At 36.2% G+C, this 115,343-nt stretch carries 98 protein-coding genes, 5 pseudogenes and 1 riboswitch (1 of these 104 running past the window's edge); of the genes and pseudogenes, 6 read left to right on the forward strand and 97 right to left on the reverse strand.

Annotated features, from left to right (window positions below; genetic code table 11):
* Positions 1-98: 98 nt before the first annotated feature.
* From FH036_RS07455 to FH036_RS07470, 4 genes are read right to left on the reverse strand one after another with little or no spacing between them, the layout of a single operon-like run.
* The gene (locus FH036_RS07455; protein WP_001035067.1) at positions 99-1,163 is read right to left on the reverse strand and encodes an undecaprenyldiphospho-muramoylpentapeptide beta-N-acetylglucosaminyltransferase; all 1,065 of its coding nucleotides are present in this window, start codon (positions 1,161-1,163) and stop codon (positions 99-101) included.
* 49 nt (positions 1,164-1,212) lie between these two features.
* Positions 1,213-1,533 carry a DUF6572 domain-containing protein gene (locus FH036_RS07460; protein WP_044791616.1) on the reverse strand — a complete coding sequence of 107 codons (321 nt, stop codon included), beginning with the start codon at positions 1,531-1,533 and terminating at the stop codon, positions 1,213-1,215.
* A 25-nt stretch (positions 1,534-1,558) separates the two neighbouring features.
* Positions 1,559-2,470, reverse strand: coding sequence for an SDR family oxidoreductase (locus FH036_RS07465; RefSeq protein ID WP_000739106.1), 912 nt, complete (start codon positions 2,468-2,470; stop codon positions 1,559-1,561).
* Positions 2,467-3,453, reverse strand: coding sequence for a UDP-N-acetylglucosamine 4,6-dehydratase family protein (locus FH036_RS07470; protein WP_000932606.1), 987 nt, complete (start codon positions 3,451-3,453; stop codon positions 2,467-2,469). The genes FH036_RS07465 and FH036_RS07470 overlap by 4 nt, the downstream gene beginning before the upstream one ends.
* A 291-nt stretch (positions 3,454-3,744) precedes the next feature.
* On the opposite strand from FH036_RS07470, the gene FH036_RS07475 reads away from it, so the two are divergent.
* Positions 3,745-4,923, forward strand: a complete 1,179-nt coding sequence (locus tag FH036_RS07475) for a DUF2515 domain-containing protein (RefSeq protein ID WP_044791614.1) — start codon at positions 3,745-3,747, stop codon at positions 4,921-4,923.
* Positions 4,829-5,299, forward strand: a complete 471-nt coding sequence (locus FH036_RS07480; protein ID WP_044791612.1) for a CBO0543 family protein — start codon at positions 4,829-4,831, stop codon at positions 5,297-5,299. The genes FH036_RS07475 and FH036_RS07480 overlap by 95 nt, the downstream gene beginning before the upstream one ends.
* 26 nt (positions 5,300-5,325) lie before the next feature.
* On the opposite strand, the gene FH036_RS07485 is transcribed toward FH036_RS07480, so the two are convergent.
* From FH036_RS07485 to FH036_RS07525, 9 genes and pseudogenes are all read right to left on the reverse strand, one after another.
* Positions 5,326-6,186 (reverse strand): PhzF family phenazine biosynthesis protein, encoded by an 861-nt coding sequence (locus tag FH036_RS07485; protein ID WP_044791610.1) that lies wholly within the window; start codon positions 6,184-6,186, stop codon positions 5,326-5,328.
* A 164-nt stretch (positions 6,187-6,350) separates the two neighbouring features.
* A complete protein-coding gene (locus FH036_RS07490; RefSeq protein ID WP_044791608.1) occupies positions 6,351-6,776 on the reverse strand; it encodes a YfmQ family protein in 426 nt (141 codons plus the stop codon).
* Between the two features lie 21 nt (positions 6,777-6,797).
* Positions 6,798-7,469, reverse strand: coding sequence for an LrgB family protein (locus FH036_RS07495; protein WP_000242954.1), 672 nt, complete (start codon positions 7,467-7,469; stop codon positions 6,798-6,800).
* 23 nt (positions 7,470-7,492) lie between these two features.
* Positions 7,493-7,849 carry a CidA/LrgA family holin-like protein gene (locus FH036_RS07500; RefSeq protein ID WP_000878383.1) on the reverse strand — a complete coding sequence of 119 codons (357 nt, stop codon included), beginning with the start codon at positions 7,847-7,849 and terminating at the stop codon, positions 7,493-7,495.
* Between the two features lie 33 nt (positions 7,850-7,882).
* The gene (pdxR, locus tag FH036_RS07505; RefSeq protein ID WP_000454974.1) at positions 7,883-9,316 is read right to left on the reverse strand and encodes a MocR-like pyridoxine biosynthesis transcription factor PdxR; all 1,434 of its coding nucleotides are present in this window, start codon (positions 9,314-9,316) and stop codon (positions 7,883-7,885) included.
* A 186-nt stretch (positions 9,317-9,502) separates the two neighbouring features.
* Entirely contained in the window at positions 9,503-9,694 is a 192-nt protein-coding gene (locus FH036_RS07510; RefSeq protein ID WP_044791606.1) for a hypothetical protein, read from the reverse strand.
* A gap of 213 nt (positions 9,695-9,907) precedes the next feature.
* Positions 9,908-10,003: pseudogene (locus FH036_RS07515) on the reverse strand (GntR family transcriptional regulator); the annotation flags it as partial.
* A gap of 48 nt (positions 10,004-10,051) precedes the next feature.
* Positions 10,052-11,041, reverse strand: coding sequence for a phosphatidylinositol diacylglycerol-lyase (gene plcA, locus FH036_RS07520; protein ID WP_139895597.1), 990 nt, complete (start codon positions 11,039-11,041; stop codon positions 10,052-10,054).
* 175 nt (positions 11,042-11,216) lie between these two features.
* Complete coding sequence (locus FH036_RS07525; protein WP_139895598.1) at positions 11,217-13,058, reverse strand: S8 family peptidase; 1,842 nt, start codon at positions 13,056-13,058, stop codon at positions 11,217-11,219.
* A 294-nt stretch (positions 13,059-13,352) separates the two neighbouring features.
* Here FH036_RS07525 and FH036_RS07530 point away from each other — a divergent pair, with 294 nt between their 5' ends.
* The 3 genes from FH036_RS07530 (at position 13,353) to FH036_RS07545 (ending at position 18,138) form a co-directional block, all read left to right on the forward strand.
* Positions 13,353-14,150: a cell wall hydrolase gene (locus FH036_RS07530; RefSeq protein WP_139895599.1), complete on the forward strand. Its 798-nt coding sequence runs from the start codon at positions 13,353-13,355 to the stop codon at positions 14,148-14,150.
* A 265-nt stretch (positions 14,151-14,415) separates the two neighbouring features.
* Positions 14,416-15,753, forward strand: a complete 1,338-nt coding sequence (locus FH036_RS07535; protein WP_139895600.1) for an NAD(P)/FAD-dependent oxidoreductase — start codon at positions 14,416-14,418, stop codon at positions 15,751-15,753.
* 465 nt (positions 15,754-16,218) lie between these two features.
* Positions 16,219-18,138, forward strand: coding sequence for an LTA synthase family protein (locus tag FH036_RS07545; RefSeq protein WP_139895601.1), 1,920 nt, complete (start codon positions 16,219-16,221; stop codon positions 18,136-18,138).
* A gap of 99 nt (positions 18,139-18,237) precedes the next feature.
* Here FH036_RS07545 and FH036_RS07550 read toward each other — a convergent pair whose 3' ends face one another.
* A complete protein-coding gene (locus FH036_RS07550; RefSeq protein WP_139895602.1) occupies positions 18,238-21,051 on the reverse strand; it encodes a dynamin family protein in 2,814 nt (937 codons plus the stop codon).
* Between the two features lie 550 nt (positions 21,052-21,601).
* Between FH036_RS07550 and FH036_RS07555 the strand changes: the two genes are divergently transcribed.
* Positions 21,602-21,787 (forward strand): hypothetical protein, encoded by a 186-nt coding sequence (locus tag FH036_RS07555; RefSeq protein ID WP_000461128.1) that lies wholly within the window; start codon positions 21,602-21,604, stop codon positions 21,785-21,787.
* A 389-nt stretch (positions 21,788-22,176) separates the two neighbouring features.
* Here the strand turns inward: FH036_RS07555 and FH036_RS07560 are convergent, their stop codons facing one another.
* The 83 genes and pseudogenes from FH036_RS07560 to smc form a co-directional block, all read right to left on the reverse strand.
* Positions 22,177-23,163: a choloylglycine hydrolase family protein gene (locus FH036_RS07560; RefSeq protein WP_070806745.1), complete on the reverse strand. Its 987-nt coding sequence runs from the start codon at positions 23,161-23,163 to the stop codon at positions 22,177-22,179.
* A 265-nt stretch (positions 23,164-23,428) separates the two neighbouring features.
* On the reverse strand, positions 23,429-25,372 hold the full coding sequence (mutL, locus tag FH036_RS07565; protein WP_139895603.1) for a DNA mismatch repair endonuclease MutL: 1,944 nt from the start codon (positions 25,370-25,372) through the stop codon (positions 23,429-23,431).
* An 8-nt stretch (positions 25,373-25,380) separates the two neighbouring features.
* Positions 25,381-28,059 carry a DNA mismatch repair protein MutS gene (gene mutS, locus FH036_RS07570; RefSeq protein WP_000196007.1) on the reverse strand — a complete coding sequence of 893 codons (2,679 nt, stop codon included), beginning with the start codon at positions 28,057-28,059 and terminating at the stop codon, positions 25,381-25,383.
* Between the two features lie 181 nt (positions 28,060-28,240).
* Positions 28,241-28,783 carry an outer spore coat protein CotE gene (cotE, locus tag FH036_RS07575; RefSeq protein WP_044791594.1) on the reverse strand — a complete coding sequence of 181 codons (543 nt, stop codon included), beginning with the start codon at positions 28,781-28,783 and terminating at the stop codon, positions 28,241-28,243.
* 125 nt (positions 28,784-28,908) lie between these two features.
* Entirely contained in the window at positions 28,909-29,340 is a 432-nt protein-coding gene (locus FH036_RS07580; protein ID WP_000870462.1) for a YlbF/YmcA family competence regulator, read from the reverse strand.
* A gap of 3 nt (positions 29,341-29,343) precedes the next feature.
* Entirely contained in the window at positions 29,344-30,873 is a 1,530-nt protein-coding gene (miaB, locus tag FH036_RS07585; RefSeq protein ID WP_001005403.1) for a tRNA (N6-isopentenyl adenosine(37)-C2)-methylthiotransferase MiaB, read from the reverse strand.
* A 427-nt stretch (positions 30,874-31,300) separates the two neighbouring features.
* Positions 31,301-32,167 carry a 2-oxoacid:ferredoxin oxidoreductase subunit beta gene (locus FH036_RS07590; protein ID WP_000190154.1) on the reverse strand — a complete coding sequence of 289 codons (867 nt, stop codon included), beginning with the start codon at positions 32,165-32,167 and terminating at the stop codon, positions 31,301-31,303.
* Entirely contained in the window at positions 32,154-33,911 is a 1,758-nt protein-coding gene (locus FH036_RS07595) for a 2-oxoacid:acceptor oxidoreductase subunit alpha (protein ID WP_000625425.1), read from the reverse strand. The genes FH036_RS07590 and FH036_RS07595 overlap by 14 nt, the downstream gene beginning before the upstream one ends.
* A gap of 227 nt (positions 33,912-34,138) precedes the next feature.
* The gene (locus FH036_RS07600; protein WP_139895604.1) at positions 34,139-35,062 is read right to left on the reverse strand and encodes a dipeptidase; all 924 of its coding nucleotides are present in this window, start codon (positions 35,060-35,062) and stop codon (positions 34,139-34,141) included.
* 58 nt (positions 35,063-35,120) lie between these two features.
* The gene (gene spoVS / locus FH036_RS07605) at positions 35,121-35,381 is read right to left on the reverse strand and encodes a stage V sporulation protein SpoVS (RefSeq protein ID WP_000404341.1); all 261 of its coding nucleotides are present in this window, start codon (positions 35,379-35,381) and stop codon (positions 35,121-35,123) included.
* A 148-nt stretch (positions 35,382-35,529) separates the two neighbouring features.
* Positions 35,530-36,324: a TIGR00282 family metallophosphoesterase gene (locus FH036_RS07610; protein ID WP_001221095.1), complete on the reverse strand. Its 795-nt coding sequence runs from the start codon at positions 36,322-36,324 to the stop codon at positions 35,530-35,532.
* 164 nt (positions 36,325-36,488) lie between these two features.
* On the reverse strand, positions 36,489-38,051 hold the full coding sequence (rny, locus tag FH036_RS07615) for a ribonuclease Y (RefSeq protein ID WP_000099774.1): 1,563 nt from the start codon (positions 38,049-38,051) through the stop codon (positions 36,489-36,491).
* Positions 38,052-38,536: 485 nt separating this feature from the next.
* Positions 38,537-38,962, reverse strand: a pseudogene (locus FH036_RS07620) (recombinase RecA family protein); the annotation flags it as partial.
* 327 nt (positions 38,963-39,289) lie between these two features.
* A pseudogene (gene recA / locus FH036_RS07625) lies at positions 39,290-39,898 on the reverse strand (recombinase RecA); the annotation flags it as partial.
* A 143-nt stretch (positions 39,899-40,041) separates the two neighbouring features.
* Complete coding sequence (gene cinA, locus FH036_RS07630; RefSeq protein WP_000990725.1) at positions 40,042-41,280, reverse strand: competence/damage-inducible protein CinA; 1,239 nt, start codon at positions 41,278-41,280, stop codon at positions 40,042-40,044.
* Positions 41,281-41,300: 20 nt separating this feature from the next.
* Positions 41,301-41,879 carry a CDP-diacylglycerol--glycerol-3-phosphate 3-phosphatidyltransferase gene (gene pgsA / locus FH036_RS07635; RefSeq protein ID WP_001052964.1) on the reverse strand — a complete coding sequence of 193 codons (579 nt, stop codon included), beginning with the start codon at positions 41,877-41,879 and terminating at the stop codon, positions 41,301-41,303.
* 63 nt (positions 41,880-41,942) lie between these two features.
* Entirely contained in the window at positions 41,943-42,854 is a 912-nt protein-coding gene (locus tag FH036_RS07640) for a helix-turn-helix domain-containing protein (RefSeq protein WP_044791590.1), read from the reverse strand.
* A gap of 21 nt (positions 42,855-42,875) precedes the next feature.
* A complete protein-coding gene (locus FH036_RS07645; protein WP_000574107.1) occupies positions 42,876-43,661 on the reverse strand; it encodes a DUF3388 domain-containing protein in 786 nt (261 codons plus the stop codon).
* Positions 43,662-43,800: 139 nt separating this feature from the next.
* Positions 43,801-44,049: a DUF3243 domain-containing protein gene (locus FH036_RS07650; RefSeq protein WP_000114454.1), complete on the reverse strand. Its 249-nt coding sequence runs from the start codon at positions 44,047-44,049 to the stop codon at positions 43,801-43,803.
* A gap of 75 nt (positions 44,050-44,124) precedes the next feature.
* Positions 44,125-44,838, reverse strand: coding sequence for an elongation factor P 5-aminopentanone reductase (ymfI, locus tag FH036_RS07655; protein WP_000759622.1), 714 nt, complete (start codon positions 44,836-44,838; stop codon positions 44,125-44,127).
* A gap of 103 nt (positions 44,839-44,941) precedes the next feature.
* Positions 44,942-46,228 (reverse strand): EF-P 5-aminopentanol modification-associated protein YfmH, encoded by a 1,287-nt coding sequence (yfmH, locus tag FH036_RS07660; RefSeq protein WP_044791589.1) that lies wholly within the window; start codon positions 46,226-46,228, stop codon positions 44,942-44,944.
* A complete protein-coding gene (yfmF, locus tag FH036_RS07665) occupies positions 46,229-47,503 on the reverse strand; it encodes an EF-P 5-aminopentanol modification-associated protein YfmF (protein WP_044791588.1) in 1,275 nt (424 codons plus the stop codon). It abuts the gene before it with no gap.
* A gap of 198 nt (positions 47,504-47,701) precedes the next feature.
* On the reverse strand, positions 47,702-48,661 hold the full coding sequence (locus FH036_RS07670) for an ABC transporter permease (RefSeq protein WP_000008842.1): 960 nt from the start codon (positions 48,659-48,661) through the stop codon (positions 47,702-47,704).
* The gene (locus FH036_RS07675) at positions 48,662-49,720 is read right to left on the reverse strand and encodes an ABC transporter permease (RefSeq protein ID WP_001074499.1); all 1,059 of its coding nucleotides are present in this window, start codon (positions 49,718-49,720) and stop codon (positions 48,662-48,664) included.
* Positions 49,713-51,245, reverse strand: a complete 1,533-nt coding sequence (locus tag FH036_RS07680; RefSeq protein ID WP_000456919.1) for an ABC transporter ATP-binding protein — start codon at positions 51,243-51,245, stop codon at positions 49,713-49,715. The genes FH036_RS07675 and FH036_RS07680 overlap by 8 nt, the downstream gene beginning before the upstream one ends.
* A 108-nt stretch (positions 51,246-51,353) precedes the next feature.
* Positions 51,354-52,421 (reverse strand): BMP family lipoprotein, encoded by a 1,068-nt coding sequence (locus FH036_RS07685; RefSeq protein WP_044791587.1) that lies wholly within the window; start codon positions 52,419-52,421, stop codon positions 51,354-51,356.
* 90 nt (positions 52,422-52,511) lie between these two features.
* Positions 52,512-53,237: a GntR family transcriptional regulator gene (locus FH036_RS07690; protein ID WP_000114176.1), complete on the reverse strand. Its 726-nt coding sequence runs from the start codon at positions 53,235-53,237 to the stop codon at positions 52,512-52,514.
* A 233-nt stretch (positions 53,238-53,470) separates the two neighbouring features.
* A riboswitch (purine riboswitch) is annotated at positions 53,471-53,572 on the reverse strand.
* 202 nt (positions 53,573-53,774) lie between these two features.
* Positions 53,775-56,156: a DNA translocase FtsK gene (locus tag FH036_RS07700; RefSeq protein WP_139895605.1), complete on the reverse strand. Its 2,382-nt coding sequence runs from the start codon at positions 56,154-56,156 to the stop codon at positions 53,775-53,777.
* A gap of 211 nt (positions 56,157-56,367) precedes the next feature.
* On the reverse strand, positions 56,368-56,571 hold the full coding sequence (locus FH036_RS07705) for a YlzJ-like family protein (RefSeq protein WP_044791586.1): 204 nt from the start codon (positions 56,569-56,571) through the stop codon (positions 56,368-56,370).
* The gene (gene tepA / locus FH036_RS07710) at positions 56,568-57,317 is read right to left on the reverse strand and encodes a translocation-enhancing protein TepA (protein ID WP_000139814.1); all 750 of its coding nucleotides are present in this window, start codon (positions 57,315-57,317) and stop codon (positions 56,568-56,570) included. The genes FH036_RS07705 and tepA overlap by 4 nt, the downstream gene beginning before the upstream one ends.
* 102 nt (positions 57,318-57,419) lie before the next feature.
* A complete protein-coding gene (locus FH036_RS07715; protein ID WP_000823085.1) occupies positions 57,420-59,090 on the reverse strand; it encodes a ribonuclease J in 1,671 nt (556 codons plus the stop codon).
* A gap of 767 nt (positions 59,091-59,857) precedes the next feature.
* Complete coding sequence (gene dapA / locus FH036_RS07725) at positions 59,858-60,736, reverse strand: 4-hydroxy-tetrahydrodipicolinate synthase (RefSeq protein ID WP_000564761.1); 879 nt, start codon at positions 60,734-60,736, stop codon at positions 59,858-59,860.
* Positions 60,737-60,747: 11 nt separating this feature from the next.
* Positions 60,748-61,980: an aspartate kinase gene (dapG, locus tag FH036_RS07730; RefSeq protein ID WP_000692473.1), complete on the reverse strand. Its 1,233-nt coding sequence runs from the start codon at positions 61,978-61,980 to the stop codon at positions 60,748-60,750.
* Between the two features lie 23 nt (positions 61,981-62,003).
* The gene (asd, locus tag FH036_RS07735) at positions 62,004-63,050 is read right to left on the reverse strand and encodes an aspartate-semialdehyde dehydrogenase (protein WP_000414848.1); all 1,047 of its coding nucleotides are present in this window, start codon (positions 63,048-63,050) and stop codon (positions 62,004-62,006) included.
* 150 nt (positions 63,051-63,200) lie between these two features.
* Positions 63,201-63,800 (reverse strand): dipicolinate synthase subunit B, encoded by a 600-nt coding sequence (gene dpaB, locus FH036_RS07740; RefSeq protein WP_001049480.1) that lies wholly within the window; start codon positions 63,798-63,800, stop codon positions 63,201-63,203.
* Positions 63,797-64,699: a dipicolinic acid synthetase subunit A gene (gene dpaA / locus FH036_RS07745; protein ID WP_000954733.1), complete on the reverse strand. Its 903-nt coding sequence runs from the start codon at positions 64,697-64,699 to the stop codon at positions 63,797-63,799. Before dpaA ends, dpaB begins: the two co-directional genes overlap by 4 nt.
* A gap of 238 nt (positions 64,700-64,937) precedes the next feature.
* Positions 64,938-65,189 carry a YlmC/YmxH family sporulation protein gene (locus FH036_RS07750; RefSeq protein WP_001239750.1) on the reverse strand — a complete coding sequence of 84 codons (252 nt, stop codon included), beginning with the start codon at positions 65,187-65,189 and terminating at the stop codon, positions 64,938-64,940.
* A 126-nt stretch (positions 65,190-65,315) separates the two neighbouring features.
* Positions 65,316-66,557 (reverse strand): M16 family metallopeptidase, encoded by a 1,242-nt coding sequence (locus FH036_RS07755; protein WP_000592994.1) that lies wholly within the window; start codon positions 66,555-66,557, stop codon positions 65,316-65,318.
* Between the two features lie 86 nt (positions 66,558-66,643).
* Positions 66,644-67,543 carry a polysaccharide deacetylase family protein gene (locus FH036_RS07760; protein WP_000857421.1) on the reverse strand — a complete coding sequence of 300 codons (900 nt, stop codon included), beginning with the start codon at positions 67,541-67,543 and terminating at the stop codon, positions 66,644-66,646.
* A 152-nt stretch (positions 67,544-67,695) separates the two neighbouring features.
* The gene (gene pnp, locus FH036_RS07765) at positions 67,696-69,834 is read right to left on the reverse strand and encodes a polyribonucleotide nucleotidyltransferase (RefSeq protein WP_000076746.1); all 2,139 of its coding nucleotides are present in this window, start codon (positions 69,832-69,834) and stop codon (positions 67,696-67,698) included.
* 160 nt (positions 69,835-69,994) lie between these two features.
* On the reverse strand, positions 69,995-70,264 hold the full coding sequence (gene rpsO, locus FH036_RS07770) for a 30S ribosomal protein S15 (protein WP_001229392.1): 270 nt from the start codon (positions 70,262-70,264) through the stop codon (positions 69,995-69,997).
* Positions 70,265-70,364: 100 nt separating this feature from the next.
* Entirely contained in the window at positions 70,365-71,336 is a 972-nt protein-coding gene (ribF, locus tag FH036_RS07775) for a bifunctional riboflavin kinase/FAD synthetase (RefSeq protein WP_000766720.1), read from the reverse strand.
* A gap of 43 nt (positions 71,337-71,379) precedes the next feature.
* On the reverse strand, positions 71,380-72,303 hold the full coding sequence (gene truB / locus FH036_RS07780; RefSeq protein WP_000399340.1) for a tRNA pseudouridine(55) synthase TruB: 924 nt from the start codon (positions 72,301-72,303) through the stop codon (positions 71,380-71,382).
* Between the two features lie 86 nt (positions 72,304-72,389).
* Entirely contained in the window at positions 72,390-72,746 is a 357-nt protein-coding gene (gene rbfA, locus FH036_RS07785) for a 30S ribosome-binding factor RbfA (RefSeq protein WP_000776445.1), read from the reverse strand.
* Positions 72,747-72,761: 15 nt separating this feature from the next.
* Positions 72,762-73,043, reverse strand: coding sequence for a DUF503 domain-containing protein (locus tag FH036_RS07790; protein WP_000582364.1), 282 nt, complete (start codon positions 73,041-73,043; stop codon positions 72,762-72,764).
* Positions 73,040-75,100 carry a translation initiation factor IF-2 gene (infB, locus tag FH036_RS07795; protein WP_000036341.1) on the reverse strand — a complete coding sequence of 687 codons (2,061 nt, stop codon included), beginning with the start codon at positions 75,098-75,100 and terminating at the stop codon, positions 73,040-73,042. Before infB ends, FH036_RS07790 begins: the two co-directional genes overlap by 4 nt.
* A 4-nt stretch (positions 75,101-75,104) precedes the next feature.
* On the reverse strand, positions 75,105-75,416 hold the full coding sequence (locus FH036_RS07800) for a YlxQ family RNA-binding protein (protein ID WP_001286523.1): 312 nt from the start codon (positions 75,414-75,416) through the stop codon (positions 75,105-75,107).
* Complete coding sequence (rnpM, locus tag FH036_RS07805; RefSeq protein WP_000071128.1) at positions 75,417-75,689, reverse strand: RNase P modulator RnpM; 273 nt, start codon at positions 75,687-75,689, stop codon at positions 75,417-75,419. It abuts the gene before it with no gap.
* Between the two features lie 11 nt (positions 75,690-75,700).
* Positions 75,701-76,807, reverse strand: coding sequence for a transcription termination factor NusA (gene nusA / locus FH036_RS07810; RefSeq protein ID WP_000102609.1), 1,107 nt, complete (start codon positions 76,805-76,807; stop codon positions 75,701-75,703).
* 17 nt (positions 76,808-76,824) lie between these two features.
* On the reverse strand, positions 76,825-77,295 hold the full coding sequence (gene rimP / locus FH036_RS07815) for a ribosome maturation factor RimP (protein WP_000359097.1): 471 nt from the start codon (positions 77,293-77,295) through the stop codon (positions 76,825-76,827).
* 332 nt (positions 77,296-77,627) lie between these two features.
* A pseudogene (locus tag FH036_RS07820) lies at positions 77,628-79,043 on the reverse strand (PolC-type DNA polymerase III); the annotation flags it as partial.
* Between the two features lie 97 nt (positions 79,044-79,140).
* Entirely contained in the window at positions 79,141-80,967 is a 1,827-nt protein-coding gene (ltrA, locus tag FH036_RS07825) for a group II intron reverse transcriptase/maturase (RefSeq protein ID WP_000774442.1), read from the reverse strand.
* 739 nt (positions 80,968-81,706) lie between these two features.
* Positions 81,707-84,604: pseudogene (locus FH036_RS07835) on the reverse strand (PolC-type DNA polymerase III); the annotation flags it as partial.
* A gap of 124 nt (positions 84,605-84,728) precedes the next feature.
* Positions 84,729-86,429 (reverse strand): proline--tRNA ligase, encoded by a 1,701-nt coding sequence (locus FH036_RS07840; RefSeq protein ID WP_139895606.1) that lies wholly within the window; start codon positions 86,427-86,429, stop codon positions 84,729-84,731.
* Between the two features lie 109 nt (positions 86,430-86,538).
* A complete protein-coding gene (gene rseP / locus FH036_RS07845; RefSeq protein ID WP_001090239.1) occupies positions 86,539-87,795 on the reverse strand; it encodes an RIP metalloprotease RseP in 1,257 nt (418 codons plus the stop codon).
* 16 nt (positions 87,796-87,811) lie between these two features.
* On the reverse strand, positions 87,812-88,954 hold the full coding sequence (gene dxr, locus FH036_RS07850; protein WP_000790359.1) for a 1-deoxy-D-xylulose-5-phosphate reductoisomerase: 1,143 nt from the start codon (positions 88,952-88,954) through the stop codon (positions 87,812-87,814).
* A gap of 23 nt (positions 88,955-88,977) precedes the next feature.
* A complete protein-coding gene (cdsA, locus tag FH036_RS07855) occupies positions 88,978-89,769 on the reverse strand; it encodes a phosphatidate cytidylyltransferase (protein WP_044791580.1) in 792 nt (263 codons plus the stop codon).
* A 17-nt stretch (positions 89,770-89,786) separates the two neighbouring features.
* Positions 89,787-90,563, reverse strand: coding sequence for an undecaprenyl pyrophosphate synthase (gene uppS / locus FH036_RS07860; RefSeq protein ID WP_000971300.1), 777 nt, complete (start codon positions 90,561-90,563; stop codon positions 89,787-89,789).
* Between the two features lie 85 nt (positions 90,564-90,648).
* On the reverse strand, positions 90,649-91,206 hold the full coding sequence (gene frr, locus FH036_RS07865; protein WP_000531500.1) for a ribosome recycling factor: 558 nt from the start codon (positions 91,204-91,206) through the stop codon (positions 90,649-90,651).
* Positions 91,207-91,208: 2 nt separating this feature from the next.
* Positions 91,209-91,931 (reverse strand): UMP kinase, encoded by a 723-nt coding sequence (gene pyrH, locus FH036_RS07870; protein WP_000042663.1) that lies wholly within the window; start codon positions 91,929-91,931, stop codon positions 91,209-91,211.
* Between the two features lie 66 nt (positions 91,932-91,997).
* Complete coding sequence (gene tsf, locus FH036_RS07875) at positions 91,998-92,885, reverse strand: translation elongation factor Ts (RefSeq protein WP_001018580.1); 888 nt, start codon at positions 92,883-92,885, stop codon at positions 91,998-92,000.
* Positions 92,886-92,988: 103 nt separating this feature from the next.
* Positions 92,989-93,690 (reverse strand): 30S ribosomal protein S2, encoded by a 702-nt coding sequence (gene rpsB, locus FH036_RS07880; protein ID WP_000111483.1) that lies wholly within the window; start codon positions 93,688-93,690, stop codon positions 92,989-92,991.
* A 348-nt stretch (positions 93,691-94,038) separates the two neighbouring features.
* The gene (codY, locus tag FH036_RS07885) at positions 94,039-94,818 is read right to left on the reverse strand and encodes a GTP-sensing pleiotropic transcriptional regulator CodY (protein WP_000421288.1); all 780 of its coding nucleotides are present in this window, start codon (positions 94,816-94,818) and stop codon (positions 94,039-94,041) included.
* 77 nt (positions 94,819-94,895) lie between these two features.
* The gene (gene hslU / locus FH036_RS07890; protein ID WP_000550081.1) at positions 94,896-96,287 is read right to left on the reverse strand and encodes an ATP-dependent protease ATPase subunit HslU; all 1,392 of its coding nucleotides are present in this window, start codon (positions 96,285-96,287) and stop codon (positions 94,896-94,898) included.
* A gap of 22 nt (positions 96,288-96,309) precedes the next feature.
* Positions 96,310-96,852 (reverse strand): ATP-dependent protease proteolytic subunit HslV, encoded by a 543-nt coding sequence (hslV, locus tag FH036_RS07895; protein WP_000526271.1) that lies wholly within the window; start codon positions 96,850-96,852, stop codon positions 96,310-96,312.
* Positions 96,853-96,894: 42 nt separating this feature from the next.
* Positions 96,895-97,794 (reverse strand): tyrosine recombinase XerC, encoded by a 900-nt coding sequence (xerC, locus tag FH036_RS07900; RefSeq protein ID WP_001101228.1) that lies wholly within the window; start codon positions 97,792-97,794, stop codon positions 96,895-96,897.
* 65 nt (positions 97,795-97,859) lie between these two features.
* Entirely contained in the window at positions 97,860-99,164 is a 1,305-nt protein-coding gene (trmFO, locus tag FH036_RS07905; protein WP_002028254.1) for an FADH(2)-oxidizing methylenetetrahydrofolate--tRNA-(uracil(54)-C(5))-methyltransferase TrmFO, read from the reverse strand.
* Between the two features lie 50 nt (positions 99,165-99,214).
* Positions 99,215-101,293 (reverse strand): type I DNA topoisomerase, encoded by a 2,079-nt coding sequence (gene topA, locus FH036_RS07910; protein WP_001286973.1) that lies wholly within the window; start codon positions 101,291-101,293, stop codon positions 99,215-99,217.
* A 144-nt stretch (positions 101,294-101,437) separates the two neighbouring features.
* On the reverse strand, positions 101,438-102,307 hold the full coding sequence (dprA, locus tag FH036_RS07915) for a DNA-processing protein DprA (RefSeq protein ID WP_061131599.1): 870 nt from the start codon (positions 102,305-102,307) through the stop codon (positions 101,438-101,440).
* A gap of 87 nt (positions 102,308-102,394) precedes the next feature.
* Entirely contained in the window at positions 102,395-103,297 is a 903-nt protein-coding gene (sucD, locus tag FH036_RS07920; protein WP_000115178.1) for a succinate--CoA ligase subunit alpha, read from the reverse strand.
* 19 nt (positions 103,298-103,316) lie between these two features.
* Positions 103,317-104,477: an ADP-forming succinate--CoA ligase subunit beta gene (gene sucC, locus FH036_RS07925; RefSeq protein WP_001020785.1), complete on the reverse strand. Its 1,161-nt coding sequence runs from the start codon at positions 104,475-104,477 to the stop codon at positions 103,317-103,319.
* A 193-nt stretch (positions 104,478-104,670) separates the two neighbouring features.
* A complete protein-coding gene (gene rnhB / locus FH036_RS07930; RefSeq protein WP_001174718.1) occupies positions 104,671-105,444 on the reverse strand; it encodes a ribonuclease HII in 774 nt (257 codons plus the stop codon).
* Positions 105,445-105,495: 51 nt separating this feature from the next.
* Positions 105,496-106,386, reverse strand: a complete 891-nt coding sequence (ylqF, locus tag FH036_RS07935; protein WP_000236700.1) for a ribosome biogenesis GTPase YlqF — start codon at positions 106,384-106,386, stop codon at positions 105,496-105,498.
* A 20-nt stretch (positions 106,387-106,406) separates the two neighbouring features.
* Positions 106,407-106,958 carry a signal peptidase I gene (gene lepB, locus FH036_RS07940; protein ID WP_000711860.1) on the reverse strand — a complete coding sequence of 184 codons (552 nt, stop codon included), beginning with the start codon at positions 106,956-106,958 and terminating at the stop codon, positions 106,407-106,409.
* Between the two features lie 101 nt (positions 106,959-107,059).
* Positions 107,060-107,404: a 50S ribosomal protein L19 gene (gene rplS / locus FH036_RS07945; protein ID WP_001186516.1), complete on the reverse strand. Its 345-nt coding sequence runs from the start codon at positions 107,402-107,404 to the stop codon at positions 107,060-107,062.
* Between the two features lie 146 nt (positions 107,405-107,550).
* A complete protein-coding gene (gene trmD / locus FH036_RS07950; RefSeq protein ID WP_000686892.1) occupies positions 107,551-108,285 on the reverse strand; it encodes a tRNA (guanosine(37)-N1)-methyltransferase TrmD in 735 nt (244 codons plus the stop codon).
* Complete coding sequence (rimM, locus tag FH036_RS07955; protein ID WP_000170268.1) at positions 108,285-108,800, reverse strand: ribosome maturation factor RimM; 516 nt, start codon at positions 108,798-108,800, stop codon at positions 108,285-108,287. Before rimM ends, trmD begins: the two co-directional genes overlap by 1 nt.
* Positions 108,801-108,920: 120 nt before the next feature.
* Positions 108,921-109,148 carry a KH domain-containing protein gene (locus tag FH036_RS07960; protein ID WP_000737403.1) on the reverse strand — a complete coding sequence of 76 codons (228 nt, stop codon included), beginning with the start codon at positions 109,146-109,148 and terminating at the stop codon, positions 108,921-108,923.
* Between the two features lie 14 nt (positions 109,149-109,162).
* Positions 109,163-109,435, reverse strand: a complete 273-nt coding sequence (gene rpsP / locus FH036_RS07965) for a 30S ribosomal protein S16 (RefSeq protein ID WP_000268750.1) — start codon at positions 109,433-109,435, stop codon at positions 109,163-109,165.
* Positions 109,436-109,535: 100 nt separating this feature from the next.
* Positions 109,536-110,885: a signal recognition particle protein gene (gene ffh / locus FH036_RS07970; protein ID WP_000863461.1), complete on the reverse strand. Its 1,350-nt coding sequence runs from the start codon at positions 110,883-110,885 to the stop codon at positions 109,536-109,538.
* A 12-nt stretch (positions 110,886-110,897) separates the two neighbouring features.
* Positions 110,898-111,230, reverse strand: a complete 333-nt coding sequence (locus FH036_RS07975; RefSeq protein WP_000891062.1) for a putative DNA-binding protein — start codon at positions 111,228-111,230, stop codon at positions 110,898-110,900.
* Positions 111,231-111,363: 133 nt separating this feature from the next.
* Entirely contained in the window at positions 111,364-112,353 is a 990-nt protein-coding gene (gene ftsY, locus FH036_RS07980; protein WP_000007646.1) for a signal recognition particle-docking protein FtsY, read from the reverse strand.
* A 15-nt stretch (positions 112,354-112,368) separates the two neighbouring features.
* On the reverse strand, positions 112,369-115,343 hold the 3' portion of the coding sequence (gene smc / locus FH036_RS07985; protein WP_044791574.1) for a chromosome segregation protein SMC. Its footprint extends 595 nt past the window's final position; only the last 2,975 of its 3,570 coding nucleotides appear in the window; the start codon falls outside the window, past its right edge — the gene reads right to left on this strand; it ends in the stop codon at positions 112,369-112,371.

Consider the following 115,343-nt stretch of genomic DNA (forward strand, 5'->3'; position numbering starts at 1 on the left):
GATTCTTTTTTATATTTTCTGTAAAGAAAGAGGTTGCCCAAAAGTAGCTATTCAGCTACTTTTGGGACAACCTCTTTTGTTTTTTATTTACATTTCTATTACTTCACTACTTCATTTATTATATCTATTAATTGATGAATCCCCTCATTATTAGTTTTCTTATATCCATTCATGTTTTGAATATATCTCTCCTTATTTGTATACAACTTATTTACTGCATGTATAAATGTATTCGTACTTACTCTGTCTTGGAGTATAACTTCCGCATATCCTTGCCGAGAAAAATATTCAGCATTTAAAACTTGATCTCCCCTACTGGAACTGTTAGTTAACGGGATAAGCAACATCGGTTTCTTCAAAAATAACAATTCAGAAATAGCAGTAGAACCCGCTCTGGAAACTACAACACTCGCCATATTTAGTATGTGCGGCAATTCTTCCCCTATATATTCGAATTGCATATAACCTTCCATGCCAACAGATGAATCTACCTTCCCTTTACCGCACATATGAACAATATTAAAATTTAACAACAATGTTTCCAAACTTTTTCTTACCATATCATTTATCCATTGAGCGCCTTGACTCCCACCCATAATTAACAATACCGGTTTATCTTGCTTAAATTTACAATAGCTTCTTCCCCGCAATACGTTGCCTCTCTCAATTTCTTCCCTTACAATTGGTCCTACATAAACCTTCTTCTCATTACTTACATTTTCTCCTGTCTGAGGAAATGTTGTACATAGTTTTGTAGTAAAAGGTAATGCTATTTTATTTGCTAATCCTAACGTACTATCTGGTTCACGTATTATTACGGGTACTTTATTCATCCATGCTCCTATTACTACAGGAACAGAAACAAATCCTCCTGCCGAAAAAATAACATCTGGTTTTATTCGTTTCATTAATTTATAGCTTTGAATGCAACCTTTTATTATTTTAAAAGGATCTTTAAAGTTCTCCAAATCCCAATATCTCCTAAGCTTTCCTGTTGAAACAATATTGTATTTAACATTTTGAACTAATAGTTTTTCAATTCCATTTTGAGATCCAATATACTCAACTCCCCATCCTTTTTCCATAAATTTAGGAATCAATACTATATTAATCATTACGTGTCCGGCTGTACCGCCCCCAGTAAAGAGAATCTTTTTATTCATAATTTATATCCGCCTTTATGATTAAAAAATCTTATTTTATACTAATCTATTACATGTAAGTAACCTTAGCATTATATATATAAACCTTTAACTCAAATCCTATATCTTGCAAAAAATCTTTCATGAGGTCATAAAAATCATTTCCATACTCACTACATTCATACTGAGCAAAAACTCGGATTACAGGCCTAGTTCCTGCATCTATTACTGGATTTTTTCGATCACCCTTTTTCCCTTCCACATAGGCTCGACATTTATTTATCGCCTCATAGATACGCAAAGCATGCTCTTCTTCATTCTTCCAGTCCAGCGTATCAACAATTAAAAGAAATAGTGTATTTTGATTATTTATTGTTTCATAGCCATTCATATATTTCTTACACCCTTTTTGTTTTTCATTGCATGCAGATGTCACTACACTTCTCATACTCAAGTACATCTTTTAATGATTGATGGAATTGAATTTCTGGGATCCAACCTAACCTTTTTATTTCCTCTATTACTAAACTATCATTTGAATCACTCCCACTTTTTTCTGTTTCCTCTATGAAAAAATTCAGCTGAGTTAATTCTTTATATTGTTCTAGTACCTCTAATAAAGATCGTTTCACTCCTGATCCGATATTATACTGTTTTCCATTTATTCCATCTCGTAATAACACATGATACGCTTTAACCGCATCACGTACATCTAGAAAATCCCTACTATCTTTCAAACTGTTTACTTCAATAATGGCTTTACTTCTACCTGATTCTATATCTATCATTTTTTTTGCGAGAATCGAACAAATGCCATTTGATACTCCTGGACCAATTAAGTTTGAGGGCTTTGCAATGATAATATTTGAACCCATTAATTCGCCCCAAGCCTCTGCAATAATGACTTGCATCGTTTTACTTAAACTATATGGATTTGAAATTTTTATTTCGTTTATACTATCTGCTTGCAAAGCAGATCCTATAACTAATGTTCTACAATGCGAGGCTTCTTGCTTAATTGCTTCTAATAAATATAACGTCCCTATTACATTAATTTCTACATATTCAAGAGCAGCTGTCCAAGACTCTATGACTGAATTCCTACCGGCTAAATGTAATACATAATCTGGCTTTATTTGTTTCATTACCTTCATTACTTCGCTCTTATTCGTTAAATTACAAGTAATACCATTTTCATTTTTTTCTCTATGTGTACGATTTTGAAACATAGGAATTACATGAAAGCCCTGTTCTAAAAAATATTGGCAAGCATGGCGTCCTGTAAAACCATTTGCACCAGTTATTAAAAGGCTCGCATTTTTTTTCATCGTAAAAATCCTCCTTTTAATAGCATTTGTTTCACTTCATGTTTTGCAAGTAAGTCTTGTTGTGAACTAAAACTCTTCACATCCACAAGCGGAAAACTAGCATAATATTCTTGAAGCCCTTCTATAGGAATAGTAGGTAGTACCACAAAATAATTTTGATCAAAACTTATACTCGTTTTACTCTCTACCTCAGATAAAAGCATTTCACTTAATTTTTCACCCGGCCTGATCCCTACCTCTTTTAACTTCACATTTTCTTTTTTCGAATCTTCAATTAACACTTCTGCTAAATCTGTTATTTTACATGCCGGCATTTTCATAACAAAGATCTCCCCGCCTCTGCCTTGATATACGGCTTTAAATAACAATCCAACAGCATCTTCAATTGTTAAGAAAAATCTAGTCATATTCGCATCGGTAATCCCTACTTGTGAAGATTTTTTAATTTGTTTTTTAAAAAGCGGTACCACACTTCCACTCGTCCCTAAAACATTTCCACCACGAACACAAATAAATTTTGTTTTCTTCGTTTGTACATTCGCATGAACCATTAACTTTTCACCAATTGCTTTTGTCATCCCATACGTATTTGATGGATCGGCTGCTTTATCCGTTGAAACATATATAACTTTCTCAACTTGCATCTGTAAAGATGCTTCGATTACATTTTGCGTACCATGTATATTAGTTTTTATAGCTTCATAAGGATAATACTCACATACTGGAACATGTTTTAAAGCTGCAAGATGGAATACATAATGTACACCTTGGCATGCATAAACTAATTGATCCTTGTCACGAATATCTCCAATAATAAATTTTAATCTATCATCATTTATAAACTGTTGCTGCATTTCAAACTGAACCGTTTCATTTCTTGAAAAAACCCTAATTTCTTTCGGTGATTTTTCTAATAGTTGCTTTATAAGCTCATGCCCCCACGAACCTGTGCCACCAGTGATTAAAATTATTTTATTTAGCATTCCTTTTCCTCCTACCAAGCATTTCAATTAACATTTATTGAATTATTTTCAATTGATTCAAATCATAATCGTCGTTTGTTACATTTAATTGACAAAATAAAAAACAGAAACTATTAAAAATAGTTTCTGTTTTTTATTTCACCTCACAACAGTAAGATTTTTTATACTGTTTGTATGATAAATTCCTTGTAATAAACAGCGCTCATTTATTTCTTATACTCGTAATAAAATAAATAGAATGATTCATAGCCAATAGTCATGTTTAAATTTATGAAAAAGGGAGGTAACGGAATGTACCGAAGCAATTCAAATCATACATATAACGGACCTTCCAAGGCACTGCCTCTCTCCCTATTTGATGTGAAAAATGAATTGAAACAAAAAAGTAAACTCACTCATTCTGGCACGATGTATAAATTAACGAAAGAAGAGCAAATCATCATCAACAACATAAAAATGCAGACAGAACAGCTAAATAAAAATAATGTCACAAGAACACGTGCATACTACCAATTTTACGTTCAATATCCGGAAATACATTGGGCACTACTTGGGCATATGGTATCACGTAACGGCGGTTGGAATATGACTGATTTAAGGGGAGATTTATATACGAAAATTTTATCAGAGAAAGAGCAAATCACATTTTTTTCTTTTTTAGAAAGAGGAAATTGGCTTATTTTTCAAGATGTCTATCCTCAATTTCTGCTTTATGAACAAAGTGTAAAAAGAGCACAAAAGCTATTTCACCTTCTCCCTCACCTAAATGTTTCTACATTTATGGAAACGATGTGGAACGATTTTTGGAAAACAGGTAACAAAAAAACATTAGCAATTGCAACTATTATTAATGAACAAAACTACTTAGAAAAAAGAGTGATTCAAAATGTACACTTTAAAAAGACTGTACTAAATAGTATTGGATTTAAACTATTTGATTTCTTTCAGTTTAATCATATCCTGTTCCCATTCTACGCAAATGATAAGAAACAAAACGTATTACTATTTGGTGATACAATGAAACATTTCACTTCCTTACACGAACGGATCTTAATTGGAAAAAGGTTGTATTCATTATTATTTCGGGATACACATGTTTTATCTCAAGTAATAAGCTGGGCCCAACACCATCCTCATACAGGCTCAAGGAAAGATTACTGGCCTCATTTATTTTCAAGTGTGAATGAATCTCTTTCCCGTGAGTTTTATAAACGCCGAATAAAGAAATGCCAGTTGCGTAATGGCGCTTATCGTATATACAGTCCTGCACTCATCTACGCATGGCGAGATATAGAGCATGAAGAAGTTGACAGTGAAGATTGGTTTACGGACTGGCAAGTCGTAAATTACTTAGTGGATAAGGAGGAAAATATAAATGGACAAATTACAGAAGACTACTGTAAAACACTCGAAAAAATTGAACTTGCCATTCTTGCAAAGAAAAATGTTCTCCTTCGAGAAGACGAATAACCTTTTCGCATTAGTCATTACAATCTTACTCTCTTCTATTATCGGAACTTACTTAGATGCATTTTTTGTTGCAAAACAATTATATTCCTTTCCGGTTAGACCCTTTCCCTCCATATTTTCAGTTAACATCGGCTTTACTCTCTTTGTACTACCGATTTTAACAACGATTTTTATACAAATTTCAAAAAGATTATCTACAGTTTCTAGAATTCTTTTTATTATTTCAATCGGTATTTGTGCTAGCATTTTTGAACAGATTGCTGAAAGATTCGGTTTCTTTATTCATTGCTTAGATTGGAATCATACATATTCTTTATTTGGCTATATGATTTTCTTTTCTTTTATTTGGAAAGTATATGATTTCATACAAAAATAAAGAGATCCTTATAGATCTCTTTATTTTCAATCAATATTTTCTACATTTAAATACTTAGTTTCACAGTAGTAGCCTTTGCCGCCAACATAAACTTTTTCTACTTTATTGTTGCTATTGGTTGCTAATTTAACTAATATTTCAGAAGGCGAGTGTAAAGAATAACCTTGTTCAAATACATAGACTTCTTTTTGCAAGTTGTGCTGTTCATAAAGGTAGCAAGCTAATGCACCGTTTGAAGTTCCAGTCGCTGCTTCTTCATTGATGTCGTATAGTGGAGCAAAATTTCTGCATATAATTCGATTGTCATTAAAAGTATATAGATGCATTCCGACAACATTATAATACTTGCTAATTTCTTTAATTTTTTCAAAATTAGGTTGCAGTGTATGTAATCGTGTTTCGCTTTTTATAGGAATTAAAATATCTTTTAAGCCTGTGGAGACAATTTGAATTGGATATTTATCGTCTATAGCTTTCATGTCAAAACAGTCGATGAACTCGTTTGGAGATACAACATCATAGAATATCGGTTTGTTTTGTTCCATAAATATGATGTCATCTTTTATGGTAATAGTAAGAACACCGCTGTTCGTTTCAATCGTATAGCGATTCTGGCAAAGTTTATTTAAATGCATCAGTATCACGAAAGAGCCAATTGTAGCGTGACCACATAAATCAACTTCTTCTTTTGGTGTAAAATACTCAAATTTATAATCAGCAATTTCAGATTCTGATATAAATGCGGTTTCCGCATAGCCCAGTTGTTTAGCTATTGCCATTTTTTGAGTTGTGGCCAATGTATTATTCTCAGTAAATACCACTCCTGCTTTATTTCCGCCTTTATGCTCCTTGCTAAATGCACTTGCAACATAAACGGATATTTTCATAAGACACCATCCTTCCTCACTTATAGTAAATTGTAGCATAGAAAACACTACGTATATATATCATTGGGTAAATTTACTATAAAGTAAGAGACAAACTATTTTTAGCATCTGAACTCTTAAAAAATAGTTTGTCTACAGTCTGAAAAATCCTTATAGATCTCTTCTTAAGCATACTCTTCGGTTATTATTAATGGTGCAAGAGTTTGAAGACTTTTTGAACGTAAACGATAGGCAACAATTTTCTTTTTATATTGCTTTATTACATCAACATGTTCTTCATGGCTATATAGAGAAAAGCTAATCTCTTTATTCCCTTTCTTCGTTTTAATCACGATTGGTGTTCCTTCCCCGTGCGGCGGAAAATAATGCTTATCTAAAAATAAAGCCTCATTAAATTCATGAATAACTTGTAGTTTCGTTTCTCCCTCTATATTTTTTCCATCTATCGATATAGAGGTATTCTCTTCCTCAAGTTTTTGATGCAATTCAAATTTACTAATAATTGATTCTACAACAGAAGTCGGCATACTAGAAACTAATACTTTAATAGCTCCAAAAACAAATAATGTAACTATAAACCATGTTGTCATTTTCATCATCTCCATTACATGTTAAAATATAAATTTCGTTCCAAACGGTATGAATATACTAATAAGTATTCCCGTAACAATCATCGTCACCGAACCGATTGTCGCTTCTCTCTCGCCTTCCTTCACGAGACGACTTACCCCGATAATATGTGATGCGCAGCCCATTCCCACGCCTTTTCCAATCGTACTTGTTATACGGAACAACTTAAGTACTGTTGGTCCAATCATAGCACCTGTTATTCCCGCAACAACTACAAAACTAGCAGTCATAGATGGAATGCCACCAATTTGCTCCGCTATTGAAATAGCAATAGGCATCGTTGCTAATTGTGGTAGGGTGGTTAGTATAAGTTCCTTATCTATATGTAACATTCCACCAATCACTACATTCATAGTCGTTAAAGCCAGTATACCTGTCACTACGCCGATTAGTATCGATAAAAAGTTTTTCATCAGTATCTTTCGCTCTTTAAATAGTGGTATCGCTAACGCTACGATTGCAGGACTCAATAAGCTTGAAAGAATGTCTCCCCCATTTCCCCTATACTCATGATGAGAAATACCAAAAATCAAAAATAAACAAATCATAATTGTAGTAACTGTTAACACCGGTAACGTGAATGGAAACGTAAATTTTTTATATAACTTTGTCGCCAATAAATAAATTACTACTGTAATAATAATTAAGACCATTTGCATCTTGCACCTTGTCGATTTTATTTTTTGGATGTTACTACTAATTGACTTATATACCCTGAAACAATCAAAGTTACTACCGTACTTGCAACTACTAAAAGGAATATACTACTTCCCTTACTAAAAAGAAAAGACCCGTATTCCATCAGTCCTGTTGTCGAAGGGATTAAAAATAACGGTAAAAATACGATTAACTTTTCCGCACCTTCCTCAAACCACTTTAATGGTAAAATACGAATAGAAAGGAGTAGAAAAAGCATTAACATCCCTATTAAACTTCCTGGCATTGATAGATGGAATACCCCTTGAATCCACGTACCAACTAAGCTAAATACATATAGCACGCCTACTTGAAGTAAAAGCATCACGTACTTCATTTCTTTCCCTCATTTCAATATTACGCATTACTATTATGAAATTTCATTTAACGTTTCCGCAAATCTCGTCATTCCCAGCTGAATTTGTTCGACATTTACTCTCCCAAAAGTAAAACGAACATATTCACTTTTAGTACCTAAAACACTCCCCGGGACAAACGCTACACCATTTCGTATAGATTCACCTAATAAATGATATTCATCAAACGTTCCTTGCACTTTGCACCATAAATGTATTCCACCCTCTGGAACAAAGAATTCAACCTGGTCCCCTAATATTTCTTCAAGCTTTCTAATTAACGCATCTCTTCTTTCCTTCAATTGTCCACGGAGCATTGTAATATGTGCATGAAAATCTTCTGATTCTAAAAATTGATTTGCCACCCACTGCGTAAATACGCTATGGCCAAAATCAACTTGCTGCTTTGCATCCGCTAAACGTTCTATTACACGCATTGGGCCAATTATCCAACCAATACGTAATCCTGATGCAACAATTTTTGATAATGAACTTATATAAAGAACATTGCCGTTTTGATCCATTGATTTTAATGTTGGATTCACTTCTCCATTAAATGAAGTTAAGCTATACGGATCATCTTCTACAATCGGTATACCAAATTCAGAAGACAGTTCTAAAATCTTTTTACGTCTTGCTAATGAAAGCACAGTTCCAGTTGGATTTTGATAATCCGGATTTAAAAATACCATACGAATACGATGCTTTTTATGCAAATCAATTAAGTCTTCTGGATTCATTCCATGCTGATCAACAGGTAAATGGAATATTTTTAAGCCAGCAGATTTAAACATCGGCAGTGAAAAACAATACGAAGGGTCCTCAATTGCAATCGCATCACCAGGTTTTAATAAGCATTGAACGATAAGATTAAGTGCCTGTTGTGCGCCTGATGTAATAAGGATAGAATTCGAATCTGCTTCAATTTGTTTATATTGCTGAACATGTGCCGCAATTGTTTTTCTCAACATTTCATTTCCAAGTGGATGGTCATAACCGAGGTTTTCCATAAATGTTTTCTCCGACAAAATTGTTCGGAATCTATCACTCGGAATTAATTCTGGTGACAATTCACCACTCGCTAAATTAATTAAGTCTTCTTTTTGTGTTTCCGTTCTAATTTGTTGAACGAGTGGTACGTTAGGTAAGAACGATCCATCCTCAACGTACCTACCCCAGTTCGGTATTCGTTTATGTGAAACACCCCATATGTCTGTATTCACCCGTGTTCCGCTTCCTTTTTGCCGTTCTACTACTCCAAGTGATTTTAATTCTTCATATGCAGCTACTATCGTACTCCTATTCACCTGTAATTCTTTTGCTAACATACGCTCAGAAGGTAACTTACTGTCAGAAGGAAACTCACCTGAAGAAATACCTCTTTCAATATAATCCGCTATTTGTTTATATACAGGCGTCTTATCTGCACGATTTGGTTTCCATTCCATATAGTTACCTCCTTTCAAAACGAACTATCCTCAATTTATTACTAACAGTATTCACCGTAAAAATAGTATTAATTAGTCACATTTTCTCATCCAAAAATGGATATATTAAAATAGCTCCGTTTCTGATTACTCGATAGCTTCTGAAATTCCAGCTTCATACTCTCGTTGCAGTTCTGTTACAAACTATCAAATTATTACCACATACCATGTTACCCCTAGCAGTAGTACGAAAAGAAGGATAATATAAATAGTTGATAAGTTTTTCACATTTCTCTTTGTAGACTTGCCGTAATTCTCCTCCACATTCCGTGCAACTAGTACGGTTCCAAACAGTGATACAATTACAATAATAACGACTAGTGAAATCGCAAAGCTCATTGTATTTTCACCTCTCTAAGGCCAGTCTATTTTTATTAAGAACTTCCTCTTTAAAACGTTAATAACATACTACCTTTCTTCTCTTATCATAATGGATGTTTGCCAAAAACGGACCAACCACTTTCATGTTTTTTTGCTCATCCACTTTAAAAATAAAAAGCAACTGAACACTTATGATCAGTTGCTTTTTTGCAGGATTATTTATGCTAATTTTCATTTGAAATTAATTTGATTTAAAAGTTTAGCCTCATCATAATGAAAAATCAATTGAGATAACTCAAAAATTGTTCCATTTACAAGATACACTGTTTTTTAATAAGAAGCGACGTATTTTATCGCTTCTTACTCTCATCATCTTTAATCTCTTATTAATGACTTATTCGCTCTTATAACTTCTTGATACAGCAATGGTGACCACTTTTCATTTATGTAGTCTTGAATGATCCAACCTACTCTTGTAGGACTCTTTTGTTTTATATAGTTTGCAATTTCAGGATTTATATAAGAGGCATAGTAATATGGGCTATTCCATGCTGTACCACCAGAAGACAAGCTTGCAAAATTAATATATAGATGATGTAAATCCTCACTATTATTCATCGTTTCATTGATCGTATCTTTAATAGATTTTACTTTCTCATCATAACCCACTTTATATTTATCTTGTACCGTTACATTTACGTTGTGATTTACAGTTGTCGTAAACGTCTCATTATCTGGCCAATAAAAATTATTATATCCTCCAGATTCATTACTACCGCCATATCTTTTTAGTAGTACAATTTTCCCACGAGCATCTCCAAGTTTTATATTTCCTTCTGTTTTTAAAAAGATAGGATCAACAAAATAATTTTTTTCAAACGTATTACTAAAGGAACCTTCTGCTCCTTTCATATCCTCATACTCTTTTTTTAAAGACATAATAATTGTTTCACTCGGGTTATCTTTTAAAAATTGTTTCGCTTCATTTATGAATTCATGCAGTGTTACATAAAGATATAATGGCCCATGATGAAGAACTATCGTATTATCATCTGTTAAGCGTCCTCTTATATCAAAAATGCGAGCTCCATGATCCATTTGATAGCGAAAATCATACTCTTGCGTCATTCCCCATACTTGCTTAATCGGATTTTGCAACTTGAACGTTCCACTATCATGTGTTCCTGGAATTGAAATTCGTGCTAACGGGATATTATCAGGTATAGGTTGCATCCATTTTGACCAATTTTCAAGCTCATTAACAGAGCTAGCCGCGACGACTCTCTTCTCATGTAAAGCAAATACAAATGTGATAAATATCGTACTACATATGAATAATTTCAAAATAAATTTCTTACTGCCCATTATTATTCCTCCTTTTTTGTTTTATATCAAACTTATTGAATATAATATAATCTAGTGAGTAAAAAATAAATATCATTTCATAAGTATGAAATATTGCATAGAAATAAAGTTAAAAAACATTCATATATCCTGAATTAGAAAAATTTAAAGGAACTTCATCTGAAGCTCCTTTCGTTTACTTTATATTCAATACATATGAACCATCTTTATTCTCATACTTATAGACGTATAAATAATATTTACCTGGCTTTGCATTATAAGTTCCTTTCACTACATTTCCTTCATTTTCACCATATGCTACATAGTTATTTAAATCTGATTCATGATGAAGTACCCATGTCATTCCGATATTTTGTTCATTTAGTAGGGATATGCTAATATTTTCCATAGAGTCAATTTGGAAAGTAAATACATCTACTCTATCACTATTATGTAACGTTCCTTTCACCGGTGTATGAAAGTTAACTTTATTTGCCTGTATACGTTCATTATTTGGTTCATTTTCTGTTACTTGTAACTCATTCCCACCGTTTGGTTTTCTTTGTCCATACCCTAAGTTAACTAGTATAGACTTCAAATCTGGTAAAACACCAATTTTATCTGCATATGGATCTTTAGATTTTGTTCCTGTGCTCTGGTTGCTTAATATTGCTCTTAGTTCACTCGGTCTATATGGTTGTCCTAAATTTTCTTTCGCAATGCTTTGTACTAAAGTCGCTGCTCCGGCAATAATAGGTGACGCACTCGACGTGCCACTAAAGCTAGAGGTATAAAGATTTACAGCACTTCGACTTTGCTCTGCTGTAGTTGTATCTACGTTTTCTCCCCATCCATACACATCAATACGGCTGCCATAATTCGAAAACCACATACGCTCATGAGGGAAAGATGAAGAGCCCGCTCCTACCATAATTGCACCTGAATCTTTAAAATCTTTACTATTACGATTTAAAATTTGTTTACCATTTCTATCTTTAAATTGGTCTAAATCATTCCAACCATTTGCTCCAGCTTCTATAATGACAACACCTTTATCTGTACCGGCACGAATTGCATCAAAGATATCTGGTTGTACCTCAACAGGTAAATATTTATCACCATATCCATCAAAGGAAGCTTGTGCCTCTAATAATAAAACATCCCCAGCTTCTAACTGATTCACAGCACTTAATATTGCATCAGCTGTATTATACTGTCCGTTATCTCTTATTTGAGAGATCACCTTTGCTTTCGCTTTTGGCGCAATCCCAATATTCCCAACTTCATTGTCCTCAGAGGATACAATTCCTAGTACAGACGTCCCATGACCGACATGTTGATCTATATTTATTCCAGACATTAATTCAATATTTTGATGTACTAAATCCTCATGATTTAATAACCATCCATATTCCATATCAACAAAAGTTATACCATTTCCGTTACCGCCTTGAACTTCCCAGGCGAAGGGCGCATTAATACCGTATGGTGCTGCTTCTAAATAACCTTGTTGTTTAAATCTAGGATTGTTATTAGGACTAAGAGATACACTTGATGGTCGCACTTCTGGTGGCGTTATTTTTTCTTGCTTCTTCATATACACATCTTCTATTAAAGAAGATTTCTTTAACCTATCTACTAGTTCTTCTTTCTGCTCACCATTTTGAGTTTGAAGAATATAGTAGTTTAATAAATTTGTAGATACATTATTGGGTGCTTTCACTTCAAGGTCTTCTATTTCCTCTGGACTTACAGATGTGAATAAACGCGTGAATGTTACATCTGGATATTCTACCAAAAGATCTTCTAGTACTTTGTCGTTCGTTTGAGATTGTATTTGTTTTTCAATACCATCTTCATATGGAAATTTCAAATCCGCTTTAAATTTTACAATGATTTGCTTATCTGTTTCTTGATCTATTCCTAATTTACTCTGCTGCTCTATAGAATTAGCATGTACACTATTGATAGTGCCTCCTGTTCCTAAAAGTGTTGTAATGATTACAGTTGACGCACACATTTTTCGAAATATTTTCATTACTTCAATCCTCCTATTAACAACAATTAATCATTATATTAATTTATAGTGATTTTATTTATATAACATATTCCCTTTCTACTAAATAGATTATAGTAATCAGCAATATGAACTTCAATGTATTTTCATATGCAATATTTCATATTAGAACTCTACAATACATGAATAAGAAACTTATAATGATTATTTATTTTATATGTGCTAATATACTTACATTAATATATTAAGTATATAAATATCCAAAACTAGATTACTGAACAGCTTCACCTTAATTTTTTCTTAGGAGGATTTACAATGAAATTATTAAAAATAAAACATATAATCCCTTTATCTGCGGCTGCAATTACATTCGTATGTAGTCAAAGTACAGCTGAGGCTTCTACCATTCATACAGTAAAAAAGAATGATACACTTTGGGGCATTAGTAAACAATACGACGTTTCAATACAATCCATTAAACAGGCTAACCATAAAGGAAACGATCAAACTTTCATTGGCGAACAGTTACATATTCCAGGTTCCGTCAACTCAAATGAAATCACTGTTCACCAAAACGCCAAACCTGCGAACATTTCTGAGCAAATTATTTATCAAGTACAACCGGGAGATTCATTGGAAACGATAGCAAAGCGTTACAATGTTACCGTTCAATCTATAAAACAAATTAACAATACAGTGGGAAACAAGCTCTATGCAGGACAACATTTGAAAATCAACTCAAGCATTTCAGAAAAAGAAAAAGACTTAATGGCACGCTTAGTTACCGCTGAAGCAGGTGGAGAATCATATAAAGGAAAAGTGGCTGTAGCAAAAGTTATCCTAAACCGTGTAAATGCAAACGGGTTTCCAAATACAATAACAGGCGTTATTTATGAACCTATTACATATGGATATGCATTTACTCCTGTTACAGATGGAAGAATTAATCATCCTGCAAGCCCAGAAGCAAAAATGGCAGTAGATGAGGCTATCTCCACAAATGGAATACATTCTGATTGGCTTTATTTCTACAATCCAAAAGCATCAACAGACAAATGGATTACGACACGTCAAACAGTAGCAGTAATCGGTAACCACGTCTTCGCTAAATAACATTTAAAATCATTAACAGACCTCTTCACTTAAAAGGTCTGTTTTTTTATATGTAAGATTTTATTAATCATATGACATAGTGATCTTTTAAAACTATCTCTTCTTTCAAATAAAAAATTTGTATTTACTCCACCACTCTGAAAAATTAAGAAAGCATCAAGTTCAAAAACTCCCTCTTTATTCATAAAAGCTATTTCTTAACTTCATAAAATTGTTATACACTAGAAAAATAAAAAACAAACTATTCGTTAGCGGGTGAAAGAATATGTATGATGTTACAATTATCGGCGCTGGAGTAAGTAGCATTTTTATGGCTTATTTACTAGCTAACAGTAACAAAAAGGTTTTAATTCTGGATAAAGGGAAAGCGCTAGAAGATCGCCATTGTCCTTTAGACGAAGGAAAAGTGTGTACTTGTACTACATGTGATAAATATTTTGGGTTTGGCGGGCTAGGAAAATCTGAAGGGAAATTTAATTATACAAACGGATTTGGTGGAGAACTTGAGCAAAAAGTCGGCAAAGAAGGCTTTAAACAACTTATGGCTGAAGTAGATGAAATTCTATGTCAGTTCGGAGGAAGCTCTGTTTCAAAATATTCTACAGAAAATCCAACTCTCAATAAGAGGGCTGAAGCTTGTGGTTTGCAAATGCTAACAACAGAAGTACGGCATCTTGGTACTACCCTTTCAAGTGACATTTTTCATCAACTCTATGAATTTTTACTTCCGAAAATAAATATACAATTTCATATAGATGTGCAACATATTATGAAACAGAAAGATCATTTTACAATAGAGACAAATGAAGGAACAGTTCAATCTGAGCAACTAGTATTTGCAACTGGGCGTTCCGGAGCAAACTGGTTAAAAAAAATGTGTACTTCTCTAAATATTTCTCAAGAACAAACTCGTGTAGATTTAGGTATTAGAGTAGAGATGAAAGAACACCAATTACGCTCTATATTAAAAGATACATTCGAGACGAAACTTTCTTATGAGCAGGAAGATTTCACAGCAACTACGTACTGTATGAATCCAAAAGGACGCATCATTAGAAAGTACGAAGAAGGTTTAGTTATGCCTGACGGTCAAAATTTTCGAGAGAAAGGAACTGGTACACCTAACTTAAATTTCACTTTATTTATCCCGCGCTATTTTCCAACTCTCAAAGAAGCAAATCTGTATGCAAGCTCAATTATTAAAAACATTAACCAAGGACGAGAGCGAATTGTTATACAGCGCTTAGAGGACTTATTAAAAAAAGAACCTACAATAGCGAACGATATGAAACATAACCGTATACAGCCTACACTACAAGGAGATTATGGAGATTTGAATACAGAAATTCCTCCCTTATATATTGAAGGACTTAAAGAATTTTTATTACGCTTAGAACAATTTATCCAAGAACCGATCGATACAGATACTTTATTATATGGAATTGACGGAAAGTTTTATGCTCCTACGATAAAACTCAATAACCATTTTGAAACGAGTATACATGGGCTATTTTTAGTCGGAGATTGTTCAGGCGTCACTCATTCATTATCTCAAGCTGCTGCAAGTGGGTTGTATGTTGGAAAATATTTATCTATGGTTTAAATTCTTTTAAAATACCAATTAAATATTTTAAATTTCACAACGCTTTATTTATGTACCTTATCCTTCCCCCCTAACGACTACCCCGTAAAAAATCAGGGTTTTACGAGATACATATGTAACATAACTATGTATGTAAAACGATTGACATTCAATTCTAACAAATTGAATGTCAATAGTTTTAAAAGCCCCTATTCATTTCCACTTTCATTTGTTCGATATTTTGTAACATCATCATAGTGTTTAATATGTTAGGATGTCTATAAGTATTTTTTACTACAACTATGACTTTTTCTATTCTGTTTCTAAAAAATAGATTTATGCTTTGAAATTTCCTATTGTACGTATATGAATACTTCATATTATGACCTTTAGAAAGCATAAGCTGAATGGTTCATTACACTTATATAGTTATAAAAATATAATATATAACACAAGTTAAATAAATTGTATAAAGAAGGAGTAAAAATGAAAAATAAAATCAATTTACAAATGCAAAATATAAGCTTTGTTTTAATAATTGCTTTAGCAGTATGGTTAAAAACATATCTTATTACAAGATTCAGTTTTGATTTAAAAATTGAATCTTCTACACAAGAGCTTATTTTGTTTATTAGCCCTCTCGCTGCATCATTAGCTTTTGTCGGATTCGCATTATTTGCAACCGGTGAAAAGCGAAATTATATCGCGCTATGTATTAATTTCTTATTAACAATTGTACTTGTTGGGAATGTAATGTTCTATGATTTTTATAGTGATTTCATTACGTTACCAGTACTTGGACAAACATCAAACTTTGGCCAATTAGGCGGTAGTATTATAGAAATATTGAACTACAAAATTATACTCGCATTCGCAGATATTATTTTCTTCTTTATTTTATTAAAGAAGAAAGCACTAGTCTTCCAAACGGGGCGCGTAACTCATTCGGCACGCTTGTTATATTTTCTCTTAACGATTGGTGTATTTTTTGCAAATCTACATCTTGCAGAAAAAGAGCGACCTGAATTACTAACGAGATCTTTCGACCGAGTCATGCTTGTTAAAAATTTAGGACTATACACGCATCAAGTATATGATTTAACACTACAAGTAAAAGCAGGATCACAAAAGGCACTTGCTGATAGTAGTAAATTACAAGAAACAGAAAACTACGTGAAGGCAAACGAAAGTGAGCCGAATCCTAACATGTTTGGTATAGCGAAAGGAAAAAACGTAATTGTTGTTACTCTTGAATCCTTACAAACCTTTTTAATAGGCGCAACAGTTAACGGACAAGAAGTTACACCATTTTTGAATGAATTCATAAATGAAAGCTATTACTTTGATAACTTTTTCCACCAAACTGGGCAAGGAAAAACATCCGATTCTGAATTTCTAATCGATACGTCGTTATATCCATTAAATCGAGGAGCTGTATTCTTCACACACGGTAACAATGATTATACTGCGACTCCAGAAATTTTACGTCAGCAAGGTTATTTCACTTCTGTATTCCATGCGAATAATGCAACATTTTGGAATCGTAATATCATGTACTCTGCTCTCGGTTATGATCGTTACTATAATGAACTTGATTACAAAATTACGCCTGAAACAAATTTAAATTGGGGCTTAAAAGATATCGAGTACTTTGATCAATCAGTAGATATATTAAAAACTATTGATCAACCATTTTACGCTCGTTTCCTTACTTTAACGAACCATTATCCATTTACGTATGATGAAGATACTAAATTCATTGAACCATATGACTCTGGTAATGGCGTATTTGATCGTTATATCGTAACAGCACGTTACTTAGACGAATCCATTAAAAAGTTTATTGAGCGTTTAAAAGCCGAGGGAATGTATGATGATTCTATTATTGTTTTATATGGTGATCATTATGGCATTTCTGAAAAACATAATCGCGCAATGGCACAGTTTTTAGAAAAAGATCAAATAACAGAATTTGACACTTTTAATTTACAACGTACACCTTTATATATTCATATGCCTGGTCAAACAGAAGGTGAAACGATTTCAAAGCCTACGGGCCAAATCGATATAAAACCTACTATTCTCAATTTATTAGGGATTGATACTACGAACGATATTCATTTTGGTCATGATATGTTTTCAGATAAATATACCGGTTTTGTCGTTTTACGTGATGGTAGCTTCATTACAGACAAATACGCATACAAAAACAACACTTTCTATGACCGCATAACAGGTGAAATTGTAAATTTACCAAAAAAAGAAGCTCAAGCACTCATTAACCGTGCACAAAATGAATTACGAATGTCTGACAAAATTATTGAAGGCGATTTATTACGTTTCTCAGAAAGTAATAAAATTAAAACTGGTGAAGTACAAACTAAAATTAAAGAGACTGAAAAATAATCTTAATATGAAAAGGGAGCAACTCGTTACAGTTGCTCCCTTTTACTCTCTTATAACATGTGATGCAATTTCACATAAAAAATCTTATATATTTTACTTTTATTCTGCACTTGTTTCTAAAATTACATCTGTATAAGTATGATCATCACCCATATGTAAAATTACTTCACATTGACGTAATCTCAATTCAAAGAGCATGATAGAATCATGATAAACTTCAGGGTTTGATTTCATTTTATGTAACATCTCTTGTTTTTCTTGTATTTCGAATTGCATATTTTCTACAGCTTGTTTCAAGGAGTTAAATGGATTCCTAAAGAATATATGAATATCTCGCTCTTGTGTGTTTTCGAATAGCTCAAATTGCAAGAAAAATTTCTTCATAATAGAATCCGTTACCTCGGTATAATCTTCATTTTCTACATACTGTTTGTATTTGTTATATAGCATAGTTTTGTTTTTCGGAAGAACTCCAAATAATTTACCGGCACTTTTCAATAAAAATTGTGCTGGCGTAAATCGACGTAAAATATTTACTTCATCCATTTGTATGCTATTCGTCATTCTGTCAGTATCTCTGCGCCAGTCATCAAGCACTTTAAAGTCACATTCTAACTGTATTCGATTTTCTCCAAATAAAGAATTAAGTCCTTCACTAAGTTCTTCTAAGTACGATTGACTTTGAAGGAGCTCATTATGAGAAGTGGCAATCCAATTTTGCATAGAAAGAGCAAGATGAGGTAATACAGTTTGTTCTAAATATTTATGCACTCTTTCGTTCATTGCTTTATTTAGTTCTGTATCCATGTGACCGAAATCACTGTCTTCACTCATTAAATCAGAACAACTCTGTAATATCTTCGGTATATTTTCAGTAAGTTCGTTCGTAATTTCCATTTTCATTGTACGATATGACTGTGTAATGAAATGAATTTTTTCCCTCTCAAACGCAGTAAGGTTATTCATGCTACCGTTTAGTTTCACTAGCATATCTTCATTCCAATTAATAGCATCCACGAGATTGTTTTCTTTTTCAACACGTTTATTTAAAAGATATGTAATTGTTTTTCGGATGAAGAACAATAGCTTTTCAGTACGTTCTGCATCAATATTTTTATGATTAAAGTTAAAATGAATAAACTCAGTTAACTCATTTAATTGTTGACTACTTGTATATAACGAAGAATAAGGAAAAATTCTCGCTTGCGGGAAATATGTGTTTATTCTCGCTGCCGTATCTTGTAATACTCTTTTCACTTCTGCTTCACTGTAAATGTTATCAATTTTATTTAATAAGAAATGAATTTGTAAATTTGGTGTATGTTCTTGAATGCTTAATAAAATATCACGCTCTTTATCAGTAAACGGTGAATCCGCATTCAATACAAACAATAATTCATCCACAGAATTTAGATATTCAAATACTTCATCCCTAGTGTCATTATTCCTATTAAATCCAGGTGTAACTACAAATGTAAGTTTATTTTCATTTAAAAATCTACATGGTAATTTAAATTCAACACATGCTCTATCTCTATACGTTTGATGGTGCTGAGACATCATATTATGATAATCAGAGATATCTTCCGTTGTTGTAATTGCAGCGTCTGTTATGGCGTTAATTTCTGTATGAGCATCATTTTTTAAAACTACTACATTTGAAATTGATTTTTCTACTATATTTTCTCCTAATATAGAGTTAATAAATGTAGTTTTTCCGTTCCCTGAAGTTCCCGTTACTAAAATACGATTTGTTCTTAAATCCGCAAGTTCGTCAACTAACCATCTAAATCGGTGACCTATTTCTATATTGTGCTTTTGTGCCCACTGTGTAATAGATTCAAAAAGATGTAGACTGTACTCTAAAGCATTCACATGATTCATAGAATATGACAGTAGGTTTTCCGCATGTTTTATATTTGATGAATCTATTTGGTTAGGAAAAATTTCATCCCATGCCAATACAGCTGCTGATGGAAATACAGCATAAGACGGATTGACTACTTTTAACCAATTTGTTAAAAGACTTGGAATGATATCGTGTAATTGTCTAAGCGTATATTTCCCTTGAATTAATGCAAAGTATGTTTCTTCGTAAAGAGAAGAAATTTTGTCCCATATATCGGAAGACTCTATTTCAATATGTAAGAAAAATTCATTTATTGTGTTAAGCCACAATAAGTAATTTTGTTCATTTTTATAACTGTTCCAAAGTGATGAAACCATTTGCGTAAATTGTACTTGATCTACATTATTTAATGTAACTAATGCATCATAAAAATAATCTGGTGAAATATGTTTAGTAAATCCTTTATCGATATATCCTTTTAACACCTCAAACCACGGATAAGATTCTGTTCGAATTAACTCATTCACAGCAAGCTCTACTGCACTATCAAAATCTTGTTGTTCCTCATAAAAAGAACGGGCAATTTTTGTAACATTCGGATAGTCTGGATTTAAAGAAACTGCTTCTTTAATAACAGCGAAAGCTGAATCAAAATTATTTTGCTCTATGTAAAGAGAAAGTAATTGTAGTCTAATTTCAGTCATCAATATTATATTATCAGTAGCAATGGAAGTATAAACATTTTCAGCAACTGCTAATTGATTCAGTTCGAAATAAGCATCCGCAATATTTTTTTGTGCCCATGGTGCTAATTCATTACTAACCTTCTCCCATTTAAAAATAGCTGCTTCAAAATCTTGATGCTGATAATAAAATTCACCTTGCGCAAAACGAATATAAGATCCATCAGAAACCTCATTTTTTTCTTCGTTTACATAAGCTTCTCCAAGTACGTCAAGAGGTGATTTTGTTACATTCTCCATTAGAAATGTTTCATAATACATCTTTTTTATTAATTGTTTTTCTATTCTCATCTTTTCCCCCACTATATCTTGAAAATACATTTTTAAGATATGTCAACACTTTATTTATGTATGCTTTTTATCTTAACAAAGAATATCTTTTGGAAAATTTCATTTTCCTTTCATTTTTCAAGTAAGATTGAATTTTTATGAGAAAAGTTTCAGTTTTTTTTCAATTCCCTTTCAGTTATGAAACAGCATTAAATGTTCCTAATAACATAATAACACTATAATATCCCGCATTATATTATCAGGAAAACCCTATATGAAACATATTATAAAAACAATTTATAACGAATATATATGCAAAAATCACTTCACCTAACATAAAAGAGTTCATCACATAGTGCTTGCTTGATAGACATATATACTAAGTTTCTTCAGAATTTCACATACACCATGATAATTTAAACAACAACAATAGTGAGCAGCTATTCATACAATATCTTTCTCGAATTGTTTTCCTTTAGAACACTTCAGTAGTTACGTAATTAAATTCCATTAACCTCTATAAATAACTAGTCCAAAAAAAATCTATATGCATATCATGTTATAGTAAAGAATTCAGGAAATCGTAAAAGGAGGCATTTTCATGTTTGAAGATAAATCTAAAATAAACTACCCGTATGAATTTACTGAAACTACAACAATCCCGCTAAAAAACCCTATCAATAAAAATTTCAAAAACGGCTCTGGTACACATACTTTCCCAATTAAGAAGCATTATAAAGAGCAGGTGCTATATACGGAAAAAATTAATAATAATAAAAATAAATAAGCGTATAGGCTCTTATAACAATTAATCAAATAAGAATCTATATTAGACTTTGCATAGTTATAGGTAATATATAAGGCTTTCTTATACAACTCATGTACTTTTAAAAAGTGCTGATATACAGCGCTTTTTTATACATAGATAATAGAAGAACAAAAAAGGTATGGATATTTTCCACACCTTTTTTGTTCTTTACTATTTATAAATAAATTCCACCTTCACTGCTCCTTAGCCAATGCTCCTAGCAGCAAAATTCTACTTGTTGGAGTCATTGAAGAAAGGAGTAAATTTATGATAAATCCCAAAGCTAAAGAAGCATCCAAGAATGATATAAACCATTATTGCTCTATTATATATATTCAAAAATGCACCAAACATTGTTTCAAAGCTGCTTAGTTTTCATAAAATATTTTTTGTTTCCGTTGGAACGGATAGGCTTTAATCTCATCTGTATCTAAATTTTCATGAAATAAATGAATAGCTATAATTTGTCTACAATCGTAAGTATGATAATAATATGTTCCGGACTCCATACACATTACACTTGTATATATGGTATTATCTAATGCACCTTCTTCTGTTATTACTCCACCTTTAGGTACCTCGCAATTTGATAAGATATGAAAAAGGGCGGATACTCCCTCTTCTTCACTATCTATACCTTGAATGTTTTGTTTGCCATATGCTGCCCGCACAAACCTCGATGGCGGGGTGAAATCCCCTGGAAGTCCCATTGAGCCTGAGCCCTGGCCAAAAGCACTTAATGGTAAATTACTCCATTCTGTTGGCGCGAATGGCTGCGATTTAAGGCCAATATATTGTCTTAAATTTTGCAAATGCCAATTAAACTCCGGACTATTCGTCATCACTCCTAGTGGGTTATCATACATCTTTAATCCTTCATTTGTCGGCTCCAGTACAATGCAATCTCCCCATTTATCCGCTAAGATCCAATGTAGCGGTGGCGTAAGTCCTAAATCCGGTAATGGTATATCCAAAAAGGTAATGCTATCTACAGATTTCTTTAACTCTTTGACAGAATTGAATTGTGTAAGACTCCAAGCTACAAAATCAAATGGAGCTAAATTCGTTTTAATGTCATCTATGCTTTGACTATAAGTAGCGAATCCTGGAAAATAGAGTGTTGCACATGTCATACCTGCTTCATTTACTCCGTCCGCCATAATGATCCTTCCTTGATGATTAATTCCCATTCCGACCGTAGCATGTTTCGTATGAATGATTTCACCAGTTATATTATTCCACTGGTAATGCCGAGGAATGATTATTACTTCTTGATTCATATCTAATGTGAAATCCATCGTTCTTGCAAAAAGATGCTGACCGTTTTTTGTCTCTAATGTCAAACTAGTACACATAAAGAACACCCCATTTTATGGTTTTATCTACACTTTACATAATTCTGATAAGTCTGTAAATTAAAAACCTCTTTCCTTACAAACAAATTAAGAACGTACATATAAATTACAAATAGGTTGAGGTTATCTCTAGTTTATAAATTTTTAAAATATAGTTGCAAAAGAATTATATGAAAAAGGAGCGAATTGTTACTATCGCTCCTTTTTATTTCTTGCTATATTTTATTAAAATAACCAGAGACCATTTTCTCTATGAACAGTATCCCTACATAACCCTCTTAAACATCTTCTCCAACTCATACGTAGAATGATGCACAAGAATTGGTCTTCCGTGCGGGCATGTGTATGGGTTTGTTGTTGTACGAAGTTCTTCCAGTAAAGCAAATATTTGATCGTTCGTTAAATATTGATTTGCTTTAATTGAAGCTTTACAGCTCATCATGATGGCTGCTTCTTCACGTAATTTTTTAATATCAACTTTTTTTAGTTTAACGACCTGCTCCATCATTTCATCGATAATTTCTGTTTCTTGCCCTTTCGGGAACCACGTTGGATGCGAGCGAACGATAAAGGATTGATGGCCGAATTGCTCCAAAAATAGTCCAACTTTTTTTAGTTCTTCTAGCTGCTCTTCGACACGTAAAAATTCAGTAAGAGATAAATCGATGCGGTATGGTACAAGTAATTCTTGTACTTCTTGTGCTACCCTTCCTACTTTATCACGGAAGTATTCATAATTAATACGTTCCTGCGCGGCATGTTGGTCAATCATATATAAGCCTTTATCATTTTGAGCGAAAATATATGTTCCATGCATTTGTCCAATTGGATAAAGCGGCGGTAAATCATTACCGTTCATTTCGATTTCTTCTATTTCCTGAACTTCTTCTTCCAATTCCTCTAATTCAAAGTCTTCATCGTTACTGTTCCACGATTTCTCTTCTCGAATCGGTTCTTCTATTATCGATTTTGTAGATGGTTGCCAACTTTGTTCTTCTCTCACGAGCGACTGTGGTGGTTGCCATTCTTGCTTCGGTGGTTGCCAAAGCTGCGCAGGCTGTTTCACAGCCTGCGGTTCTTCATGTTTTTCATCCATGCCCGTCGGTAAAATGATATCCGGCATGGATGGTTCTTTCGGCTTCGCATGCTCAAACTGGAACTGTTCTTGCACACTTTCATCTTTTTCTTTTTTCTTCGTTGTTACACCTGCATCTGGAATGAGCTGTATTTTTTTGAATGCTGCTTGCAATGTTTCTTCAATCAGCTTTAGTAATTCTTGTTCTTTACTAAAACGAACTTCCAATTTCGCTGGATGTACGTTAACGTCAACAAGCATTGGATCCATTTCAATTGATAAGAAGCCGATTGGATATCGTCCGACTGGCAGTAATGTATGATATCCTTGCTGAATAGCTTTCATTAATACGAAATTTCGAACGTAACGGCCATTTACGATTGTTGACATATAATTACGAGATGCTCTCGTTACTTCTGGTAATGTTACATAACCTTTAATTGTGAAATCTAAAGATTCCGCTTCAATTGGAACAAGCTTCTTTGCAACTTGAATGCTATAAATCGATGCAAGTACTTGTCTTACATCACCATTTCCTGATGTATGAAGCAATTTCTTCTCATTATGAAACAGCTTTAATGACACTTCTGGATGCGACATTGCAATACGATACACAATATCTGTAATATTACCAAGCTCTGTATGAATGGTTTTCATATATTTAAGACGCGCTGGTGTATTAAAAAATAAGTTTTGTACTGTAATATCTGTTCCCTTTCGGCTCGCTGTTTTCTCCTGCTTTATAATGTCTCCACCTTTAATAATAAGGTGTGTACCAGGTGCATCACCTGTACTAGTGATTAATTCTAATTCACTAACTGAGGCAATACTCGGCAATGCCTCACCGCGGAAACCGAGTGTTCTTATGCGAAACAGATCATTTTCATCTTTAATTTTGCTCGTCGCATGTCGTTCAAAAGCGACGATACAATCTTCTTCTGCAATGCCATCTCCATTATCAATGATGCGAATTTTCGATAAACCAGCTTCTTCTAAGTGGATTTCAATAGATGTACTATTCGCATCGATAGAATTTTCCACAAGTTCTTTTACGACTGAGGCAGGGCGCTCTACTACTTCCCCTGCCGCAATTAAGTTAGAGAGTTGGTCATCGAGTTTGCGAATTTTCCCCATCTACTTACTCATCCTTTCTTTAACTTTTTTTGTAAGCGATACAGTTCGTTCATCGCTTCTAAAGGTGTCATATCAAGTAAATCAATTTTTTTAATTTGCGTAAGTACTGCTGTTTCTTTTGCATCTAGAACTGGCTTGTCTTGTTTTTTCGAAGACTGCTCTGTGCCAAAGAATGATAGTTGTGATTCTTCTTCATTGTCTACCTTCGTTTCTTCTATTGCTACTGGTTCTTCTTTTACAACTACAGGTTCTGGAATTACTTCTTGCTCTTGCGCTTTCACTTCTACACGCTTCGGAATAATAATTTCTTCCTGTCCTTCTAATTGCGCTAACACTTCTTTCGCTCGAGCGATTAAGCTATCTGGAAGCTCCGCAAGTTGCGCAACATGAATTCCGTAACTTTTATCAGCTGCCCCGTCTTGAATTTTATGAAGGAATACTACTTTTCCGTTCTCTTCAATAGCTGAAACGTGTACATTTTTCAGTTGATCTAAACTGTCTTCTAACACGGTCAATTCATGATAATGCGTAGAGAATAACGTTTTCGCACCAATTTGGTCATGAATATGTTCAATGATTGCTTGTGCAAGTGCCATACCATCATACGTAGATGTACCGCGTCCAATTTCATCGAATAAAATTAAACTTCTTTCTGATGCGTTTGCAATGGCATTTTTCGCTTCTAACATTTCGACCATAAATGTACTTTGACCTGAAATTAAATCATCCGCCGCGCCAATTCTCGTAAAGATTTGGTCAAATACAGGTAATACTGCTTCTGTTGCTGGTACGAAACAACCAATTTGCGACATAACCGTTACAAGTGCTAATTGTCTCATATACGTACTTTTACCAGACATGTTCGGTCCTGTAATTAAAAATACATCCATATTCTCTGGCATAATACAATCATTCGGTACATACAATTTCCCGTTCAATACTTTTTCTACGACAGGATGACGACCATCTTTAATGAAAATTTCACGCTTCGTTGTTAGTACAGGTTTTACAAACTGTTCCTCTTCACTCACTGTCGCAAAACTTTGCAGTACGTCTAATTCACTAATTACTTTCGCTAAATGCTGTAATTTCGGAATAAATACTTTTACTTCTTCACGAAGCGCTGTAAATAAATCGTATTCTAGTTGTACAATTTTTTCTTCAGCTTCTAAGATTAATGTTTCTTTTTCTTTTAGTTCATCTGTAATGAAACGTTCCGCATTAGCAAGCGTTTGTTTACGCTCGTAGCGGCCTTCTGGTAATGCTCCAAGGTTCGCTTTCGTTACTTCAATGTAGTAACCGAAAATACGGTTGTATCCGATTTTTAACGATTTAATTCCTGTAATATCACGCTCTCGTTTTTCAAGCTCAGCAATCCACGTTTTTCCGTTTTTACTCACATAGCGATATTGATCAAGCTTGTCATTATAACCATCTTTAATAATATCTCCATCTTTAATAGAAAGCGGTGGATTTTCTTGAATACTTCTTCCTAGTAATTCTGTTAAGCTCTCACATGGATCTGCACCTTGAATTAATCTCGCTGCATACGCGTTATCTAACAAACTAATCGCTTCTAAAATAGCTGGCACTTGTAGTAACGAGCGTCTTAACTGTAATAAGTCCCGTGCATTAACATTACCAAATGCAACTTTCCCTGCTAAACGTTCTAAATCATATACTTCTTTTAACTTTTCTTTTAAATCTTCACGCAAGAAGTAATCATTTACAAACGTTTCGACCATTTCTAAACGCTCTTCAATTCGTTCTTTCTGTATAAGTGGACGTTCCATCCACTGTTTTAACATACGACCACCCATAGCCGTTTTCGTCTTATCTAATAGCCATAGTAAAGATCCTGTTTTTTCTTTCGTTCGAAGTGTTTCTGTTAGCTCTAAATTTCGCTTTGAATGCACATCAATTTTCATAAATTGATTCGTATAATAAATTTCCACAGGCTGTAAATGATCTAATGAACGTTTTTGCGTTCTTATTACGTAGTTAAATAAGCGCCCAACTGCTTTAATTAACTTTGCTTGTGAAACGTTTTTCACAAGATGTTCTAACCCTTCTGGGATTGCCGTTGCATCTTCATATGAAATCGTCATCTTTAACGTTTCTGTTAACTTGTTTAATTCATCTTTTGAAAAGGAAGAATCTACAACAATTTCTTTCGAACCCGTTGCATACACTTCTAATAAAATATCTTCTACTGAACCAGTCAATAACGTTACTGTATTTTGTCCAGTCGTTAAATCGTTACAAGCTAACGCATATGATCCATCTTCAAAATGTGTTAATGCGGCTAAGAAGTTATTTTCTTTCTCATCAATTGTACGCCCTTCCATCATCGTTCCTGGCGTAATTAATTGTACGACTTCACGGCGCACTACACCCTTAGCTGTTTTTGGATCTTCTACTTGCTCACAAACCGCTACTTTATATCCTTTTTCAACAAGTTGTTCAATATAGTTTTTAGCCGCATGATACGGTACACCGCACATCGGTATACGTTCACTACTACCACCGTCTCGGCTCGTTAATGTAATTTCAAGTTCGTGGGCTGCTTTAACCGCATCCTCAAAGAACATTTCATAAAAATCACCTAAGCGGAAAAATAAAAAGGCATCTTGATAGTCTGCCTTAACTTTTAAATATTGCTGTATCATAGGCGTATATTGCGTCATACTTATCCTCCATAATTCTTACATAATAATCTATATTCATATATGTCACATTTCACGGACACTCTTATCTCCTATTTCAGGAGTCTTTCTTCATTATAGCACATTTCATTAGCAATCATGTTCATCTAAGCACCACTTATGTAAAGTAAAAAGCTAGGAAGAACTTCTCCCTAGCTTTCTATTACTCTTCTTCTGCATCAACGATAAAGTTCGGATCTAACTCTTCAAACTCCTCATCTTCAATTTGGAAAGCATCATCTGATTCTACACAACCTTCAGGGTTTACACTTACACAAATTTTCGTTTCGCCAACTACTTCTGTTACAAATTCACGTTCTACCGTTACAACAATTTTATTACCATTTGGTGATACAAGAGCTTCTAAACAATTTGGTGGCTGAATGACACGAGCAATAATTTCTAAATCATCACCAGAAAAGTTTTTATCACGATATCCAATGCTTACTTCATCTGTGTAGTTTACACGTTCTGTTACAACTTCTGTCTTTGTATTGCCATCGAATGAATACCAAGTGTTCACATCATAGAAACCTTCAATTTCCACATGTTTTCCACTCTTTCTTGCTTCGTACGAGTGGTTAATTACCCAGCACCCTAAAATACTTGTTGGCTCATTATTCGATTCACATGTATGCGTTGACTTTGTATACTTACGTCCTTTTCCAACCACTGCTTTTGTAATAATCTCTCTAAATTCGGACATTCGTAACCCTCCTCAATCACTATTCACTTAATCATATGCGTGACAATAGCGGAATGTGTCATTCTTTTTTTGAGAAGAACTTACGTTTAATCCACTAAAAAAAGAGATGTCAATTCGACATCTCTTTAACAACCACAATTTCCTTTTTTACTTTCTACCGCTGCGCCCGTTTCACCCTTCAATACATCGCCATTAGTTGAAATTAATATTTCATCTGTTACGTTGTTAGAAATCGTACTTGCAACTAGCTGTAATAAGTCATTTACATACGTTTGTGAAGATTTAAATTCTTGTACAACTGGGATGCTATCTAACTTATCTTGCAGGGCATCAATTTCAGCTTCTACTTTTTTCAAAGCTTCCCATTTCCCGTAATGTTGCAAGTTTACTGCTTGTTTTTGCAGTGCTTTAATTTCATCAATTGCGCGCTTCACATTTTCATTTTTATGAATTTGTGCCTCTGCTTTCTTAAAGAAATCAACTTCTTCTGTTTCAGAAATCATTTTTGCTAATTCTTTCGCTTGCTCAACAATTTCATCTTTCGAATATACTTTCATCTATTATTCCACCTCAATCGGCTCTTCAACTAATTCTCCGTTAAGAGACCAAGTTTTTGCATCCGTTACTTTTACTTTCACAAGCTGACCAATTAAAGACTTTGGAGCAACAAAGTTTACAAGTTTATTTGTACGAGTATAACCTGCAAGTACTTCTGGATTATTTTTACTCTCTCCATCAACTAACACTTCTACAATTTGACCTTTATAACGATTATTCTTTTCAATTGCCAATTTATTTACTAATGCATTTAAGCGTTGAAGACGTTCTTTCTTTACTTCCATCGGTACATTGTCTTTCATTTTTGCAGCTGGTGTACCTTCACGCGGAGAATAAATAAAGGTAAAGGCAGTATCAAACCCTACTTCACGATATAACGACATCGTTTCTTCAAATTGCTCATCTGTTTCATTCGGGAAACCGACAATAATATCAGTTGTTAATACCGCGTTTGGAATTGCTTCTTTAATTTTTCTTACAAGCTCTAAATAATGCTCACGTGAATATTTACGCGCCATAATTTTTAACATTTCTGTGCTTCCAGATTGAACTGGTAAGTGAATATGTTCTACTAAGTTGCCACCTTTTCCAAGCACTTCAATTAAGTGATCATCGAAATCGCGTGGATGGCTCGTTGTAAAACGAATACGGGCAATATCAACTTTACGGAGCTCGTCCATTAAATCGCCAAGACCGTATTCTATATCTTCAAAGTCTTTACCATATGCATTTACGTTCTGTCCAAGTAACGTAATTTCTTTATAACCATTCGCAGCTAAATGACGAATCTCTTGGATAATGTCTTCTGGACGTCTGCTTCGCTCTTTTCCGCGTGTATACGGTACGATACAATATGTACAGAACTTATCACAGCCATACATAATATTTACCCAAGCTTTAATATCACCACGACGTACTTTCGGAAGATTTTCAATTACGTCTCCTTCTTTGGACCAAACTTCAACTACCGTCTCCTTCGAGAACATTGCATCTTTTAGAATGTACGGTAATCTATGAATATTATGCGTTCCAAACACCATATCTACATGCTGATTTTTTTGCATAATTTTATTTACAACAGATTCCTCTTGGGACATACAACCACATACACCAATTAAAAGATCAGGATTTCTTCGTTTTAGTGCCTTTAAATGCCCTAGTTCACCGAACACTTTATTTTCAGCATTTTCACGAATAGCACAAGTATTTAATAATACTACATCTGCTTCTTCAGTTGAAAAGGTTGGTTCATATCCAAGTGCAGTGAAAATACCCGCCATTACTTCTGTATCGTGCTCATTCATTTGACAACCATATGTACGAATATAAAACTTTCTTCCTGTACCGAAATTGCGAAACTCTTCAGGTAAGCCAAAATCCCGTTCAATTTTAACTTCTTCTTTCCCTCGCTTTTTCGCGTCTTTTAAGGAAGGTGGTTGGTATACACTTTCAAAGTATTTGCTATAATCTTTCTCTTCTTTTTTCGTAGAGGAATTCACTTGTTGACTTGCTAATCGTTGTTGCTCGTTCATCGGTAATCTCCTTTCACCCTTAACTATACACACTCTATAGTCCATTTTAATGCGCTTAGACCCACCTCAAAAATGGTTAGATAGCTTGAGAGATACTTGTCCTTTGAAACTTGAGTAATCAATCTAATCATCTATAAGAATGAAGTCTTCCCCACACAAATAGACATTCCCTTTTTGTATTTCTTTTGTCCTACTCAAAAGCATATTGCTTTATCCCTATACACATTACCATAGTATGAAGTGTTTCGCCAATTTTTACAAAGAAGAAGGCTTATCCTATTATTACATTTCCTAGTTAATGAACATGCAATTTTCATACAACGATTTATATATTATTTTACCATTCTGAATTTTCCAAGTAAATAAGACTGCTTTATATTTTTACTCATTAAAAAAGGCTGCCAAATGGCAACCTCCTCTTCTTACATTACATAAATTCAGCAACAAGCTCATCAAACATTTTCTGATCCATGTTTAAATCAGATTGCACTAAAGGCTTCTCACTATATCCTTTTACCAGTTCTTGGTATGAAGGCTGCGCTGTATTTTGATAAATTAACCCTGTTACTAATCCGTTGTTTTCCATTAATGTTTGCATAGCCATCATGCGATTAGACGGATCATATCCCTCTACTGTACTTAGTTTTGTTAAATTCTCTTTAAACCAATCGTAAGTATTTACTTTATTGTAAGTAACACATGGGCTGAATACGTTAATTAATGAAAATCCTTTATGGTTAATACCAGCTTCAATAATTTGTGTTAATTCTTTTAAATCACTTGAAAAGCTTTGCGCCACAAATGTTGCACCAGCTGTTAAAGCCATTTCCATAACATTTAGTGACGGTTCAATTGAACCTTGTGGTGTACTTTTCGTTTTAAATCCAGCTTCACTACGTGGTGAAGTTTGCCCTTTTGTTAATCCGTAAATTTGGTTATCCATTACGATGTACGTAATGTCAATGTTACGACGAATAGAATGGATCGTATGTCCCATACCAATCGCAAATCCATCACCGTCACCACCTGATGCGATAACTGTTAAATCACGGTTTGCCATTTTTACACCTTGTGCAATTGGAAGGGCACGACCATGAATACTATGCACACCATATGAATTAATATAACCTGAAATACGACCTGAACAGCCGATACCAGAAATAACAGCAAGTTCATCTGGATTTAAGCCAACGTTAGCTGCCGCACGTTGAATTGCAGCTTGCACCGAGAAGTCTCCGCAACCTGGGCACCAGTTTGGTTTTACACTGTTACGAAAGTCCTTAAATGTTGCCATTTAATACAACCCCTTTTTTGCATTCGTTGTAAATCTCTTTCGGCAAGAATGGGTTCCCATCATATTTTAAAAGACTAGAAATTTTCTCACCGTTACCAAGATTCATTTTCATAATGTTAGCAAGTTGACCTGTTGCATTGTTTTCTACCACTACAACACGCTTCGCATTTTTCACAAGTGGATCGATTTCAGCTGTTGGGAACGGGTGAATTAAACGCACATGAGCATGGTTTACTTTCATACCCTCTTGTTCTAAGCGCTCCATTGCTTCTTCGATCGCACCACGAGTTGAGTTAAATCCAACAAGCAATACGTCTGCTTCTTCATGCTTAACATTTTTATAAACAGGGGTATTAAACTTCAAGTTCTCCATTTTACGGAAACGTTTGTCCATTTGATCTTTACGGTTTAATGCTGATTCAGATGGTTTACCAGTTTCATCATGTTCTACACCTGTAACATGGTGAACACCATTTTTCATACCAGGTAAAACACGTGGTGAAACGCCATCTTCTGTTACTTCATAACGCTTGAAGTATGCTTTATTTTCACGTTCTGGTAATTCCGCTTCTAAATCAAGCTTACCACGACGAATTTCCACTTTATCTAACTTAAGTGGTTCTACTGTCTGTTTCCCTAAAGAAAGCTGTAAATCTGTTAAGAAAATAACAGGTACTTGATATTCTTCAGATAAGTTAAACGCTTCTACAATATCATAGAAAGCTTCTTCCACTGTACTTGGCGCCATTACGATTTTTGGAATTTCACCGTGCGTACCGTAAATCATTGCCATTAAATCAGACTGCTCTTGTTTCGTTGGTAATCCTGTACTTGGACCACCACGTTGTGTATCAACAATTACTAATGGCGTTTCTGTAATACCTGCTAAACCAATCGCTTCCATCATTAAAGATAGACCTGGACCAGCAGATGCAGTTAATGTACGAACACCAGCATAGTTTGCACCGATTGCCATTGTACAAGCTGCAATTTCATCCTCAGTTTGGATTACTGTTCCGCCGACTTTTGGCAATTTTTTAATTAAGTATTCCATAATTTCAGATGCAGGTGTAATTGGATATGCAGACATAAAGCGAGCACCACCAGCTACTGCACCAAATGCGATCGCATCGTTCCCAATCATAAACATGCGCTTCTGACCATCAGCTTTTTCAAGCTGCATCATGTTTACTTTCTCACCTAGTAACTCTTTCATATATTGAGAGCCGCGCTTAATTGCGTCCATGTTCTTTTGAACGACTTGCTCTCCTTTACGACCAAAGATCTCTTCAACAACATCTAAATAAGCTGTTTCATCTAATCCTAATACCGCACTTGATGCTCCAACAGCAACCATGTTTTTCATTAATGATGTGCCTAATTCTGAAGCAATATCTGTAAACGGTATCACATATAGATTTACATCTGTATTGTCAGGTATTGTCGGATTAAATTTCGCATCTGCAACTACAATCCCGCCCGGACGTAGTTCGTGGAAGTTAAAATCAATTGTTTCTTGATCAAAAGCAATTAAAATATCTAAATCATCTGAGATCGCGCGTACTTCTGTTGTACTTACACGAATTTTATTATTTGTATGGCCGCCTTTTATACGTGATGAGAAGTGGCGGTAACCGTATAGGTAATATCCTAATCGGTTTAATGCAATACAGAAGATTTCTCCTGTACTTTCAATTCCTTCACCTTGTTGGCCTCCAACTTTCCATGAAAGTTGACTAATCATCTCCTACACCCCTTTTGGCTGCATTCATTGTAGTGTATTTTTTTACAGTAATAGTTTAGCATTTTTTATGCAAATAAACTACAATGGACGCAAATTATGCCTCTTCTGATTTCCCTGAATCTTTAGTATAAAGCTATTTTGTTTTTCATTCTAGTATTAGGTCTTAAAAAAAGCAATAATATCAAATGAATTAATTCTAATTTTTCTGGATTTTTAAAACAAAAATTTTAAAAGCTTATATGTTCAACAAAATTATCATATAAAAATCGCTCTACAGTAGATGCAGCATAGTGTTTACAAAGCTCGTTAATTACATTTTCATAATCTCGATACGCTGATACATTTACAACTGTTTCTACTATCCCATCAAAATCCGAACCAAACCCTATATTGTTCTCTCCACCTAATGAACAAATATATTCGATATGTCTTACTATATCTGCTACATTCGCTTGTTTTTCATTTGTTAGAAACTGCGGTACAAAAGTGACACCGATCATGCCATTTCGCTTTATAAGAGCTTTAAGTTGTTCATCGTTTAAATTACGTGGGTGCTGGCAAAGTTTCATACAATTTGAGTGGGAAGCAATAGGATTTTTTGCAATTTCTATAACATCCCAAAAACTTCTTTCATTCAAATGAGACACATCAGTCCATACATGTAACGCATTCAGTTCTTGTACAACATGTTTACCAGAAGTCGTTAAACCTGCCCCACGTGTCTCTAGCGCACCATCAGCTAATAGATTGGCATAATTCCATGTTAGTCCAAAAGAACGTACTCCTAGGCGATACAACAACCGTAATTTCATTGCATCTTTTCCAATTGCTTCGCATCCTTCTAGTGTTAATATCGCTCCAATCTCGTCCTGTTTTAACATGTTCATATCATCTTTTGTCTGAATAAACTTAACACCTGGTAGGGATAAAATTTCATTATAAAAAATATCTACCATTTGCAATGCTACTTCAAATCGGTTTTCATATGCCACTGTTTCTGGCACATATATAGCAAAACATTGTATACTTCCTTTTCTGTTCTTTAACTGTTCAAATGTAATATGTAATTGCGAATCATGTTTAAAATCCTTTCTCCCTTGTGCACTCCATAACTGAAGAAGCACATCACAATGAGCATCAAAAATTTTCATTTTCATTCCTCCATTATAAAAACAACCTGTTTGCATACTGCAAACAGGTTGTTTAAACTTAACGAGGTTCTACAATTAATTTTATTGCTGTACGCTCTTCCCCATCAATCATAATATCCGTAAACGCTGGGATACAAATCAGGTCCAAACCACTAGGCGCTACAAATCCTCTTGCAATTGCTACTGCCTTTACCGCTTGGTTCAATGCACCTGCACCAATGGCTTGAATTTCTGCTGTTCCGCGTTCGCGAATAACACCTGCAAGTGCACCAGCTACAGAATTAGGGACCGACGTTGCTTTAACTTTTAATATTTCCATTCCGCGTTTCCTCCTCGTTTCTATAAAAAGTATTAGCAATTATTTCACTTTAACTTATATTCACGAGGAATGACACGTATTCCTGCTAAATTTCTGTAATTTTTCTAAAAAATTAAAAAATAATAACTTATCTAAATTTTAATAGTAATTACTCAAAAAATGGCTGATCATCATTAATTAAAATACGCTCAATTTTCTTAGCTTTTCCCGTATTAGGGTCCACATCAATTAGCACTGCACTTAATTGTGTTCTACCATTTGTCACTTCAAATCGTACTGGTAAGTTTGTTAAAAACTTCTTCAATACTGCTTCTCGGTCCATACCTAAAATTCCATCGTACGGCCCTGTCATACCAACATCTGTGATATATGCCGTTCCGCTTGGTAAAATGCGATTATCTGCTGTAGGAACATGCGTATGTGTACCTACTACCGCTGTAGCACGACCATCTACATACCAACCTAACGCTTGTTTTTCGCTTGTAGTTTCCGCATGGAAATCAACAAAAATAATATTCGTACGTTTTTTCGCAATGTTAATTAATTCATCCACTTTACGGAATGGACAATCAATTGGAGGAAGGAACGTACGTCCTTGTAAGTTAATAACTGCAACTTCTGTTCCATTACAGTTCACAAAAATAAGCCCTTTTCCTGGAGTGCCTTCTGGGAAGTTAGCTGGTCTTGCAAGATATTTTGCATCATCAATAAATTCAAATACTTCACGGTTATCCCAAGCGTGATTTCCAAGTGTAACCGCTTGTGCTCCGCATTCTAAAAAGTTTCGGTATATTTTTTCCGTAATTCCACGTCCACCTGCTGCATTTTCCCCATTAATAATGGTTACTGTAGGTGTATATTTCTTCTTTAATGCCGGTACGTATTGTTGAATCATACCTCTACCAGGAGATCCTACTACATCCCCAACAAATAATATTCTCATATGTCTTACCCTTCCTATGTACTACATTTTTTATTACTATAGCTTCAAGTAATTATCTTACAATATATTTATTATAAGTTTGTTTCACTTGTATGCTAGGTATAACTAATTTCCTTTATTTTAACCAATTCCAACACAAAAAAATAAAGTGGTGTTTCACCACTTTATTTTGCGTATTCCACTGCACGTGTTTCACGAATAACAGTTACTTTAATATGCCCTGGGTAATCCAGTTCATTTTCAATACGTTTTCGAATATCACGAGCTAAACGATGAGCTTCTAAATCATCAATTGTATCTGGTTTTACCAGAATACGAACTTCTCGTCCTGCTTGAATTGCGAAAGATTTTTCTACGCCTTCATAAGACTCTGAAATCTCTTCTAACTTTTCAAGACGACGAATATAGTTCTCAAGTGTTTCACTACGAGCTCCAGGTCTTGCAGCTGATAATGCATCTGCTGCTGCAACTAAAACTGCAATGATAGAAGTTGGTTCTGTGTCTCCGTGGTGAGATGCAATACTGTTTATAACTACAGGATGCTCTTTATATTTCGTTGCGAGTTCAACACCAATTTCAACGTGGCTACCTTCTACTTCATGGTCAATCGCTTTACCGATATCATGTAATAGACCAGCACGTCTTGCTAGTTTTTCATCCTCACCAAGCTCTGCTGCCATAAGTCCAGTTAAATATGCCACTTCCATAGAGTGTTTTAAGACGTTTTGCCCGTAACTTGTACGGTATTTCAAACGACCTAAAATCTTAATTAAATCTGGATGTAATCCGTGAACACCCACTTCAAACGTTGTTTGCTCTCCGACTTCGCGAATATACTCGTCCACTTCACGTCTTGATTTTTCGACCATCTCTTCAATACGCGCTGGGTGAATACGTCCGTCCTGTACTAGTTTATCAAGAGCGATACGAGCTGTTTCACGACGAATTGGGTCGAATCCAGATAGGATAACCGCTTCTGGTGTATCATCGATAATTAGGTCAATACCTGTTAGCGTTTCTAACGTACGAATATTTCGACCTTCACGTCCGATAATACGTCCCTTCATTTCGTCATTTGGAAGATTTACAACCGAAACGGTTGTTTCAGCAACATGATCAGCTGCACATCTCTGCATTGCAAGAGATAAAATCTCTTTTGCTTTCTTATCTGCTTCTTCTTTCGCACGAACTTCACTTTCTTTTACCATTACGGCAATTTCATGAGAAACTTCACTTTCTACTTTACCAAGAATAATTGCTTTCGCTTGTTCGCGTGTCAGATTGGAAATGCGCTCTAATTCTGTTTGTTGCTTTTGAACTAACTCTCCCACTTTGCTTTCCAACTCTTCAATCTGTTGTTGTCTCGCTACAAGAGAATCCTCTTTCTTTTCTAACTGTTGCTCGCGTTTATCGAGCGTTTCGTCTTTACGATCAAGGTTCTCTTCTTTTTGCATTAAACGATTTTCTTGTTTTTGTAATTCGCTTCTACGGTCACGAATTTCTAATTCAGCTTCTGTACGAAGTGTATGAATTTCATCCTTTGCTTCTAAAAGCGCTTCTTTCTTAAGTGCTTCAGCCTCACGATTCGCTTCGTCTAGAATACGTTTCGCTTCATTGGCTGCACCATTAATCTTCGCTTCAGCAATAGACTTTCGAACAAAAAAGCCAACAACTGCACCGACTGTTGCAAGCAAAATGGAGATGAGTATCCAAACTGTACTACTCATGATTTCACCTCCCCTTGCTATGAATGAAAAAAGACTGTCGGCATGTACATTGAATACCAACATACAGCAAAGACCGTCGTCCCGCTTTTTTAAGGGACTTTCTTCATTTCACAATTAAAATGTCATATTATTATTTCGGCAAGATTTAAGTCTTACTCCGAATATTACTTCTCTTCTTGAGAAGAGTGTTTCGTATATAAGAAAAAATATACATTCTCATTGTATCTATCGCAATTTTCATTGTCAAGCGTTGTCTACTTTTACTTTCTTTACCTTCAGCTCTAATTTATATAGGAATTTAAAAAGCAGAGAGCATATTATCCTGGAAAACCTTAGTAAATCCCAGTTTATTCATGTAAAACACGCATATATCCCTCTGTACACATAATGTTTTAGATGGATTAAATATTTTATCTCCAACGATATACAACGCTTTCATAATGATACAAAAATAAAAGACACGAAGCCGTGTCTTTTATCCCACTTTAATCAAGAAGACTTGGATCTTCCATATCTTCAGCACCTGAATCTTCGCTAATTCCGTGATGCTCACGAATAAAGAAGGCAATTTCTTCTCTTAAATCCGTATTTTCTTTTAAGAACTGCTTCGAATTTTCACGACCTTGTCCTAAGCGTTCTTCATTATAAGAGTACCAAGCACCGCTCTTTTGAACGATATCAAGTTCAGAAGCCATATCTAAGATTTCACCTTCTCTTGAAATACCTTCTCCGTACATAATATCAACTTCCGCAACACGGAATGGTGGTGCCACTTTATTTTTAACTACTTTTACTTTTGTTTTATTACCAACAATGTCGTTACCTTGTTTTAATTGCTCCGCACGACGCACTTCAAGACGAACAGTTGAATAGAACTTCAATGCACGACCACCTGGAGTTGTTTCTGGCACTATCTATCTATAGATTTTCCATCTCTATAGTCCGGACTATCTCTTCATCTCTTTACAGAGAGCCTTGCACTTCCAGCAGTAGCCTATCATCTGCCGTACCCTACTCAGTTAACTAAAAGTTCTTTTCGGTAGTCTCTACACCTTCCCCATATCACTATGGAGCTTGGCACGGTATTACCCTAAATAATGGTGGGCTTCACCGTTAGCAACTATATGGATAGTTACACCCTTAGGCAATAAGGTTCACAAGGTTTTTAACATGCTATCACTAGCAAGGGAAACCCATGGTAAACTCCTTAATCTTTACGATTAAGCAACTTGTAGTTGATTTCCGAACATAACCCCAACTTTTTCACGAATTTGGTTAATAAAGATTGCGATTGTTTTTGATTTATTGATTGCACCTGAAAGTTTACGAAGTGCTTGAGACATTAGACGAGCTTGTAAACCTACGTGTGAGTCACCCATATCTCCTTCAATCTCAGCTTTTGGTACAAGAGCTGCTACAGAGTCAATTACGATAATATCAACCGCACCACTTCGTACAAGTGCTTCTGCGATTTCTAAACCTTGCTCCCCTGTATCAGGTTGTGATAATAGTAATTCATCGATGTTAACACCTAGTTTTTGTGCATATACAGGATCCATTGCATGCTCAGCATCGATGAACGCTGCTTGTCCACCTTGGCGCTGTACTTCTGCAATTGCGTGTAATGAAACTGTTGTTTTACCTGAACTTTCAGGTCCGTAAATTTCGATAATACGGCCGCGTGGGTATCCGCCTACCCCTAATGCCACATCAAGTGCTAAAGAACCACTAGAAACCGTAGAAACTTTACGCTCTGCTTGTTCTCCTAATTTCATAATTGAACCTTTACCGAATTGCTTCTCTATTTGTTTTAACGCCATATCTAACGCTGCTTGACGATCACTCATTCAAAATTCCTCCTTAACTGAATTGCTAATCTTATTATACCTATTTTCAATTCAATTTGCCAACAAAAATCGAACATTTATTCGATTTTTTTATTTTCCATTAAATAGAACTGCATTTAACCATTAAAAAAGCTAGAAGAAACTTATATTTCTTCTAGCTTTTTATATAAATGATAAAATCCATATTTCGCTGAGCGTTCTCTAATTTGTTGGCGACTTCCACTTAAATTAAGAGGAAAGACTACAGTTGGTTCATCTTTAATCGCCAATCCAACAAATACTGTTCCCGGTTCTTTATGTTCTGAAGCATCCGGTCCTGCTACCCCAGTGAAACTAATCCCGATATCCGCTTCTAATAATTCTTTAACATTTTCAGCAAGATAACGAGCACATTCTTTACTAACTGCACCGTCAGTAAACAACACTTCCTCAGGTACATGTAAAACATGCTGCTTTACGTCATTATGATAACAAATGACACCGCCTTTAAATACGGAAGACACACCAGCACTTTCTGTTACTTGATTACCGAAGAGACCACCTGTTAAACTTTCCGCACACGCTAAAGTCAATCCTTTTTTCTTCAATAACTCTATCGCCTTATAATGCAGAAACTCTTGGTCATACCCGTAGAAAAATTCTCCTACTCTTTCTAAAATCAAATCTTCCACATGCTGAATGAGTTTCTCCGCTTCATGAGCATTTTGATGTTTAGCAGTTAAACGTAATGTCACTTCTCCATCATTCGCAAGCGGGGCAATGGTCGGATTCGTTTGTCCATCAATTAAATCTTGAACTTTCACCTCTAATTGAGATTCCCCAATTCCGAAAAAGCGAAGCACGCGAGAATAAATGTTTTCTCCTGTTGTAAAGTTACGTAAAAAAGGCTCCACATAACTTACATACATTGGTTTCATTTCTTTCGGTGGTCCTGGTAATAAAATATAAACTTTTCCGTTCTTATTTAATCCCATACCAGGTGCCATACCGTGATCATTTGCAAACACATTTGCTCCATTCAAAACGAGTGCCTGCTTTTTATTATTTTCAGTGAACTCACGACCTGTACGCTTAAAATAATTGCTTATTAATGCTAATGCATTTTCGTCATATACAAGCTCTTCCCCTAAGCTAGACGCAATTGTTTCCTTCGTTAAATCATCTTTTGTCGGTCCTAATCCACCTGTGAAAATGAGCATATCCGCACGTTCCTCTGCAACTTCAATCGCCTGCTGCAGTCGCTTGTTATTATCACCAACTACAGTATGGTAGTACACGTTAATTCCAATTGAAGCTAACTTTTCAGACAAAAACTGGGCGTTCGTATTTGCAATTTGTCCAAGTAATAATTCTGTTCCAACCGCAATGATTTCAGCGTTCATCCCAATTCCCCCATAAACTTCTATTTTGAGTTTACAAAAGCAGCTCTATTTTTCCAGAAATAATCCCATCCTGAAATAACAGTAAAAATTAATGCAATCCATATAAAGATATCAGCAACTGGAATATGGATTAAATTTAAAGGTACATCGTGTAATAAGTATGCCGCAATCGCGATGATTTGTGTCCATGTCTTAATTTTCCCTAGTTGATTTGCCGCAACTACTTCCCCTGTTCCAGCAAGTACAAGACGTAAACCAGTTACCGCAAACTCACGGCTTATAATGACAATAACGATCCAAGCAGGTACGTATTGCATCTCAACTAACGTGATAAGTGCTGCTGAAACAAGTAATTTATCAGCTAACGGGTCAAGGAACTTTCCTAAATTCGTTACAAGATTATACTTTCTTGCGTAATGTCCATCAATCCAATCTGTAGCCGAAGCAACAATAAAGATAATCGCTCCTACTAAATGTTGAATTGGTAAATCAACATCACCAATTGTGTATGAACCCCAATCAAAGGGTGCTAACATAATTACCATAAAAATTGGAATTAAGCATATTCTAGATATCGTAATTTTATTTGGTAAATTCACAGCTATTCCTCCATCATATCAAAAACATTTGTTCATTGAAAAAAGTCATCGAAGCGATGACTGTTATTGTGCAGGTTGCTCTATCCCTAGATTTTTAATCAAGAATTTTTGATGATAATTCTCTTCTGGATTCAACGGGAATGTAACCACTTGGCCATTTAATTTAAATTCAACATTCGGTGCACTTCCTATATTAAGGTTTACCACTTTCGCTGTTGATAAATCATATTTTTGAGTTTGACCTTCCTCTATTGTTCCACTAAAGATATCATTTCCTGCCTCATTTTTAATACCTACATAACTTGCACCTTTTGTTGTAATTTCTAATTCTAACGTTTTATTGTTATGAATTTCCAAAGTGGACTCCTTACCAGTTGTCCCAACTACTTTGATTTCTTGTTGTCCAGTTGGCTGTGCTGGTTGTTCCTCTTTCTTCGGTTCTTCTTTCTTTGGTTCCTCTTTCTTTGGCTCTTCCGCTTTCACTTCATCTTTTTTCGTATCTAACGGAGAGTTTTCCGCTTTTTTAACTTCAATTTTCTCGCTTTGAGCATTCGGAACTTTCTCATCATCTTTTCCAGTCAACGCTTGGAAAACAAACCAAATTACTACTCCAATTGCAATAACTAACAGCGCAACTAAGATTTTTGGCATATGATCTGCAATTGGCCATGATGAAGACTTTTGCATTGTTTCTTGTGTTTTTTGTCCAGTTGATACTTGTGGAACGTCACGTTTTTCAGATTGCGGTATCGTACTCTGATATTCCACAAGCAGTTCTTCTCCATTTAATCCAACCGCATCTGCGTATTGTTTAATGAATGCACGCGCATAAAAAGCTCCTGGCAATACATCATAATTGCCTTCCTCAATCGCTACTAAATGGCGTTTTTGAATTTTTGTAATCTCATGCAGCTGATCAATAGACAAGCCTTTCGTTCCTCTTGCTTCTTTCAGCTTTTGTCCTAATTCTGTCACTACTAACACCTCAATATTTCTTTAAAAGTCAAACATAGAGAAATTATTTTGCGTACCTTGCTCAATTTCATCTACTAAATTATATTGAATTTCTTCATCATAATCGTTACGCAACTCGATAATATAATCAAAATCATCCAATGTGTATTCTGACTGACTCACAAATACGTCAGGATGTTCCACAACTTTCGTTGCAGGCAATCTCATAATTTCACGAACAAGCTGCCAATGCCTTTCGTTAGCACGCTTTGTTGACACGATTCCATCTAAGATGAAAATATTGTCGTCGCTATACTCATCTTCAATCAATTGACTACGAACAGTTTGCTTAATAAGAGTAGACGATACAAATAACCATCTTTTATTTGCACAAACACTTGCGGCAACAATGGATTCTGTTTTTCCAACACGAGGCATTCCTCGTATACCAATTAGCTTATGGCCTTCTTTTTTCATTATTTCAGCCATAAAGTCTACAAGTAACCCTAATTCATCACGCACAAACCGAAATGTCTTCTTATCATCTGCATCTCGTTGTATGTACCTACCATGTCTAACCGCTAGCTTATCTCTTAGCTTTGGCGGACGATATTTCGTTACCGTTATGTTATCCATCGTATTTAAAATTGATTCTAGTCTAGAGATTTGCTCTTGATTATCACACATAAGGAGTAATCCACGCCTTGCATTATCTACACCATTAATTGTGACAATATTAATGCCGAGCATACCGATTAACGAAGAAACGTCACCAAGCAAGCCAGGTCGGTTTTTATGTATTTCATATTCAAAATACCATTCAATCATCCAAGATCACTCCCCTTGCTTACTTTACACCTACGTACTATATTATATGATTTCACCTTAATAGGGAAGCTAAATGTATAATCTATCCCTTTCAATTATTATACAAAAAAAATAGAGAGGAGAATCCCCTCTCTATTTTTTACTTATGTTGTACAAACTTTACCATTAAGTTTGCGATTGTATGCTGCTCTTGTTCGTCAGCAACTTTCCAAAGCTCAGCTAATAATTTCTCTTGATCGTTGCGTGCTTCTACTTCATTCGCTAAATAGTCACCAACACGAAATGCCATATCTGATACAGCACCACCATCAAGACCTTTTCCTTGCGCTTGCTCTAAACGTTCTCCTAAAAAGCTCTTCCATTGATCAAAATTATCTAAAACTGACATGTGTAAGCACCTCACTACTTAGTAATAGAATCATGCTTAATTTGTACAGTTTTTCATTTTTTATGTAAGAAATTTTTAGCAATGCCAACCGCCGTTCACTCCGATAATTTGTCCCGTTATATAAGATGCACCTGGAGATACAAGAAATGACACTGTTTTCGCTACTTCTTCCGGTAATCCTAATCGTCCTAACGGAATCTCTTCCGCAATTTCATTCTTATCCTCTTCTGAAAATACGTTTAACATTTCCGTTTCAATTGCACCTGGCGCCACCGCGTTCACTCTTATTCCACTTAATGAAACCTCTTTTGCTAAAGCTTTCACATATGAATTTTGCGCACCTTTTACCATCGAGTAAAGCACTTCACATGACGCGCCAATTTGTCCCCATATAGACGAAACAAGTACAATATTACCGCTTCTCCGTTGAATCATAGATGGCAATGCCATTGATAATAATTTATAGATACTCTTCACTTGAAGTTCTACCATATCATTCAATTCATCGTTCGTTACATCTGTTACGAGTCCAAAAATACTCTTCCCAGCTGCATATACGATAACATCAAGAGGATGTTCAATTTGTTTCCACAATTGCTCTGCTCCATCAGTAGAAGCTAAATTCGCTTGAACAGGAATTACTTCACCCCATTCTTTCTGCAACTCATTCACTTTCTCTTCACTGTTATTATAATGAACATATACTGTATATCCATCTTGAATTAATTGTTTCGAAATAGCAGAGCCAATCCCTCCGCTCCCTCCAGTTACTAATGCATACTTTTTCATACAATTCCTCTCTTATCTCAACAAAATCTTTTCCCTACAAATAAATAATACCCTCATCTTACAATTTATCAATGATAAGATGAGGGTATTATTATGAAACCTTTTATTTTTTCGGTAAAACTTGACAAACACTCATTTTCTCTTCTGATGACAGTAATTGAGCTACTTCTTGTAAATCTTGAACAGTTAAACTTTCTAATACAGTCAATGCATCAAACAGACTCGATTCATTAAACGCATATCGTGTAAATTGATTTGCAATATATTCCGGTGAATTCAAGGAACGTAAAAAGCCACCTATTTTCTTTTTCTTTACTCGTTCTAATGCCACCTCATCTAATTGATTATAATTTGTATTTAATAAAATACCTTTCAAACGCTCTTCCAGCTCATCAGGTTGCTTCGTATCGCCGCCAACCATTGCAAAACCGAAGTTATTCTCTTCTGTATAATCATACGAGAACGAATCATCAATGAGCCCTTCATTATATAAAGATTCGTAATGAACGGAGCTTTTCCCAAATAAATAATCTAAAAGTAACGTAAGCGCAATTTCTTGTTTTAAAAGGGCTTCCCCTTTTTCTTTTAAGTTTGTCGCTTTAATACCAACTAAACATTTCGGAGTTTGTACAGGCATTGAAATAATTTTCTTCTTTTCATTTACCTCATCTGGTTCTTCTTCGAATGAACGTACTATTTCTGGTTGGTTTTTATAATCTTTTTTCGCTTGATTTTCACGTATCAAATCCATCGTTTTCTCTGGATCAATTGCACCTACAACAAACATCAACATATTGCTTGGATGATAAAACGTTTCATAACATTCATATAGTAGGTCTTTCGTAATTTTACTAATAGACTCGATCGTCCCTGCAATATCAATTTTAATCGGGTGCTTTACAAATAAACTATCTATTAATCCAAAGTATAAGCGCCAATCTGGATTATCTTGATACATTTGAATTTCTTGCCCGATAATACCCTTCTCTTTTTCAACTGTTTTTTCAGAAAAGTAAGGCTCTTGTACGAAGTTTAACAATGTATTTAAATTTTGTTCTACATTTGATGTACACGAAAAAAGATAAGCTGTTCTTGTGAAAGACGTGAAAGCATTCGCGGATGCCCCTTGTTTACTAAACAATTGGAAAGCGTCATGATCTTCTTTTTCAAATAATTTATGCTCAAGAAAATGAGCAATCCCATCAGGTACACGAATCATTTCTTCTTTACCTAGTGGTACGAATGTATTATCCACAGAACCATATTTTGTCGTAAACGTTGCAAATGTTTTATTAAATCCTTGCTTCGGTAAAATATATACATCTAATCCATTAGGAAGTTTTTCATAATAGAGTGTCTCTTTTAATTGCTCATAAACAATTTTCTCCATTTATTCTCCCTCCGTTCCGTGTAAAAAGTAAATTGTATCTAGTTCAATATTTTTAGCAACTTTTACGATCTCTTCTTTCGTCACACTTTCAATGCCTGTAAGCCATTCTTCAACCGGACGCGTACGATCTGAAATAATACCATGATACAGCATTTCCACAAATCCGCGCGGTGTATCAATTGCTTCTAATATTTGATTTTGAATGACACTTTTCGTTTGATGCATCTCTTCTTCAGAAAAATCACCATTTTGCATTGCAAGCATTTGCTCTTTAATAATCTCAACAGCTTTTTCATAATTTTTCGCTTCAATTCCTGACATAACAAACAATAAGCCTTTATGACTTTCAAAGCGGGATGCTGCATAGTACGCTAAACTATTTTTTTCACGAACATTAACGAATAACTTCGAATGAGAAAATCCTCCAAACAATCCATTGAACAATTGCAGCGCAAAATAATCTTCGTCTTTATACGTAATAAACGTACGATATCCGATGTGTAATTTACTTTGTTTTAATTCTTGTTTTTCCACAACTTCTTTTTCTTCATTATTTCTCTTATGAAGAAGTACATTTCTTTCCCTCACAGGACGCGCTGAAATAGAAAAATACTTACTTACAAGATCAACTGCATTTTCTGAAATATCACCGATAATGTATAGATCCATTTCATCTTCAGCTAACACTTTTTGATAATATTGATACAAACTTTCATTTGTAATAGAAGAAACACTCTCTTTTTTCCCATTTGCGCTTAAACGATACGGTTCTACTTTGCACATTTCTTCAATTAAACGCTCGTTTGCATAACGCATTTTATCATCATACGTCGCTTCAATTCGTTGTAAGAGCGCTCTCTTTTCACTTTCTACAATAGAAGGCAGAAAACCATTCCCCTCTGTTGCTGGATGTAAAACGATATCTGATAACATAGAAAGCGCTTTTTCAAATAACGGCGGTGCATCATGTAAATATACTTCATTTGCAATGTCTACATAAATAGAGATGATATGGTCTTCTCCTTTTTTACTTACATCTACTGCCAAAGAAGATCCGTATAATTCTTCTAAATATTGACGAAGACGAATTACAGAAGGAAGCTTTTCTGTCGCACTTTGCAATACGTATGGCAATAGGGCACGCTCTGTCACCGTCTCCTCATTTAAAGGTGCTTTCAAACGAAATACAAATGTATTTGTTTTATATTTATCAGTTGGAATAATATGTACTCGTAAACCACCTAGCTCATATAACTGTTGTTCCATCAGTTTCATTTATAGCCCTCCTTTACGTATATAGGAATATTCCTCTTCAATATACAGTTTTTAGAAATAAAAAATCAACTTTTCTTCCTCACTATACTTACATTAGGCCCTTCTAAAAACTGTAATATGTAAGGAACATAGTAAAATTCCGTATTAAATATAGTCTATGTAAAAAAGCCCGCACTAATGTGCGAGCTTTTTTTATACTTATCGTTTTCCTTTTTCATAAGGAGTTCCTAATGCTTTCGGAGCTTCAGAACGACCTACAAAACCAACAAGTGCTAATATTGTGAATACATACGGCAATATCGTTAAGAATACACTTGGAATTTCTTTTAGTACCGGAATTGTACCGCCTGTTATTCCTAATGATTGAGCAAATCCGAAGAACAGAGCCGCTCCAAGAGCACCGAGTGGATTCCATTTACCGAAAATCATTGCTGCTAACGCCAAGAAACCTTGTCCAGTAATTGTAGCACCTGAGAAGTTACCAGAAATCGACATAGCGAAGACCGCTCCACCAACTCCTGCAAACATTCCAGATATAGCAACTGCAATATAACGCATTTTATATACGTTAATCCCCATCGTATCCGCTGCCATTGGATGCTCACCAACCGCACGAAGACGAAGACCGAACGGCGTTTTATAAATGATATACCAAACGACAAACGCTAAAATAATAGCAATATATGATGTTAACGGTACATTAGAGAAAAAGATTTTTCCGATTACCGGAATATCCGAAAGACCCGGAACATCGATTTTTTCAATGCGGTATTGAATGAAATCAGTTTGTCCTTTGCCAAAGATTTTCTTAATCGCAAATACTGTTAAACCAAGTGCTAAGAAGTTAATTGCTACTCCGCTCACTACTTGATCTGCACGGAATGTAATGGATGCTACTGCGTGAAGAAGTGCAAACAATCCACTACCAATTGCTGCAAATAATAATGCAATCCAAGGAGTCATCGATCCCCACGTATCACCCATTAATAACGTTGTAACAATACCAATAAATGCACCAAATAACATTAAACCTTCTAACGCTATATTTACAACTCCAGAACGTTCACTGAACACTCCACCTAACGCCGTAAAAATAAGTGGCGCTGCCGTATATAACGTACCCGTCACAAGAATGGCTAAAATATCTAAAAAGCTCATTTATTTCCCCTCCTTGCTCATGCGTGTAAGTGCCCAGCGTAAAACATAACTGCACGCTACAAAGAAAATAATACATGCAATAATAACGTTAATTAACTCCGAAGGTACATCTGCTTCGAAATTCATTTGTGGTGCTGCACTTTTCAAACCACCAAACAGTAAAGCCGCTAATAGTATACCAAATGGATTATTTCCGCCTAAAAGTGCTACCGCAATCCCATCAAATCCAATACCAGTAAACGAAGACATTGCTGTCATACTTTGGAATGTCCCTAATCCTTCCATAGCTCCACCAATTCCTGCAAAAGCACCAGCAATTGTCATTGATAATACAACATTACGCGATACTTTCATTCCTGCGTATTGAGAGGCATTTTGGTTAAAACCAACCGATTTTAATTCATACCCTAACGTTGTTCTATCTAATAAGAACCACATTACAATCGCAATGATAATAGCCACAACAATTCCCCAGTGTAAACGAGATCCATCTGTCAATGAAGATAACCAATCAGAAGCTAACGAAGCACTTGCTTGTACGTCATAAGATTTTTCATTACCTTCGTGGATAAAACGTTTAATAAGATCATACGTAACATAAAGTGCAATGTAGTTCATCATAATTGTAACAATTACTTCATTTACTTTAAGTTTCCCTTTTAAATATCCAGGTATAAAACCCCATAAACCGCCGACAATTGCCGCCACTAAAATAGATAACGGAATATGCAAAATTGCTGGTAACGACACTGCATATCCAAACCAAACAGCAGCGAGCCACCCAACTAATAACTGTCCTTCCACCCCAATATTGAAAAGACCTGTACGAAATGCAAATGCTACTGAAAGACCAGCTAATACAAGCGGAATCATCGTACGCAACGTCTCACCGATAGCTTGTGGATTGCCAACCATCCCTTCCCAAAGCGCGGCATATCCAACAATTGGATCATATCCACTAACTAACATTACAATGGCACCAACAAGTAAACCGAAAACTACGGATAACACAGGTACTAAAATATTAATTGTTCGTTCTGTTAAAAATTTTTTAGCCATTTGTGTTCACCTTCTCTTTCCCTGTCCCGCCGGCCATTAATAATCCAAGCTGTTGTTCATTTGTTTCTTTCGCATCGACAATCGCTACAATTTTCCCTTCATATATAACAGCCACTCGATCGCTTACATTTAAAATTTCATCCAGTTCTAAAGATAAAAGCAATACTGCCTTACCATTATCTCTCTGCTCAATTAATTTTTTATGAATAAATTCAATCGCACCTACATCTAAACCACGTGTCGGCTGTGCTGCAATTAATAAATCTGGATTACGATCTACCTCACGTGCAATAATTGCCTTTTGTTGGTTTCCACCAGATAGAGCACGAGCTAACGTTTGTTCACTAGGTGTACGTACATCAAACTGTTCAATAAGTGCTTTCGCTTTTTCTGTAATTTTACTAAAATTTAAAATCCCTTTCTTTGAAAATGGATTTTTATAGTATGTTTGTAAAACAATATTGTCCCGAACAGAAAAATCGAGAACAAGTCCGTGTTTATGACGGTCTTCAGGAATATGACCAATCCCCTCTTCTGTTATTCTTCGAACAGGCCAATTCGTTATTTCTTTTCCTTTAATTGCAATAGAACCTGACTCAACTTTTCGTAAACCAGTAATCGCCTCTATTAATTCACTTTGACCATTTCCATCAATCCCTGCAATCCCAACGATTTCTCCTGCACGAACAGTTAAGTCAAGGCCTTTTACAGCAGGTAACTTGCGCGTATCATGAACAATTAGGTTTGCAATAGATAGTACTTCTTCCATTGGTTTAGCTTCTATTTTTTCTGTTTTAAAATTCACTTGACGTCCGACCATTAACTCTGCAAGTTTATGCTCATCCGTTTCCGCTACATCAACAGTACCAATCCCCTTACCTTTACGAATAATTGTACAACGATCGCAAACTTCCATAATTTCTTTTAACTTATGTGTAATAAGGATGATAGATTTCCCCTCTTGCACAAGCTTTTTCATAATTTGAATCAACTCATGAATTTCTTGAGGAGTTAACACCGCGGTTGGCTCATCAAATATTAAAATCTCAGCACCACGATAAAGAGTCTTTAATATTTCAACCCTTTGCTGCATCCCAACAGAAATATCTTCAATTTTCGCATGTGGATCAACAGCCAAACCATACTGTTCAGATAATTGCTTAATTTCTTTTGCCGCTTCTTCAACAGCAATTTTCCCGTTTTTCTTCGGCTCATTTCCAAGAATAATATTCTCTGTAACTGTAAAATTATGAACAAGCATAAAATGCTGATGGACCATCCCAATACCAAGGTCATTTGCTATATTCGGATTTGTAATTTTCACAGGTTTTCCTTTAATTTTAATTTCACCTTGTTCTGGTTGGTACAAACCAAATAGTACATTCATCAATGTGGATTTCCCTGCACCATTTTCTCCAAGTAAAGCATGTATTTCTCCCTGTTTTACTTGCAGCGTAATATCATCATTCGCTACAATGCCTGGGAATACTTTTGTAATATTGTTCATCTCAATTACGTATTCCATTTTGTTCCTCCTTTTAGCAGGGAACACTCCCTAATTACACTCTATTAAAACTATTTTTATATATGCAAAGGTTAGTTCTACGAACTAACCTTTGCTATTTCTCTATTATTATTTCTTTAGAGAAGCTTCATATGTTTTATATTCTTCATCAGTTGCAGGGACTTTAATTTCACCGTCAGTGATTTTCTTCTCAAGCTCTTCGACTTTTGTTAAGATTTCTGGATTTACTTTTTTCACATTGTCAGTAGTTTTCGCAATACCAACACCGTCATCTTTTAATCCGAATTCTTCTACTTTACCGCCTTTTAATTTACCGTCTTTCGCTTCTTGTGCTACTTTTGCTACTGCAATATCAACACGTTTTACCATTGATGTTAAAGTTACGTTTTCAGGCATACCTTCTTGATTTTGGTCACGGTCAACACCGATTACCCAAACGTTTTCACCTTTTTTCTTACGGTTTTTCGCTTCTGTGAATACACCATTACCAGTTGCACCTGAAGCATGATAAATTACGTCAACTCCACCACCGTACATTGCTGAAGCTAATACAGAGCCTTTTTCTGGTTTATCAAATGCATCAGCATATTGTGATACGATTTCGATATTTGGATTTACTGCTTTTGCACCAGCTTTAAAGCCTGATTCAAATTTTGTAATTAATGGGCTTTTTACACCACCAACAAACCCAACTTTATTTGATTTTGTCGTCATCGCTGCTACAGCACCAACTAGGAATGAACCTTCATGGTCTTTAAATGTAATACTTGTTACGTTTGGCTTCTCTACAACTGTATCTACAATCGCAAATTGCTCTTTTGGATATTGTTCAGCTACCTTTGCAATTGATTTTTCCATTAAGTAGCCAATACCAAATGTTGTGTTATAATGATCTTTCGCAAATTTCGTTAAATTCGGGATATAATCCGCATCTTTACTAGATTGAAGATAACGATATCCTTCATTTTTCTTTAAGTCATTGTCTTTACCGAACTTCGTTAAACCTTCCCAAGCTGATTGGTTAAATGATTTGTCATCAACGCCCCCAACATCTGTAACCATACCAACCTTAAACTCTTTTTTGTCGCTACTCGCTTTATCCGAGTTACCACATGCACCTAACACCGCACTTGCTGCTAATGTTAATGATAATAAAAGACCTGTTTTTTTCTTCATACTAGAAACCCCTCCTGAAATGATTTGTCTATTCTTTTATACGCCGCTGTCCCTAACTTCTTGCTGTCACCTCCCTAAAAAGGAACTCACCTACATACGTTTTCTTAATACGTGGAAGCTAAACTTATCAGCTCTAAAGTAATTGATAGAATATAAGATTGGCTCATCATTTTGATCATAGTGCATTTGTTTTAACACTAGCAGTGCCGTTTCCGGTTCACATTCCAAAATCGGTGAGATTTTCGGATGATAGCCAATCGGCTCAATGTGAGCAACTGCGTATGTGATACGTTTGTGCGTATTGTTATGTATCACTGTAAGCAATGATTCTTCGTTGTATCCCGATAAATCTGGCAATATCTCTTTTGCAAGTTTATCGATACAATATACAACAGGTTCCCCATCTGCTGTACGCACACGCTCAATCATCACTGCATTAAAACCATCTTCACTATTAAACTTCTCTTTTTCTTCTTCTGTTAAACTTGTTGTAGATGATGATAAAAAGATAGTTCCTGGTGTTTTCCCCACACTAGAAATCATATCTGTAATACTAGAAAGTTGTTCAATCCCAGAAGAAAATAACGGCTTTGCATTTACAAATGTTCCTACACCATGTCTGCGAATGACAACATTTTCTTCTTCTAAAATACGCAGCGCTTCCCTTAAAGTCGCTCTACTTACACCAAGTTCTTTCGCTAAATCAAACTCTGATGGTAACTTTTGTCTTTCTTTGTAAGCCCCATCTTTAATTTTTTCTTTGATGTGATCAATCACCCGTAAATATAGGTGACGACTATCAGATTTTACTGACATAAGACTCCCCCGCATTTCAATTATTCGACCTCTGATGTAAGACTTCTTTTCTCTTTTTTCAACTTACAACATAATAAAAATTGCTAAATACTAAAAACAGGCATAATTGTCGAATAAATATTAATAATTTTTTAAGATGAAATTTTCACTCTTTACTGCATAAAAAAAACTTTGCACCACAAACATTCCTCATAGCGAGAAAAAGTTCGGCACAAAGATCTCTTACATCCTTTGTTACACACTTTTCCCCTCATAGTCTAGCAATTCATGGTTGCCAGGTAGAAACTTATGGACCTTATCTCCAAGATTATATGAGGCAGTGATTCTTTTCGAAGTAATCTTACCACTTGCTCCCATACGTGTCAACAAAATTTAACATTTTTCTACATTAAATATCGAACATTCACAAAAAACCACACCAAAGTATTCGTATTCTAAAGAATCACCTTAAATGTAAGCCCTTTCTTTTCGCTGAATATAGTATATAACAAAACCAGCATATAAAAAAGCCTAATTGTAAAAACAATTAGGCTTTTTTTATGAACTTTTTTCTTGTACATCATTAATGAGCACTTCTCGTGGTTTACTACCTTCATACGGTCCTACTACACCATTCATTTCCATTGCATCAATTAATCGGGCAGCACGGGTATAACCAACTCTAAACCTACGTTGCAACATAGAAACAGAGGCTGTTTGCATTTCCACTACGAGCTGAACTGCTTCATTATATAATTCATCTTCTACTTCCTGCTTCGTATCAGGAACATCTTGCGGAATCATATCTTCTTGATATTGCGCTTTTTGCTGACCAATAACATATTCTACAACTCTCTCAACTTCATCATCTGATAAAAACGCACCTTGTACACGTACAGGCTTCGACGCACCAATTGGTATAAATAGCATATCCCCACGACCTAGCAGTTTCTCTGCCCCACCGCCGTCAAGAATTGTACGAGAATCTGTTTGAGAAGATACAGCGAATGCAATACGTGACGGAATATTCGCTTTAATAACTCCCGTAATTACATCAACTGATGGACGTTGCGTTGCAATAATTAAATGAATACCGGCAGCACGAGCCATTTGCGCTAGACGCATAATCGCATCCTCTACATCCGACGAAGCAACCATCATTAAATCTGCTAACTCGTCCACAATTACGACAATATAAGGTAATTCCGGTTGTTTCGCTTCTGATTGATTATTATGCTCTTTTATATAATCATTATATCCTTCAATATTTCGCGTACCACTATGAGCAAATAACTCATAACGACGCTCCATTTCACTTACAACTTTTTTCAATGCCTGTGATGCTTTTTTCGGATCCGTTACAACTGGTGTTAACAAATGAGGCACACCGTTATATACATTTAACTCTACCATTTTCGGATCAATCATCATTAATTTTACTTCATGTGGTTTTGCACGCATTAAAATACTAACAATAATACCGTTAATACATACACTCTTCCCGCTACCTGTAGCACCTGCCACTAGTAAATGGGGCATTTTATTTAAGCGGGCTAATACAGCTTCACCTGTAATATCTCGTCCAAGACCAATCAACAACTTCTCTTCTGGATGATTATTAGCCTTAGAATCAAGAACTTCCCTAAGTGTTACCATAGAAACTTCTGAGTTCGGAACTTCAATCCCTACAGCTGATTTCCCGGGAATTGGAGCTTCAATACGAATGTCCTTTGCAGCTAAAGCAAGCGCTAAATCATCACTTAAACCGACGATTTTGCTTACCTTTACTCCCATATCAGGATACACTTCATATTTTGTGACTGCAGGACCTCTATGTACTTTTGTTACTTTCGCTTTCACTCCAAAGCTTTGGAAAGTACGTTCTAATTTACGAGCATTCTCATAAATTTCCGCATTTTCATTTGTAACTTGCTTATTCTTTGGAAATTTCAATATATCAAGCGCAGGAAGCTTGTAATCTTTATTTTCTACATTTGAAAATTGCATAGGAGGTGCTTGTGTTTCCCCCTCTAGCGATTCAACGATTTTTTCTCCACGCTTTTTCTTCGGCTCTTCAACTGGTGGAGCCTCTTCAATAAACGGTGAAGTGATTAACTCTTCTTCCTCTACTTCAATTCGTTTATCCTCTTCTTCATTTACAGGATAATTCTCAGTGAAATTCGAAATAATCGGAGGATCAATTGAGATTTCTTCCATCGGCTCAATAATTTCTTCATGTTCTGCCGCACGTTTGCTCCTTGTGCTTCTTGTTGTTTTTTTCTTTTCTGTTTGTTCAGCCGTTCTTTTGGCTCTCCAATCTTTATAGTCCCCTTGCATCACTTGAAATTGACTTCTAAGAATTCTACCAACTGGAGCTAACACTTCTCCAATATGCTTATTTGTTATACAAAGTATACCGAGAATAACTAAAATAATACCAATAATATAAGCTCCTACTTCGTCAAATAAGAAGTAACAAGTGGCGAACATAAGTGCACCAAACATGCCACCACCTAAATGAACGCTATCTGGCCCTTTTTTCATTTCAAGAAAGAAATTATCTTTCGTACTTACAATAACAGAAGTATTTTGCACTGCTCCATCTTTCGTAAGAAGGTTAAATAATGTAATATGACTAAACATTAATATCGCCAATACTATTAAATAAAAACCGATTAGCCGTTTATTTAAAAGGTTCGGCCATCCACGTTTTATAACGAATGAAACGGATAAAGCTATTACACCTAACACACCAATTATGTACCACTCACCAAAGAAGAAGCGAAAAAATAACACAAACGATTTTCCTACAACGCCTAGCTGTAAAATCGTAATGATTGAAAGTGCAAAAAGAGTTAAACCGACGATTTCATAATACAAAGTTGGCTTTATCGTACGTCTTGCCTTTGCCTTCGTCCCTCTTTGCTTTTGTTTTGCCATTTCTTCACCTCGTGATCTACATATAAGTAAAAATTCCTAAAAAACTCTGCTTATATGTTTGTTTTCTCTATTTTTTCAGGTCTTTATATCTTCTATTTTTACACTTCTTGTAAAATGTTAAATAAACAGAAGAAAGCAGCCCTCTCATGGCTGCTCAACCGTCTTGTTTTTTATATTATACCATAGCTTCTAAACAAAATCCTTCTTTTTGCTAAAAGGTTATTTTCTGTCCCGGCTCAAACTCTAAGTAGTGAAGCGGATTCGTACTTAACACGCGTACAATAGAATAATACCCATGTTCTTCTTCTGAAACCATTAATTCAACACCATTTATATTTAAGACTTTTTGACTTTCACATTGCGAATAATCGGCTGGATACACGAGTTGCTCTGGCATAATTGTATATAAAATCATTGTAACATTGTCCCTTCTGCATGATCATCCGCGCGACCATCTATTAATTCGTTTAATTTTCGAATCGCATTTCCGATACCACCGACATCATCTATAAGACCGTACTTCACTGCATCTCCACCAATTACATTCGTACCAATATCTCGCGTCAAATTCCCTTTCGCAAACATAAGCTCTTTAAAACGATCTTCCGTTACTTTCGAATGCTTCGTCACAAAGCGAATGACTCTTTCTTGCATTTTATCTAAATACTCAAATGTTTGCGGCACACCTATAACAAGACCTGTTAGACGAATCGGATGAATTGTCATCGTCGCAGTTTCTGCAATAAATGAATAGTCTGTAGAAACGGCAATCGGTACACCGATAGAATGCCCTCCACCTAAAACTAAAGATACTGTCGGTTTTGAAAGTGAAGCGACCATCTCAGAAATTGCTAGCCCAGCTTCAACGTCACCTCCAACTGTATTTAACACTAAAAGCAAGCCTTCAATTTTCGGATTTTGTTCAATCGCAACAATTTGCGGAATAATATGCTCATATTTCGTTGTTTTATTTTGCGGTGGCAACTGAACATGACCTTCCACCTGTCCAACAATTGTTAAACAATGAATACGTGATTCATTCATTTGCGGTACATTCGTTTGTCCAAGCTGCTGAATTTTTTCCACTATTGAAGCTTCTTTTCCGGTTTCTTTCGGCTCAGCCTCTTTCTCTTCATTTGTATAACGATCACGTTCTGTCATATCGCATCCCCTTTCACTCGTATATAATTAGTATTTCTTAAGTTATAAATTTCATTCGATAGAGTGAAAAAAGAAAAAAATCACCCGTAAAGGTGATCTTTTTTATACTTCCATAATAATCGGTAAAATCATAGGTTTTCTCTTCGTCTCTTCGTACAAGAACTGTCCTAATAATTCACGAATATTTTGTTTTAACATAGACCATTCAATTGAATATTCTTTAATTGATTGCTCAACAATCATACGTACAATCTCTGTAGAACGGTCAATTAACGCTTCTGATTCACGTACATATACAAATCCACGTGAAATGATTTCTGGACCAGAGATAATTTTCTTTTCATCTTTACCCAGTGTTACAACAACTACTAATATTCCATCTTGAGATAACATTTTTCTATCTCGAAGAACGATATTACCAACGTCACCTACACCTAATCCATCAATTAACACATTGCCAGCTTGCACTTTGCCAACTAAGTTCGCTTCATCGTCACCAAAACCAATTACATCGCCTTTTTCTACAATAAAGATATTTTCTCTTGCAATACCTACATCTTCAGCTAAGTATGCATGTGCTTTTTGCATACGGAACTCACCATGTACGGGTACAAAATATTTCGGTTTCATTAAATTTAACATTAATTTTAATTCTTCTTGGCTACCGTGACCTGAAACGTGAACTTTTCTTTCACCGTAATAAACAACTTCAGCTCCCGCTCTAAATAACAAATCAATAATTTTCGATACAGATATTTCATTACCTGGAATTGGAGATGCCGCGATAATAACCGTATCACCTTTACGAATTGAAATTTGTTTATGAGCTTGCTTTGCCATTCTAGAAAGGGCTGCCATCGGTTCACCTTGGCTACCTGTCGTTAAAATAGCTACCTTTTTCTCTGGGAAATTGTCTACTTCTTGTAGTGAAATAACCATACCTTCTGGAACATCTAAATAACCAAGACGTCTTGCGATATCTACCACTTTCACCATACTACGTCCTACAACCGCTACTTTTCGTCCTGTTTCAGCAGCTGCATCAAATACTTGTTGAATACGATGTACATTCGATGCAAATGAAGCAACGATAATACGTCCTTCTGCGCCGTAGAACACTTTAGAAATTTCTACACCAACTTCTTTTTCAGAACCTGTATAGCCTGGACGCTCAGCATTTGTACTATCAGATAATAAGCATAGAACGCCTTCATTTCCGATTTGAGCCATTTTCCCAAGGTCTGCTCCACTATTTCCAATTGGAGTTTGATCGAATTTAAAGTCTCCCGTATATACGATCGCACCTTTTGATGTATGGAAACAAACACCAACAGAATCTGGAATACTATGTGTTGTTCCAAAGAACGACACCGTTGTAGTATTAAATTCTACTGTTGAATTTGAATCGATTGTTTTTAAATCTACACGGCCTAACATACCCGCTTCGCCAAGTTTTTCTTGTATAAGTCCTACCGTTAATTTCGTTGCATACACTGGAATTGATAATTTACGAAGTACGTAAACAATGCCACCAATATGATCTTCATGACCGTGAGTAATAAATAAACCTTTTACTCGCTCTTGGTTTTCTACTAAATATGTAATATCAGGAATAACGATATCAATTCCAAACATTTCATCTCCCGGGAACATTAACCCTGCATCTACAATAAAGATTTCAGAATCAATTTCAACACAGTACATGTTTTTCCCGATTTCACCTACTCCACCAAGAGCAAATACTTTAACAGACTCATTCTCTTTTCTCTTCATGTTGTTGCCTGGTTTAAAAATCTTTCAAACACTGATTTCACTAAAATTGCAGAGACACCAGGGGAAACTCTACAACCACCATATATTCACCGTCCAAGACGAATGTCCTTACCGTTATGCGATATCATGTCCTTGTTTATTTTTTAAACCAGGTTTCACCTCTCTTTCATTATATAAATCAAATATCTTATTCGATATGATATGAAAATGTAATCAAATTATAATTTTTACCAATTTTGCTAAGCATACCCGTACTAAGCTACTTAGCCATATTATACCTGATACAAGAAATAGAACACAAGTTAAATCGTGCGAAAGAAAAAGGAAAAGAACGCATTCCCAACAAACTTATCGAACTGATGTCCTTTATATTTACTCCGATTTCGTACCCTATATCGTTTTGAAGAAATAGCTATAAATACTCTAAATTTATTTCATAATATAGATTTTCAAGACTTATTTTTCTAGAATTGAACAAAAAAACTTATAAAATGGAGTTTTTTTATGAATTACGTCATATTTGAAGTAATTACTCTCAAAAATAGAATTGGTACTTTATTACGTTTATATAAGCGTTCATTCTATAAATAACTATGACTTTTTAATTCCTTTAAAGAGTTACGATTATTTTCTTTTACATGTTGCAATATATAATGAAAAACCAGTTAATGATCTTATAAAAACATATATAGGTAAGATAAGAAAAGAGAGGGAAAGACTTTCATACAAATAAAAAATGACCTAGTTCTACACTAGGTCATTTTTTATTAACGAGGGATAGATTGCATAACAGATTGTAACGTTACTCTCTCTTCTTCTGTTAACGGAAGAAGTGGTAAACGTACAGAACCTACATCTAATCCAACCATTTGTAATGCTGTTTTTACTGGTGTTGGGCTTGGCGCCATAAATAATGAATCCGTTACTCTTACAAGTAATTGATGTAATTTTTGCGCCTTCTTAAATTCACCTGCTTGGAATGCTGCAATCATTTCTTGCATTTCATTTCCGATAACATGAGATGCTACAGAAACGATACCTTTCGCTCCAACTGCCATAGCTGGTAACGTTAAACCGTCATCACCGCTGTATACTGCAAAGTCGTCCGCTGTTTTTTCAATGATTTCTGTCATTGTTAACACATCGCCGCCTGCATCTTTAATCGCAACAATGTTTTCTATTTCTGATAAACGAACAACTGTATCAACGGAGATTTGTACAATAGATCGTCCTGGAACGTTATATAGCATAACCGGAAGTGGCGTGCTTTCAGCAATTGCTTTAAAGTGCTGATACATTCCTTCTTGACTCGGTTTGTTATAATACGGTGCTACTAGCATTACTGCATCAACACCAACCTCTGTTGCTTTTTTCGTTAAGTCAATAGAAGCATGCGTATTATTGCTACCTGTTCCAGCGATTACGGGCACCCTTTTATCGACAACAGATACGACATGGCGATATAACGCTACTTTTTCTTCTGAAGTTAATGTAGGAGATTCTCCTGTCGTTCCTCCTACCACGATTGCTGTTGTACCGTTATCAATTAAATAATTTACCAATTTCGTTGTCTTTGCAAAATCGATATTGCCGTTTATATCAAACGGTGTTACCATCGCGGTTGCAATTGTCCCAAAATCTATCATGGTCTCACTCCTTATTGTTCCAGTTGCTTTTCTTTTGAAAGCTCAAACGCACTATGTAATGCATTTACAGCCTCCACTAAATCAGTTTCTTTTACAAGAACCCAAATAGTTGTATGACTATCTGCTGATTGCAGAATTTGAATACCTTTTTCAGCTAAAGCTGTAACGATTTTCGCAGTAACCCCTGGGTATCCTGCCATTCCAGCTCCTACAATAGATACTTTCGCACAATGCTCTGTCACAATTGGCTCATATCCAAGGTTTTGTAATAGTTCAACTGCACGATTTGATACATTATCACTCACCGTATAAGCTACCCCAGTAGGTGAAATGTTAATTAAATCGACACTGATTCCTTCATTCGCCATTTCTTTAAACACATGCTGCTGCAAATCATATGCTGTTTCTTTTGCAAGTACTTTAATTTGCGTCACATTTGATACATGTGCAATACCTGTAACAGGACGTTCTTCTACATCACGGCCTTTTGTAGCGCCGTCAGATGCTGAAATAAGCGTGCCTTCACTATCAGAGTACGTAGAACGTACACGAAGCGGTACTTTTGCATGCATCGCAATTTCAACTGCACGTGGATGAACGACTTTTGCACCTTGGTATGCCATGTTACAAATTTCGTTATACGTTACAGTTTGAAGATGACGTGCATCTTTTACAATGCGAGGATCCGCAGTCATCACACCTTCTACATCTGTGAAGATATCGATATATTCAGCATGAAGCGCAACACCTAAAGCTGAAGCTGAAGTATCACTACCTCCGCGTCCAAGTGTTGTCGTATCACCTTTTTTCGTTTGTCCTTGGAATCCTGTCACAACGATTACATCTACATTTTCTAGCTCTTCGTGTATACGATCACAATTCATTTCAATAATCTTAGCATTTGTAAAATCATCATTTGTTACAAAACCAGCTTGTGCACCATTTAATGCTGCCGCTTTTATACCGTTCTCATTTAACATGTTAGAGAAAACGATTGCTGAGATTAATTCTCCGCATGATAATAATAAATCTTGCTCACGATTAGAAATGTGAGATTCCTCTTGATTTACAAGACTTAACAACGTATCAGTTGCATATGGTTCACCTTTACGGCCCATAGCAGATACGACTGTAACTACTTTATAACCCGCATCTAGCGATTTTTTTATATGATGAAGCGCATGCTTACGTCCATTTTCATCACGTACAGATGTGCCACCAAATTTTTGAACAATAATTTTCATATTTTGCACCTTCTCTTAGCCGTTTACACTAATTGTAATTTTACTAAGCGCTCTGCAATTTGAACAGAATTCCATGCAGCGCCTTTTAATAAGTTATCAGATACGACCCAAAGATGGAATCCTTTATCGTTATTTAAATCTTTACGGATTCTTCCAACGAATACTTCGTTTTTACCTACTGCAGTAGCTGGCATTGGATATAATTGCTCTTCTGGGTTATCTTGCAGAACGATACCTTCCGCATTTGCAAGTAAGTTCTTTAATTCCTCTACTGTTACGCCTTCTTTTTCTACTTCAATGTAAACAGACTCAGAGTGACCTGATACAACTGGTAAACGTACACATGTTGCCGCTACTTCTAGCTCTGGCATATGCATAATTTTTTTCGTTTCATTAATCATTTTCATTTCTTCAAATGTAAATCCATTATCTTGGAACTTATCAATCTGTGGAATCGCGTTGAAAGCAATCGGGAAATGTTTCTTATCACCTGATACAGGTAAAACATTCGCCTTTACTTCTTCACCATTTAAGATTGCTTGTGATTGTTCATGAAGTTCTTCAATCGCTGCCGCACCAGCACCTGATACAGCTTGATATGTGGAAACGATTACTCGTTTTAAACCATATTGCTGACGAACTGGCTCAAGAGCTACTACCATTTGAATTGTAGAACAGTTTGGATTTGCAATAATACCGTTATGTTCTTTTAAGTCGTTTTCATTTACTTCAGGTACAACAAGTGGCACGTTTTCTGTCATACGGAATGCACTTGTATTATCAACAACAATCGCACCGCGCTTTGCTGCTTCTGGCGCTAATTGTTTTGATACAGATCCACCAGCACTAAATAATGCGATATCTACTCCTTCAAAACTTTCAGGAGTTGCCTCTTGAACTGTAAATTCTTCGCCTTTAAATACAAGTTTCTTACCTGCAGATCGTTTAGATGAAAGTAACGTTAACTTCCCAATTGGAAATTCTCGTTTCTCTAAAGTATTTAACATTTGTTCACCAACTGCGCCGGTTGCTCCAACTACAGCGACATGAAAAGTTTTTTGCTTTTCCATCACTATGCCCCTTTCTAGATACCAATCCTTCTATAACTTAGAATGAGAAGGAGTATACAATACCCCTTCTAATCTTAATAACGTTAATTTTATCATATTCTACAGTAAGAATGATGGTTTCATCGAAAATTGTCCGTTTTTTTTCGTTTTTTAATTCATATATCTGAATTTTTCTACGACAACCGGTTGCAATTGCTTCCCTTGCAGCGCTTCTAATACTGTATCTTCCAGTAACTCCATGCGAGCTACCATTGAATTTGGTTTTTTCTCTGGTGCGTCTTGACCGAATGGGACGAAGTAGATGTTTTTTGTGGCCATTAGGCGCATGAGATTTACCCCATTAAGTCCCAACGCATCATTCGTCGAAACAGCCAATACGACGGGCTTACCATTTCTTAGCGTCGCTTTCGCTGCCATTAATACCGGAGAGTCTGTCATTGCATTAGCAAATTTACTCATAGAATTTCCTGTTAGTGGTGCAATTACCATACAATCTAGTGGAATTTTAGGTCCTAGTGGTTCTGCGCCAACGATTGAATTAATCGCTTTAAAACCTGTTACTTCTTCAATCTTTTTAATCCACTCTGCCCCTTCTCCAAATCTCGTATTTGTTGATTGAACAGTGTAAGAAACAACTGGACGCACTTCAGCTCCCTCAGCAATTAACTTTTCTAAATGAGGCATTACTTCTTCGTACGTACAGTGTGAACCAGTAAAACCAAACCCTATTCTTTTCCCTTTTAAATTCATTCCCCATTCTCCTTTCTTGCAATTACATCTTCTGCTAATAACTGAGAAAGAACGTTCGCTAAAATTTGTCCTGCTGTTTTTGGAGCAACAATACCTGGTAATCCAGGTGCTAACAGCGCTTTAACTCCCCTTTTTTCCGCATATCTAAAGTCGGTACCACCTGGTTTAGAAGCTAAATCAATTACTAACGTATGGGCCGGCATTTTTGAAATGACATTTGCTGTCACAACGAGATGCGGAATTGTATTAATGACAATATCGATATCCCCTACTTCTTTCTCAATGTCCTGCATATGAAAAGGAGAAAACATCATTTCTGTAATACGTGCAATATGTTCCGATCGTCTTGCTCCAACTTTGACATGGGCTCCTAATGATTGAAATGCTCTGGCAACGCTCATCCCTGTTCTACCAAATCCTAAAACCATTACATTAGAACCATGAATTGTATAGTCGGTATGTTGAATTACCATCATTAATGTACCTTCTACAGTTGGTATAGAATTGTAGATTGCCACATCATCACGATCAAATAATTTAATTAGTTTACGGTTTGTAGTAGATACGAGATTTTCCAAGTAAGGCGTACCAATACCTGAATATATAGTAAAATGTTCTGGTGTATTTTCAATTTGTTCTTTCGTTATAGAAACTTTTTCGTTTGAAAAAATAGTATCTACTTCTCCCTTGGCATTTGTACCTGCAACTGGCAAAATAATTGCATCTACAGAAGTGAAATCTAAATTTTGTATACTTTCTTTTGCTGCCCCTGTGAAGCCATGGTCTAACTGATCAAACCCTATCAATGAAAGTTTCGCATCCAATTCAACGAGCTTGCGAATTACTTCTAGCTGTCTTGCATCTCCTCCTATGACAGCAATATGCATCTCAGTCAACATTCCCTAATTCACCTTCTTTTTCTGTCATTTATAAGAAAAGTGCCTACTTTTTCTTTTTCCTCCACATCATATGTAATGTACGAGTTTTAGGTGATTGAAAAACAAAAAGCACCTATCATGTATCCCGCTATTTGTATGTGGGAAGGCCCTACCTCAAAATTCGGCATAGGAAAAGATATTCTGTTGGATTTTGCTCTGAGTAAAATGAACAAAAAAAGATGACCAAAATGGCCATCTTTCACTTCGAATTTGAACGATCTGTAATATCGCAAAGAATCATATCATGACCCACTTTTTTTATTTGACTCCATGCTACTCTTATTTCTTGTGGTTCCTTTTTAAAACCTCCCCATTTCCCAGCAGGTATAATAAGAGCCTGTATTTGTCCATCCTTCTCATCAATCTCTAAATCCACATAACCTAAAACCCCCATTTTTTCTGCTCTTTCTAAATTAACAATTTCTTTCCCACTTAGTTCACTTAATCGCATACTCTCTCCCCCTACCCAAATTATTCATTTAAGTTATCCATAATTAGTACCTATTCTATATACCCACAAAAAATAACCGTATCTCATTTAAAAGAGATACGGTTATTTTTAAATCATATATATTAATTACAGTTTTATTCCTTTTGGAAGTTTTCCATCTGGACTAATTAATGCTGCAGAAAATTCATCTGTAAACATGTTACGAATTAACTCATCTACATTTTCTTTCGTTACAGTGTTTACACTTTCAATAATCTCATCAAGTGAACGGTGCTTACGAAGTAGCAATTCATTTTTACCATTACGGCTCATACGACTATTCGTACTTTCTAAACTTAACATTAAGTTTCCTTTTAATTGTTCTTTACTATTCATAAGCTCTTTTTCTGTAATACCTGTATTTTTCAATGTTTCTAATGTTTCTTGCATTGTTTCATACAGTGTATCTAATTGTTGGCTACCTGTTCCACCATAGAGCGTTAACATACCTGTATCTTCATAAGAAGAATGGTAAGAAAATACTGAGTAAGCTAACCCGCGTTGCTCACGTACTTCTTGGAATAAACGGCTACTCATACTACCGCCTAAAACGTTATTTAATACAATTAAGTTATAAATATCTTCGTGTCCCATTTGTAAGCCTTTATATCCTAAACATAAATGAGCTTGTTCTGTTTCCTTTTTACGTGCTACCTTATTAAAATGGAAAATTGGGCTATGTACTTGTTCACGGTTTGTCGTTCCTTCATAACTACCGAAATATTGCTCTACTGTTTGTAAAAAGGCTTCATCAATATTTCCTGCAATTGATACAACTACATTTTCAGGTGTGTAATGATCCTTAATATATTGACGTAGCGTATCACCTGTAAACGTATTAAGCGTTTCTTCTGTTCCTAAAATAGGATATCCAAGCGGATGCGTTTCATATGTTGCTTTCGTTAACATATCATGCACAATATCATCTGGAGCATCTTCGTACATTTTAATTTCTTCACATACGACATTCTTCTCTTTTTTCAGTTCTTCTTCATCAAATGTTGAATTAAAGAACATATCTGCTAATACATCTAAAGCATATTTAGCATGCTCGTCTAGCACTTTTGCATAGTAACAAGTGTATTCTTTTGAAGTAAAAGCATTCACTTGCCCACCAATGCTATCAAATGATTCTGCAATTTCACGTGCACTACGTGTTTCTGTTCCTTTAAAGAACATATGCTCTAAAAAGTGAGAAATCCCGTTATTTTTTTCATTTTCATTTCTTGATCCTGCATGGATCCAAATACCAATCGCAACCGATCTTACAGTTGGTATATTCTCCATAACTATTCTTACACCATTTTTACAAGTATATTTTTTAATCAAAAACTTTCCTCCTACTGCCAGTTTCTCTAAATAAATGCTATTATTTAATGATAACAAGTTTAAGGATGAATGTCATGCAAATGTATTTAATCTACACGTTTTTCATCCAGTAATTCTGTTATATTCCCTACTTTATATCCTTGTTCCTTCAATTTTGTAATCATTGTATCTAATGCTTCTGTTGTGGACGAAGTAGGATGCATTAATACGATAGCACCTGGATGTATTTTTCTCATTACTCTCTGCAATAGTACACCTGGCTCAGGTCGCTTCCAATCAATTGTATCAACAGTCCACATAATCGTTCCCATTTGAAAATCATCTGCAATTTTCACGACTTCATCCCGAAAACTTCCACTCGGCGGTGCAAACCATCTTACCTTTTGATTCGTAGCTGCTTCGATCATTCGATTTGTTTTTTGTAACTGATCTCTTATTTCATCAGACGATAACGTTTTCATATTAGGGTGTGTGTAAGAATGATTTCCAACTTCTTGATTTGCATCGACAATCATTTTTGCAAATCGTAAATTTTCTTTCACCCAACGTCCTTCTAAAAAGAAAGTCGCCTTCACATCATGTTTTTTCAATATTTCTAATATACGAGGCAAATACTCATTTCCCCATGCCACATTTATTGTTAACCCGACCATCTTTTTATCCGGATGACCTCTATAAATTGGTGCTGGTGATAAATCTTCTAAGTGGACACTCGGTGATACTTCCTTGAATTCAAGATGTTTTTGATCAAACTGCTTTAATTTCTTCATATTGTTATAGGATGCTTCCATATCAACTTGTCTTCCATTATATCCTGGTGTTGCTTTCCATATCTTATCAATCATCGCATTTTGCGGTGCAATCTCATATTGTTTTGCATGCTTTTGAATTTCTTCATATAAGTGATCCTGTGCAAAAACAGAATAAGAACCTGCACTGACATATAAAAAGAATATACATATGTATGCCAATATACGAGTTTTCATATAAACCCTCCCATTAACTATATAAAAAACCATTTTCCTTCTTATCTTTGTTAATTTGAGCGTTATAATGAAAACTATACCTATACTGACATAAAAATATATGCAAATCATATTTTTACATAACAAAAAAAGCCAGTTAAACTGGCTTTTGCTTATTGCTGCTCTTGTTTGTTTTCTTCTTTAGCAGCTTCTTTTTCTTGCTCTTCTTTTAGCAATACTTTTCTAGATAAATTCACGCGACCTTGCTTGTCAATCTCGATAACTTTAACTGTAATTACATCACCGATTTTCACAACGTCTTCTACTTTACCTACACGCTCAAGTGCAAGTTCAGAAATGTGAACTAATCCATCTTTACCGCTGAATAATTCAACGAAAGCACCGAATTTCTCAACACGTTTCACTTTTCCTTCGTAGATTTCACCTACTTGTACTTCGCGAACGATATCCTCGATAATTTTCTTAGCTTTGTCGTTCATTTCTTGATTTATTGAAGAAATGAATACTGTACCATCTTGCTCAATGTCAATTTTAACGCCAGTTTCTTCAATAATTTTATTGATTTGTTTACCGCTTGGTCCGATAACGTCACGGATTTTATCTGGGTTAATTGTCATTGTAATAATCTTTGGAGCGTACGCTGATAATTCAGTGCGTGGCTCTGCAATTACAGATAACATATGATCTAGAATGTGCATACGACCAACTTTCGCTTGTTGTAATGCCTCTTCTAAAATTTCACGAGATAGACCATCGATTTTAATGTCCATTTGTAGTGCAGTTACACCGTGTGCTGTACCTGCTACTTTAAAGTCCATATCACCTAAATGATCTTCCATACCTTGAATATCAGTTAAAATTGTGTAATGCTCACCTGATTTAACTAGGCCCATTGCAATACCTGCAACTGGAGCTTTAAGTGGAACACCAGCATCCATCATTGCTAAAGTACTACCACAAATACTTGCTTGTGAAGTAGAACCATTTGATTCTAATACTTCAGATACAAGACGTACTGTGTATGGGAAATCTTTTTCAGACGGAATTACAGGCTCAAGAGCACGTTCTCCTAGTGCACCGTGACCAATTTCACGACGACCTGGTCCACGCATCGGTCTTGTTTCACCAACACTAAATGATGGGAAATTGTAATGGTGCATAAAGCGTTTTGATTCTTCTACACCAAGGCCATCTAAAATTTGCACATCGCCTAATGCGCCTAATGTACAAATACTTAATGCTTGTGTTTGTCCACGTGTGAATAAACCAGAACCGTGTGTACGAGATAAAATGCCAACCTCTGATGCTAATGGACGGATTTCGTCACCTTTACGGCCATCTGGGCGGATTTTCTCAACTGTAATAAGACGACGTACTTCTTCTTTTACAATTTTATATAAAATCTCATTTACTTGTCCTAATGTATCAGCATCAGCTTCTTGCGCTTCGTAATGCTCAATTACACGCTTTTTCACTTCGTTAATTGCATCTTCACGTGCATGTTTCTCATGTACTTGAATTGCAGAATGCATATCCTTCTCAGCCATTTCACGTACAGCTTGGTTAAGATCAGCGTCAACTTCATAAAGTTTCACTTCTGATTTCTCTTTACCTACAGCTTGTACAATCTCTTCTTGGAATGCAATTAGACGTTTAATTTCGTCATGGCCAAACATAATTGCTTCTAACATTGTTTCCTCAGGCACTTGATCTGCTCCTGCTTCAACCATGTTAATTGCATCTTTCGTACCAGCTACAACAAGGTGAATATCACTTTGTTCTTGCTGTTCTACTGTTGGGTTGATAACGAATTCGCCGTTAATACGACCAACTGTTGCACCCGCGATCGGACCTTCAAATGGAATGTCTGAAATCGATAACGCTAATGAAGAACCAAGCATAGCTGCCATTTCAGAAGAACAATCTTGATCAACACTCATTACGATGCTGACAACTTGTACTTCGTTACGGAAACCATCTGCGAAAAGTGGACGAATTGGACGGTCGATTAAACGACTTGCCAAAATTGCTTTTTCACTTGGACGACCTTCACGTTTAATGAAACCGCCAGGAATTTTTCCGACTGCATATAAACGCTCTTCATAGTTTACTGTAAGTGGGAAGAAATCTACATTTTTTGCTTCTTTTGATGCAGTTGCTGTAGATAGAACCGCTGTATCGCCATATCTTACTAATACTGCTCCGTTCGCTTGCTTTGCAAGCTGACCTGTTTCAACTGTTAGCTGGCGACCAGCTAAATCTATCGAGAAGACTTGCTTTTCTTGACTCATTTAAGTACCCCTCTCAATTTAAAGTATTCAATTCTTCTATGTAAATGGATAGTATATCACAATATTCTACCTCTAGTATTACCGAAAATGAAGTAAGCTATAAAGAGTAGAAGATATATTTTTACCTAACAAAAAAGCGGGAATATTCCCGCTTCTTTGACTATCGACGTAAGCCAAGCTTTGTGATTAATTCACGGTAACGTGTGATATCGCTATTACGAAGGTAAGTTAGTAAGTTACGACGTTTACCAACCATCTTTAATAGACCACGACGTGAATGATGATCTTTCTTGTGAGTACGTAAGTGCTCGTTTAGAGTGTTAATTTGCTCCGTTAGGACAGCAATTTGAACCTCTGGAGAACCAGTATCAGTCTCATGAGTTCTAAATTGTGCAATGATTTCATTTTTACGCTCTTGTGTTAAAGCCATCCTATTTCACCTCCTATTAATTAAACCCCCGATTACCTAGCAAGCGTCGGTGAGTCGCAATGCCAAGCAATGGTTGTCATAAAGTACATAACATAGAATACTACTTTTCATTTGAAAAAGCAAGTATATTATTTTCGTTCGCAAAATATTCTTGTGCTGTTTTCTTATCTTTTGCGATTTGTTCAACTAACTCATCGATGCCATTGAATTTCTTCTCTTCTCTTATACGCATATGCCACTCTACTGTAACATTTTGATCATATATGTCTTTGTTAAATTCAAATAAGTGCACTTCAATGGATAGTTGGCGCTCATCTTCTTTAAAGGTTGGTTTATATCCAATATTACATACACCATCGTACCATTCATCGTGAACTTGTAATCTCACTGCATAAACACCTACAGGTGGTAATAGATACTCATCACTTAAACCTACATTAGCTGTGGGGAAACCAATTTGACGTCCACGTTTATCACCGTGTACAACCGTTCCCGCTACTGTATATGCTCTACCTAAAATAGATGGAATTTGCTCCATTTCGCCATTTCGAATTAACTTTCGTAATGCTGTAGAACTTACTTTCTCTTCTTGAAATTCAACTTTTTCAATCACAGTCTGTGTAAACTCCCCTCTTGCATGAAATGGTAAAGTCTCCATCTTTCCTTTTCCTAAACGTCCATATGAATAATCAAATCCTGCTACTACATGCTTTACATTTAAACCAATAATATAATCATCTACAAATTGTTGTGGCAATAAGCCTGCAAATGATTCATCAAATTTAACAACATATAATATATCGATACCTAAACTCTCGACTATTTTTTCTTTATCACACATCGGTGTAATATACTCGGCATGCGCTTCTTTTTTACCTAAAACAACAGATGGATGCGGATAAAATGTCATCACTGCACTTTTATATCCTCGTTCATCCGCTATTTGTTTCGCAGTTCGAATCACACATTGATGTCCTAAATGAATGCCATCAAAAAATCCTAATGCCATTACAGTAGGTGGTAATTCTAATTTATTTTGTTCATGTGGATGAGTTAAATGAATAAGTTTCACGCTTGAATTCACCTTTTTCTGTAATAATCCTTCCAATAATTCATTATAGCTTTAGTTCTTGATTATTCACAAGTACTTTCATCGGCTTTAGCATACCAGGGTGTTTTGGATGGTGCTCATAAATTGCAAGGCAGCGATCGTTTTTATCAAACACTGTTATAAATGGCGCCGTTATTTGCGATTCATTTTTTAAGAACATACCATTTTTTATTTTTTCTGCTTGCTTTTCATCTACAACCATTTTTGGGAATTTACTTAATGCTTCATCAATTGAAATGAAGATAGACTCTACTGTTTCATTTTGCACGTTTTCTTCAATTTCTTCAAATGATATGCAATCTTCTAATAAAAATTCACCCGAAGCTGTTCTTACAAGGTGAGACATATGGGATGGAAAACCAAGTTTTTCACCAATCATTACGGCTAACGTTCTTACATATGTTCCTTTACTACACGTTACACGGAAACGGAATGAAATATTTTCTCCTTCAAACACTTCACGGTCATCTAGTAATACAAATTCATGAATTGTAATTGTACGAACTGGACGTTCAACCTCTTGTCCTGCTCTTGCATATTCATATAATTTTTTTCCGTTAACTTTTACAGCCGAAAACATCGGAGGCATTTGCTCAATCGTACCTGTTAATGCCGCAAGAACCTCTTCCACTTCTTTACGAGTAATAACACGATCTACATGTTTCGTTTCCACAACTTCACCAGAAGCATCTTCAGTTGTTGTTGAAAATCCTAATGTCACTTCACCTTCATATGTTTTCGTTTCACTTGTTAAAAATTGTGCAATCTTTGTTGCTCGCCCAACACAAATCGGCAATACTCCTGTTACATCTGGATCTAATGTTCCTGTATGACCAATTCGTTTTTCACGCAATATCTTTCTTAATTTAAATACACAATCGTGTGATGTCATGCCTTTTGGCTTATGTAATAATACTACACCTTCCATATATGTTCACCTCATCGTAATTCTTTCATAATCATTACCTAAAACTTATTTTACATTGAAAAAATGGATAGACAAATGTCTATCCATTATTCTTCACGTTTACCGTCTTTATTAATTTGATGTAAAAGTGTATCAATTCGATGACCATATCCGATAGACTCATCAAATTCAAAGGAAATTTCAGGTGTTTTACGAAGACGAATACGTTGGCCAATTTCTGAACGAATGAAGCCTTTTGCCTTCGCTAAACCTTTTAGTGTACTTTCTTTCTGTTCTTCATCACCTAAAACAGAAATATACACTGTAGCAATTTGTAAATCTCCACTCACTTGTACATCTGTTACAGTAACAAATCCGACACGTGGATCTTTAATTTTACGACTGATGATGTCGCCTAATTCTTTTTTCATTTGCTCGCCTACACGGTTTGCACGTAATTTCATAACTCTTCACCTCATTCAATACCATTCCAATTGTGTTATCGTACGTTCAATTTCAGGAAATGAATCGATGTACTCAAGTACACGATTCATTTCTTTTTCACAAATAACACGATTAGAGGATACAGAAACAATTGCAATTTCCGTACGTTGCCATACATCTTGATGCCCTACTTCTGAAACAGCTACGTTATAACGCTGCTTCACTCGAGTTAGCACCCGTTGCAAAATTGCTCGTTTCTCTTTTAAAGAATGCACATCGTAAATCATACACTCGAATGAGAGTGAAGCGATTATCATCGCTTCACTTCTTCCATAATGTATGCTTCAATAATGTCCCCTTCTTTAAGATCATTATATCGCTCAATTGTAATACCACACTCATAGTTTTGTGCAACTTCTTTTACGTCGTCTTTGAAACGTTTTAACGTATCAAGTTGTCCTTCGAAAATTACTACGCCATCACGGATAATACGCACGCCACTATCACGTGTAATTTTACCGTCTGTTACGTAACAACCTGCGATTGTTCCAACTTTTGTTACTTTAAACGTTTGACGTACTTCTGCTTGACCGATTACTTTTTCTTCGAATTCTGGATCTAACATACCTTGCATCGCTGCTTCGATCTCTTCGATTACTTTATAAATAATACGGTGTAAACGAATATCAACGTTCTCTAATTCAGCTGTACGCTTCGCATTCACATCTGGGCGTACGTTAAATCCAATTACAATTGCATTAGATGCAGAAGCTAAAATGATATCAGATTCTGTAATCGCACCTACGCCTGTATGGATAATTTTAACTTTAACACCTTCAACATCAATTTTACGAAGTGATGCTGCCATTGCTTCTACAGAACCTTGTACGTCTGCTTTCACAATTAAGTTAATTTCTTTTACATCGCCCTCTTGGATTTGTTGGAATAAATCTTCAAGGCTTAATTTAGATTTTTCACCACGTTGAGCAAGTAACGCTTCTTGTGCACGTGATTCACCGATTTGACGAGCTTTCTTCTCATCAGCGAATGCCATGAAACGATCTCCCGCTTGTGGTACTTCGTTTAAACCTGTAATTTCAACAGGAGTTGATGGACCAGCAACTTTTACACGACGACCAATATCACTTACCATTGCACGAACACGTCCGAATGAAGTACCAACAACGATTGGGTCTCCAACTCGAAGCGTACCGTTTTGAACAAGTAATGTCGCGATAGTTCCTTTACCTTTATCAAGCTGTGCTTCAATTACAGTACCAGTTGCATAGCGGTTTGGATTTGCTTTATATTCTTCTACTTCACTTACAAGAAGAATCATTTCTAGTAAGTTGTCAATTCCTTCGCCTTGAATCGCTGAGATTGGTACGAAGATTGTATCTCCACCCCATGCTTCTGGAACTAATTCATATTCTGTTAGTTCTTGCATTACGCGATCAGGATTCGCAGCTGGTTTATCCATTTTATTCACAGCAACAATAATTGGTACTCCTGCTGCTTTCGCATGGTTAATTGCTTCAACTGTTTGTGGCATAACACCGTCATCAGCTGCAACAACAAGGATTGTAATATCCGTTACTTGTGCACCACGAGCACGCATCGTTGTAAACGCCGCGTGACCAGGTGTATCTAAGAATGTAATCTTCTTGTCATTTACTTCAACTTGGTATGCACCAATATGCTGAGTAATTCCACCTGCTTCGCCAGCAGTTACTTTAGAGTTACGGATAGAGTCAAGTAATGTTGTTTTACCATGGTCAACGTGTCCCATGATTGTAACTACAGCTGGACGCTCTTTTAAGTTCTCTTCATCATCTTGCTCATCGATAAATGTTTCAAACTCAGTCTCGCTGACAATTACTTCTTCTTCTACTTCAATACCGTAGTCGTTAGCAATTAACTCAATTGTGTCTTTATCTAAGTCTTGGTTAATTGTTGCCATAATTCCAAGCATGAAGAGCTTCTTAATAATTTCAGATGGCTCTTTGCTTAATTTCTTAGCAAGATCACCTACTGTAAGGCTTCCAGAGAAAGTAATTTTATCTGGTGTTTCTACAGTTTGTGTTTGTTGTCTTCCAGCAAAGTTCTCTTGACGCTTGTCTTCGTTTCCTTTGCCTTTTTTCTTTTTCTTATTGCTGTTCTTTTTACTACGAACAACTTTTTCTTCTACTTCAAACTCATCTGCAACAGAAGGTTTTTCAGCTTGATACTCATTATCTAATTTGTTTACTACTTCATCGTCTAACATTGTCATATGATTCGAAACCTCGATATTCATTTCTTTTAGTTTTGTCATAAGATCTTTACTTGAGATATTATGTTTTTTCGCATATTCATGCACTCGAATTTTACTCATACCTTCACCCCCGGTAATTTGTATCGAGCATGCTACGCAGCTTTTTCGCAAAGCCCTCATCTAACACAGCTACAACGACTCGCTCATCTCTCCCAATCGCATGCCCTAATTGTTGTCGATTTTCGACCTTTCTCATTGGTACGTTGTAGTACGTCGTTTTATCTGTGATACGCTTTGTAGTATTTACTGACGCATCTTCAGATAGCAACACAAGTTTTGCTTTGCCACTTCGTACTTCCTTTAAAACGAGTTCTTCACCCGAAATAATTTTTCGAGCCCGGTTTGCTAGTCCTAAAAACGATTTCCAATCGGACACTTATTTCGACTCCTTCTCAACAAGCTCAAGAAGCTCTTCATAAAGAGAACTGTCGATTTTCGCTTTTAGATGATGTTCCAAAACATTTTTCTTTTGAGCTTGAAGAATGCTCTCTTTATCTTTTGATAAATAAGCACCTCGTCCTGATTTCTTTCCAGTTAAATCAATAGACACTTCTCCCTCTTTGGAACGAACAATGCGAACGAGCTCTCGTTTTGATTTCATTTCTTGCGTTGCAACACATTTTCGTAACGGAACTTTTCGATTGCTCATACTCATCACCTCTACTCGATTTCGTCTTCAACTGAATCGAATCCGAATGCGACTACGCTATCTTCTTCTGTTACAATTCCAAGTTGTTTCGCATCAGACTCACTCTTAATATCAATTTTCCAACCTGTTAATTTAGCTGCAAGACGTGCATTTTGTCCACGTTTACCGATAGCTAATGACAGTTGGTGGTCTGGAACAACAACAGTTGTTGCTTTCTCTTCTTCATCTACAAGTACTTTCACAACTTGTGATGGGCTTAAAGCATTGGCAACATATTCTACTGGATCATTTGACCAGCGAACGATGTCAATCTTTTCACCTTTTAGTTCGTCTACAATTCGTTGTACACGTTGTCCTTTCGGTCCTACACAAGAACCTACTGGATCAACATCAATGTTCTCTGCATGTACTGAGATTTTAGAACGATCTCCTGCTTCACGTGCTACAGAACGAATTTCAACCGTTCCATCATAAATTTCAGGAACTTCCATTTCGAATAAACGTTTTAAAAGACCAGGATGTGTACGTGATACGTAAATTTGTGGTCCTTTTGTTGTTTTTTCTACTTTTGTAATGAATACGCGAATACGATCATGTGGTTTGTACTGTTCGTTCGGCATTTGCTCACTTACAGGTAATAAAGCTTCTACTTTCCCTAAGCTTACATAGATGAAACGAGCATCTTGACGTTGTACGATACCAACCATGATATCTTCTTCACGATCACTAAACTCAGAGTAAATAACACCACGCTCTGCTTCACGCACTCGTTGTGTTACAACTTGTTTTGCAGTTTGTGCTGCAATACGACCGAAATCTTTTGGTGTTACTTCAATTTCTAGTACGTCACCATCTTGATAGTTTGGATTAATTTGTCTTGCTTCTTCAACAGAAATTTCAAGACGTGGATCAAACACATTATCAACAACGTCTTTACGTGCTAAAACTTGGATTGTTCCCACTTGTGGGTTAAAGCTCACACGAACGTTTTGTGCTTGGTTAAAATTGCGTTTATAAGCAGAGATTAACGCTGCTTCAATCGCATCAATAATAATATCTTTGCTAATTCCTTTTTCTGACTCTAATACGAGCAAGGCATCTAACAACTCAGTGCTCATGAAGATCCCCCTTCTAACTAAAACGTAACAGCAAGTCGCGCATTTGCAACTTTGTCCATTGGAATTTGGATTTCTTTTTTACGTGTTTTAATTGTTAATAATAGTGTAATTGTAGTACCATCGTAGGAAAGCATTTTTCCTTCAAACATCTTTTCACCATCAATCGGCTCATATGTTTTAATTGCCACTTGTTTTCCTACCGCTTGCTGGAAGTCTTTCTCTTTCTTTAATGGACGTTCTGCTCCAGGAGATGACACATCCAAAAAGTAAAGATGAGGAATTGGATCCTCTTTATCTAAAGCTTCGCTTAAACGTTCACTCACCGCACCGCATTCTTCAATGTCGACTCCCTTTTCAGAATCGATGAATACGCGTAAGAACCAGTCTTGTCCTTCTTTCACATACTCTACATCTACAAGTTCAAGATTTAACTCTTCAACGATTGGCTGCGCAAATGCTTCTACAACTTCTGTGACTTTCTTATCCATAAACAGCCTCCTTCCTGCCGCCATGTACCATTCACAAGAAAAGACCCCGTCCATAGAACGGTCTATCTTATTCTTTCTCGTTAGCTAACAAAAGCCCCTGCCGTTAAGCAGGGAATATCTGTCTTAGTATTACCAAATTTAAGAAGTAAAACTTGTAACAAAATATGTATATACGACAGAAATTTCTTACCTCTCCACATCAATAAAATGTAGATAGTAACACGAAAGAGTGGGTTTCCCCACTCTTCTTTTCACACAATATACATGACATGGTTATCTCGGTTAATAGTATACCATACCAAATGTTGATTTGCAAAGACTTTTCCTACCTATCAGAACAGCGATAACTGGTTTTGATCCGGCAAATCACCTAAACAACCTTGACTATCTAAATACTCAATAATTGTTTTCGAAACCTTACTACGCTGCTGCAAGTCTTCTTTTGATAAGAATTCTCCATTTTTACGTGCTTCCACAATACTTAAAGCTGCGTTTGTACCAAGACCAGGCACCGCATTAAATGGAGGGATTAATGAGTCTCCATCAATAATAAAGTCTGTTGCATGTGAGCGATATAAATCGACCTTTTGGAATGAGTATCCACGCTCACACATTTCAAGTGTCATTTCTAGTACCGTTAATAAACTCTTCTCTTTCGGTGCTGCATCTAAACCTTTTTGCGCAATTTCATCGATTCTTGCACGTATAGATGCTGAACCTTTTGCCATCGCTTCTACGTCAAAGTCATCTGCACGAACCGTAAAGTATGCCGCATAGAATAAAAGCGCGAAATGTACTTTAAAGTATGCGATACGCACAGCCATAAGTACGTAAGCAGCCGCATGGGCTTTCGGGAACATGTACTTAATCTTCTTACATGAATCGATATACCAACCTGGTACATTATTACTTTTCATGTCCTCTTCCCATTCTTCTGGTACACCTTTACCTTTACGTACTGACTCCATGATTTTGAAGGCTAATGATGGGTCTAAACCTTGATAGATTAAATATACCATGATGTCATCACGACAACCGATAACTTCACTCAGCGTACATGTACCGTTATAAATTAACTCATTTGCATTACCAAGCCATACGTCCGTACCATGTGATAATCCAGAAATTTGGACTAACTCTGAAAATGTCGTCGGTTTCGTCTCTTCTAACATCTGTCTTACGAATTTCGTACCAAACTCTGGTATACCAAGTGTACCTGTCTTACAGTTAATTTGTTCTTCCGTTACGCCTAACGATTCTGGCCCTGAGAAAATTTTCATTACTTCTGGATCATCCGTTGGGATTGTTTTTGGATCAATACCACTTAAATCTTGTAACATACGAATAACTGTAGGATCATCGTGTCCTAATATATCAAGCTTCAATAAATTATCATGAATAGAGTGGAAGTCAAAGTGTGTCGTTCTCCACTCAGCACCTATTGAATCTGCTGGATACTGTATTGGTGAGAAATCAAAAATGTCCATATAATCTGGCACAACGATAATACCACCTGGATGCTGTCCTGTTGTACGTTTTACACCGGTACATCCTGCTACTAAGCGGTCAATTTCTGCATTTCGAATCGTTAAGTTATGATCATTTGCATAACCCTTTACATATCCATAAGCAGTTTTTTCCGCAACTGTACCAATCGTTCCTGCACGATATACATAATCTTCACCGAACAGTACTTTCGTATAGTTATGGGCACGTGGTTGATATTCCCCAGAGAAGTATAGTGATAGGTAAGCATTTGATATTATCTCCAGCTTTTCCCCCACTCCACACCGTGCGTGAGGCTTTCACACTCACACGGCGTTCCATCGTTAACTTTGTCGACGTTTATAAGCTGAGTTTTGGATTTCCTACTTCCGTTCTCAACTTATTTAATTTATTTAATGCTTTCTTTTCAAGCTTGACTAACATTTTTTTATAATCTTCATTTGCAAGAGGGTCTTTATTATGAATTAATGTATGGTATTTCTTATTAATAATAATCAAGTTGTGATATTCATCACTACCACCTTGCCCTGTTGGCTTAATGTGATGACATATAGCATTATGAGGAGTTAATCGTTCTCCCGTTATGCCACAACATCCTTTTTGCGCGACATATTTACTTAAGCGATTATTTTCATACAAAACACTTTTTGCTTTATATATTCCTTTACGAAACATTTCGATTTCTCGCACAGACACATGTTTTATCTCTTTATGAATTGATGCCCTATCCTTTTTATTATAAACAGAAAAATTAGGGTCTCTTTGACCTCGTATATCATGTCGAATTGCTTCAATAGGATAGACCAGTAATCCATTACTTTTAAACCTTGGACAATTATAATCTCCATAAAACTTATCAATGATATGATTAGTTTCTATTGTATAAACAAAGATGTTTCTGAACATCAATGATTTTATATTCGGATGAATTTTATGTCTTAGCTCGTTAAAATCTTGAGAGATTCTGGTCGCAATTTTGTAGTAATTATGCAACCCAAGTATATTCGAATTAAAATTCATCACTTTTTCTGGAGTGGGACTTTTTCTTAGTTTCACTAGTTGATGCCTAATGACACCCAATACTTTATCTTTCGCTTTCGGGTCCATTTTAGAATTTACAATATAACCAGTTTTAGCATTCCCCTTCTGAACTGCTCTAAATCGAATCCCTAAAAAATCTGTACCGTTTTTCCGTAAGTTTGTGATTTTACTTTTTTCTTCACTTATCTCAAGACCCAATCTTTCTTTGAGCCATTTTTCAACCGCTATTTTAATCTTTCTAGCGTTATCGTAGGAATTTGTGAAGATTTTAAAATCATCTGCATACCTTACTAGATACATTGGCTTTAACCTTGTCTTTTTTAGCGCATCCGTTTTATTGCGTTTTAATTTATAAGGTACTCTTGTCGGCTTTGTTTCCCATTGGTTTGACACCCACCAGTCAAGTTCATTTAATACAACGTTGGCTAGTAATGGAGATAAAATACCACCTTGAGGAGTCCCTTTAACAGGAATGCCTTCACCTGTAACTTCCGCCTTCAGCATCTTTTTGATAATGGATAAAACTTTTTTATCCCGTATTCCAATTGTCCATAGTTGCCTCATTAACTTTTTATGATTAACGTTATCGAAGAAACCTTTAATATCTATGTCCACTACAAAATGTTGATGACTGTGATTAACCATATGATAGCATCTAGCTAAAGCATCATGAGTGCCGCGTTTTGGTCGAAAACCATAGCTTTGTGGATGGAACTTCCCTTCAACAATCGGCTCTAGAACTTGTTGGAACATTTGCTGGATTAATCGGTCTTCAATTGTTGGAATCCCTAAAGGTCGCATTTTTCCATTTGGCTTTGATATAAACAAACGCCTTACTGCATGCGGCATATAGTTTTCCAATCTCTTCTGCGTTAATCTAATTAGCTTGTCGGCATCTATTTTATTAAGATGTTTTATTGTGTGACCATTTGTCCCTTTCGTTTTACTACCTATGTTGCTTTTTAAATTACGAAAGGCTAATCGAATGTTTTCTTCAGAAATAATCAGCTCATAAATATTTTTGAAATATCGACCCTTTTTGCTTTCTTCATAAAGATTGTCAAAAGTTGATTGTAAGCCAAAATATTCATTGTTTCTTAACTTTTGAATCATCAAGTCAGCCAACTAATCACTTCCTTAATGAAGTTTTCGTTTCTCTTTTGTCATACAGGAATCTGACTTTTGTAGGTTTTGTTTCGACGTTAACGACTTGTGCCCTTCCCTCTGAAATGTTTTTATCCTCCGACCTATTGGTTATTCAGTCATCTTCGGCATTTCATTAAGCGGTACTACGGCACTACTGCCACTTTCGTAAAATGTGTTATAGCATCTGCCTTTCCACATACCATCGTCATCGAAGTGCAATCTTCTCTTATGTCGAAAGCTTCACACGTTCCACTATTCTTATCTTTACATAATCCCCTTAGGTTCCCCCTAAATTCCGCCAAGCTTGACTGTGCCTGTAACACAGTATGGATTTTCATAACCAAACGCTTACTCATCCACACTTGGAAGTCCTCTTTGGACCCCGTTACATTTCTGTAACGTGACATTCACGAAAAGTCAGTCGAGGGTTCGTCCCAGTGATTCTACTGATTCTAACCGTAGGAATTTTATAGACACCAGACCTATCATTCACAGAAGATTTATATCTCCCTTTCCTCGTCTTTTACGTTAGGGTGAACTTCAGCCTACTTTAACGGGCTTCAAACGATGTTGATGTTTGCATTATCGCTATCGCTTGCCGTAGCTTCAGTGAGTATGTTTCAGGACGTTACTCCATCTTTCCATACTTCAGAATAGCAGTTCTACTAGCGGATGCTAAGATGCTAGTGCTTAACCTTTTCAGTTAAGAACGTGTCGCACTCAAATCGATATCGGGTACCTTATCTCCTTTAAATCCAAGGAACGTTTCGAACGGAATATCATGTCCATCTTTTACATATGGAATATTACAAGTTGGACATTCTTTATCCGGTAAGTCAAAACCAGAACCTACAGAACCATCATTAAAGAATTCTGATTGCTTACACTTCGGACATACATAGTGTGGTGGTAATGGATTTACTTCTGTAATTTCCATCATCGTTGCAACGAATGATGAACCTACCGATCCACGCGAACCTACTAGATATCCGTCTACTAATGATTTTTTCACAAGCTTATGTGAAATTAAATAAATTACGGCGAATCCATGCCCGATGATACTTTTTAATTCTTTTTCTAAACGCGCTTCTACAATTTCAGGTAACTCTTCACCATAAATACTACGCGCCATTTTATAACTCATATCACGCGTTTCATCATCTGCACCTTCAATTTTCGGTGTGTATAGATCATCTTTTACTGGATGAACATCGCCAATTAATGATGCAATCTTTTGTGTATTTGTTACGACAATTTCTCTCGCTACGTCTTCACCTAAAAATGAGAAACACTCTAACATTTCATCGGTTGTACGGAAATGTACAGGTGGTAATGAATGTCGGTTTAACGGATTGGCTCCGCCCTGCGAACTAACTAAAATTTTACGATACATTGCATCTTCTGGATTTAAGTAATGCACGTTTCCGGTAGCGACAACTGGTTTATCTAACGTCTCACCTAGTTTTACTAAGTTTGAAATAATTGTTTTTAATTGCCCCTCATCCCGAACAAGTTCACGCTCTACTAAATGACGTAACACTTCTGGTGGCATTACTTCAATGTAATCGTAGAACTGCGCAATTTCTTCTACCTCTTCAGGAGCTTTTTGCATCATTGCCTCAAACACTTCACCTTTATCACAAGCCGTTCCTACTAAAATACCTTCACGATATTTTTTTAATAGTGATCTTGGTACTCGCGGTACACGGTAAAAGTAATTTAGATGAGAATATGAAACAAGTTTATATAAATTTTTCAATCCAACATCCGATGTAGCAAGTAATGTCATATGACTTGGACGCCCGCGCTTATATGCATCCCCTTGTCCCATACTATCGTTTAATTGATCGTGATATTCAAAACCTTTTTCAATCACATCTTTTAACATTTTTACAAGTAAATATCCCGTTGCTTCTGTATCATAAATCGCACGGTGATGCTGAGTTAATTCGATATCCATCTTTTTACACAACGTATTTAAACGGTGGTTTTTCATTTCTGGGAATAAAAATCGTGCAAGTTCTAACGTATCTATTACTGGATTTTTCGTTTTTTCTAAACCAGCTTTTTTAAATCCTACGTTAATAAAGCCCATATCAAAACTTGCGTTATGAGCAACAAGTGTATGGTCACCCATCCATTCCTCAAACTTTTTAAACACTTCGTCTACTTCTGGTGCGTCGGTTAACATATCATCTGTAATGCCTGTTAACTCAATGATTGTTGCCGATAACGGTTGATGCGGATTTGCAAAAGATTCAAAGCGGTCAATAATTTCGCCACCTTTTACTTTTACAGCAGCTAACTCAATAACTGTATCATACACAGCTGATAAACCTGTCGTCTCAACGTCGAAAACAACATACGTTTCCTCTGCAAGTAAACGATGCGCTTCGTTATACGCTATTGGTACACCGTCATTCACTAAATTCGCTTCTACACCGTATATAACTTTAATTCCGGCTTTTTTCCCAGCTGAATATGCTTCTGGGAATGACTGTGCAACAGCATGGTCTGTAATGGCAATCGCCTCATGTCCCCATTTACCAGCTTGAGCAACAAGCTTAGAAACTGGAGTAACAGCGTCCATTTGACTCATCGGAGTATGGAGATGAAGCTCTACTCGTTTTTCACCTTCTGGCGCTTTATCTTTACGAGACGGTCCTGTTATTTCATTAATATCATTTGCAATCATTACTAAATCTCGAACGAATGTATCATTTTGAACAGAGCCACGCGCTTTTACCCACATTCCTTTTTTCAAGGACTGCAGCATTGGAATATCTTCTTTGTCACGAGAGAACATTTTGATCATAATAGAATCCGTATAATCCGTTATTTTTAAAGTTAATAACGTACGGCCACTACGAAGTTCTTTCGTTTCTACATGGAAGACATATCCTTGAACTGTTTTTCTTCTTTCTTCATCTTGAATTTCTCGCATCGGTGTAATCTCTTCATCCGGCTTAATAAGATACCCAAGTGTAATCGGTCCTTCGTGCACAACGCTGCTTTCTTCAGCTTGTTTCTTCGCCATTTCTTCCATAGCTTGTATAACACGTTCGCGATCTTCTTGCTGCGTTTGCTCACGAAACTTTTGCATTTCTTCTGTATTTTGCTTTATATGTGTGTCTAACTGGAAACGGGGGAATCCAAAAGCTTCGTATTGATCCCCTACTGGTTTCGCAACGTTTTTCTTTAAAGCAGTAGATTCCAGCTCATTATTCACATTTATAAGTAACTTCACTCCATTGACCTGCGGAAGCTGCTTCTTTAAATAAGCAAACATAGGTGAAAATGTAATTCGTTCCGTACAAAGTGGCCAATACGCCCTCACTTCTTCTTCAGTAAATTGTTTATTCTCTGTTTCTAATGCAAATGTTGTTCTTGCAATATGAGAAAATGATTGCTTAAGCTTTGTTTCTAGCAATTCATATAATTCTGTAGGCAAAATACGTGGCACTTGTAAATTAAAATGCCAACTTTTATTCGCTTTATCGATAACGAGCCTTTCAATACCACCGCCTTGTAAATATTGATTTATAAGGTCGTCTGGTATTTGCAACTGCTGGAGCAAAATTTGAAATCGCTCTTTTTGTTCATTTGTTAAAGACATAAGCACTCTCCTTCCATTTGCTATTATAAATTGAAACGTACTACAAAGAAAGATTTCTCCCTTCTTCTTTTACAAAATACGTTTACAAAGAAAGAGAAGGTACCTCATTACGAGGTACCTCTTCCTATTTTAAAATATTAGCAATATATGTTTGAAGTTCTTCTACTTTTACTTCTTCAGACTCACCTGTAGCACGTACTTTCACTTCTACAATACCTTCGTCTGCTTTTTTACCAACTGTCACGCGAACTGGAAGGCCGAATAAATCAGCATCAGCAAATTTAACGCCTGCACGTTCTGCACGATCATCTAGTAGTACTTCATATCCTTGCTCTTGTAATGAGTTATAGATGTTTTCACCCATTTCACGTTGTGCATCAGATTTCATATTTACTGGAATTACATGCACATGGAACGGTGCAACAGCTTTTGGCCAAACTAAACCGTTCTCATCATTAAACTGCTCTGCAATTGCTGCCACTGTACGAGACACACCAATGCCGTAACAACCCATAATAAGTGGTTGTGTTTTTCCGTTTTCATCTAGGAATGTTGCGTTCATTGCTTCACTATAACGAGTTCCTAATTTAAATACATGACCAACTTCAATTCCGCGTGCGAAAAGAATTGTTCCGTTTCCGTCTGGAGATTGGTCTCCTTCTTGAATGAATCGTAAATCCGTATATTGACTTACTTTAAAGTCACGTTCTGGATTTACATTTACATAATGGAACCCTTCTTCGTTCGCTCCTGAACATCCGTTGACAATTGATGCTACAGCGTGATCAGCAATAATTTCGATATCACCTGTTACACCAATTGGACCTAATGAACCAACTTCACAATTTAATAATTCTTTTACTTCTTCATGAGAGGCAAGCTCAACAACGGAAGCACCGTATACATTTTTCACTTTTACATCATTTACTTCATGATCACCACGAACAAGTACAACTACTAATTTCTCATCTACTTTAAATACCATAGACTTAATGCACTTTTCAGCTTCGATGTTTAAGAATGCAGATACTTCTTCAATTGCTTTTTGGTCTGGTGTTGCTACTTTTTCAAGCGCTTTTTCTGCTTCGTCACTCTTCGTATACGTAGCTACAACAGGAGCCATTTCGATGTTCGCTGCATAATCAGATGTATCAGAGTATGCAATTGTATCTTCACCAACATCAGATAATACCATAAATTCATGTGTATCTTTTCCACCCATTGCCCCAGAATCAGCAATAACCGCACGGTAATTCAAACCACAACGAGCAAAAATGTTAGAGTATGCTTTGTATAAGCGATCGTATACTTCATCTAAGCTCTCTTGTGTAGCATGGAAAGAGTATGCATCTTTCATTAGAAACTCTCTTCCACGTAATAAACCGAAACGAGGTCTTTGTTCATCACGGAATTTTGTTTGAATTTGATATAATGTTAACGGTAATTTTTTATATGATTTCACTTCATCACGTACAAGATCCGTAATTACTTCTTCATGTGTCGCTCCTAATGCAAATTCACGAGCGTTACGATCTTTCATACGCATTAATTCAGATCCGTAAGAATACCAACGACCTGACTCTTGCCATAATTCTGCAGCTTGCATCGCTGGCATTAATAATTCTACAGCACCTGCGCGCTCCATTTCTTCTCGAACGATACGTTCTACTTTGTGTAATACTTTTAAACCAAATGGTAGAAAACTATAAATACCAGAAGCATTTTGACGCATAAAACCTGCACGAAGTAATAACTGATGACTCTTAATCTCCGCATCAGCTGGAACTTCACGTAATGTAGGACTGAATACCATACTTTGTTTCATTTATTCGCACCTCTTCATTTTACTCTTACACGCAGGAAAACCCCTCACCTCGAGTTAGGTGAGGGATTTTATTCTACGAGCTCTATTTCATTATAAGTTTCACTTTATTTTACAAGAAAAACTTACGAATGTCATTCCAAGTTACAACTAACATAAGTAACATTAATAATGCAAAACCAATAAAGTGAACCATTCCTTCTTTTTGGCGATCAATTGGTTTCCCGCGCAATGCCTCAATTAAGAAGAAGAACAAACGTCCACCGTCTAAAGCGGGAACTGGTAGTAAATTAAATAAACCAAGGTTAATACTTAAAACTGCTGCTAAACTTAATACACGCGTAAATCCATAATCTACTACTTGATCTGTTAGATTATAAATTCCTACTGGACCTGACAACTCATTAATAGAGAATTGGCCCGTTACTAATTTCACAAGAGACTCAAAAATTAGTTTCGTCCATTGGTATGTTTGTTCAAAACCTGATTTAATAGACCCCATCACTGTTTTCTCTACAGGAGAGTAGACACCGATTCTACCAACTTCTTCTTTACCTTCTTTATCAAGCGTTGGCGTTACTTTCACATTAAACTGTTCACTATCACGCTTTACTTGTAACGTAAGTTCTTTATTCGGGTTTTCACGTACAATGGTAACAACATCTTTCCATGTACTTGTGTTTTTCCCATCAATAGCTTGAATTGTATCATTTTCTTTTAACCCAGCTTGCTCTGCTGCGCTATTCTCCATCACTTTTCCGACCATTGGTTTGTCAACAGGAACACCTTGTACAAATCCAAGAATCACAAAAATAACAAATGCTAAAATGAAGTTCATTGCAGGACCCGCAAAGATCGTTAAAGCACGTTGACCTAATTTCTTAGAGCCAAACTGTCTATTATACGGAGCAATTTGAATTTCTTCACCGGCAGTAATAATACGAGCCTTCTCATTCACTCGGAATGTTTGAAGCTCTTCCTCGTACTCTTCATAACCCGAAATTGTTAAATTATGCTCTAAATCAGATTGTTCGACTTCAATAACACGAACATTGGGATACTTTTCATATCCATCAAAAACTAATTTTGCAACTTCGTCTTTTTCGTTTAATACAAGGCCAACTTTTTTCCCAGGCTTTAACTCAACTGTATCTGCATCCTCGCCAGCCATTCTTACATAGCCGCCAAGGGGCAGTAATCGAATCGTATACACCGTTTCATTCTTTTCAAATGAGAATATTTTCGGACCAAAACCAATCGCAAACTCACGGCATAAAATACCTGCTCGTTTTGCGAAATATAGATGCCCTAGCTCATGGAAAAATACGAGTGCACCGAAAATTAATATAAAGGCAATCGCTGTATTCAATTCCATACCACCTTTGCTAAATTTGTTCCATCACAAACCGTCTTGTGGCTGCATCAATTTCCAGAATTTCCTCTAAGCTTGGACGTGCAATGACATTGTGATGGTTCATTGCTTTTTCAATGAGGTCTTCCACTGTTAAGAAACCAATTCTCTTTTGTAAAAAAGCTTCAACAGCTACTTCATTCGCTGCATTCATTACAGCTGGCATACTTCCACCTGCTTTTCCAGCTTCATACGCAAAACGTAGGCAACGGAAACGTTCTTGGTTCATCTTCTCAAAATGCAACGTTCCTATTTCCCATAAGTTTAACTGCTTTGTGTCTGAAAGAGGTAATCGATCAGGATATGTAAGTGCGTATTGAATTGGCACTCGCATATCAGGTGAGCCAAGCTGTGCCATCACACTACGATCTTCAAATTCAACCATAGAATGAATAATACTTTCTTTATGTAAAACAACATCGATTTGCTCATAAGGGATACCAAAAAGCCAATGTGCTTCAATTACTTCTAGCCCCTTATTCATCATTGTAGCAGAATCAATTGTAATTTTCGAACCCATTGACCAGTTTGGATGTCGAAGCGCATCTTCTACGGTCACATGATGCAATTCATCTCTCGTTTTATCACGGAAACTTCCACCAGAAGCCGTTATAATTAGTCGAGAAATTCTTTTTTCATTTTCACCATTCAAGCATTGAAAAATAGCTGAATGTTCGCTGTCTACTGGAAGTAACGAAACATTATGTTTTCGCGCTGCTTCCATTACAAGATGCCCTGCAGTTACTAACGTTTCTTTGTTTGCAATTCCAATTGTTTTTTTCGCCTCAATTGCACGAAGTGTTGGTAACAACCCTACGCTACCTACAACAGCATTTACTACTATCTCTGCATCTGGATGTAATGCTACTTCTAAAAGTCCTTCACTACCATATACAATTTTTGTATTACCAGAGACAGCTTGTAATTTTAAAACATCTTCCTCTCTTTGCACAGAGACAATTTGCGGAGAAAATTCTTGAATGACCTTTACTGCATAGTCAATATTTTTCCCTACAGAAAAAGCAACGAGACGGAATTGGTCTGGGTGCGAGCGTAATACATCTAAAGTTTGTGTACCAATTGATCCGCTTGCACCTAATAAACTAATGTTTTTCATGACTCCAACCCCTCGTTCATTTATTAATTGTATTGTAATAAGAAGTAGAGAATTGGTAAAACGAATAACCAACTATCTGTTCGATCTAATATACCACCATGTCCAGGTAAAATTGTACCTGAATCCTTTACGCCATAATGACGTTTAAATGCAGATTGTACTAAATCACCAATTTGTCCAAAAATAGAAATGATAATTGTCAACACAATTAAAATCCCTACATTAGCCTGAACTGGGAAGAACATATTGTAAACAAGTGCCACAACAATTCCACAAACGATGCCGCCTAATGAACCTTCAATCGTTTTATTTGGACTAATTTCTGGCCATAATTTTCTTTTTCCTAATGCTTTTCCTACGAAATATGCACCTGAATCAGTAGCCCATATAACAAATAATGCGCAAAACACATATTTAATTCCTAATATCCTCGTTTCATTCAGATATAAGAATCCCATTGCAACATATGTTGTTGCCATTAGTAAAAATGAAGCATTATCAAAAGTAAATGTATTCTTAGAAAGGACTGTATATGATAAAAGTAATAAAACAATCACAAATGTGATTTCTAATTTACCTAATCCAATCCAAGTAAACAGTTCTGATGCACTACTTGGAATTAAAATAATCCATAATAATACTGCAGCTAAAACTGTTGGTACTGAAATAAGCGTAAGCTTATTCATACGAATTAATTCATATAAACCTATAGAAGCAAGTGCATACACTAAAACCGTAAAAGGCACGCCACCGTAAATTACGATGGGAATGAATAGCGCGGCAGCAACCACTCCAGTAATAATTCTCTGTTTCACTACCAAACCCTCTCTTTCTACACGCCTCCGAATCTGCGCCCTCTATGTTGAAAGTCTGTAATCGCATTTAGCAAATGTTCCTCGGTAAAATCTGGCCAATACACATCTGTAAACCAAAATTCCGAATATGCAATTTGCCATAACATGAAATTACTAATACGTAGCTCTCCGCTCGTACGGATTAACAATTCTGGGTCAGGTAAAGAACTCGTCATTAAGTAGGAAGAAAGCATTTCTTCGCTTACATCTTCAACACGAACTTTTCCTTCCTCACGATCTTTCATCATATGTTGCACAGCAGAAACGATTTCATCTCGACTTCCATAGTTTAACGCGAAATTCAGAATTAATCCCGTATTCTCTTTCGTCTCTTCCATGGCCTTCTCCATCGCTCTGCGTGTATGCGTAGGAAGACGATCTTGTTGCCCTATTACACGGACTTGTACGTTCTCTTCAATCAATTCTGGTAAAAATGTACCTAAAAATTCTTCTGGAAGCTTCATTAAATAATCAACTTCCTTTTTTGGTCTTTTCCAGTTCTCAGTTGAAAAAGCATAAAGAGTTAATACTTTCACATTAAGTTTGCTTGCAAATTTTGTGATTTTCTTTACAACTTGCATGCCTTCATGATGTCCCGCAATACGAGGCATCGCTCTCCTCTTTGCCCACCTTCCATTACCATCCATAATGATGGCAATATGTTCTGGGATGTATCCTTTTTTCACTTCTTCAACGAGATGATCAAACGATGTGTCCTTTTTACCTTTAAAAAAAGGAAAGTTTTTAAACATCATTCATACCCTCCAACAAGCAGACGTATGCCTAAAAGTGTAAAAAGACCCCCTTAAGAAGAGGGTCATATTTGCGAAAGTATCGCTATTACACTTCCATGATTTCTTTTTCTTTGTTTTTTGCGATTTCGTCAACTTTTGCAATATATTTATCTGTTTCTTTTTGGATATCTTCAGTATATCCTCTTAAATCGTCTTCTGTAATCTCGCCAGCTTTTTCAAGCTTCTTAAGATCATCGTTACCGTCACGACGTACGTTACGAACAGCAACTTTTGCTTCTTCAGCATATTTTTTCACAACTTTTACAAGATCACGACGACGCTCTTCTGTTAATGCAGGGAATGCAATACGAATTACAGTTCCATCATTAGAAGGGTTTAAGCCTAAATCTGCTTTTAAAATTGCTTTTTCGATATCACCGATAGAAGTTTTATCATACGGTTGAATTACAAGTAAACGTGCTTCTGGAACTGTAATGTTCGCTAATTGCACAACTGGTGTTGGTGCACCATAGTAATCAACTTGTACTTTATCTAATACAGACGCGTTTGCACGACCAGCGCGAACTGTTGCTAATTCGCGTGAATAAGCAGCAACCGCTTTTTCCATTTTTTCATTTGCAGACTTCAATACTTGTTGTCCCATATTTATTTCCCCCTTACAACTGTTCCGATATTTTCGCCTAACACGGCACGTTTAATATTCCCTTTTTCCATAACTGAGAATACAATTAATGGAATATCATTATCCATACATAGAGAAGAAGCTGTAGAATCCATTACACCTAAACCTTCTTTTAATACATCTAAGTAAGTAAGTGTTTCGTATTTCGTAGCTGTTGGGTCAATAGATGGATCTGCATTATATACGCCATCCACATTGTTTTTCGCCATTAAAATTACGTCAGCTTCAATTTCCGCTGCACGTAACGCTGCCGTTGTATCTGTAGAGAAGTATGGGTTACCAGTACCTGCTGCAAAGATAACAACACGTTTTTTCTCTAAGTGACGAACTGCTTTACGACGAATGTAAGGCTCTGCCACTTGACGCATTTCAATTGAAGTTTGTACGCGAGTTTGAATTCCGATGTTCTCCAAGCTATCTTGAAGAGCTAATGAATTCATAACTGTTGCTAACATGCCCATGTAATCCGCTCCTGCACGATCCATGCCCATCTCACTTCCAATTTTTCCACGCCAAATGTTACCGCCGCCAACAACAACAGCAACCTCTACATCTAGTTCTGCAATTTCTTTCACTTGTTCCGCAACTGACTTAATAACAGCTGGGTTGATTCCAAATCCTTGCTCGCCAGCTAAAGCTTCTCCACTCAGCTTTAAAACGACACGATTATATTTCGGTTTACTCATAATGAACCTCCAATTGCTTACATCTTTATTTTAAAAAAGGGAACACAATGTGTTCCCTAATCTGTATTAGTTACTACCTTTTACTTGGTTCATTACTTCTTCAGCAAAGTTGTCTTCGCGTTTTTCGATACCTTCACCAACAGCGTAGCGAACGAATCCTTTTAATGTTGCGCCTTTAGACTCAACGAATTGACGAACTTTCATATCAGGGTTTTTAACGAATGCTTGGTCAAGTAAGCAAATCTCTTCGAAGAATTTGCCTAGACGGCCTTCAACCATTTTAGCAACGATTTTTTCAGGCTTGCCTTCGTTTAATGCTTGTTGTGTTAATACTTGACGCTCATGCTCAACTTCTTCAGCTGTTACAGCATCACGATCGATGTATTTTGGGTTAACTGCAGCGATGTGCATTGCTACGTCTTTAGCAGCCGCTTCATCAGTAGAACCTTCAAGAACTGTTAGAACACCAATGCGTCCACCCATGTGTAGGTAAGCACCGAATGCATCTGCATCAGTTTTTGATACGATTTCGAAACGACGAAGTGTAAGCTTTTCACCAATTTTAGCGATTGCTTCGTTGATGTGCTCTTCAACTTTTTTACCGTTTTCCATTGTTTGAGCCATAGCTTCTTCAACGTTAGCAGGCTTCTTAGCTAATAAGTGAGCAGCTAATTCTTTAATTAATGTTTGGAAACCTTCGTTTTTCGCAACGAAATCAGTTTCAGAGTTTAATTCTAAGATTAAACCGTCGTTACCGTTTGTTTCGATGAAAGTTAAACCTTCAGCAGCGATGCGGTCTGCTTTTTTAGCAGCTTTCGCGATACCTTTTTCACGTAAGAAGTCAATTGCCTTCTCCATGTCGCCGTTAGTTTCTGTTAAAGCTTTTTTGCAGTCCATCATACCTGCGCCAGTTTTTTCACGTAATTCTTTTACCATTTGTGCAGTGATTGCCATACTTTTCATCCTCCTAAAATATGTATTTATACCTTTTATAAAGGTGTTTATACCTTAAAAAAGGTGATAAAAGGCCGAACCCCTTATCACCTTTCCAACTTTGTTACGCAGTAACAGTTTCTTCACCTTGTTTTGCTTCAAGGATCGCGTCTGCCATTTTAGATGTAAGAAGTTTTACAGCACGAATTGCATCATCGTTCGCTGGGATAACGTGATCGATTTCGTCTGGATCACAGTTTGTATCAACGATACCGATGATTGGAATGTGTAATTTGCGTGCTTCAGCAACTGCAATACGCTCTTTACGAGGGTCTACTACGAATAATGCACTTGGAAGACCTTTCATATCTTTAATACCGCCTAAGAATTTCTCAAGACGCTCTAACTCTTTTTTAAGTTGAACAACTTCTTTCTTAGGTAGTACTTCGAAAGTACCATCTTCTTGCATTCTTTCGATGTCTTTAAGACGCTTGATACGCTTTTGGATTGTTTGGAAGTTAGTTAAAGTTCCACCTAACCAACGTTGGTTAACGAAGTACATACCAGCACGAGTTGCTTCTTCTTTAATAGCTTCTTGTGCTTGTTTTTTAGTACCTACGAATAAGATGTCTCCGCCTTCAGCAGCGATGTCACGCATAACTTTGAAAGCTTCCTCAACTTTTTTCACAGTTTTTTGTAAGTCGATGATGTAGATACCGTTACGCTCTGTGAAAATGTAACGCTTCATTTTTGGGTTCCAACGACGAGTTTGATGTCCAAAATGAACACCAGCTTCAAGCAATTGCTTCATAGAAATTACTGACATAATATAGTTCCTCCTAAATGGTTTTTGATATCCTCCGTTTACTTCATCTCTAAGCGAAACTACAAACGTAGCACCAACACTTAAATCAGTAAACGTGTGTACTTTGTACTGACACCACTGCTTACTATATCATACTGAAATATTACAATCAAGTCGAAAATGCGAACAATGTAAAACTTTCTTTGTTCATACTTGAATTCTAGTATTACCAACCTGCATTTCTTTTAAGCAAAAATTGAAATGCAATTCATGGCTTTTCAAAAAAATGCGATTATGACGCTATGTACGAACAACATCAATCTGTTATACAAAAAAACTCTCCTCAAAAAATGAGAAGAGTTTTATAAATTAGTTTGTTTTTAATTTAGCAAGTTCATGTAAGAATTTGTCGTTTAATACTTTAATGTATGTTCCTTTCATACCTAAAGAACGCGACTCAATTACACCAGCACTTTCTAATTTACGAAGTGCATTTACGATTACCGAACGAGTGATTCCTACGCGGTCAGCAATTTTACTTGCAACAAGTAAACCTTCTGTTCCGTTTAATTCTTCGAAGATGTGCTCGATTGCTTCTAACTCACTGTAAGATAATGAGCTGATCGCCATTTGAACAACAGCTTTGCTACGTGCTTCTTCTTCAATTTCTTCTGCTTTTTCACGTAAAATTTCCATACCTACAACAGTTGAGCTGTACTCAGCAAGAATTAAATCATCATCTAAGAACTCTTGACCAAGACGAGCTAAAACTAATGTACCTAGACGCTCACCGCCACCAACGATCGGTACGATTGTAGTTAAGCCTTGACCAAATAATTCTTTATTTTCTACTGGGAATGCTGTGTAAGCACTGTTTACATCTAAGTTTGAAGATGTTTCTGTAATGTTGAATAAGCTTTGTGTATACTCTTCTGGGAATTGACGCTCTGCAAGCATTTGTTTCATACGCTCATTCTCGATTTGTTGGTGAATTGCATAACCTAGTAATTTACCACGACGGCTTACTACGAATACGTTCGCTTCGATTACTTCACACATTGTGTCAGACATTTCTCTAAAGTTTACAGGCTTTCCTGCTGCGCTCTGTAATAACGCATTTAATTTTCTTGTTTTTGCTAATAATTCCATTTCAAAAGTTCCTCCTACATGTTACTCACATATTTTTTCATCACTTGGAAACTAGGGCGAGTCACCTGATGACACTATTACAAAATAAACTGGCTCACATCTTTATTTTTAGCAATCGTTGCTAATTTTTCCTCAACGTATTGAGGCGTTATCGTTATTTTCTCTAACGTAATTTCAGATGCTTCAAACGATAAATCTTCAAGGAGCTTCTCCATAATCGTATGAAGTCTTCTTGCTCCAATATTATCTGTATCCTGATTAACTTGATAAGCAATCTCAGCAATCTTACGAATAGCTTCGTCTGAAAATTCAATTTCTATACCTTCAGTCGCTAATAAAGCAATATATTGTTTAATTAACGCATTGTCAGGCTCGATTAATATTTTAACAAAATCATCCGTCGATAATTTTGTTAATTCTACTCGAATCGGAAATCTCCCTTGTAATTCCGGAATCAAATCTGACGGTTTAGACATATGAAACGCTCCAGCTGCAACGAATAAAATATAATCCGTTTTTACTGATCCGTATTTTGTCGCAACATTTGATCCTTCTACAATTGGTAAAATGTCACGTTGCACACCTTCACGTGATACATCTACACTATTCGACTGCTTACCAGCAATTTTGTCAATTTCATCGATAAAAATAATCCCGAGCTGTTCAGCACGATAAACAGCCTCTTGTGTAACTTCATCCATATCAATTAAGCGCTGTGCTTCCTCATTTGTCAAGACTTTTCTTGCTTCTTTTACAGAAAGTTTACGTTTTTTTGTTTTTTTCGGCATAAAACTTCCTAATGCATCTTGAAAATTCATCCCCATTTGTTCCATGCCAGTTCCTTGCAGCATATCGAACATGGAAGACTGTTGTTCAGTCACTTCAATCGATACAATTTCATCTTCAAGAAGTCCTGCAGCAAGCTTTCTTTCCACATCTTGACGTTTCTTTTCGATTTCAACATCTTCCTGTGAATCTGTTGTTTGATTCGAATTTTGAGCGCCACCAAATAGCATTTCTAATGGGTTTTTAAATCCAGATTGCTTCTCCGGACTCGGCACTAAAATTTCAACAAGACGTTGGTTCGCTTGTTCTTCTGCTTTGTCTTGTACTTTTACTACCATTTCTTCTTTCACAATGCGAACTGACGTTTCCACAAGGTCACGTACCATCGATTCTACATCTCTACCTACATATCCAACTTCTGTAAATTTCGTAGCTTCAACCTTAATAAAAGGTGCTCCAACGAGTTTCGCCATTCGTCGTGCTACCTCTGTTTTACCAACACCTGTCGGTCCAATCATTAAAATATTTTTAGGTGCAATTTCATCACGTAGATTTTCAGCTAATTTACTTCGGCGGTATCGATTTCTTAAAGCTACAGCAACCGCTTTCTTCGCATCCTTTTGACCGATAATGTATTGATCTAATTTTTCCACAATTTGACGCGGAGTAAAATGTAAATGCATATAAAATGCCTCCCTTACGATTCTACAATTCTTCCACAATTATATTGTGGTTTGTATACACACAAATATCGCCTGCAATGTCTAAACTCGCTTTCGCAATTTGCTTCGCTGTTAAATGTTCACTTGCATATTGTTTTAAAGCACGACCTGCTGAAAGCGCATAATTTCCGCCAGATCCAATTGCTAAAATACCATCATCCGGTTCAATCACTTCTCCCGTACCTGAAACAAGGAGCATCGTTGTTTTATCCATGACAATGAGCATCGCTTCTAGCTGACGTAACATTTTGTCACCGCGCCATTGCTTCGCCATCTCAACAGCAGCACGCTGCAAGTTTCCATTATACTCTTCTAATTTCCCTTCAAACATTTCAAAAAGAGTAAATGCATCAGCAACTGAACCTGCAAAACCAGCTAAAACTTTCCCTTGAAAAAGTTTACGAACCTTACGAGCTGTATGTTTCATTACAACAGCATTTCCCATTGTCACCTGGCCATCTCCAGCCATTGCACATTCTCCATTATGATGAACTGCAAATATCGTTGTAGCGTGGAAATTTCCCATAGAAAAAACTCCTTTATATGTTTTTATAGCTTTAAAAGCAATTTATGCCCGTGGGTGATGCTTCATGTAGACAGAACGCAATCTTTCTTTAGAGACATGCGTATAAATTTGTGTCGTAGACAAATTTTCATGACCGAGTAGCTCCTGTACAGTACGTAAATCTGCCCCTTCATCTAACATATGTGTAGCAAATGTATGCCTTAACATATGAGGACTTATACGCATTGTCAGTGAAGCTTTCTTAATGAGTTCATTTAATACATAGCGTACCCCTCGACTTGTCAGCGGCGTGCCTTTCGCATTTAAAAATACCATATGAGATTGTTCTTCAGTTTTCTTGGCTAACTGTTTTCTCCCGTTCTCTATATAAGTAATTAAAGCATCTTGTGCATAGCTCCCGAACGGAATATACCTTTGTTTTTTTCCTTTTCCCATTACTAAAATTGTTCCCACCGCAAAGTCAATATCGGTAAGTTGTAAATTGACACATTCACTCACACGGATCCCGGTCGCATACATCAACTCTAATAAAGCTTGATTCCTTTGACCTAACGGGGTTTCCGTATCAGAAACTTCAAATAATTCCTCTAATTCTTCAGCATATAAAAACTTTGGGATTGACAATTCTTTTTTGGGGAGTGACGCAAGTGCAAACGGATTATCCTTCCGATAACCTTCACGCATCAAAAAACGATATAAACTTCGTAAGCTTGATACTTTTCTTGCGACAGATTTACGGGCTAACTTTTCATCGTGCAACGTCGTTAAGTACAAACGAACATCCGCGTATGTAATATCTAAAAAAGAGGATATGCCTTCTCGCTCCATAAATTGCACAAAATGTTCTAAATCATTTTGATAACTTGCAATTGTATATTTTGAATAATTTCTTTCAATTTGTAAATATCCAACGAATAATTGTAACAATTTCTTCACATTCACACAATTCACCTCAATAAAGGCTACTAAATCGTATCACAACTTAGTAGCCTTTGCAAGAAATTTAACTAAATATTTACAAAATTTCGAATCGTTTCTAAAGCGCGTGTTGCATATGCTTCATTACGTTCTGCTTTCTTTTTAATTTTCTTCTCTAACGGTGCAAACAGGCCGAAGTTTGCATTCATCGGTTGGAAGTTTTTTGCATTTGTCGCAGTAATATAATTCGCCATACTTCCCATCGCAGTTACTGGTGGTAATACAACCGGCTCTTCACCTTTTACAAGTCGAGCAGCGTTGATACCTGCTAGCAATCCTGAAGCCGCTGATTCAACATATCCCTCCACTCCAGTCATTTGACCAGCGAAGAATAAATCATCACGTTGTTTATATTGGTATGTTGGACGAAGCAAGTTAGGTGAATTAATAAATGTATTACGATGCATTACACCATAACGTACAATCTCTGCGTTTTCCAGTCCTGGAATCAACTGTAACACTTCTTTTTGCGGTCCCCATTTTAAATGCGTTTGGAAACCTACGATATTGTATAACGTTCCCGCTGCATCATCTTGGCGTAACTGAACAACAGCATATGGCGTTTTCCCTGTTTTCGGATCTTCTAATCCAACAGGTTTCATCGGTCCAAATACTAGTGTTTGTCTTCCTCTACTTGCCATAACTTCTACCGGCATACAACCTTCAAAGAAAATTTCTTTTTCAAATTCTTTTAAAGGTACTGTTTCAGCAGCGATTAAAGCCTCGTAAAAACGGTCAAATTCCTCTTCCGTCATTGGACAGTTTAAATATGCCGCTTCACCTTTATCGTAACGAGATTTTAAATACACTTTATTCATATCAATGCTGTCTTTCTCAACAATCGGTGCTGCTGCATCATAGAAATAAAAGTAGTCTTCACCCGTTAATTCTTTTAATTGCGCAGAAAGATCAGGCGACGTAAGTGGACCTGTCGCGATAACAGTAGGACCTTCTGGAATTTCAGTGATTTCTTCATTCACCACAGTTACGTTCGGATGATTTTTCACATATTCCGTTACTTTTGCCGCAAATTCATGACGATCTACCGCTAAAGCCCCTCCTGCTGGTACAGAACACTCATCAGCTGCACGAATAATAACAGAATCCATTAAACGCATTTCTTCTTTAATAACACCAACAGCATTTGTTAATGTGTTTGCGCGAAGCGAGTTACTACATACTAATTCTGCAAATTTATCTGTGTGATGAGCTGGCGTTTGCCTTACCGGTCTCATTTCGTATAATCTTACTTGGACACCACGTTTTGCAATTTGGTAAGCTGCTTCACTTCCTGCAAGACCTGCGCCAATGACGTTTACTACTTGTGTTGTCATATATTTATCACCTTTCCTTTTCTTCCCGAAAAAAATGTGAGCAGTTACGCTCACATTTGTTGTTCTTCTTCATAATCACACGAAATACATTGTACTTGTACGCCCTTTTTCAACTTCTTCTCTACTAGCATACCTTCACACTTCGGACATTTACGGCCAATCGGCTTATCCCAAGATACAAAGTCACACTCTGGATACGTACCGCACCCATAGAAAAGACGTTTCTTTTTATTACTACGACGTTCAATAATTTGACCTTTATCACATTTCGGACAAGTAACACCGATTTCTTTCACAATCGGTTTTGTATTACGACAATCTGGGAAATTCGAGCAAGCCATAAATTTCCCGTATTTACCCATTTTAAAGACCATTGGGTGATTACATAATTCACAATCTTCCCCAGCTGGTTCATCTTTAATTTCCACTTCACGCATTTCTTTTTCCGCTTTTTCTAAACGCGGTTCAAATCCTACGTAGAAATCATCAACAATTTTTACCCAATTCGCATTTCCTTCTTCTACTTCATCGAGGCTTTGCTCCATGTTAGCAGTAAATTCAATGTTAATAATTTCCGGGAAAAACTCTAAAATAAGTTCAATTACTATTTCACCTAGTTCAGTTGGAACGAAGCGTTTATTATCCAAACCTACATATCCACGTTTTTGAATCGTTTCAAGTGTCGGTACGTAAGTCGACGGTCTTCCAATTCCAAGCTCTTCAAGTGTTCTTACTAAACGAGCCTCTGTATAGCGCGGCGGAGGTTGTGTAAAGTGTTGCTTCGGTTCTAAATCCTTCGAAAATACGGTTTCCCCTACTTCTAAAGGTGGCAACATCTTATCCTTTTCTTCAGCCCCATCATCTTTCGACTCTACATACACTTTCATAAATCCTGGGAACTTTACAACCGATCCACTTGAACGGAACTGAACATTATTATTAATGAGTCTCGCTGTCACAGTATCCATTATAGCAGACGCCATTTGACTTGCAACAAATCGCTCCCAAATCAATTTATACAATCGAAGTTGGTCACGACTTAAGAAACTCTTTAGTTCCTCTGGCTTTCTCATTACCGAAGTAGGACGAATTGCCTCATGCGCATCTTGTGCGTTCGACTTCTTCGTTTCTTTCTTCTTTTCTGTTCCTATGTATTCCGTACCAAACGCCTCAGTAATGTACGTACGTGCCTCTGTTTGAGCTGTTTCTGAGATACGTGTTGAATCAGTTCTCATATACGTAATAAGACCTACAGTTCCTTGTTTTCCAAGATCAATTCCTTCATACAATTGCTGCGCAAGCATCATCGTTTTCTTTGCTCGCATGTTTAACTTACGCGCCGCCTCTTGTTGCAAGGAAGATGTTGTAAATGGTAATGCTGGATTACGTTTTCGCTCTTTTCGCGTTACATTTTCAACTGAGAACGCATTATCTTTCAGCCGTTCAATTATTTCATTCACTTGTGTTTCATTCGTTAATTGAACTTTTTCACCATCTACACCGTAAAAGCTTGCTTCAAATGTGTCTTTCCCTTTCACAAATTCTGTCTTAATTGTCCAGAATTCTTCAGGCTCGAAACTTTGTATTTCTCTTTCACGTTCGATAATTAAACGAACTGCTACAGATTGTACGCGTCCTGCACTTAATCCTTTTTTTACTTTCTTCCATAATAAAGGACTAATATTGTAACCAACAAGACGATCTAGTATACGTCTTGCTTGTTGTGCATCTACTAAATTCATGTTAATCGCGCGAGGATGTTTGAATGATTCTTTTATTGCATCTTTTGTAATCTCATTAAACACAACTCGGCAATCTGATTCAACGTCCACATTTAACGTATTGGCTAAATGCCAAGCAATAGCTTCCCCTTCGCGGTCTGGATCGGCCGCGAGATAGACTTTCTTTGCTTTTTTTGCTGCTGATTTTAAGTCTTTTAAGACGGGACCTTTACCACGAATGGTAATATACTTCGGGGTGAAGTTGTTCTTTACTTCTATCCCCATTTGGCTTTTAGGTAAATCGCGAACGTGTCCCATAGACGCGACAACTTTGTATTTTTTCCCTAAATATTTCTCAATGGTCTTCGCCTTAGAAGGCGACTCCACGATTACGAGGTAATCTGACATGCTAGTGCCTCCTTAAGAGGTGGATTCAAGTCTTCATTAATCTTATTGATTTCTCTTGTTTTTGTCAATCAAGAATGAATATACCATACAGTGCCTATCTACCATTTGTCAATAATTGTTTAATAAAAACATAAAAATATAAGGTTAATTTAAAATCTCTTCCAGTATATCTTCTGCATTTCTTACTAGTTTCGCTCCTTGTTGAATGAGATGATTTGTTCCTGATGCACTATCTATAAATATAGGTCCAGGCAGTGCAAATACCTCTCTATTTTGCTCTAGAGCAAGGTCTGCGGTAATAAGTGTTCCACTTCTTGATTTCGCTTCTACAACTAAAACACCTTTACTTATGCCACTAATAATTCGATTCCTTTTTGGAAAATACCATTTTTTCGGTGCATAGTGCGGAGGATACTCTGTTAATAACAATATATATTCATTCCACACTTCATATAAATATCGATTCTCTCTTGGATATATATACGATAATCCATGTCCTAGTATCGCAATTGTTGGGCAATGCCGTCTTACTGTAATTTCATGAGACATCGCATCTATCCCTCTTGCAAATCCACTGACAATAAGCCATTCTTTTTCTAATAATGGATGTAAAATAAATTTCAAACTTTCATATCCATATAAAGTCGGTTCTCTTGTTCCAACAACCGCTAATTTATTCACTTTATTGAGAAAATCTTTTTCTCCTTTTCCATATAATACAAAGGGAGGATCTTGTATTTCACGTAATAATTTTGGATAATCTTCATCCCATATTGTCATATAAAAGAATCGATTTTTCTCTAAATAAGATATATATTGTGGGAGATTTGAACTTTGAAGAAAATTTACTAATTCTGAAGATTTTTTCGAGGATATTCCAGTGTAACATTCAATTTGTTTTGCATTAAAATTGTATATTTCCTTCAATTCTGGATCGACATGTAATAGCCTCTCTATCGCCTTCCAATGGTCTGCTAACAAGTAATGAAGATGTAATAATCGTTCTCTTTTCATCCCAATTCTCCTTACCCATAATTTTTATTATGTTAACAAGAAGTTTGTAAAAAGACACCTTCAAGCAAGAAGGTGTCTTTCAACAGATTAGTAGTTTTTACAAGTCTCAAATAGACCTTTTTCTTTTAAGACAGAGATTAGCGTTTCACCCATAACTGCTGGAGTTTCCGCTACTTTAATACCACAAGCTTCCATCGTTTTAATCTTTTCTGCAGCAGTTCCTTTACCGCCAGAAATGATTGCACCAGCATGACCCATACGTTTGCCAGCAGGCGCTGTTTGGCCGCCAATGAAGCCTACAACAGGTTTTGTCATATTAGCTTTCACCCATTCAGCTGCCTCTTCTTCCGCTGTACCACCGATTTCACCAATCATAATTACAGCATGTGTTTCTTCATCTTCATTAAATGCTTTTAACGCATCAATAAAGTCTGTACCGTTAACAGGGTCTCCGCCGATACCTACAGCCGTAGATTGACCAATACCTTCTTGTGTTAACTGATGTACAGCCTCATACGTTAATGTACCAGAGCGAGATACGATACCTACATGACCTTTTTTATGAATGTACCCTGGCATAATACCAATTTTACATTCATCAGGTGTGATAACACCTGGGCAGTTCGGTCCAAGTAAACGTGTATGTTTACCAGCCATATATCTCTTTACATTTACCATATCTAATACAGGAATTCCTTCAGTAATACATACTACTAAATCAATTTCTGCATCAACTGCTTCCATAATTGCATCAGCCGCAAAAGCGGGTGGAACGTATACAACTGAAGCGTTTGCGCCTGTTGCTTTCACTGCATCTTCTACAGTATCAAATACTGGTACACCTTCAATATCAGTGCCACCTTTACCTGGCGTTACACCACCGACAATTTTCGTACCGTATTCTATCATTTGCTTTGTGTGGAATAACCCTTGAGAACCTGTAATACCTTGAACAATAACTTTTGTATCTTTATTAACTAATACGCTCATTTTTCTCCCCCGCTTTCTATTAGCCCACTAGTGAAACAATTTTTTGCGCACCGTCTGCCATAGATTCTGCTGCAACAATATTTAAGCCAGACTCATTTAAAATTTTCTTACCTAACTCTACGTTTGTACCTTCAAGACGTACAACTAAAGGCAATTCAAGACCTACTTGTTTCGTTGCTTCAATAACACCTTCTGCAATAACATCACACTTCATAATGCCACCAAAAATGTTAACGAAGATACCTTTTACATTTTTGTCAGAAAGGATAATTTTGAATGCTTCTGTAACCTTTTCAGCTGTCGCACCGCCACCAACATCTAAAAAGTTAGCTGGATCGCCATGGTAATGTTTAATGATATCCATAGTAGCCATCGCTAAACCTGCACCATTAACCATACAACCGATATTTCCATCTAAAGGAATGTAGTTTAAGTCATATTTAGAAGCTTCGATTTCTTTTGCATCTTCTTCATCAAGGTCACGAAGTTCTAAAATGTCTTTATGGCGATATAAAGCATTAGAGTCAAAGTTTAATTTCGCATCTAATGCCATAACTTTACCATCACCTGTTGTAACAAGTGGGTTAATCTCTGCGATAGAGCAATCTTTTTCGATAAAAGCACGGTATAAGCCCATCATAAACTTCACAGCTTGTCCTACAAGCTCTTTTGGAATATTGATGTTAAATGCAATTCGGCGTGCTTGGAAGCCTTGTAAGCCTACTGCTGGATCAATATATTCTTTAAAGATTTTTTCAGGTGTTTTTTCTGCTACTTCTTCAATTTCTGTTCCGCCTTCTTCAGAAGCCATTAAAACAACTTGAGAAGTTGCACGGTCTAAAACAAGACCTACATAATATTCTTTTTTAATATCGCAACCTTCTTCGATAAGTAAGCGTTTTACTTCCTTACCTTCAGGACCTGTTTGATGTGTCACAAGTGTAGTTCCTAAAATGCTCTCTGCATATGTACGAACTTCATCTAAATTTTTTGCAACTTTTACTCCGCCAGCTTTGCCGCGTCCACCAGCGTGAATTTGTGCTTTCACTACACATACATCCGTTCCCAATTCTTTCGCCGCTTCTACAGCTTCTTCTACTGTAAATGCAACCTTCCCGTTCGGAACGCTAACCCCATAGCTTCTAAGGACTGCCTTACCTTGGTACTCATGGATATTCATGGTCCCATCCTCCCCTGTTTTCCTGTTTTACTCGAAAAGTTTTTTAATGTTTAAAAAACATTACATTGCCATTGTATAAGATGATTGGCACGCTGTCTACAATAAAGTGTCAGAAAACTGAAATCGCTTTATTCTTTTTGGGAAATAGTAATGTTTATATGTCAAAATACAAAATAAGCTGCGTTTTCGCAGCTTATTTTTGAATCATATCTTTAATTGGCGCAAACGATTTTCGATGTTCTTCTAATATGCCATGCGCTTCAATCGCTTCTAAATGTTGTTTTGTGCCATATCCCATATGTTGTTCAAATCCATATGCAGGATACTTTTCTCCAAGCTCTTTCATCATACGATCTCTCGTTACTTTCGCAATAATGGATGCAGCTGAAATAGAAATACTTTTTGCATCACCTTTAATAATAGATGTTTGCGGAATTGGTGTAGGGAGTTTCATCGCATCAATTAATAAATATTGTGGTGTACAAGATAAATTCGCAACAGCATCTAACATCGCTTGTTTCGTCGCTTGATAAATATTTATTTCATCAATAACTTGCGGTGATACAATTCCAACTCCAATTGCAATTGCTTGCGCTTTAATTTCATCATAAAAACGCTCACGTTTCGCTTCACTCAGCTTTTTCGAATCGTTTAACCCTGGAATATAAAAGTCTTCCGGAAGAACGACAGCTGCCGTCACAACAGGCCCAGCTAACGGTCCACGACCTACTTCATCTATACCCGCGATATATGTGAGACCTTTTTCACGTAACGCATTTTCATATTTAGACATTTCTAGAAATTTTTCTTTTTCCTTTTGTGCTAACTCTTTTTGTTTATACCACTTCGAAATGAGCTTTTGTACCCCTTTACGTTCATCTTTCATTAATATCTGAAAGCGGTCGTCCTCTTCACTTATAATCTCTTGCAGTAAATGTTCCGCCTCTTGAATCGTCACTTTTTGCATTCATGCCACTCCCTTTATATACAAAAAAGAAAAGACGTACAAACGCACGTCTTATACTTCTTCTACTTTTTCTGCATCTTCTGTCTGCTCTGCAAACTCTTCTGGTGTTTCAAACGTCATTTTTCCAAGTTTGCCACCACGAAGCTCACGAAGTACAAGTTCAGATGTTTTATCATAATCAATCATTCCGCCGCCCATTAAACAGCCTCGGTTTTTTCCAATCGCATCAAATAACTCCACGATATCTTCTGGAATGTCATTTAAATTATAGCGCTCTTTTAATCGCTCTGGGTAATGTTTCTCCATAAAACGTAGCGCATAAACAGCTACGTCTTGTAGATTTAAAATAGAATCTTTAATTGCACCAGTCGTAGCTAGACGTAATCCAACTAATTGGTCCTCAAATTTAGGCCATAGTATACCTGGTGTATCAAGTAATTCCATTTCCTTCCCAACTTTAATCCATTGCTGAGCTGTTGTCACACCAGGACGATCTCCTGTTTTAGCAATATTTTTCTTCGCTAACTTATTAATCAACGTAGATTTACCAACATTCGGTATCCCCACAATTAATGCACGAATCGCTCTCGGTCTAATACCTTTTGCAACCATTTTATCAAATTTCTCTTTCACTAACACTTTACAAGCCGCCGCAATTTCCTTCATACCTTGTCCAGCCTGTGCGTTAATTGAAATTGCCATATGGCCTTTTTCTTTAAAATATGCGATCCATTGCTTTGTTAAACGATCATCTGCCATATCCGCTTTATTTAAAACAACAAGCCTCGGTTTATGTGTAATAATCTCATCGATCATCGGATTTCGAGAAGATAAAGGTAATCGAGCATCTACAAGCTCAATTACAACATCAATTAACTTTAATTTTTCTGTTACTTGGCGTCTAGCCTTTGCCATATGTCCCGGGAACCATTGAATTACCATGTTGCCACCTTCTTTTTCTTTTATTTCACAATACGAGCATCTTTTAACGGCCAATATAGTATATTTGCCTTTCCAATCACTTGGTCCATTGAAATTGTACCAATCGAACGGCTATCTTTACTAAAACGACGATTATCGCCTAAAACAAATAATTGACCTTCTGGAACAGTTTTCTTCCCTGTCATTTCTTCAAGAGTGAAATCATATGTAAGCGGTCCGTCAGCAATTTGTTTTTTCTGCTTGTCTAAATACGGCTCCTCATAAGTCTTTCCGTTAACATATAGTTTATCATTACGATACTCTATTTCATCGCCTGGCAGGCCGATAATACGCTTAATATAATCTTTATCTTCCGTTGCTCGGAATACAATAATATCAAATCGTTTCGGATCTCCTATGTGATAACCAATTTTATTAACAATCATTCGATCGCGATCATGTAATGTAGACGCCATCGATACTCCATCTACGAGAATTGGCGCAAAGAAAAACTGTCTAATAACACCTGCTAATACAACAGCTATCAAAATTGCCTTGATCCATTCCCAAAGTGAACTCTTTTCTTTCTTCATGCTTTTCCCCTCCACGATTATGTAAGCTGATCGTATTATATCAAAATTTTATATAGATTGGAAAAAGGGAGCTTGTGCATTTACAAGCTCCCATACATGTCTTATCGAATTTCTTTAATACGTGCTTTTTTACCGCGAAGGTTACGTAAGTAGTATAACTTAGCACGACGTACTTTACCACGGCGAAGTACTTCGATTTTCGCGATTCTTGGCGTGTGAACTGGGAATGTACGCTCTACACCTACACCGTAAGAAATCTTACGAACTGTGAATGTTTCACTGATTCCGCCACCACGACGTTTAATTACAACACCTTCGAAAAGCTGAATTCTTTCACGAGTTCCCTCAACTACTTTTACGTGTACACGTAAAGTGTCTCCAGGACGGAATGAAGGAAGGTCAGTTTTTAATTGGCCTTTTGTAATTTCTGCGATTAATTGTTGCATATTAAATTCTCTCCTTTAAACAGATGCTCTTATAAAGTCTAAATAAATTACAGCGGAACATCGTTAATACGGCTACTGATTTCAGCAGCACAAGTGTTATAATAGCATATTGCTAAGGCTGTTGCAATAGAAAATATATCAAGCACTTATTTGCCTTCTTTAATCTGTTCTAGCCACTTCTTTTCTTGCTTAGACAATTCTCGTTCTTCTAGTAAATCCGGTCTACGCGTGTACGTACGACGTAGTGATTCTTTATGTCGCCATTCATCAATATTTTTATGATTTCCCGACATTAATACATCTGGCACTTTCATACCACGAAAATCAGCTGGACGTGTATAATGAGGATGCTCTAATAAACCTGTACTAAACGAATCCTCGACTTGTGAAGCATGATTTCCTAGTACTCCTGGAAGGAGACGTACGACACTATCAGTTATAACCATAGAGGCTAACTCTCCACCCGTTAATACATAGTCACCGATAGAAATCTCATCTGTTACGAGATGTTCACGAATTCGTTCGTCATATCCTTCATAATGCCCACATACAAAGATTAAATGTTCTTCCTCTGCAAGCTCTTCCGCTTTCTTCTGAGTAAACCTTTCACCTTGCGGACACATTAAGACAACTCGCGGCTTCCGCTCTGTCTCTTTCGTTAAATCTTCTACAGCATCAAAAATAGGCTGAGGAGTTAACACCATCCCAGCGCCGCCACCATACGGATAATCATCCACACTATTATGCTTACTCGTTGTATAATCGCGGAAATTGACAACACGAAGCTCTACCGCTTCTTTTTCTTGTGCTTTCTTTAAAATTGAAGATCCAAACACACCTGTAAACATATCTGGAAACAAAGTTAAAATGTCAATTTTCATTATAGTAGCCCTTCCATTACATGAATGGTTACTAATTTATTCTCAATGTTAACTTGAAGCACAACATCATCAATATAAGGAATTAACAAATCTTGACCTTTTGGACGTTTAATTACCCAAACATCATTTGCACCAGGAGATAGAACTTCTTTTATTGTCCCTAGCGCTTCTCCTTCTTCCGTTACAACGTTGCAACCAATAATTTCATGATAGTAGTATTCACCTTCAGCTAGTTCGCCTAATTGATCTTCAGGTACTTTTAAAAGAGAACCTTTAAACTGTTCTACTTCATTTACATTCCCATATCCTTCAAATGTCAATAAATCAAATGTTTTATGTTGACGATGAGAAGTAATCTTTACTGGGAAAGGCTCTCCACCTTTTTCATTCGATATGTATAACGTATTCCCTACCTTATATCGCTCTTCTGGAAAATCAGTACGAGAAACCACACGAATTTCTCCTTTTACGCCATGAGTATTTACAATTTTTCCTACGTTAAACCATTTTGTCATAAACAGTATGTCACCCCTGGTTTCTATATAAATTAAGCATCCCCATTTCACATATGGAACATGCAACTTCTCTTTAAATATTAAAAAAGGGAGAGGAATAACTCCTCGCCCTTTTTACGTTTATTGAATTTCCAGTGTTACTTTTTCACTATTGTGATGTCCCACTGAATACAAGAGCATTCGAATTGCTTTCGCAACTTTCCCTTGTTTTCCAATGACTTTTCCAACATCCTCAGGATGTACAGTTAATCGATACTTTATCTCTCCGTTGTAAAGTTCCTGTGTAACTTTTACATCTTCAGGATAATCGACAAGAGGCTTGACAATCGTCTCGACTAACTTCTTCATAGTCATTGCCTCAATTACTTACCTTGTTTAGATAAGTGGAATTTCTCCATGATACCTTGGTTAGAGAATAAGTTACGAACTGTATCAGATGGTTTAGCACCATTTCCTAACCATTTTAATGCTGCTTCTTCGTTGATCTTAACTTCAGCTGGTTGAGCAACCGGATTGTAAGTACCGATTTCCTCAATGAAACGTCCGTCACGAGGAGAACGAGAATCTGCAACAACTACACGATAGAAAGGAGTTTTTTTAGCTCCCATACGTTTTAAACGAATTTTAACTGCCATTTATAAAGCACCTCCGAATTTATTTCACACAGATAATTATATTAGCAAAAAGACTATTGCTTTGTAAAGTATTTTTTCTTAACAGAGCCATCTTTTTTCCTTACATGAATGGAAACTTCAATCCACCTAGTCCTTTTTTCTTACCTTTTTGCATTCCAGTCATCGTTTTCATCATTTTTTTCATATCATCAAATTGCTTGATTAAACGATTGATTTCTTGTACCGTTGTACCGCTACCTTTGGCAATGCGTTTTTTGCGACTAGCATTGATTATTTCCGGTTGTTCTCGCTCTAATTTAGTCATAGAACGAATAATTGCCTCAATATGCCCAATTTGTTTTTCATCAACTTGTGCATTTTTCAGCCCTTTAATTTTATTTGCACCAGGAAGCATTCCTAACAATTCATCAAGCGGTCCAAGTTGACGCACTTGTCCAAGTTGTTCTAGGAAATCGTCAAGTGTAAACGAAAGCGTACGCATTTTTTGCTCAAGTTCTTTTGCTTTCTCTTCATCAACTGTAGCTTGCGCTTTTTCAATTAATGTTAAGACGTCTCCCATCCCTAAAATACGGGATGCCATACGTTCTGGATGGAACGCTTCAAGTGCATCTAGTTTTTCACCCATACCAGCAAATTTAATTGGCGTATTTGTAACAGCTTTAATAGACAATGCCGCACCACCGCGCGTATCACCATCCAGCTTCGTTAATACAACCCCTGTTAAACCTAGCTGTTCATGGAAACTTTGTGCAACATTAACCGCGTCTTGTCCTGTCATCGCATCGACAACAAGGAAAATTTCATCCGGTTTCGCAACTTCTTTCACTTTCGCTAATTCATCCATTAGTTCTTCATCAATATGCAGGCGACCTGCTGTATCAATTAAAACATAATCATGATGATCTTCTTTCGCTTTTGCAATCGCTTGTTTCGCAATTTCAACAGGACTTACTTGATCTCCTAAAGAGAATACAGGCATGTCCAATTGCTTCCCTAATGTTTCAAGCTGTTTAATCGCTGCAGGACGGTAAATATCCGCCGCAACAAGCATTGGTTTACGATTATGCTTTTTACGAAGCAAATTCGCAAGCTTACCTGTCGTCGTTGTTTTACCTGCACCTTGCAGACCAACCATCATAATAACAGTCGGTGGCTTATTAGCAACAGCAATTTTGCTTTGCTCTCCGCCCATAAGTTCTGTAAGTTCTTCCTGTACAACCTTAATTACTTGTTGTCCAGGTGTCAAACTTTTCATTACATCTTGTCCGACAGCACGTTCAGATACACGCTTTACAAAATCTTTTACTACTTTAAAGTTAACGTCCGCTTCTAAAAGAGCTAGACGAACTTCTCTCATCATTTCTTTCACATCGGCTTCAGAAACTTTTCCTTTGCCGCGGATTTTTTGCATCGTCTGTTGAAGTCGGTCGGCTAATCCTTCAAATGCCATATTGCCGCCCTCCTAATCTAATTTTTCGATAGCTTCAACAACTTGTTTCATTTCTTCATTCACATGCTCTTCTTCGCTGATTAGCTGTTTTAGCTTTGCAACAAGTCGCTGTCGCTCTTGAAACTTTTGAAGTAATACTAATTTTTCTTCATATTCTTCAAGCATCGCTTCAGTCCGTTTAATGTTATCATACACGGCTTGGCGACTCACATCAAATTCTTCCGCAATTTCACCAAGAGATAAATCATCTAGATAATAAAGCGACATATAACTTCTTTGTTTTTGCGTTAACAACGATTGATAAAAATCAAATAAATAGTTCATTCTCGTTGTTTTTTCGAGCATGTTGGATCATCCTTTGTTAAGTGATTTCCCTTTACATGAATTAGTTTACATGGAGTACAAAAGAGTGTCAAGTTTTTTTCTTAACATCTCATATTTTTATGGAAAAAGAAGCGGAAAATACCGCTTCTTTCACTTATACTTCTTCTGTTTCTACTAAGTTCGCAAATAAACCATATACATATTGTTCTGGATCGAACTGTTGCAGATCATCCATTTGCTCTCCTAATCCAACGAATTTCACCGGTACATCCATTTCGTTACGAATTGCTAATACAATACCACCTTTAGCAGTTCCATCTAACTTCGTTAAAACAATACCAGTCACATTCGTTGCTTCACGGAATGTTTTCGCTTGACTTAAACCGTTTTGTCCTGTTGTTGCATCAATAACAAGTAATACTTCATGAGGAGCTCCTGGTACTTCACGCTCAATTACACGCTTTACCTTCTCTAACTCTTTCATTAAGTTTACTTTATTTTGTAAACGTCCTGCTGTATCACATAGTAATACATCTACTTTACGTGCTTTTGCAGCTTGTACAGCGTCATACATAACCGCTGCTGGATCAGACCCTGATCCTTGTTTAATCACTTCTACCCCAACGCGATCGCCCCATACTTCTAATTGTTCAATCGCTCCAGCACGGAATGTATCTCCTGCTGCTAATAAGACAGACTTACCTTCTGATTTAAACTTATGAGCCATCTTACCAATTGTTGTCGTTTTACCTACACCATTCACACCAACAAATAAAACAACTGTCAAGCCATCCTTTTGCTCATTAATTTCATTAGTAAAATCACTGTCACCTTTATAAATCTCTATTAATTTTTCCGAAATAACAGCTTGTACTTCTTTTGGATCTTGAATATTACGACGTTGTACTTCTTCTTTCAGCTGGTCGATTAATTCCATCACTGTCGAAACGCCAACATCTGCACCGATTAAAATTTCTTCTAATTCTTCGAAGAAATCTTCATCTACTTTACGGTAACGAAAGACTAAATCATTTACTTTATCTGCAAACGAATTTCTCGTTTTTTCTAATCCTTGTTTAAACTTCTCTGTTACCGTATCTGTTTGTTTTGAAATTTTTTCTTTTAGTTTTTTAAAAAAGCTCATACTGTCCCATCCTTTCTATTTGCTTGCAACTAGTTCTTCTCCATCATCTAAACGAACAGAAACAAGTTTAGATACCCCTGACTCTTGCATTGTTACACCGTACAATACGTCAGACTCTTCCATTGTACCTTTTCTATGTGTAATTACAATAAACTGTGTCTCATCACTAAATTTCTTTAAATACTGAGCAAAACGGGCAACGTTTGCCTCATCAAGAGCAGCCTCTACCTCATCTAATACACAGAATGGGACTGGGCGCACTTTTAAAATACCAAATAGCAGCGCAATTGCCGTTAAAGCACGCTCTCCACCTGAAAGTAAACCTAAGTTTTGCAGTTTCTTCCCTGGCGGTTGCGCTACGATATCAATACCCGTATTTAATAAGTCCTCTGGATTCGTCATAACTAAATCCGCTCTACCGCCTCCAAATAATTCAGAGAACACCGATTGAAACTCCATTCGAATTCCTTCAAACGTAGTAGAAAAGCGTTTTTTCATTTCTTCATCCATTTCAGTAATAAGTTGGTGCAATGTCGTTTTTGCTTCTTCTAGATCATCTTTTTGCTCTAGTAAGAATGTATGACGCTCTGCCACACGCTCATACTCATCAATTGCTCCTAAGTTTACTGTACCTAGCTCTTCGATGGAGAGTTTAATTAGTTTCACCTTTTTACGTGCATCCTCAGCAGGCATCACCATTGTATACTTCAGTTTTGCCGCTTCAAATGAAATCGTATATGTTTCACGTAAATGTTGTAATCTATTTTCTAACTCTACATCAAGTCGGTTTATTTTTACCTCTTGATCTTTCAACATCTCAAGAATGTATTTATGTTTACCTGTTGTTTCTTTCAGGTTACGCTCTAACTGTTCTACTCTTTCTTGTAACGATACACGTTGTTCACGACGAGAGCGAATTAACTCTGAAGTTTGATTACGATCATATGCTTTCTTCTCAATCATATTCGTAATTTGTTCTTCACCACTTGAATTCGATGTCATTTCTTGTTTTAAGAATGCTAAATCCTCTTTCGTTTTGACAAGCGTTGCATCGGTTTCTTCTTTTTCCTTCGTCAATCGTTCTACTTTTTCTTTTTGATTAGATAAGCGTTGTTGCTTTTCAGCTGCTAACACTTTTAACTCAGTCATTTCTTTTTGAACTTTTTCTTTCGAAGAATGTTGCTCACTTTTTTGTTTTGTTAAAGCTGTGATTTTGCTATCTAATTCCGTAATCTCTGCCTGAAGAGTCGCTAAAATCTTTTCTAACTCTTCTTTACGGCCTTGCATTTTCACTTGGTCTTGCAAGAACCCTTCAATCTCTAAATCGTAAATAGATAAACGATCATTAATACGATGTTCTTCTAATTCTAAGCGACTAATTTCTTCTCTTAATTTCTGTTCATCTACACGCTCTGCTTCTACACTTTGCCTTAGTTCGCGTATTTGCACTTCTTTTTCTTGAATCTCTTGTTTTACTGCTTTAACAAAGTTTTCTAACTTCGTTGTTTTTTCTTCCATATCAGTTAACTTACTCGTCCACTCTTCTAGTTCACGTTGACGTCCTAATAAAGATGATTTCGCCTGTTTTACCGCTCCACCCGTCATAGAACCGCCAGGGTTTACTACATCACCTTCGATTGTTACAATGCGATAACGGTATTGCAATTGTTTCGCCAACTCATTCGCTCCGCGTAAATCTTTTGCAACAATAACAGTACCTAATAAATTTGAAACTACATTTTCATATTTATTGTTATATTGCACGAGTTCTGCTGCCACACCTACAAACGATGGGTGCTGATTTACAATACGTAATTGCTCAAATGATAACGATCTACCTTTAATAACAGCTTGCGGTAAAAACGTTGCTCGTCCATGTTTATTTTGTTTTAAAAACGCAATTGCATTACGAGCATGTTCTTCTTTTTGTACAACTATATGCTGCATCGCTGCACCTAGAGCAATTTCCATTGCAATTTCATATTCTTTCGGTACCGTTAGCAGTTCTGCAACAGCACCCTCAATACCTTGCAACCTATTTTCTCTAGCTTTTAATACTTCACGTACCCCTTGATAGAAGCCAGAGTAGTCCTCTTGCATCTCTTCTAGCATTTCTTTTCGAGAACGTGCCTGTTGTACAAATTGATATGCTTGATACAGTTTTGTTTCGTTTTCACTATACTGCGCCTTGCATTTCCCAAGTGCCGCTTCTGTCTTTTGTATATTCGAAAGGATTCCAGCTACTTTTTCTTTTACTTGTTCATAACTTTCCACAAGTTTTGTCTTTTTCGCTGTAATTTCCATACGCATTTCTACATATTTCGCATTTTCTTCATCAAGGCGTTCATTTTTTGAGTTTTGTTGTCTAGATTGTTCTTCAATCATAGATAACTCATTACGATGACTAGCTTGTTGATTTAAAAGTTCAATATAGTCACCTTTTAAATTCTCAATTTGCTCTTCTAAATTGTCAGCAAACGTTGCAAGTAATTGCTCATTATCATGCAATTTCGTCTCCAACTCTTTTACATGATTTACAAATTGCATCAATACTTCTGTACTCGATTCAATTTCACCATCATAACTTGTAGCTTTCTCTGTTAATTCAACAATTAACTGTTCGAGTTGTGCACAATGCGTCGTTGCATTTTGCTTTCTCTCTTTTAATAGCTCACGTTGTCCTTCTAACTTTTCTAGCTCTTTACTAGAAAGCAAAAGTACTTCTTGCAGGGAATCTACAGACTCATCTACTGCTTGTAATTGGCCTCGTAATTCCTCTAACTCTTCTTCACCTTTTTGTAAATGCGTTGACATTTTCGCTTCTTCGTTTTTATTATGCCCAAACTGATTTCGAAGCGCTTCCCATTTCTCATGTAATTCTTCAATTTCATGTACAATAAGCGCCGCTTCTACTTTCTCTAATTCTTCTTTTTTCTCGAGATAATCCTTTGCAATAGAAGCTTGTCTTTCTAAAGGTTCTACTTGACTAC

The organism is Bacillus sp. CD3-5, assembly GCF_006349665.1.
Classification (GTDB): domain Bacteria; phylum Bacillota; class Bacilli; order Bacillales; family Bacillaceae_G; genus Bacillus_A; species Bacillus_A paranthracis.

Excerpts from the sequence above, each read along its gene's own strand:
- ffh (WP_000863461.1), bottom strand. The coding sequence starts at position 110,885 with ATGGCATTTGAAGGATTAGCCGACCGACTTCAACAGACGATGCAAAAA.
- FH036_RS07675 (WP_001074499.1), bottom strand. The coding sequence starts at position 49,720 with ATGGCTAAAAAATTTTTAACAGAACGAACAATTAATATTTTAGTACCT.
- rbfA (WP_000776445.1), bottom strand. The coding sequence starts at position 72,746 with ATGAAATTACGTGCAAACCGTGTAGGCGAGCAAATGAAAAAAGAATTA.
- dapG (WP_000692473.1), bottom strand. The coding sequence starts at position 61,980 with ATGAAAATTATTGTTCAAAAATTTGGTGGCACATCTGTACGTGATGAA.
- rpsO (WP_001229392.1), bottom strand. The coding sequence starts at position 70,264 with ATGGCTTTAACACAAGAGCGTAAAAATGAAATCATTGCACAATTTAGA.
- FH036_RS07760 (WP_000857421.1), bottom strand. The coding sequence starts at position 67,543 with ATGAAAACTCGTATATTGGCATACATATGTATATTCTTTTTATATGTC.
- rpsB (WP_000111483.1), bottom strand. The coding sequence starts at position 93,690 with ATGTCAGTAATTTCTATGAAGCAATTGCTTGAAGCTGGTGTTCATTTT.
- FH036_RS07670 (WP_000008842.1), bottom strand. The coding sequence starts at position 48,661 with ATGAGCTTTTTAGATATTTTAGCCATTCTTGTGACGGGTACGTTATAT.
- FH036_RS07460 (WP_044791616.1), bottom strand. The coding sequence starts at position 1,533 with ATGAATGGCTATGAAACAATAAATAATCAAAATACACTATTTCTTTTA.
- FH036_RS07455 (WP_001035067.1), bottom strand. The coding sequence starts at position 1,163 with ATGAATAAAAAGATTCTCTTTACTGGGGGCGGTACAGCCGGACACGTA.
- FH036_RS07750 (WP_001239750.1), bottom strand. The coding sequence starts at position 65,189 with ATGCGATTAAGTGAACTAAGTGGGAAAGAAATTGTTAATTTAGAAAGA.
- mutS (WP_000196007.1), bottom strand. The coding sequence starts at position 28,059 with ATGACGCAATATACGCCTATGATACAGCAATATTTAAAAGTTAAGGCA.
- trmFO (WP_002028254.1), bottom strand. The coding sequence starts at position 99,164 with ATGACAACACAAGTAGTAAACGTCATTGGCGCAGGTCTTGCAGGAAGT.
- FH036_RS07525 (WP_139895598.1), bottom strand. The coding sequence starts at position 13,058 with ATGAAAATATTTCGAAAAATGTGTGCGTCAACTGTAATCATTACAACA.
- rimP (WP_000359097.1), bottom strand. The coding sequence starts at position 77,295 with ATGGATAAGAAAGTCACAGAAGTTGTAGAAGCATTTGCGCAGCCAATC.
- rnhB (WP_001174718.1), bottom strand. The coding sequence starts at position 105,444 with ATGCAAAAAGTGACGATTCAAGAGGCGGAACATTTACTGCAAGAGATT.
- dpaA (WP_000954733.1), bottom strand. The coding sequence starts at position 64,699 with ATGTTGACTGAGATGCATATTGCTGTCATAGGAGGAGATGCAAGACAG.
- truB (WP_000399340.1), bottom strand. The coding sequence starts at position 72,303 with ATGGAAGGTGTAGTATTATTACATAAGCCAAAAGGCATGACATCACAC.
- FH036_RS07680 (WP_000456919.1), bottom strand. The coding sequence starts at position 51,245 with ATGGAATACGTAATTGAGATGAACAATATTACAAAAGTATTCCCAGGC.
- pdxR (WP_000454974.1), bottom strand. The coding sequence starts at position 9,316 with ATGGAATGGAAACCAAATCGTGCAGATAAGACGCCTGTATATAAACAA.
- uppS (WP_000971300.1), bottom strand. The coding sequence starts at position 90,563 with ATGATGTTTAAAAACTTTCCTTTTTTTAAAGGTAAAAAGGACACATCG.
- miaB (WP_001005403.1), bottom strand. The coding sequence starts at position 30,873 with ATGAACGAGCAACAACGATTAGCAAGTCAACAAGTGAATTCCTCTACG.
- dxr (WP_000790359.1), bottom strand. The coding sequence starts at position 88,954 with ATGAAAAACATTAGTTTATTAGGTGCAAGCGGATCAATTGGTACACAA.
- tepA (WP_000139814.1), bottom strand. The coding sequence starts at position 57,317 with ATGACAGAACGTGATCGTTATACAAATGAAGAGAAAGAGGCTGAGCCG.
- FH036_RS07550 (WP_139895602.1), bottom strand. The coding sequence starts at position 21,051 with ATGTATTTTCAAGATATAGTGGGGGAAAAGATGAGAATAGAAAAACAA.
- FH036_RS07555 (WP_000461128.1), top strand. The coding sequence starts at position 21,602 with ATGTTTGAAGATAAATCTAAAATAAACTACCCGTATGAATTTACTGAA.
- rpsP (WP_000268750.1), bottom strand. The coding sequence starts at position 109,435 with ATGGCAGTTAAAATTCGTTTAAAACGTATGGGAGCTAAAAAAACTCCT.
- FH036_RS07530 (WP_139895599.1), top strand. The coding sequence starts at position 13,353 with ATGAAATTATTAAAAATAAAACATATAATCCCTTTATCTGCGGCTGCA.
- FH036_RS07560 (WP_070806745.1), bottom strand. The coding sequence starts at position 23,163 with ATGTGTACTAGTTTGACATTAGAGACAAAAAACGGTCAGCATCTTTTT.
- FH036_RS07685 (WP_044791587.1), bottom strand. The coding sequence starts at position 52,421 with ATGAAGAAAAAAACAGGTCTTTTATTATCATTAACATTAGCAGCAAGT.
- cinA (WP_000990725.1), bottom strand. The coding sequence starts at position 41,280 with ATGAACGCTGAAATCATTGCGGTTGGAACAGAATTATTACTTGGACAA.
- FH036_RS07580 (WP_000870462.1), bottom strand. The coding sequence starts at position 29,340 with ATGAAAGTATATTCGAAAGATGAAATTGTTGAGCAAGCGAAAGAATTA.
- FH036_RS07650 (WP_000114454.1), bottom strand. The coding sequence starts at position 44,049 with ATGTCAGTTTTAGATAATTTTGATCAATGGAAGAGCTTTTTAGGAGAA.
- FH036_RS07545 (WP_139895601.1), top strand. The coding sequence starts at position 16,219 with ATGAAAAATAAAATCAATTTACAAATGCAAAATATAAGCTTTGTTTTA.
- asd (WP_000414848.1), bottom strand. The coding sequence starts at position 63,050 with ATGGAAAAGCAAAAAACTTTTCATGTCGCTGTAGTTGGAGCAACCGGC.
- sucD (WP_000115178.1), bottom strand. The coding sequence starts at position 103,297 with ATGAGCGTATTAGTTAATAAAGATACAAAAGTTATTGTTCAAGGTATT.
- FH036_RS07840 (WP_139895606.1), bottom strand. The coding sequence starts at position 86,429 with ATGAAACAAAGTATGGTATTCAGTCCTACATTACGTGAAGTTCCAGCT.
- hslU (WP_000550081.1), bottom strand. The coding sequence starts at position 96,287 with ATGCATTTACATTTTACTCCGCGTCAAATTGTGGAAAAATTAGATCAA.
- FH036_RS07715 (WP_000823085.1), bottom strand. The coding sequence starts at position 59,090 with ATGAAGAGAAAAGAGAATGAGTCTGTTAAAGTATTTGCTCTTGGTGGA.
- FH036_RS07510 (WP_044791606.1), bottom strand. The coding sequence starts at position 9,694 with ATGAGCTTTGCGATTTCACTAGTCGTTATTATTGTAATTGTATCACTG.
- FH036_RS07490 (WP_044791608.1), bottom strand. The coding sequence starts at position 6,776 with ATGACAACATGGTTTATAGTTACATTATTTGTTTTTGGAGCTATTAAA.
- FH036_RS07705 (WP_044791586.1), bottom strand. The coding sequence starts at position 56,571 with ATGATTTTATATACAATTATGCCAGAGCAACTCGTGTATCCAGCCGAT.
- plcA (WP_139895597.1), bottom strand. The coding sequence starts at position 11,041 with ATGGGCAGTAAGAAATTTATTTTGAAATTATTCATATGTAGTACGATA.
- lepB (WP_000711860.1), bottom strand. The coding sequence starts at position 106,958 with ATGAAGAAAGAAAAGAGTTCACTTTGGGAATGGATCAAGGCAATTTTG.
- nusA (WP_000102609.1), bottom strand. The coding sequence starts at position 76,807 with ATGAGCACTGAGTTGTTAGATGCCTTGCTCGTATTAGAGTCAGAAAAA.
- FH036_RS07600 (WP_139895604.1), bottom strand. The coding sequence starts at position 35,062 with ATGAAAATTTTTGATGCTCATTGTGATGTGCTTCTTCAGTTATGGAGT.
- pyrH (WP_000042663.1), bottom strand. The coding sequence starts at position 91,931 with ATGAGTAAACCGAAATATAATCGTGTCGTTTTAAAGCTGAGTGGAGAA.
- ftsY (WP_000007646.1), bottom strand. The coding sequence starts at position 112,353 with ATGAGCTTTTTTAAAAAACTAAAAGAAAAAATTTCAAAACAAACAGAT.
- FH036_RS07960 (WP_000737403.1), bottom strand. The coding sequence starts at position 109,148 with ATGAAGAAGTTAGTCGAGACGATTGTCAAGCCTCTTGTCGATTATCCT.
- FH036_RS07480 (WP_044791612.1), top strand. The coding sequence starts at position 4,829 with ATGGACAAATTACAGAAGACTACTGTAAAACACTCGAAAAAATTGAAC.
- codY (WP_000421288.1), bottom strand. The coding sequence starts at position 94,818 with ATGGAATTATTAGCAAAAACAAGAAAATTAAATGCGTTATTACAGAGC.
- FH036_RS07790 (WP_000582364.1), bottom strand. The coding sequence starts at position 73,043 with ATGATAATCGCTTCACTCTCATTCGAGTGTATGATTTACGATGTGCAT.
- FH036_RS07610 (WP_001221095.1), bottom strand. The coding sequence starts at position 36,324 with ATGAGAATATTATTTGTTGGGGATGTAGTAGGATCTCCTGGTAGAGGT.
- FH036_RS07500 (WP_000878383.1), bottom strand. The coding sequence starts at position 7,849 with ATGAAGTACGTGATGCTTTTACTTCAAGTAGGCGTGCTATATGTATTT.
- FH036_RS07485 (WP_044791610.1), bottom strand. The coding sequence starts at position 6,186 with ATGAAAATATCCGTTTATGTTGCAAGTGCATTTAGCAAGGAGCATAAA.
- FH036_RS07465 (WP_000739106.1), bottom strand. The coding sequence starts at position 2,470 with ATGAAAAAAAATGCGAGCCTTTTAATAACTGGTGCAAATGGTTTTACA.
- ylqF (WP_000236700.1), bottom strand. The coding sequence starts at position 106,386 with ATGGTAATTCAATGGTTCCCGGGACATATGGCAAAGGCTAGACGCCAA.
- hslV (WP_000526271.1), bottom strand. The coding sequence starts at position 96,852 with ATGGGAAATTTCCACGCTACAACGATATTTGCAGTTCATCATAATGGA.
- FH036_RS07535 (WP_139895600.1), top strand. The coding sequence starts at position 14,416 with ATGTATGATGTTACAATTATCGGCGCTGGAGTAAGTAGCATTTTTATG.
- rimM (WP_000170268.1), bottom strand. The coding sequence starts at position 108,800 with ATGACAAAATGGTTTAACGTAGGAAAAATTGTAAATACTCATGGCGTA.
- dpaB (WP_001049480.1), bottom strand. The coding sequence starts at position 63,800 with ATGAATTTAAAAGGGAAAAGAATAGGGTTTGGTTTTACTGGTTCACAC.
- pnp (WP_000076746.1), bottom strand. The coding sequence starts at position 69,834 with ATGAGTCAAGAAAAGCAAGTCTTCTCGATAGATTTAGCTGGTCGCCAG.
- cotE (WP_044791594.1), bottom strand. The coding sequence starts at position 28,783 with ATGTCCGAATTTAGAGAGATTATTACAAAAGCAGTGGTTGGAAAAGGA.
- FH036_RS07700 (WP_139895605.1), bottom strand. The coding sequence starts at position 56,156 with ATGGCAAAACAAAAGCAAAGAGGGACGAAGGCAAAGGCAAGACGTACG.
- rnpM (WP_000071128.1), bottom strand. The coding sequence starts at position 75,689 with ATGAGCAATCGAAAAGTTCCGTTACGAAAATGTGTTGCAACGCAAGAA.
- FH036_RS07975 (WP_000891062.1), bottom strand. The coding sequence starts at position 111,230 with ATGCTCGAAAAAACAACGAGAATGAACTATTTATTTGATTTTTATCAA.
- FH036_RS07590 (WP_000190154.1), bottom strand. The coding sequence starts at position 32,167 with ATGGCAACATTTAAGGACTTTCGTAACAGTGTAAAACCAAACTGGTGC.
- yfmF (WP_044791588.1), bottom strand. The coding sequence starts at position 47,503 with ATGAAACTGATGGAACAACAGTTATATGAGCTAGGTGGTTTACGAGTA.
- tsf (WP_001018580.1), bottom strand. The coding sequence starts at position 92,885 with ATGGCAATCACTGCACAAATGGTAAAAGAATTACGTGAAAAAACTGGC.
- trmD (WP_000686892.1), bottom strand. The coding sequence starts at position 108,285 with ATGAAAATTGACATTTTAACTTTGTTTCCAGATATGTTTACAGGTGTG.
- dapA (WP_000564761.1), bottom strand. The coding sequence starts at position 60,736 with ATGATAGATTTTGGGACAATTGCAACCGCGATGGTAACACCGTTTGAT.
- FH036_RS07495 (WP_000242954.1), bottom strand. The coding sequence starts at position 7,469 with ATGGTCTTAATTATTATTACAGTAGTAATTTATTTATTGGCGACAAAG.
- FH036_RS07690 (WP_000114176.1), bottom strand. The coding sequence starts at position 53,237 with ATGTCAGTAAAATCTGATAGTCGTCACCTATATTTACGGGTGATTGAT.
- rplS (WP_001186516.1), bottom strand. The coding sequence starts at position 107,404 with ATGCAACAATTAATCGCAGAAATTACAAAAGGCCAATTAAAAACTGAC.
- spoVS (WP_000404341.1), bottom strand. The coding sequence starts at position 35,381 with ATGGAAATATTAAAAGTTAAAGCAACGTCGGTCCCTAATTCTGTAGCT.
- rny (WP_000099774.1), bottom strand. The coding sequence starts at position 38,051 with ATGAGTAGTACAGTTTGGATACTCATCTCCATTTTGCTTGCAACAGTC.
- FH036_RS07475 (WP_044791614.1), top strand. The coding sequence starts at position 3,745 with ATGTACCGAAGCAATTCAAATCATACATATAACGGACCTTCCAAGGCA.
- sucC (WP_001020785.1), bottom strand. The coding sequence starts at position 104,477 with ATGAATATCCATGAGTACCAAGGTAAGGCAGTCCTTAGAAGCTATGGG.
- frr (WP_000531500.1), bottom strand. The coding sequence starts at position 91,206 with ATGGGACAACAAGTATTGAAGTCTGCAAATGAAAAAATGGAAAAAGCG.
- topA (WP_001286973.1), bottom strand. The coding sequence starts at position 101,293 with ATGTCAGATTACCTCGTAATCGTGGAGTCGCCTTCTAAGGCGAAGACC.
- infB (WP_000036341.1), bottom strand. The coding sequence starts at position 75,100 with ATGAGTAAAATTCGAGTGCATGAATATGCGAAAAAACATAATATCTCA.
- FH036_RS07595 (WP_000625425.1), bottom strand. The coding sequence starts at position 33,911 with ATGATTAGTCAACTTTCATGGAAAGTTGGAGGCCAACAAGGTGAAGGA.
- ymfI (WP_000759622.1), bottom strand. The coding sequence starts at position 44,838 with ATGAAAAAGTATGCATTAGTAACTGGAGGGAGCGGAGGGATTGGCTCT.
- FH036_RS07645 (WP_000574107.1), bottom strand. The coding sequence starts at position 43,661 with ATGATTGAATGGTATTTTGAATATGAAATACATAAAAACCGACCTGGC.
- yfmH (WP_044791589.1), bottom strand. The coding sequence starts at position 46,228 with ATGGAGAAAATTGTTTATGAGCAATTAAAAGAGACACTCTATTATGAA.
- dprA (WP_061131599.1), bottom strand. The coding sequence starts at position 102,307 with ATGAAAAGAGAACGATTATTACATCTTCATTACTTGTTAGCAGACCAT.
- FH036_RS07470 (WP_000932606.1), bottom strand. The coding sequence starts at position 3,453 with ATGCTAAATAAAATAATTTTAATCACTGGTGGCACAGGTTCGTGGGGG.
- mutL (WP_139895603.1), bottom strand. The coding sequence starts at position 25,372 with ATGGGGAAAATTCGCAAACTCGATGACCAACTCTCTAACTTAATTGCG.